General features: G+C 23.0%; 111 protein-coding genes, 5 tRNA genes and 1 other RNA gene (1 of these 117 running past the window's edge). 69 read left to right on the forward strand and 48 right to left on the reverse strand.

What is annotated here, in order from left to right; translation table 11 throughout:
- Genes DM780_RS00005 through rodA form a run of 5 tightly spaced genes read left to right on the forward strand, consistent with a single transcriptional unit; the run spans window position 1 to window position 5,523 of the window.
- The gene (locus DM780_RS00005) at window positions 1-1,038 is read left to right on the forward strand and encodes a rod shape-determining protein (RefSeq protein WP_110477312.1); all 1,038 of its coding nucleotides are present in this window, start codon (window positions 1-3) and stop codon (window positions 1,036-1,038) included.
- Between the two features lie 19 nt (window positions 1,039-1,057).
- A complete protein-coding gene (gene mreC / locus DM780_RS00010) occupies window positions 1,058-1,885 on the forward strand; it encodes a rod shape-determining protein MreC (RefSeq protein ID WP_110548477.1) in 828 nt (275 codons plus the stop codon).
- Window positions 1,882-2,397 carry a hypothetical protein gene (locus tag DM780_RS00015; protein WP_110548478.1) on the forward strand — a complete coding sequence of 172 codons (516 nt, stop codon included), beginning with the start codon at window positions 1,882-1,884 and terminating at the stop codon, window positions 2,395-2,397. The genes mreC and DM780_RS00015 overlap by 4 nt, the downstream gene beginning before the upstream one ends.
- The gene (mrdA, locus tag DM780_RS00020) at window positions 2,394-4,298 is read left to right on the forward strand and encodes a penicillin-binding protein 2 (RefSeq protein WP_110548479.1); all 1,905 of its coding nucleotides are present in this window, start codon (window positions 2,394-2,396) and stop codon (window positions 4,296-4,298) included. Before DM780_RS00015 ends, mrdA begins: the two co-directional genes overlap by 4 nt.
- Complete coding sequence (rodA, locus tag DM780_RS00025; protein WP_110548480.1) at window positions 4,282-5,523, forward strand: rod shape-determining protein RodA; 1,242 nt, start codon at window positions 4,282-4,284, stop codon at window positions 5,521-5,523. The genes mrdA and rodA overlap by 17 nt, the downstream gene beginning before the upstream one ends.
- Before the next feature lie 20 nt (window positions 5,524-5,543).
- Here the strand turns inward: rodA and DM780_RS00030 are convergent, their stop codons facing one another.
- Complete coding sequence (locus DM780_RS00030) at window positions 5,544-6,395, reverse strand: YitT family protein (protein WP_110548481.1); 852 nt, start codon at window positions 6,393-6,395, stop codon at window positions 5,544-5,546.
- 31 nt (window positions 6,396-6,426) lie between these two features.
- Here DM780_RS00030 and ssrA point away from each other — a divergent pair.
- Window positions 6,427-6,824: a transfer-messenger RNA gene (gene ssrA, locus DM780_RS00035) on the forward strand.
- Window positions 6,825-6,839: 15 nt separating this feature from the next.
- On the forward strand, window positions 6,840-8,528 hold the full coding sequence (gene lnt, locus DM780_RS00040) for an apolipoprotein N-acyltransferase (protein WP_172540207.1): 1,689 nt from the start codon (window positions 6,840-6,842) through the stop codon (window positions 8,526-8,528).
- Window positions 8,529-8,532: 4 nt separating this feature from the next.
- Here the strand turns inward: lnt and DM780_RS00045 are convergent, their stop codons facing one another.
- Entirely contained in the window at window positions 8,533-10,089 is a 1,557-nt protein-coding gene (locus tag DM780_RS00045; protein ID WP_110548482.1) for an NAD(P)H-hydrate dehydratase, read from the reverse strand.
- Window positions 10,090-10,159: 70 nt separating this feature from the next.
- Between DM780_RS00045 and DM780_RS00050 the strand changes: the two genes are divergently transcribed.
- Window positions 10,160-11,368: a dihydrolipoamide acetyltransferase family protein gene (locus DM780_RS00050; RefSeq protein ID WP_110548483.1), complete on the forward strand. Its 1,209-nt coding sequence runs from the start codon at window positions 10,160-10,162 to the stop codon at window positions 11,366-11,368.
- Window positions 11,365-11,856: an inorganic diphosphatase gene (locus DM780_RS00055; RefSeq protein WP_110548484.1), complete on the forward strand. Its 492-nt coding sequence runs from the start codon at window positions 11,365-11,367 to the stop codon at window positions 11,854-11,856. Before DM780_RS00050 ends, DM780_RS00055 begins: the two co-directional genes overlap by 4 nt.
- An 11-nt stretch (window positions 11,857-11,867) precedes the next feature.
- Here DM780_RS00055 and aspS read toward each other — a convergent pair whose 3' ends face one another.
- Genes aspS through nusA form a run of 3 tightly spaced genes read right to left on the reverse strand, consistent with a single transcriptional unit; the run spans window position 11,868 to window position 17,539 of the window.
- Window positions 11,868-13,595, reverse strand: a complete 1,728-nt coding sequence (gene aspS / locus DM780_RS00060; RefSeq protein WP_110548932.1) for an aspartate--tRNA ligase — start codon at window positions 13,593-13,595, stop codon at window positions 11,868-11,870.
- A 1-nt stretch (window position 13,596) separates the two neighbouring features.
- Complete coding sequence (gene infB, locus DM780_RS00065) at window positions 13,597-16,242, reverse strand: translation initiation factor IF-2 (protein ID WP_110548485.1); 2,646 nt, start codon at window positions 16,240-16,242, stop codon at window positions 13,597-13,599.
- A 40-nt stretch (window positions 16,243-16,282) separates the two neighbouring features.
- Complete coding sequence (gene nusA / locus DM780_RS00070) at window positions 16,283-17,539, reverse strand: transcription termination factor NusA (protein WP_110548486.1); 1,257 nt, start codon at window positions 17,537-17,539, stop codon at window positions 16,283-16,285.
- 199 nt (window positions 17,540-17,738) lie between these two features.
- Between nusA and DM780_RS00075 the strand changes: the two genes are divergently transcribed.
- From DM780_RS00075 to DM780_RS00145, 15 genes are all read left to right on the forward strand, one after another.
- The gene (locus tag DM780_RS00075) at window positions 17,739-18,998 is read left to right on the forward strand and encodes a mechanosensitive ion channel family protein (RefSeq protein ID WP_110548933.1); all 1,260 of its coding nucleotides are present in this window, start codon (window positions 17,739-17,741) and stop codon (window positions 18,996-18,998) included.
- A gap of 16 nt (window positions 18,999-19,014) precedes the next feature.
- The gene (locus DM780_RS00080; RefSeq protein ID WP_110548487.1) at window positions 19,015-19,761 is read left to right on the forward strand and encodes a pyridoxine 5'-phosphate synthase; all 747 of its coding nucleotides are present in this window, start codon (window positions 19,015-19,017) and stop codon (window positions 19,759-19,761) included.
- A gap of 6 nt (window positions 19,762-19,767) precedes the next feature.
- On the forward strand, window positions 19,768-20,541 hold the full coding sequence (locus DM780_RS00085) for an alpha/beta fold hydrolase (RefSeq protein ID WP_110548488.1): 774 nt from the start codon (window positions 19,768-19,770) through the stop codon (window positions 20,539-20,541).
- 65 nt (window positions 20,542-20,606) lie between these two features.
- Window positions 20,607-22,865 (forward strand): aconitate hydratase, encoded by a 2,259-nt coding sequence (locus DM780_RS00090; protein ID WP_110548489.1) that lies wholly within the window; start codon window positions 20,607-20,609, stop codon window positions 22,863-22,865.
- A gap of 12 nt (window positions 22,866-22,877) precedes the next feature.
- Complete coding sequence (gene yidD / locus DM780_RS00095; RefSeq protein WP_110548490.1) at window positions 22,878-23,096, forward strand: membrane protein insertion efficiency factor YidD; 219 nt, start codon at window positions 22,878-22,880, stop codon at window positions 23,094-23,096.
- A gap of 5 nt (window positions 23,097-23,101) precedes the next feature.
- On the forward strand, window positions 23,102-23,971 hold the full coding sequence (gene lgt / locus DM780_RS00100; RefSeq protein ID WP_110548491.1) for a prolipoprotein diacylglyceryl transferase: 870 nt from the start codon (window positions 23,102-23,104) through the stop codon (window positions 23,969-23,971).
- Complete coding sequence (locus DM780_RS00105; RefSeq protein WP_110548492.1) at window positions 23,968-24,468, forward strand: DUF192 domain-containing protein; 501 nt, start codon at window positions 23,968-23,970, stop codon at window positions 24,466-24,468. The genes lgt and DM780_RS00105 overlap by 4 nt, the downstream gene beginning before the upstream one ends.
- A gap of 56 nt (window positions 24,469-24,524) precedes the next feature.
- On the forward strand, window positions 24,525-24,854 hold the full coding sequence (locus tag DM780_RS00110; protein WP_110548493.1) for a HesB/IscA family protein: 330 nt from the start codon (window positions 24,525-24,527) through the stop codon (window positions 24,852-24,854).
- A gap of 21 nt (window positions 24,855-24,875) precedes the next feature.
- The gene (gene sufB, locus DM780_RS00115) at window positions 24,876-26,318 is read left to right on the forward strand and encodes a Fe-S cluster assembly protein SufB (protein WP_110548494.1); all 1,443 of its coding nucleotides are present in this window, start codon (window positions 24,876-24,878) and stop codon (window positions 26,316-26,318) included.
- A gap of 26 nt (window positions 26,319-26,344) precedes the next feature.
- Entirely contained in the window at window positions 26,345-27,115 is a 771-nt protein-coding gene (gene sufC / locus DM780_RS00120) for a Fe-S cluster assembly ATPase SufC (protein WP_110548495.1), read from the forward strand.
- A gap of 6 nt (window positions 27,116-27,121) precedes the next feature.
- On the forward strand, window positions 27,122-28,420 hold the full coding sequence (gene sufD, locus DM780_RS00125; RefSeq protein ID WP_110548496.1) for a Fe-S cluster assembly protein SufD: 1,299 nt from the start codon (window positions 27,122-27,124) through the stop codon (window positions 28,418-28,420).
- A 3-nt stretch (window positions 28,421-28,423) separates the two neighbouring features.
- Entirely contained in the window at window positions 28,424-29,659 is a 1,236-nt protein-coding gene (locus DM780_RS00130) for an aminotransferase class V-fold PLP-dependent enzyme (RefSeq protein ID WP_110548497.1), read from the forward strand.
- A gap of 6 nt (window positions 29,660-29,665) precedes the next feature.
- Window positions 29,666-29,992, forward strand: a complete 327-nt coding sequence (gene rplU, locus DM780_RS00135; protein ID WP_014245985.1) for a 50S ribosomal protein L21 — start codon at window positions 29,666-29,668, stop codon at window positions 29,990-29,992.
- Between the two features lie 24 nt (window positions 29,993-30,016).
- Complete coding sequence (rpmA, locus tag DM780_RS00140) at window positions 30,017-30,271, forward strand: 50S ribosomal protein L27 (RefSeq protein WP_110548498.1); 255 nt, start codon at window positions 30,017-30,019, stop codon at window positions 30,269-30,271.
- A gap of 14 nt (window positions 30,272-30,285) precedes the next feature.
- Window positions 30,286-30,359, forward strand: a tRNA-Arg gene (locus DM780_RS00145).
- A 29-nt stretch (window positions 30,360-30,388) separates the two neighbouring features.
- Here the strand turns inward: DM780_RS00145 and DM780_RS00150 are convergent.
- Window positions 30,389-30,462: transfer RNA gene (locus tag DM780_RS00150), tRNA-Ile, on the reverse strand.
- A gap of 95 nt (window positions 30,463-30,557) precedes the next feature.
- Between DM780_RS00150 and DM780_RS00155 the strand changes: the two genes are divergently transcribed.
- Together DM780_RS00155 and DM780_RS00160 are read left to right on the forward strand one after the other, a co-directional pair.
- Entirely contained in the window at window positions 30,558-30,881 is a 324-nt protein-coding gene (locus tag DM780_RS00155; protein ID WP_110548499.1) for a ribosome-binding factor A, read from the forward strand.
- A 6-nt stretch (window positions 30,882-30,887) separates the two neighbouring features.
- A complete protein-coding gene (locus tag DM780_RS00160) occupies window positions 30,888-32,093 on the forward strand; it encodes an ABC transporter permease (RefSeq protein ID WP_110548500.1) in 1,206 nt (401 codons plus the stop codon).
- Here DM780_RS00160 and DM780_RS00165 read toward each other — a convergent pair.
- Both DM780_RS00165 and DM780_RS00170 read right to left on the reverse strand, forming a co-directional pair.
- On the reverse strand, window positions 32,082-33,005 hold the full coding sequence (locus DM780_RS00165; RefSeq protein ID WP_110548501.1) for a ribonuclease Z: 924 nt from the start codon (window positions 33,003-33,005) through the stop codon (window positions 32,082-32,084). The two genes, DM780_RS00160 and DM780_RS00165, sit on opposite strands and share 12 nt — an antisense overlap.
- 76 nt (window positions 33,006-33,081) lie before the next feature.
- Window positions 33,082-33,873 (reverse strand): CPBP family intramembrane glutamic endopeptidase, encoded by a 792-nt coding sequence (locus DM780_RS00170; protein WP_110548502.1) that lies wholly within the window; start codon window positions 33,871-33,873, stop codon window positions 33,082-33,084.
- Window positions 33,874-34,130: 257 nt separating this feature from the next.
- On the opposite strand from DM780_RS00170, the gene DM780_RS00175 reads away from it, so the two are divergent.
- Complete coding sequence (locus DM780_RS00175; RefSeq protein WP_110548503.1) at window positions 34,131-35,306, forward strand: M14 family zinc carboxypeptidase; 1,176 nt, start codon at window positions 34,131-34,133, stop codon at window positions 35,304-35,306.
- 2 nt (window positions 35,307-35,308) lie between these two features.
- Here the strand turns inward: DM780_RS00175 and rpmH are convergent, their stop codons facing one another.
- Both rpmH and DM780_RS00185 read right to left on the reverse strand, forming a co-directional pair.
- Complete coding sequence (gene rpmH, locus DM780_RS00180) at window positions 35,309-35,458, reverse strand: 50S ribosomal protein L34 (protein WP_110477338.1); 150 nt, start codon at window positions 35,456-35,458, stop codon at window positions 35,309-35,311.
- A gap of 16 nt (window positions 35,459-35,474) precedes the next feature.
- Window positions 35,475-35,837: a hypothetical protein gene (locus DM780_RS00185; RefSeq protein WP_235611985.1), complete on the reverse strand. Its 363-nt coding sequence runs from the start codon at window positions 35,835-35,837 to the stop codon at window positions 35,475-35,477.
- Between the two features lie 267 nt (window positions 35,838-36,104).
- Between DM780_RS00185 and fabZ the strand changes: the two genes are divergently transcribed.
- From fabZ to gap, 6 genes are all read left to right on the forward strand, one after another.
- Window positions 36,105-37,379 (forward strand): 3-hydroxyacyl-ACP dehydratase FabZ, encoded by a 1,275-nt coding sequence (gene fabZ, locus DM780_RS00190; protein WP_110548505.1) that lies wholly within the window; start codon window positions 36,105-36,107, stop codon window positions 37,377-37,379.
- A gap of 139 nt (window positions 37,380-37,518) precedes the next feature.
- Complete coding sequence (locus DM780_RS03075) at window positions 37,519-37,578, forward strand: hypothetical protein (RefSeq protein ID WP_394336189.1); 60 nt, start codon at window positions 37,519-37,521, stop codon at window positions 37,576-37,578.
- Window positions 37,579-37,919: 341 nt separating this feature from the next.
- Window positions 37,920-38,807: a succinate--CoA ligase subunit alpha gene (sucD, locus tag DM780_RS00200; RefSeq protein WP_110548506.1), complete on the forward strand. Its 888-nt coding sequence runs from the start codon at window positions 37,920-37,922 to the stop codon at window positions 38,805-38,807.
- Complete coding sequence (pth, locus tag DM780_RS00205) at window positions 38,797-39,381, forward strand: aminoacyl-tRNA hydrolase (RefSeq protein ID WP_110548935.1); 585 nt, start codon at window positions 38,797-38,799, stop codon at window positions 39,379-39,381. Before sucD ends, pth begins: the two co-directional genes overlap by 11 nt.
- A gap of 114 nt (window positions 39,382-39,495) precedes the next feature.
- Window positions 39,496-41,289, forward strand: coding sequence for a translation elongation factor 4 (gene lepA, locus DM780_RS00210; RefSeq protein WP_110548507.1), 1,794 nt, complete (start codon window positions 39,496-39,498; stop codon window positions 41,287-41,289).
- A 12-nt stretch (window positions 41,290-41,301) separates the two neighbouring features.
- Window positions 41,302-42,324, forward strand: coding sequence for a type I glyceraldehyde-3-phosphate dehydrogenase (gene gap / locus DM780_RS00215; RefSeq protein WP_110548508.1), 1,023 nt, complete (start codon window positions 41,302-41,304; stop codon window positions 42,322-42,324).
- Here gap and DM780_RS00220 read toward each other — a convergent pair.
- Window positions 42,312-42,743: a type I restriction enzyme HsdR N-terminal domain-containing protein gene (locus DM780_RS00220; protein ID WP_110548509.1), complete on the reverse strand. Its 432-nt coding sequence runs from the start codon at window positions 42,741-42,743 to the stop codon at window positions 42,312-42,314. The genes gap and DM780_RS00220 overlap by 13 nt on opposite strands.
- 30 nt (window positions 42,744-42,773) lie before the next feature.
- Between DM780_RS00220 and trxB the strand changes: the two genes are divergently transcribed.
- On the forward strand, window positions 42,774-43,712 hold the full coding sequence (gene trxB / locus DM780_RS00225) for a thioredoxin-disulfide reductase (RefSeq protein WP_110548936.1): 939 nt from the start codon (window positions 42,774-42,776) through the stop codon (window positions 43,710-43,712).
- 30 nt (window positions 43,713-43,742) lie between these two features.
- Window positions 43,743-45,206 carry a glycine--tRNA ligase gene (locus DM780_RS00230; protein WP_110548510.1) on the forward strand — a complete coding sequence of 488 codons (1,464 nt, stop codon included), beginning with the start codon at window positions 43,743-43,745 and terminating at the stop codon, window positions 45,204-45,206.
- A gap of 12 nt (window positions 45,207-45,218) precedes the next feature.
- Here DM780_RS00230 and pheT read toward each other — a convergent pair whose 3' ends face one another.
- The 3 genes from pheT to DM780_RS00245 form a co-directional block, all read right to left on the reverse strand.
- Window positions 45,219-47,297 (reverse strand): phenylalanine--tRNA ligase subunit beta, encoded by a 2,079-nt coding sequence (pheT, locus tag DM780_RS00235; RefSeq protein ID WP_110548511.1) that lies wholly within the window; start codon window positions 47,295-47,297, stop codon window positions 45,219-45,221.
- Entirely contained in the window at window positions 47,294-48,436 is a 1,143-nt protein-coding gene (gene dnaN, locus DM780_RS00240; RefSeq protein ID WP_110548512.1) for a DNA polymerase III subunit beta, read from the reverse strand. The genes pheT and dnaN overlap by 4 nt, the downstream gene beginning before the upstream one ends.
- Before the next feature lie 26 nt (window positions 48,437-48,462).
- Window positions 48,463-48,536 (reverse strand) — tRNA-Met (locus tag DM780_RS00245).
- A gap of 104 nt (window positions 48,537-48,640) precedes the next feature.
- On the opposite strand from DM780_RS00245, the gene pdxH reads away from it, so the two are divergent.
- Window positions 48,641-49,303, forward strand: coding sequence for a pyridoxamine 5'-phosphate oxidase (pdxH, locus tag DM780_RS00250; protein WP_110548513.1), 663 nt, complete (start codon window positions 48,641-48,643; stop codon window positions 49,301-49,303).
- A 47-nt stretch (window positions 49,304-49,350) separates the two neighbouring features.
- Here the strand turns inward: pdxH and DM780_RS00255 are convergent, their stop codons facing one another.
- Both DM780_RS00255 and fmt read right to left on the reverse strand, forming a co-directional pair.
- Window positions 49,351-49,617: an HU family DNA-binding protein gene (locus tag DM780_RS00255; protein ID WP_014246006.1), complete on the reverse strand. Its 267-nt coding sequence runs from the start codon at window positions 49,615-49,617 to the stop codon at window positions 49,351-49,353.
- A gap of 105 nt (window positions 49,618-49,722) precedes the next feature.
- A complete protein-coding gene (gene fmt / locus DM780_RS00260; protein WP_110548514.1) occupies window positions 49,723-50,685 on the reverse strand; it encodes a methionyl-tRNA formyltransferase in 963 nt (320 codons plus the stop codon).
- A 158-nt stretch (window positions 50,686-50,843) separates the two neighbouring features.
- On the opposite strand from fmt, the gene DM780_RS00265 reads away from it, so the two are divergent.
- The 3 genes from DM780_RS00265 to DM780_RS00275 all read left to right on the forward strand — a co-directional run bounded on the left by DM780_RS00265 (window position 50,844) and on the right by DM780_RS00275 (window position 55,000).
- On the forward strand, window positions 50,844-51,077 hold the full coding sequence (locus tag DM780_RS00265) for a DUF2795 domain-containing protein (protein ID WP_110548515.1): 234 nt from the start codon (window positions 50,844-50,846) through the stop codon (window positions 51,075-51,077).
- Window positions 51,078-51,110: 33 nt separating this feature from the next.
- Window positions 51,111-54,395, forward strand: coding sequence for a preprotein translocase subunit SecA (gene secA / locus DM780_RS00270; RefSeq protein ID WP_110548516.1), 3,285 nt, complete (start codon window positions 51,111-51,113; stop codon window positions 54,393-54,395).
- 83 nt (window positions 54,396-54,478) lie between these two features.
- Window positions 54,479-55,000 carry a SanA/YdcF family protein gene (locus DM780_RS00275; RefSeq protein ID WP_110548517.1) on the forward strand — a complete coding sequence of 174 codons (522 nt, stop codon included), beginning with the start codon at window positions 54,479-54,481 and terminating at the stop codon, window positions 54,998-55,000.
- A 5-nt stretch (window positions 55,001-55,005) separates the two neighbouring features.
- Here the strand turns inward: DM780_RS00275 and menD are convergent, their stop codons facing one another.
- The 6 genes from menD to prfB are packed head-to-tail and all read right to left on the reverse strand — an operon-like array spanning window position 55,006 to window position 61,546.
- Window positions 55,006-56,688, reverse strand: a complete 1,683-nt coding sequence (gene menD / locus DM780_RS00280) for a 2-succinyl-5-enolpyruvyl-6-hydroxy-3-cyclohexene-1-carboxylic-acid synthase (RefSeq protein WP_110548518.1) — start codon at window positions 56,686-56,688, stop codon at window positions 55,006-55,008.
- A gap of 10 nt (window positions 56,689-56,698) precedes the next feature.
- The gene (locus DM780_RS00285; protein WP_110548519.1) at window positions 56,699-57,433 is read right to left on the reverse strand and encodes a beta-ketoacyl-ACP reductase; all 735 of its coding nucleotides are present in this window, start codon (window positions 57,431-57,433) and stop codon (window positions 56,699-56,701) included.
- Window positions 57,430-58,143 carry a (d)CMP kinase gene (gene cmk / locus DM780_RS00290; RefSeq protein ID WP_110548520.1) on the reverse strand — a complete coding sequence of 238 codons (714 nt, stop codon included), beginning with the start codon at window positions 58,141-58,143 and terminating at the stop codon, window positions 57,430-57,432. Before cmk ends, DM780_RS00285 begins: the two co-directional genes overlap by 4 nt.
- Entirely contained in the window at window positions 58,140-59,009 is an 870-nt protein-coding gene (gene speB / locus DM780_RS00295) for an agmatinase (protein ID WP_110548521.1), read from the reverse strand. The genes cmk and speB overlap by 4 nt, the downstream gene beginning before the upstream one ends.
- A gap of 14 nt (window positions 59,010-59,023) precedes the next feature.
- Complete coding sequence (locus DM780_RS00300; protein WP_110548522.1) at window positions 59,024-60,415, reverse strand: type III PLP-dependent enzyme domain-containing protein; 1,392 nt, start codon at window positions 60,413-60,415, stop codon at window positions 59,024-59,026.
- 27 nt (window positions 60,416-60,442) lie between these two features.
- Complete coding sequence (prfB, locus tag DM780_RS00305) at window positions 60,443-61,546, reverse strand: peptide chain release factor 2 (RefSeq protein WP_110548937.1); 1,104 nt, start codon at window positions 61,544-61,546, stop codon at window positions 60,443-60,445.
- 242 nt (window positions 61,547-61,788) lie between these two features.
- Between prfB and era the strand changes: the two genes are divergently transcribed.
- Window positions 61,789-62,694, forward strand: a complete 906-nt coding sequence (gene era, locus DM780_RS00310) for a GTPase Era (RefSeq protein WP_110548523.1) — start codon at window positions 61,789-61,791, stop codon at window positions 62,692-62,694.
- Window positions 62,695-62,696: 2 nt separating this feature from the next.
- Here era and tyrS read toward each other — a convergent pair whose 3' ends face one another.
- The 4 genes from tyrS to DM780_RS00330 all read right to left on the reverse strand — a co-directional run bounded on the left by tyrS (window position 62,697) and on the right by DM780_RS00330 (window position 68,273).
- Window positions 62,697-63,986: a tyrosine--tRNA ligase gene (gene tyrS / locus DM780_RS00315; protein WP_110548524.1), complete on the reverse strand. Its 1,290-nt coding sequence runs from the start codon at window positions 63,984-63,986 to the stop codon at window positions 62,697-62,699.
- A gap of 599 nt (window positions 63,987-64,585) precedes the next feature.
- On the reverse strand, window positions 64,586-66,811 hold the full coding sequence (locus tag DM780_RS00325; protein ID WP_235611987.1) for a PD-(D/E)XK nuclease family protein: 2,226 nt from the start codon (window positions 66,809-66,811) through the stop codon (window positions 64,586-64,588).
- A gap of 38 nt (window positions 66,812-66,849) precedes the next feature.
- Entirely contained in the window at window positions 66,850-67,320 is a 471-nt protein-coding gene (locus DM780_RS02995; protein WP_235611989.1) for a hypothetical protein, read from the reverse strand.
- Window positions 67,321-67,340: 20 nt separating this feature from the next.
- A complete protein-coding gene (locus DM780_RS00330) occupies window positions 67,341-68,273 on the reverse strand; it encodes a bifunctional riboflavin kinase/FAD synthetase (RefSeq protein WP_110548526.1) in 933 nt (310 codons plus the stop codon).
- Between the two features lie 99 nt (window positions 68,274-68,372).
- Between DM780_RS00330 and atpD the strand changes: the two genes are divergently transcribed.
- A complete protein-coding gene (gene atpD, locus DM780_RS00335; protein WP_110548527.1) occupies window positions 68,373-69,881 on the forward strand; it encodes a F0F1 ATP synthase subunit beta in 1,509 nt (502 codons plus the stop codon).
- 15 nt (window positions 69,882-69,896) lie between these two features.
- Window positions 69,897-70,145, forward strand: coding sequence for a F0F1 ATP synthase subunit epsilon (locus tag DM780_RS00340; RefSeq protein ID WP_317045842.1), 249 nt, complete (start codon window positions 69,897-69,899; stop codon window positions 70,143-70,145).
- On the opposite strand, the gene pdxA is transcribed toward DM780_RS00340, so the two are convergent.
- Window positions 70,140-71,183, reverse strand: a complete 1,044-nt coding sequence (pdxA, locus tag DM780_RS00345; protein ID WP_110548528.1) for a 4-hydroxythreonine-4-phosphate dehydrogenase PdxA — start codon at window positions 71,181-71,183, stop codon at window positions 70,140-70,142. The genes DM780_RS00340 and pdxA overlap by 6 nt on opposite strands.
- A 59-nt stretch (window positions 71,184-71,242) precedes the next feature.
- Between pdxA and DM780_RS00350 the strand changes: the two genes are divergently transcribed.
- Window positions 71,243-71,827 carry a riboflavin synthase gene (locus DM780_RS00350; protein ID WP_110548529.1) on the forward strand — a complete coding sequence of 195 codons (585 nt, stop codon included), beginning with the start codon at window positions 71,243-71,245 and terminating at the stop codon, window positions 71,825-71,827.
- A 9-nt stretch (window positions 71,828-71,836) separates the two neighbouring features.
- Here the strand turns inward: DM780_RS00350 and DM780_RS00355 are convergent, their stop codons facing one another.
- Window positions 71,837-73,420: a phosphoenolpyruvate carboxykinase (ATP) gene (locus DM780_RS00355; protein WP_110548530.1), complete on the reverse strand. Its 1,584-nt coding sequence runs from the start codon at window positions 73,418-73,420 to the stop codon at window positions 71,837-71,839.
- Window positions 73,421-73,510: 90 nt separating this feature from the next.
- Between DM780_RS00355 and DM780_RS00360 the strand changes: the two genes are divergently transcribed.
- From DM780_RS00360 to yihA, 5 genes are read left to right on the forward strand one after another with little or no spacing between them, the layout of a single operon-like run.
- Window positions 73,511-73,777: an acyl carrier protein gene (locus tag DM780_RS00360; protein ID WP_110548531.1), complete on the forward strand. Its 267-nt coding sequence runs from the start codon at window positions 73,511-73,513 to the stop codon at window positions 73,775-73,777.
- A gap of 40 nt (window positions 73,778-73,817) precedes the next feature.
- Window positions 73,818-75,080, forward strand: a complete 1,263-nt coding sequence (fabF, locus tag DM780_RS00365; protein WP_110548939.1) for a beta-ketoacyl-ACP synthase II — start codon at window positions 73,818-73,820, stop codon at window positions 75,078-75,080.
- A complete protein-coding gene (locus DM780_RS00370; protein ID WP_110548532.1) occupies window positions 75,067-75,780 on the forward strand; it encodes a ribonuclease III family protein in 714 nt (237 codons plus the stop codon). Before fabF ends, DM780_RS00370 begins: the two co-directional genes overlap by 14 nt.
- Before the next feature lie 52 nt (window positions 75,781-75,832).
- The gene (locus tag DM780_RS00375; protein WP_110548533.1) at window positions 75,833-76,615 is read left to right on the forward strand and encodes an alpha/beta fold hydrolase; all 783 of its coding nucleotides are present in this window, start codon (window positions 75,833-75,835) and stop codon (window positions 76,613-76,615) included.
- A complete protein-coding gene (gene yihA / locus DM780_RS00380) occupies window positions 76,590-77,231 on the forward strand; it encodes a ribosome biogenesis GTP-binding protein YihA/YsxC (protein ID WP_110548534.1) in 642 nt (213 codons plus the stop codon). Before DM780_RS00375 ends, yihA begins: the two co-directional genes overlap by 26 nt.
- Here the strand turns inward: yihA and DM780_RS00385 are convergent.
- From DM780_RS00385 to DM780_RS00395, 3 genes are read right to left on the reverse strand one after another with little or no spacing between them, the layout of a single operon-like run.
- Complete coding sequence (locus tag DM780_RS00385; protein WP_014246031.1) at window positions 77,198-77,623, reverse strand: type II 3-dehydroquinate dehydratase; 426 nt, start codon at window positions 77,621-77,623, stop codon at window positions 77,198-77,200. The genes yihA and DM780_RS00385 overlap by 34 nt on opposite strands.
- On the reverse strand, window positions 77,610-78,356 hold the full coding sequence (locus tag DM780_RS00390; protein ID WP_110548940.1) for a pseudouridine synthase: 747 nt from the start codon (window positions 78,354-78,356) through the stop codon (window positions 77,610-77,612). Before DM780_RS00390 ends, DM780_RS00385 begins: the two co-directional genes overlap by 14 nt.
- Window positions 78,357-78,388: 32 nt before the next feature.
- Complete coding sequence (locus DM780_RS00395) at window positions 78,389-79,330, reverse strand: GHMP family kinase ATP-binding protein (RefSeq protein ID WP_110548535.1); 942 nt, start codon at window positions 79,328-79,330, stop codon at window positions 78,389-78,391.
- Window positions 79,331-79,484: 154 nt separating this feature from the next.
- Here DM780_RS00395 and DM780_RS00400 point away from each other — a divergent pair, with 154 nt between their 5' ends.
- The 4 genes from DM780_RS00400 to DM780_RS00415 all read left to right on the forward strand — a co-directional run bounded on the left by DM780_RS00400 (window position 79,485) and on the right by DM780_RS00415 (window position 84,252).
- A complete protein-coding gene (locus DM780_RS00400) occupies window positions 79,485-80,369 on the forward strand; it encodes an NAD kinase (protein WP_110548536.1) in 885 nt (294 codons plus the stop codon).
- 84 nt (window positions 80,370-80,453) lie between these two features.
- On the forward strand, window positions 80,454-81,185 hold the full coding sequence (locus DM780_RS00405) for an isoprenyl transferase (RefSeq protein ID WP_110548537.1): 732 nt from the start codon (window positions 80,454-80,456) through the stop codon (window positions 81,183-81,185).
- Window positions 81,186-81,342: 157 nt separating this feature from the next.
- Window positions 81,343-83,712, forward strand: coding sequence for a BamA/OMP85 family outer membrane protein (locus DM780_RS00410; protein WP_110548941.1), 2,370 nt, complete (start codon window positions 81,343-81,345; stop codon window positions 83,710-83,712).
- 33 nt (window positions 83,713-83,745) lie between these two features.
- Window positions 83,746-84,252 (forward strand): OmpH family outer membrane protein, encoded by a 507-nt coding sequence (locus DM780_RS00415; RefSeq protein ID WP_110495579.1) that lies wholly within the window; start codon window positions 83,746-83,748, stop codon window positions 84,250-84,252.
- An 11-nt stretch (window positions 84,253-84,263) separates the two neighbouring features.
- On the opposite strand, the gene DM780_RS00420 is transcribed toward DM780_RS00415, so the two are convergent.
- Together DM780_RS00420 and DM780_RS03000 are read right to left on the reverse strand one after the other, a co-directional pair.
- Window positions 84,264-84,336 (reverse strand) — tRNA-Phe (locus DM780_RS00420).
- Complete coding sequence (locus DM780_RS03000) at window positions 84,327-84,572, reverse strand: hypothetical protein (RefSeq protein WP_235611991.1); 246 nt, start codon at window positions 84,570-84,572, stop codon at window positions 84,327-84,329. Before DM780_RS03000 ends, DM780_RS00420 begins: the two co-directional genes overlap by 10 nt.
- Before the next feature lie 133 nt (window positions 84,573-84,705).
- Here DM780_RS03000 and DM780_RS03005 point away from each other — a divergent pair, with 133 nt between their 5' ends.
- Genes DM780_RS03005 through DM780_RS00435 form a run of 3 tightly spaced genes read left to right on the forward strand, consistent with a single transcriptional unit; the run spans window position 84,706 to window position 88,320 of the window.
- Entirely contained in the window at window positions 84,706-84,903 is a 198-nt protein-coding gene (locus DM780_RS03005) for a hypothetical protein (RefSeq protein WP_014246038.1), read from the forward strand.
- 9 nt (window positions 84,904-84,912) lie between these two features.
- Window positions 84,913-86,190: a hemolysin family protein gene (locus DM780_RS00430; protein ID WP_110548539.1), complete on the forward strand. Its 1,278-nt coding sequence runs from the start codon at window positions 84,913-84,915 to the stop codon at window positions 86,188-86,190.
- A gap of 3 nt (window positions 86,191-86,193) precedes the next feature.
- Window positions 86,194-88,320 carry a peptidylprolyl isomerase gene (locus DM780_RS00435; RefSeq protein ID WP_110548540.1) on the forward strand — a complete coding sequence of 709 codons (2,127 nt, stop codon included), beginning with the start codon at window positions 86,194-86,196 and terminating at the stop codon, window positions 88,318-88,320.
- Here the strand turns inward: DM780_RS00435 and DM780_RS00440 are convergent.
- On the reverse strand, window positions 88,317-88,562 hold the full coding sequence (locus DM780_RS00440; RefSeq protein WP_110548541.1) for a twin-arginine translocase TatA/TatE family subunit: 246 nt from the start codon (window positions 88,560-88,562) through the stop codon (window positions 88,317-88,319). The two genes, DM780_RS00435 and DM780_RS00440, sit on opposite strands and share 4 nt — an antisense overlap.
- A gap of 8 nt (window positions 88,563-88,570) precedes the next feature.
- The gene (gene secD / locus DM780_RS00445; RefSeq protein WP_110548542.1) at window positions 88,571-91,390 is read right to left on the reverse strand and encodes a protein translocase subunit SecD; all 2,820 of its coding nucleotides are present in this window, start codon (window positions 91,388-91,390) and stop codon (window positions 88,571-88,573) included.
- Window positions 91,391-91,479: 89 nt separating this feature from the next.
- Here secD and DM780_RS00450 point away from each other — a divergent pair, with 89 nt between their 5' ends.
- Together DM780_RS00450 and DM780_RS00455 are read left to right on the forward strand one after the other, a co-directional pair.
- The gene (locus tag DM780_RS00450) at window positions 91,480-93,303 is read left to right on the forward strand and encodes an ABC transporter ATP-binding protein (protein WP_110548543.1); all 1,824 of its coding nucleotides are present in this window, start codon (window positions 91,480-91,482) and stop codon (window positions 93,301-93,303) included.
- An 8-nt stretch (window positions 93,304-93,311) separates the two neighbouring features.
- On the forward strand, window positions 93,312-94,043 hold the full coding sequence (locus DM780_RS00455; protein ID WP_110548544.1) for a TerC family protein: 732 nt from the start codon (window positions 93,312-93,314) through the stop codon (window positions 94,041-94,043).
- On the opposite strand, the gene DM780_RS00460 is transcribed toward DM780_RS00455, so the two are convergent.
- From DM780_RS00460 to folP, 5 genes are all read right to left on the reverse strand, one after another.
- Window positions 94,035-95,195, reverse strand: a complete 1,161-nt coding sequence (locus DM780_RS00460; RefSeq protein ID WP_110548545.1) for a dihydrolipoamide acetyltransferase family protein — start codon at window positions 95,193-95,195, stop codon at window positions 94,035-94,037. The two genes, DM780_RS00455 and DM780_RS00460, sit on opposite strands and share 9 nt — an antisense overlap.
- A gap of 36 nt (window positions 95,196-95,231) precedes the next feature.
- A complete protein-coding gene (gene pdhA / locus DM780_RS00465) occupies window positions 95,232-96,236 on the reverse strand; it encodes a pyruvate dehydrogenase (acetyl-transferring) E1 component subunit alpha (protein WP_110548546.1) in 1,005 nt (334 codons plus the stop codon).
- A gap of 69 nt (window positions 96,237-96,305) precedes the next feature.
- Window positions 96,306-97,610 (reverse strand): UDP-N-acetylmuramoyl-tripeptide--D-alanyl-D-alanine ligase, encoded by a 1,305-nt coding sequence (locus tag DM780_RS00470; RefSeq protein ID WP_110548547.1) that lies wholly within the window; start codon window positions 97,608-97,610, stop codon window positions 96,306-96,308.
- 29 nt (window positions 97,611-97,639) lie between these two features.
- On the reverse strand, window positions 97,640-98,440 hold the full coding sequence (locus tag DM780_RS00475; protein WP_110548548.1) for a diadenylate cyclase: 801 nt from the start codon (window positions 98,438-98,440) through the stop codon (window positions 97,640-97,642).
- A gap of 26 nt (window positions 98,441-98,466) precedes the next feature.
- Complete coding sequence (gene folP / locus DM780_RS00480) at window positions 98,467-99,297, reverse strand: dihydropteroate synthase (RefSeq protein WP_110548549.1); 831 nt, start codon at window positions 99,295-99,297, stop codon at window positions 98,467-98,469.
- Between the two features lie 39 nt (window positions 99,298-99,336).
- Here folP and DM780_RS00485 point away from each other — a divergent pair, with 39 nt between their 5' ends.
- From DM780_RS00485 to DM780_RS00495, 3 genes are all read left to right on the forward strand, one after another.
- Window positions 99,337-99,852, forward strand: a complete 516-nt coding sequence (locus DM780_RS00485; RefSeq protein WP_110548550.1) for a nucleotide modification associated domain-containing protein — start codon at window positions 99,337-99,339, stop codon at window positions 99,850-99,852.
- A gap of 57 nt (window positions 99,853-99,909) precedes the next feature.
- On the forward strand, window positions 99,910-100,665 hold the full coding sequence (tpiA, locus tag DM780_RS00490) for a triose-phosphate isomerase (protein ID WP_110548551.1): 756 nt from the start codon (window positions 99,910-99,912) through the stop codon (window positions 100,663-100,665).
- A 38-nt stretch (window positions 100,666-100,703) separates the two neighbouring features.
- A tRNA-Arg gene (locus DM780_RS00495) sits at window positions 100,704-100,777 on the forward strand.
- A gap of 10 nt (window positions 100,778-100,787) precedes the next feature.
- Here the strand turns inward: DM780_RS00495 and DM780_RS00500 are convergent.
- The 6 genes from DM780_RS00500 to DM780_RS03035 all read right to left on the reverse strand — a co-directional run bounded on the left by DM780_RS00500 (window position 100,788) and on the right by DM780_RS03035 (window position 106,547).
- Window positions 100,788-101,651 carry a sigma-70 family RNA polymerase sigma factor gene (locus DM780_RS00500; RefSeq protein ID WP_110548552.1) on the reverse strand — a complete coding sequence of 288 codons (864 nt, stop codon included), beginning with the start codon at window positions 101,649-101,651 and terminating at the stop codon, window positions 100,788-100,790.
- 18 nt (window positions 101,652-101,669) lie between these two features.
- The gene (locus DM780_RS00505) at window positions 101,670-103,820 is read right to left on the reverse strand and encodes a polyribonucleotide nucleotidyltransferase (RefSeq protein WP_110548553.1); all 2,151 of its coding nucleotides are present in this window, start codon (window positions 103,818-103,820) and stop codon (window positions 101,670-101,672) included.
- A 128-nt stretch (window positions 103,821-103,948) separates the two neighbouring features.
- Window positions 103,949-104,218 (reverse strand): 30S ribosomal protein S15, encoded by a 270-nt coding sequence (gene rpsO, locus DM780_RS00510; protein ID WP_014246054.1) that lies wholly within the window; start codon window positions 104,216-104,218, stop codon window positions 103,949-103,951.
- Between the two features lie 57 nt (window positions 104,219-104,275).
- Complete coding sequence (locus tag DM780_RS00515) at window positions 104,276-105,781, reverse strand: GH3 auxin-responsive promoter family protein (protein ID WP_110548554.1); 1,506 nt, start codon at window positions 105,779-105,781, stop codon at window positions 104,276-104,278.
- Window positions 105,782-105,822: 41 nt separating this feature from the next.
- Window positions 105,823-106,371, reverse strand: coding sequence for a ubiquinone/menaquinone biosynthesis methyltransferase (locus DM780_RS00520; RefSeq protein WP_262494722.1), 549 nt, complete (start codon window positions 106,369-106,371; stop codon window positions 105,823-105,825).
- Window positions 106,372-106,373: 2 nt separating this feature from the next.
- Window positions 106,374-106,547 carry a class I SAM-dependent methyltransferase gene (locus tag DM780_RS03035; RefSeq protein ID WP_262494723.1) on the reverse strand — a complete coding sequence of 58 codons (174 nt, stop codon included), beginning with the start codon at window positions 106,545-106,547 and terminating at the stop codon, window positions 106,374-106,376.
- A 113-nt stretch (window positions 106,548-106,660) separates the two neighbouring features.
- Here DM780_RS03035 and DM780_RS00525 point away from each other — a divergent pair, with 113 nt between their 5' ends.
- The 9 genes from DM780_RS00525 (at window position 106,661) to DM780_RS00550 (ending at window position 112,546) form a co-directional block, all read left to right on the forward strand.
- Window positions 106,661-107,800, forward strand: coding sequence for a 3-oxoacyl-ACP synthase III family protein (locus DM780_RS00525; RefSeq protein ID WP_110548555.1), 1,140 nt, complete (start codon window positions 106,661-106,663; stop codon window positions 107,798-107,800).
- A complete protein-coding gene (locus DM780_RS00530) occupies window positions 107,769-108,023 on the forward strand; it encodes a type B 50S ribosomal protein L31 (RefSeq protein WP_110548556.1) in 255 nt (84 codons plus the stop codon). Before DM780_RS00525 ends, DM780_RS00530 begins: the two co-directional genes overlap by 32 nt.
- Before the next feature lie 18 nt (window positions 108,024-108,041).
- Window positions 108,042-109,244 (forward strand): putative sugar nucleotidyl transferase, encoded by a 1,203-nt coding sequence (locus DM780_RS00535; RefSeq protein WP_110548557.1) that lies wholly within the window; start codon window positions 108,042-108,044, stop codon window positions 109,242-109,244.
- A 160-nt stretch (window positions 109,245-109,404) separates the two neighbouring features.
- Window positions 109,405-109,704: a uroporphyrinogen decarboxylase/cobalamine-independent methonine synthase family protein gene (locus tag DM780_RS03010; protein WP_262494724.1), complete on the forward strand. Its 300-nt coding sequence runs from the start codon at window positions 109,405-109,407 to the stop codon at window positions 109,702-109,704.
- Window positions 109,697-109,750 carry a hypothetical protein gene (locus DM780_RS03040; RefSeq protein WP_262494727.1) on the forward strand — a complete coding sequence of 18 codons (54 nt, stop codon included), beginning with the start codon at window positions 109,697-109,699 and terminating at the stop codon, window positions 109,748-109,750. Before DM780_RS03010 ends, DM780_RS03040 begins: the two co-directional genes overlap by 8 nt.
- A gap of 132 nt (window positions 109,751-109,882) precedes the next feature.
- Window positions 109,883-110,230, forward strand: a complete 348-nt coding sequence (locus DM780_RS03015) for a hypothetical protein (RefSeq protein ID WP_235611999.1) — start codon at window positions 109,883-109,885, stop codon at window positions 110,228-110,230.
- On the forward strand, window positions 110,227-110,583 hold the full coding sequence (locus DM780_RS03020; protein ID WP_235611993.1) for a hypothetical protein: 357 nt from the start codon (window positions 110,227-110,229) through the stop codon (window positions 110,581-110,583). Before DM780_RS03015 ends, DM780_RS03020 begins: the two co-directional genes overlap by 4 nt.
- A gap of 119 nt (window positions 110,584-110,702) precedes the next feature.
- The gene (locus tag DM780_RS00545) at window positions 110,703-111,149 is read left to right on the forward strand and encodes a SufE family protein (protein ID WP_110548558.1); all 447 of its coding nucleotides are present in this window, start codon (window positions 110,703-110,705) and stop codon (window positions 111,147-111,149) included.
- 38 nt (window positions 111,150-111,187) lie between these two features.
- On the forward strand, window positions 111,188-112,546 hold the full coding sequence (locus tag DM780_RS00550) for an aldehyde dehydrogenase family protein (RefSeq protein ID WP_110548559.1): 1,359 nt from the start codon (window positions 111,188-111,190) through the stop codon (window positions 112,544-112,546).
- A 2-nt stretch (window positions 112,547-112,548) separates the two neighbouring features.
- Here DM780_RS00550 and rpoN read toward each other — a convergent pair whose 3' ends face one another.
- Together rpoN and asnS are read right to left on the reverse strand one after the other, a co-directional pair.
- Window positions 112,549-114,039 carry an RNA polymerase factor sigma-54 gene (rpoN, locus tag DM780_RS00555; protein ID WP_110548560.1) on the reverse strand — a complete coding sequence of 497 codons (1,491 nt, stop codon included), beginning with the start codon at window positions 114,037-114,039 and terminating at the stop codon, window positions 112,549-112,551.
- A 3-nt stretch (window positions 114,040-114,042) separates the two neighbouring features.
- Window positions 114,043-115,343, reverse strand: the 3' portion of a protein-coding gene (asnS, locus tag DM780_RS00560) for an asparagine--tRNA ligase (protein WP_110548561.1). 115 nt of this gene lie beyond the right edge of the window; the window shows 1,301 of its 1,416 coding nt (coding positions 116-1,416); the start codon falls outside the window, past its right edge; the stop codon is at window positions 114,043-114,045.

The following is a 115,343-nucleotide window of genomic DNA, read 5'->3' on the forward strand; positions in this document are numbered from 1 at the left end:
ATGGGTTTAGTTGATTTGATAAATAATTTATTTAATCAAGAAATAGCTATAGATCTAGGTACTGCAAATACTCTTATCATGCATAATAATAAGGTTATTGTAGATTTACCTTCAATAATTGCTATAGATGTTAGAACTAAAAAAGTATTAGCTGTAGGAGAAGAAGCAAAAAAAATGCAAGGAAAAACACATGATAATATTAAAATATATAAACCATTAAAAGATGGAGTTATTGCAGATTATCAAGTTGCCGAACTTATGATAAGAGAATTCATAAAAAAAGTTCCTGGTATCAATAAAAAATTTTTTACTCCATCATTAACTATGGTTATCTGTATACCATCCGGAATAACAGAAGTAGAAAAAAGAGCCGTAAAAGATTCGGCCCAACATCTTAATGCAAAAGAAGTATATTTAATTGAAGAACCCATGGCAGCCGCAATTGGTTCTGGAATATCGGTAACTAAAGCTGAAGGGAATATGATTATTGATATTGGTGGTGGGACTACAGAATGTGGAGTAATAGCTTTAGGTGGAATTGTTTGCCAAAAATCTATTAAAATTGCTGGAGATGTTTTCACTAATGATATAGCTTATTTTCTTAGAACTAAATATAATTTATATATTGGAGAAAGAACGGCAGAAAAAATTAAAATAGACATTGGAGCAGCTGCAGAATCTATTGATAATCCCCCAGAAAATATTCGTATACAAGGAAGAGATTTACCTACAGGAAAACCTAAAGAAATGAATCTTTCTTATAAAGAAACTATTCCTGCTCTTGATAAATCTATTTTACGTATTGAAGATGCAGTTATGGAGACTCTTTCTAGTACTCCACCAGAACTTGCTGCAGATATTTATAAAACGGGTATATATATGGCTGGTGGTGGGTCTCTTTTAAGAGGTTTAGATAAAAGAATATCTAAAAAAACTGGACTTTCTGTTTCATTAGTAGAAGATCCTTTGAGAGCGGTAGTAAAAGGAACAGGTGTAGCTTTGAAAAATATTGATAAATTTACATTTTTAATGAAATAATGAAATATAGAATATTATTATGCGTGATTTTTTTTTAAAATGGCGTTTTTGTATTTTATTTATTTTATTAGAATCTACAGCACTTTTTCTCTCTTTTTCAAAAAAAAATTTTCATCAAAATATTGATACTGGTTCTTCTAATTTTATTATTGGAAATATTTATGAATCTATTTATAGATTACGTCGTTATTTTTTTCTAGATATTGAAAATGAAAAACTTATAAATGAAAATGCAAAATTACGTCATTTTCTTATATCCTCGAAAATAAAAAAAATTACTAAAGATTTTAAAAAAAAAAATATCGATTATTTACAACAATATATTTATACCCCTGTAAAAATTATAAATAATAGTATATATGAACAGGATAATTATATAACTATTAATAAAGGAAGTTTAGATGGAATTAAAACAGATATGGGGATAATATTATCTTATGGAATAGCTGGAATAATTATAAAAACTTCACCACATTTCAGTATAGCTATTTCTCTTTTGAATCCAAAAATTAAAGTTAATGCTAGATTAAGAAAAAATAAATATTTTGGAACGGTAAGTTGGGATGGGATTGACCATGAATATATTGTTTTATACGATATTCCTAGGCATTCTATTTTTTATAAAGGAGAAATAGTAGAAACAGATGGAAAATCTTCAACTTTTCCTGAAGGAATACCGATTGGGAGAGTTACTTGTTATAAATTCGATGAAAAATATGCAAATTATGTAATAAAAGTAAAACTTTTTGAAAATTTTTCTACTATAGAAAATGCTTATGTTGTTAAAAATTTATTCAAAAAAGAATGGAATAATATTCAACTTTATAAAGTTGAACATCAACAATGAATTTTATTTTTATTAGAATATTTTTCATATATGTTTTTTATATTTTTTCTCTTTGTTTAATTCAAATATCGATATTGAATCCTATATTTTTTGGGTGGTATACTTATATTTATATACTTTTTGTATTAACATATCCATATCGTGGAAATAAATCTATATTTTTGTGTTTGTCTTTTATAATTGGATGGATTATAGATAATTGTATGAACACTGGAGGGGATCATGCTTTTTCTACTACTTTTTCTGCTTTTTTTAGATTAAAATTACTTCAATTTTTTGACGGAAAAAATTTTCTAACAAGAAGTGATTTTTCTATTTATGAATTACCATTTATTCGAAAAATACTTTATATATTTTCATTAGTTTTTGCTCATCATTTTTCATTATTTATATTAGAAGTATTTAAAGTTTCTTTTTTTAGTAAAATTATTTTATTGAAAACTATATTTAGCAGTATTTTTACTACAATTTTATGTATGGTATATTTTTTTTTTAGAAAAATTAAAAATTGAAAAAATTACATATATTTTATATTTTATTAAGTTCTATAGGTTTAATTTTTATAATTAGATTATTTTATCTACAAATATATACTGAAAAGTATATTTTAAATGCATTTAATACATCTATAAAACAAGAAATTATTATTCCTGAAAGGGGATCTATTTTTGATAGAAATAATAATTTATTAGTATTTAATAAATCTATTTATGAATTAATAGTAGTCCCCATGTTAATAGATGAAAATTTTAATATCATAGAATTCTGTAATCTTCTAGGAATCAAAAAAGATACTTTTCATAAAAATTTAAATAAAGCAAAAGCTTATTCTAAATATTTACCTTCTGTTTTTCTTCCTTTTATTTCAAAGGAAAAATTTGCTACTATACAAGAGAAACTTTATAAATATAAAGGATTTGATTGGACTAAACGTTCTCTTAGAGATTATAAAGTAGAAAGTTCCGCCAATATTTTAGGATATATAGGGGAGGTCAATCAAAAAAATATTAATAAAGAATCGAATTATTATCAAATGGGAGATTTTATAGGATGGGCTGGAGTAGAAAAATCTTATGAAAAAATATTAAGAGGAAAAAAAGGAATAAAATATTGGATTAAAGATAGAAATGGATGTATTATAGAAAGTTATAATAATAAAAAAAATAATATAAAATCTATTAGTGGAAATGATATTTCTTTAACTATCGATTGGAATCTACAAAAATATGCAGAACAATTAATGTATCAAAAAAAGGGTGGAATAGTAGCTATTAATCCTAAAAATGGAGAAATATTATCTTTAGTATCCAGTCCAATTAATAATCCTAATTTATTCGTAGGTATACATCGTTCTAAAGAATTTAAAAGATTAATTAAAAATACAATAGATTATCCATTATTTGATAGAACGACACAAGCACGTTATCCTCCCGCGTCACCATTTAAATTGTTAACAGAATTAGCAGGTCTTCAAATGGGTGTAGTAAATACAAAAACCCATTTTATATGCTATAATGGATTTAAGTTTGGAAAAAAAAGAATTCATTGTCATTCTGGGTATCATAGATTTCCAATAGGGATAGAAACTGCTGTTGCTGTATCTTGTAACAATTACTTTGCACAAGTTTATAAACGTGTAATTGAAAAATATCCAAAAAATATAACGAAAAGTGTCAATGAATGGTGTGAAATTATTAAAAGTTTTGGATTTGGAAATTATTTGTATAATGATTTAGCTACTGGAGAAAAAGGAATGATCCCATCTGGAGATTATTACAATAAAAAATATGGATATTCCAAATGGAATGCTCTTACTATTATTTCAAATAGTATTGGACAAGGAGAAATTAATGTAACTCCTATTCAATTAGCTAATATGGTTTGTGCTATAGCAAATAAAGGTTTTTTTTATACTCCACATATTGTAAAATATATTAATAATCAACCTATTTCTAATTTAAACTATACTTTTGCTAAATATACTAAAGTAAAAAGTAAGTATTTTGATTACATTATTCATGGTATGGAAAAAGTTTTTGCAATTGGAACTGGAAAAAGTTTTAAATCTTCAGATATTAGAATGGCTGGAAAAACAGGAACTGCACAAAATTTTATTAAAATTAATCATAATACTATTACTCTTCCTGATCACTCTATTTTTATTTTATTTGCTCCAGTAGAAGATCCTAAAATAGCTATTTCAGTTATAATAGAAAATGGTGGATTTGGATCTCGTTGGGCTGGACCTATCGCTAGTCTTATTGCAGAAAAATATATTAATAATAATGTATATAGAAAAAATCTTGAGAAAAAAATAATGACTTCAGGGTTAAAAATAGTATACGATTCTATAGCAAAGATAAAAGGTTATAATAAAAAAAATACAAAATATTCTATTGATAAAAAGAAATAAAACATTATTAGTAAATATTGATTGGTGGATTGTAATAATTTATATTTTCATGATTTTTTTTGGATATATGAACCTATGTTCTGTTTCTTATGAAAAAGCGGAAAAACAGTTTATATGGATTATATTGAGTTTTATTTTCATATTTATAGTTTTTTTATTTAAACCAATACATTATAAATATTTTTCTCCATTTTTTTTTTTATTTACGTTATTTCTTTTGATCGGCGTATTTTTTTTTGGTAAAAATATAAATGGATCAAAATCTTGGTATGTTTTTGGTCCTATTAGTTTTCAACCTTCTGAATTATCTAAAATATCGACTTCTTTGATGATAGCTCGTATTATGAGTCAAGAAAATATTCAAAAAAATAAAAATACATTATTATATATATCTATAATAGTAATATTACCCACATTATTAATATTTTTGCAACCTGATCCAGGGACTTCTATAATTTTTTCTTCATTTATTTTAACTTTATATAGAGAAGGATTATCTGTAATTTTTATATTTTATCTATTATTTTTAGTTTTTTTATTCGTTCTTTCGTTAAACATTTCACCTTGTATCATTGTATTTTTTCTTTTTTTTATTTTTATACTGATTCTTTTTTTTAAAAAAAAAAGAACCATAAATGATTTATTATTTTCTATTTTTTTCTTTATAATTTTTTCTACTTTTGTTTTTGTATCTCCATTTTTTTATAAAAAATTATTGAAAAAACATCATAGAGATAGGATAAATATCCTATTTAAAAACGAATTTGATAAAAAATACAGAGAAAATATAGGATATAATCTTTTATATTCAAAAACTGCTATTGGATCTGGAAAATTTTTTGGGAAAGGATATCAAAAAGGGACTATTACAAAAGGAAAATTTGTTCCTGAACAACATACAGATTATATTTTTTGTACTGTAGGAGAAGAATGGGGATTCATAGGAAGTTTTATTTTAATTATATTTTATTTATGGTTTATTAGTCGGATTTATTTTTTATCTGAAAGGCAAAAAGATATTTTTGGAAGAATTTTTGGATATTCTGTAGGAAATATTTTTTTTATCCATATTATCCTAAATTTAGGAATGGTTATGGGTTTATTTCCAACAATAGGAATTGTTTTTCCATTTTTTAGTTATGGAGGATCTTCTATTTGGTCTTTTACTGTTTTACTATTTATTTTTATTCGATTAGATTCTTCAGATCAAACTAGTTTAATCTAAAATAGAATATGAAATACATATTAATGAAAAGGTCTTTTTTTTACCATACCACCTTGCGTATTTTTAATATTTTGTGTAATAATAAAAGCTTTAGAATCTATTTTTTCTATTTCTATTTTAAGTTTATTTATTTCTAAACGAGTGACTATTGTATATATAATATTCAATTTTTTCATATTATATCCACTTTTTCCATTATAAATGGTTACTCCAAATCCCAGTTTTTTAATCATCTGATGTATTTTTTTTGATTTATCAGTTATAATAGTAACACTGGTATATTCTTCTATTCCATCTATAACAAAATCAATAGTTTTAGCTGCTACTAAATAACTTAATATTGAATAAAAAGCGGATTCTATTGATAAATAAAAAGAAGATATTAAAAAAATGGAAATATTAATTAATATGATAATATCACTTACAGAAAAATAACTTATTTTTCTACTAACATAAATAGCGAATACTTCAGTTCCATCTAAAACTCCACCCCCCCTAATAGTTAATCCTATTCCTGAACCTATAAAAAATCCTCCAAAAATAGAAGCTAACATCTTATCTTTTGTTAAAATTGGAAAATTAATAGTTATTAAAATTAATGATAATAAAAACATAGAAATAAGAGTTTTGATAGCAAAATCATGTCCTATATGTTTATATCCTAAAATAATAAAAGGAAAATTCAAAAAAATTAATAAAAATTGTAATTTTAATGGAGTTAGCATATTTAACAATAAAGAAATACCCATTATTCCTCCATCTATAAAAGAATTTGGAATTAGAAAACTTTCTAATCCAAAAGCAACACTATTTATTCCTAAAAAAATTTGTAGTATATATTTAAGATTTTTCAAAAAATTTGTATATTTCATTATATTTTTGATTAAAATTATTAAATAAATAGGGGCTGATTTTGGAATAGACAGCAAGATTATTTATGAAGGATAGCATACCGTGTCACGTAAGGTATTACACGTAAATAAAGCGTTACAAATATATAAATGGCGAAAAACAATACGCTTTTGCTGCTTAATGAAATATCATTATAGCTTAATCTGTAAGATACAGAAGTAAAATATCTCTCAGTAATTTTTCTTATAGTTTCTGATATAGAGGTACTCAAAATATAAGGATTAGAAAATGGATGATTCTCAAGTTTTCTAATTATAATTTTGTAATCTAGGATTTTATTTTGGATCCAAAGTCCGATTTTAATCTGAAAAAATAAGCTTTGGATAAGTATGTAGAATTCCTTTATAATACTTGTTTGGACACGGGTTCGAATCCCGTCAGCTCCACTTTTTATATAAAAAAAATTGATTTTTAAATGGCATTATAAATTATTTTTTTTCTATAGTATACTTTCTGGAATTTTATTGGGATTAGGATGGCCTACTAATGGGAATCCCTTATTTTTATTCATAGCTTTTATTCCTTTATTATACATAGAAGAAAGTTTGAGTAATTCTTTTTTCTATTCCAAAAAAATTATTTTTTTCATTTTTATATTTTCTTTTCTTAGTTTTTTAATATGGAATGCTATTTCTACATGGTGGTTATCTTATGCAAAGAGACCTAATGGGGATTTTGCTATAGAAGCTTATTTAATTCCTGTATTTTTTAATGCTTTTTTGATGTCAATGGTATTCATTTTTTATTCATGGATAAAAAAAAGTGTAGACAATAAAAAGATAGGATATCTATTCTTAATTTGTATATGGATATCATTTGAAAAAATGCATTTAGAATGGGAATTATCTTGGCCTTGGTTAAATTTAGGAAATGGATTTTCTAATCATATAGATTGGATTCAATGGTATGAATATACGGGGTCTTTAGGGGGTAGTATATGGATATGGAGTGTTAATATAGGATTAATGAATTCTATTATAGAATATCAAAAAAATAATAATCAACTAAATTTATACAAAAAAATTTTTATAAATGTAGGAAAAATATTTTTACTAATTTTTATTTCAAACTATATATACTTGAAATATGAAGAAAAAAATGATGGATCTGTAGAAGTCATCATTTTACAACCTAATATTGATCCATATTATCAAAAGTATAAAATTTCTACGGATAAATTAATTTTTCGATTGAAAAAATTAATGGATAAAAAAATATTTTTTAAAAAAAAAACATTTATTATAGCTCCAGAAACAGTTTTACCTGGAAAAGGTAAAAAAATTTCTATGGAAAATATAGAAAAAGATAGAACTATTTCAATATTTAGAAATTATCTCAGTAGGTTTTATCCAAAAACCGTATTTATTACAGGAGTAGAATTATATGCTTTATATCATAAATGGAATAGAAGTAAAACTTCTACTCCCATTTTTTTGGAATATGAAAATAATATCCGATGGTTGGATCTATTTAATTCTATAATTCAAATTGGGGGATCTGAAAATACAAAAATTCATCATAAATCAAAACTAGTACCAGCTGTAGAAACTTTTCCTTATAAAAAAATTCTTTTCCCTATATTAGGGGATATTTTACTTAATTTTGGAGGAAGTGTAATGGAACATGGAAAATCAAAAGATCCTTTTTCCGATATATTTATACATCCTAATTTTGGAATTAAAGTAGTTCCTATCATTTGCTATGAATCTATTTTTGGAGAATACGTATCTAAATTTATTAAAAAAAATAATGCGGATTTTATAGTAATAATAACTAATGATGGATGGTGGGGGAGATCACAAGGATACAAACAACACCTTTATTATGCTCGTCTTAGAGCAATTGAAAATAGAAAGTATATAGCTAGATCTTCCAACACAGGAGTATCTTGTTTTATTAATGAAAAAGGAGAAATAATTTCTTCTATTCCTTATGGAAAAAAAGGAATATTATCCGATAAAGTTATCATTAATAGAAAGAAGACCTTTTATACAAAAAATGGAGATTATCTTGCTAAGATAAGTTTATTAACAGTAATAATAATTTTCATTTATACAACAATATTTCGTTTTTATATAAAAAATAAGATTTGAATATTTATTCTTTTTTATACATTTTGATTTTTTGATAAGATTCTCCTATATAATTTATAATATCTTCCGCCATTATAGATTCTTCATTTTTTTCTATTGAAGCTATATCTCCTGCTAAACCATGTAAGTATACCCCCATAATACAAGATTGTTTGGGGGTATATCCTTGAGCTAATAACCCCGTAATTATTCCACTTAATACATCTCCACTTCCTGCGGTAGCCATTCCTGGATTTCCAGTGCTATTAAAATAAAGATTTCCATTAGGAGTTGAAATAACTGTATGTGCACCTTTTAATACAATGTAAATTTTATATTTTTTAGAAAATTTTTTTAATAAGTTTAATTTTTGATAATCATTTTTCCATGGACCACATAATCTTCTAAATTCTTTTGTATGTGGAGTAAAAATAGTTTTTTCTGGTATAAAATTTATTATTTTGAATCGATTAGATAATATATTGATTGCATCAGCATCTATGACCATAGGTATTTTATTCTTTTTATTTTTTAAAAAAAAAGATTCTAATGCATATGCAGTTATAGTTTTTTTTCCCATTCCCATTCCTATACCTATCGCATTTACATGAATATTAATAGGAGGGATATTACTTATAAATTTATCTTCGGAATCTGTATTTATAATAGCTTCTGGTATGAGAATTTGTAAAATTTGATATCCACAACGTGGTACATATACACTCAATTTTCCAATACCAATTCTAAAACTTGCTTTTGAAGAAAGTACCATAGATCCAATCATTCCATGATATCCTCCAATAAGTAGTCCATGACCATAGTTCCCTTTATGAGAAAATTTTTTTCTTTTTTTATATATGGATTTAATAAAAATATCATCGATATAAAAATTATTTACATACATTTCATTTGTATAGGATTTTTTATATCCAATATTTAATAAATGCCATTTTCCAATATAGTTAGCATAATCTGATAAAAAAAAAGGTAATTTAGGACTTTGAAAAGTTAATGTATGAGTAGCTTTTATAATTCCTTCAAAATTATTTTGATTTTTTTCCATAAAAAGGCCTGATGGAATATCTATAGAAATAACGGATATAAATTTATTTTCATTAATATAATTAAAAAAAGATTTCCAATATTTTTTTATAGGTCTATTCAATCCAATTCCAAAAATTGCATCAATAAGTAGACTATCTTTATTATCATTATCTAAAAAAATAGGAAAATCTTCTCCCTCATGAATAGTTTTCAATTCTATTCCTCCATATTTTAGGATTTTATTTTTATTAATGATAAATTCTGGAGAAAAATGATTAGAAATATTAAGAATATATATAGTTATTACCGTATTACTACCATATTGTTGATATAACATTCTTGCTAAGGAAAGTCCATCTCCACCATTTTTTCCATTTCCTGCTAATAATATAACTTTTTGAAGATTATGATAATTATGAATAATCCAGGTTAAACAACTTTTTGCAGATCTTTCTATTAATTCTATAGAAGAAATAGATTCTTTATCAATACAATATTGATCTATTTTTTTAATTTGATTTAACGAAAGAATTTTCATTTTTTGAAATGAATTTATTATTTTTGATTAAGCAAAAATAAAAATAATATATATAAAACGATAAATTTAGATGTCCGAGTATAATTTAATTCTTCCATCCATGGGTGAAAGTATAGCTGAGGCTACTATCATTCGTTGGTTAAAAAAAGAAGGAGATTATATAAAAAAAGAAGATTTATTAGTGGAAATTTCTACGGATAAAGTAGATTCTGAAATTACTTCTCCAGTAAATGGAATATTGAAAAAAAAATTATTTTCTACAAATGAAGTAGCTAAAGTAGGAAGTTCTATAGCTATTTTAGAAATAGAAGATAAAGAAATTTATCTAGAAAATAAAACACGATTTTATTCCCCTTTTGTACGTACCATTGCTAAAAAAGAAGGGATTAGTTTTGAAGAATTAGAATCTATAGAAGGTACTGGAAAAAATGGAAGAATTAATAAAAATGATATTATAAAATATATTAAAAATAAAAAAGAAAAAAAAATAGTTAGTAAAAATGATACTATTTTATCTTCTACTTATTGTATCATCAATAATAATCAGCAGCATAATAACGAAGATGAAAACGAAACCATAATAGAAATGGATAGAATTCGTAAAATAACTTCATCTCATATGGTGACTAGTAAAAAAATATCTGCTCATGTAACATCTTTTGTCGAAGCTGATGTTACAAACATAGTCAAATGGAGAGATAAAATAAAGGATATTTTTAAGAAAACTACAGGAGAAAAATTGACTTTGATGTCTATATTTGTAGAATGTGTAGTAAAAGCTATAAAAGATTTTCCTATGATCAATATATCTGTCAATGGAACTAATATTATAAAAAAAAGAAATATTCATATAGGATTAGCTATAGCATTACCTAATGGTAATATCATTGTTCCTGTGATTAAAAATGCAGATTCTTATAGTTTGGGGGGATTAATAAAAATTATCAATAATTTAATAAAAAGAGCTAAATCTAATCAATTAAAACCTGAAGAAACTAAAGGAGGGACCTATACCATTAGTAATATAGGCAGTTTTGGAAATCTATTTGGAACTCCTATTATACATCAACCTCAAGTTGCTATTATGGGAATAGGATTAATACAAAAAAAATTATCTGTTATAGAAAAACCAGAAGGAGATTTTATTGGAATAAGACATAAGATTTATTTATCTCATTCTTATGATCATCGTGTAATAGATGGGGTTCTCGGAGGTGGATTTGTTAAAAAAGTGGCCTTATATTTAGAAGAATATCAATGTTATACAACAATAATATGAAAATTAATTTTGATGTATTTATCGAGATACCTAAAGGAAGTAGAAATAAATATGAATTTGATAAAAAAAATAATTTAATTCGATTAGATAGGGTATTGTACTCACCTATGAGTTATCCGACAGATTATGGTTTTATTCCAAAAACTCTTTCAAAAGATGGAGATCCATTAGACGTTTTAGTTTTTTTAACTGAACCAACTATTCCAGGATGTTTGATCAGAGTAAAACCAATTGGTATTTTTTTTATGACTGATGAAAATGGAGAAGATGAAAAAATTATTTCTGTTCCTATTTCAGATCCAAATTATAATATAATTAACGATATTGATGAAATTTCTTTTCATGCTAAAAAAGAAATTGAACATTTTTTTCTAGTATATAAAGATTTAGAAAATAAGAAAGTGATCATAGGTGATTGGAAAAATAAAGATATAGCAATTTCTATTTATAAAGAATCTTATTTAAGATATAAAAATCATAAAAATTAATGTATATTTTTTTATATATTCAATTCTTTTAACTTTTTTTCTTTTAAAAAAGATGGAGAATTAACCATAATATCTTTTCCAGAATTATTTTTTGGAAAAGCAATAAAATCTTTTATATTCCCTTTTCCTTCCAAAACAGATAATAATCTATCTAATCCAAATGCAATCCCTCCATGAGGAGGGGCCCCATATTCAAGAGCTTTAATTAAAAAACCAAATTCAGATTTTATTTCTTTTATGGATAATCCTAAATGTTTGAAAATTAAATTTTGTATTTTTTTATCATGAATACGTATAGATCCACCACCTATTTCCACACCATTAATAATTAAATCATAGGATTTGGACCGAATATTACCTGGAAATTTTTCCAATAAATGTATATCTTCTTTTTTTGGACTAGTAAAAGGATGATGAAAAGACCTATATCTTTGTAATTTTTCATTCCATTCTAAAAGTGGTAAATCTATAATCCATAAAGGTTTAAATATTTGATAATTTTTTAGAATATTTAAGCAATTGGATATATCTATACGTAATTTATTAAGTTTTATTTTTGTTTGTATTTTTTTTTCAAAAAAAATAAATAATAAATCACCAGGATTAGAATCTATATTTTTTATAATTTTCACTAAATTTTCTCTAGTAAATAATTTTTTTTTTGAATAAATAAATGTTTTATCAGGAAAAAATTTTACCCAAAAAATTTCTTTATCTTCTATTTTGGATTTTTTAATCGATTTTATTATTGAATAAATTTGATCATATGTATAATGACTACATTTTAGTACGTTAATCACTATTATAAATTTTTTTTTTTGAAAATATTCAAATTCATTTTTTTGAATAAAATTATTTATATCCAAAATTTTTATTACAAAACGGAGGTCAGGGGTTTCAGTTCCATATTTTGTCATCGCGTCAGAATAAGTAATACAAGTAAAAGGTTCTAATTGGATATTTTTTATTTTTTTGAATATATATTTAATAAAATATTCAAAAAAAAGAAGGATTTCATTAACCTCTACAAAGGACATTTCACAATCTATTTGTGTAAATTCAATTTGACGATCAGAACGAGAATCTTCATCTCGGAAACATTTTACAATTTGAAAATATTTATCTATTCCTCCTATCATCAATAATTGTTTAAATAGTTGAGGAGATTGAGGTAAAGAATAAAATTTACCGGAATGAATTCTAGAAGGGACTACAAAACTTCTAGCTCCTTCTGGAGTATGGTTTATCAATAAAGGAGTTTCTATCTCTATAAATCCATTTTTAGAAAGAAAATTTCGTATTTCTATAGATATATTATGACGAAGTATCAAATTATTTTTTATAGGATTTCTTCGGATATCAAGATATCTATATTTCATACGACATTCTTCATCTCCATCTGTTTTATCTTCTATAATAAAAGGTGGGATAATAGATGGATTCAATATTTCTAATTTAAAAACTAAAATTTCTATTTCTCCTGTAGATATATTGTAATTTTTAGATTTTTTTTTTACTACTTTTCCATTAACTTTAATAAGAAATTCTTTTCCTAAATCAAAGTTATTTTGTATTAAATTTTTTGAAAAAACAAGTTGTATTATTCCAAAATAATCTCTAATGTCTATAAAAATTAAGGATCCTAAATTTCTTATTTTTTGAATCCACCCAGATAAAACCACTTTTTTACCAATATCTTTTTTACATAATTCTCCGCAATTATGTGTTCGGTAAAGCATATTAACTTTTTTTATTATTATTAGTAGATAATTCTTCATAAACCTCAACGATATCTCCATGTCTAATATTATGATAATCTTTGATTCCTAAACCACATTCATATCCTTTAGATACTTCTTTAACATCTTCTTTAAAACGTTTTAAGGAAGTCAATTCACCATTTTGGAATATAACTATTCCATCTCTAATTAATCTTACTTTTCCTTGACGTAATAATTTTCCTTCTATTACCATGCATCCAGCTATATTACCATTTTTTGAAATTTTAAAAATTTCTCTTATTTCTGCATTTCCTAATATTTTTTCTCTTATTTCAGGAGATAACATTCCATCCATAGCTTCTTGAATATCATTAATAATATTGTATATAATTGAATAAATACGTATTTCTATATCTTCTTTTTTTGCTATATTTTTAGATCCATTATTTGGACGAACATTAAATCCTATTATAACGGCATCTGAAGCACTCGCCAATAATACATCGGATTCTGTAATTTGTCCTACTCCTTTATAGATAATATTAACCATAATTGTATTTGTAGATAATTTTTGTAATGCATCCGAAATAGCTTCTACAGAGCCATCTACATCACCTTTAAGAATTATTTTTAATTCTTTAAAATCCCCTAAGGCAATCCTTCTTCCTATTTCATCTAATGTTAAATGTTTTTGAGATCGTATATTTTGTTCTCTTTGTAATTGCACTTTTCTTGAAGCTAATTGTTTTGCTAATTTTTCATCTTTAAAAACTTTAAATTTATCCCCAGCAGTAGGTGCACCATTTAATCCTAATATAGTAATGGGTTTGGAAGGGCCTGCTGAATGAATAGATTTTCCACGTTCATCTAAAATATTTTTTACTTTTCCATGATTAATTCCTGCTAATACATAATCTCCTACTTTTAATGTTCCACCTTGCAAAAGCATGGTAGTTATATAGCCTCTACCTTTATCTAAAGAAGCTTCTATAACTGTACCTACAGCAGGTTTATTTGGATTTGATTTTAAATCTAATAATTCTGATAATAAAAGTACTTTTTCCAATAATTTATCCACTCCAGTTCCTAATTTTGCGGATATTTCTTGAGACGGATATTTTCCTCCCCATTCTTCTACTAATAAATTTAAATTAGCTAATTGTTCTCTAATTTTATCAGATTTTGCATTTGGTTTATCCATTTTATTGAATACAAATATCATAGGAACATTAGCTGCTTGGGCATGACTAATAGCTTCTTTTGTTTGAGGCATGACTTGATCATCTACTGCAATAATTATAATCGCAATATCTGTAACTTGTGCTCCTCTTGCACGCATAGCTGTAAATGCTTCATGACCTGGAGTATCTAAAAAAGTAATACTTTGATTATTAGCACATTCTACACTATAAGCTGCTATATGTTGAGTAATTCCACCAGCTTCACCTGCAATTACATTAGTATTTCTAATATGATCCAATAAAGAGGTTTTTCCATGATCTACATGCCCCATTATAGTAATAATAGGAGGTCTAGTTTTTAGATTTTCTTCTAAATCTTTATCATCTTGAATCATTTCTTCTAAATCTAATCCTACAAATTCTACATTATATCCAAATTCATCTGTCACTAGTGTTATTATTTCTGCATCTAATCGTTGATTCATAGTAACCATAATTCCTAAAGACATACAAGAAATAATTACATCTGTTGCATTTACATTCATCATAGATGATAATTCATTTACAGTTGTAAATTCAGCTATTTTTAGCGTTTTTTCTTGTTTTTCATTTTCTATTTCATTTTGAAGAATTCTTTTTTCTTTTTTGTATTGACGTTTTTCTTTTCTAATTTTTGAAGCTTTTGATTTTATCCCTTTCGAAGAAATTTTTTCTAAAGTTTCTTTAATTTGTTTTTCAATTTGATCTTTTGTAATTCCAGATTTTTGTGAATTTTTTTTATTTTTTGATTTTTCAATTTTTTTATAAGAAGAGGAATGAGTAAAATAAATTTTTCTTTCTTTTTCCTGTTTTTTCTTTACAGGAATATTTTTCATATCTTCAACAAAAATTTCTTTTTTAATTCTTTTTCGTTTTTTTTTAATTTTATCTTCTAGTCTTATTCTTTTTTTTTCAAATTGAGATAAATCAATCCTATCTCCTGTTAACATAACTCCATCTAATTTTTGATAGATTGTATCTATATGTTCCGGTTTTTTATCTTTATTATGAATGGATTTTAAAAAATCAGGTTTTTTATTTATTTCTCTAATTCTATTATTAGAATCCTTTTTTTTTTCTGTAAAAAATTCTTTTTTTCCATGTTTTTTTTCTAGTGTATCTATATTTATTTTTCCTATTTTTTTAAAAACAATTAAATTTTCTGATTTTGCACGAATGATTTGAGGAGAATATTTTGATTTTAATAATTCTTTTTTTATTTTATCTTTTTCTATTTTTTTTTGCAAAAAAACTTTTTCAGAAGCATCTCGGATTTCTTTATAAGTTTTAAATTCTCGTACAATCAATTTGTATATTTTTTCTTCTATTTTTGCATTAGGATTATTTTCTATTTCAATTCCTTTTTTTTTCAAAAAATTAACAACTCTTTTTAAGGAAATATTAAATTTAGTCAATACGTTTTTTAATCTGATTTTATCAGTCATAATATAAAAATAAAGATAAAAATTATTTAGCTATAAAAAATTAGGTATTTATATTATTTAATTCCTCTTCAAATTCTTTTTTTAAAATAAAAATTACTTTTTTGATAATTTTTTCTTCAAGATTAGTTTTTTTACTTAGATCGTTATTTCTATAATTTAAAATAGATTTTGCGGTATTTAAACCAACTTGATGAAATTTTTCAATAATTTTTGGTTCTATTTCATCAGAAAATTCCGTTAATTCTACATCATCTTCATAAGGAAAATCTCTAAATATATGAATTTTATATCCAGTTAATTGACTGGCTAATCGGATATTTTGACCACCTCTACCAATAGCTTTGGATATTTCTTCTAATTTTACATATACATTTACATATTGTTGTTCTTCATTTACTTCCATCATGGAAATTTTAGCTGGACTTAAAGCTCTTGTTATATACAATTGTATATTGGTAGTATAATTAATAACATCTATATTTTCGTTTTTTAATTCTCTAACAATAGGATGTATTCTAGATCCTTTCATTCCTACACAAGCTCCAACCGGATCTATACGATCATCATAAGATTCTACGGAAACTTTCGCTTTTTCTCCTGGAATACGTGCTACTTTTTTAACTGTAATTAATCCTTCAGATACTTCTGGAATTTCTAATTTAAAAAGTTCTTCTAAAAAAGCCTCATCTTTTCTGGTCAAAACTGCAAAAGGTTTACTATCTTTCCAATCTACTTTTTTTACCAATACTTTAACAGGATCCCCTTTACGAAAAAAATCATTGGGAATTTGTTCTTGTTTAGGTAGAACCATTTCATTTTGTTCATCATCTTTCATTATAATTTGTTTAGGTAAAATATGATATACTTCTACATTAATAATTTCTCCTATTTTATTTTTAATTTTTTTATAGGTATTAGTATTATCATATTCATTGACTTTTGAAAGTAAATTTTGTCTTAGAGATAAAATGGCTCTCCTCCCTATAGATTTCAATTCTACTTTTTCGGTGACTTCTTCTCCGATTTCAAAATCCATTTCTATTTTACGTGCTGTAGATAATTCTATTTCTTTATTGGGATCTTTTACAGTTCCATTTTTAACTACTATACGATTTCTCCAAATTTCTAAATCTCCTTGATCTGGATTAACAATAATATCATAATTTTTAGAAGAATCATATTTTTTTTTTAATACACATCTTATAGATTCTTCTAGTATAGCCATTAAACTTACTCTATCTATGTTTTTTTCATATTTAAAATCTGAAAAAGAATCTATTAAAGCTTCATTATCCATAATTTTTAAATTTAAAACTTAAATCAAAATTTTTTATCTTTTATCTTTATATAACGTAATTCAATATCTATTATATTATTCAATATCTATTATATTATTCAATATACCAAGAAAGGATAAAATTTATTGAAAATAACTTATAATACTAAAAGTTAATTTGAATAATAGAGAGATTGATCTATATTTTTTAAAAATTATTATGGAAATATTAGAAATATTTAATATTCAATATAAATGGATTTTTTATGAATTTACTAACAATTTTTTTTTAAAGAAATGGGGTAGTATAGCTTTTATAATAATTGGTAAAATATTTTTATTTACTGGTTTATTAATTATTTTGGAATTTATTTTTAATAAGGTAGTTCGTTTTATAGGTAGAAGAATTATAAGTTCTACTCACTTTGTTTGGGATAATATATTATATGAAAATAAAGTTTTTGATAGTTTAGCACATTTTTTTCCATTATCAATTGGATTTATTTTAATCAACCCAGTTTTTAAAAACTATCCTAAAATTATTCTATATCTAGAAAAAATATTTGATATATTATTTGTATTGATAATTTTACAATTTTTGATTAGAGTAGTTAATTCAATTATGAGAATTTCTACTAGTGAAAATAGTCATCAAACCATTGCAGTCCGTTCTTTTTCACAATTATTAAAAATAATATCGGTTATGTTTTGTGTTTTGATAATCATTTCTATTTTAACAAAAAATGATCTTATTACTGTTCTTACTAGTTTAGGAGCAATAACTGCTATTGTTATACTAGTTTTTAGGGATACAATTTTAGGATTTGTATCTGGAGTCCAGATGGCATCTACTAAAATGATCAAAGTAGGAGATTGGATAGGAATACATAAATATAGTATAGAAGGTACTGTAATAGAAATAAATTTAACTTCTGCAAAAATAGAAAATTTTGATAAAACTATTACAAGTGTGCCTACTTATGATCTTATATCTACTGCAGTAACTAATTTTGAGGTAATGCGTAAAAAAAATATACGTAGAATAAAAAGATCTATTTTATTTAGTATACAATCATTTCAGTTTTGTAATTCAGAAAGTTTAGAAAAATTCCAACATTTTTATTTGATAAAAAATTATATTCATAGAAAACAAAAAGAAATAGAAATTTTTAATAAAGATAAAAATATTGATCTTAATATAGATATTAATGGAAGAAAATTAACTAACATTGGTCTATTTCGTCAATATGCATTATCTTATTTACATCAACACCCTAAAATATCTCAATCAGAAACTTTGATGGTTAGACACTTGAATCCTACACCTTATGGTCTTCCGGTAGAATTATATTGTTTTACGAATACTTCTGAATCTGTAAAATATGAACAAATACAAGCTAGTGTTTTTGATCATTTATTAACAGCTGCTAAAGAATTTAGCTTAAAAATTACACAAGTAACTACAAATATTTCTCCTTAATTAAAACGATAAAAATATGGTAAAATTAAGTGTTAATTTAAATAAAATAGCAACATTAAGAAATTCAAGAGGGGGGGACATCCCCAATGTTTTACAAGTTGCGATAGATATTCAGAAATTTGGTGCTAATGGGATTACTATTCATCCACGTCCTGATGAAAGGCATATATCCTATAAGGATGTTTATGATATAAAATCTATTATTACAACTGAATTAAACATTGAAGGAAATCCTATCAATAAAAAATTCATGAAATTAGTATTGGATATTTTGCCAAATCAAGTGACATTAGTACCTGATTTAGAAAATGTAATAACATCAAATTCTGGCTGGAATACAATTTTTTATCAAGATTTATTAACTGAAAAAATTAATAAGTTGAAAGATCATGGAATTCGTACTTCTATATTTTTAGATCCAAATCCAAAATTAGTTCCATATGCGGCTAATACAGGTACTGATAGAATAGAGTTATATACTGAAAATTTTTCGATAGGATACGCCAATAAAAAATGGAATTGTATTCATCCTTATATTATTACAGCAAAAAAAGCTATGAATTATCATTTATCAGTGAATGCTGGACATGATTTAAATTTAGAAAATATTTCTTTTCTAATTGAAAAAATTCCAAATATAGAAGAAGTATCTATAGGTCATTCTTTGATTAGTGATTCTCTTTACATGGGATTAGAAAATACAATTCAAACTTATTTAAAAAAAATTTATAAATCTTGTAAAAAAAAGTCAATAATAGAGTAAAATATTATGATTTTACATTCTAAAATTTTTGGAATTGGATTTCCAATATTAGTTTTGCATGGATTATTTGGTAATGGAGAAAATTGGATATCTTTTGCAAAAAAAATTTCTAAAAAATATCAAGTTCATTTACTTGATATTAGAAATCATGGAAAAAGTTTTTTTTCAAAAAAAATGGATTATGATCTTATATCAAAAGATATTTTAGAATATATTCGTCATTATAATTTATTTCAAACAATATTTATAGGTCATTCTATTGGAGGTAGGGCTGTTATGAAATTTTCCCTTAATTATCCATGGATTCCTAAAAAAATTATAATTGTGGATATTAGTCCTAAGGCCTATTCTTCTAAATATTATAAAAATATTATTCAAATATTAAAAAGTGTAAATTTTAATATTATTCAAACGAGAAAAGATCTTGATTTATTTTTAAAACCATTTATTCAAAATGTAGAAGTTCGATCATTTTTTTCCAAATGCACTTATAGAAAAAAAAATGGTAAATTATCTTTTTGCTTTTTTTTATTTGGAATTGAAAAAAATTATGATTCCTTAATTCATAAGGAAATTAAAGATGGTTATTATAAAAATCCTGTACTTTTTTTACGTGGGGAATATTCTAATTACATTATTCCTGAAGATTTTTTTTTTATAAAAAAATTATTTCCAAAAGCAAAAATTATTACAGTTAGTAAATCTAACCATTGGGTACATATAGATAATCCGATAGATTTTTACAAAAAAGTATCTGATTTTTTAAACGAAAAAATATAAATCTTATTTAAGTATTTTTTCAAAAAAATTACATAATTTCTAAATTTGTAAAAAAAAATAATATTATGATTTTGGATATTAAAATGATTCGAAGTTTTTATTCAAATTTAAAATTTAGAATTAGTAAAATTCGAAATAAAATAGGTAGGCCTATGAACTATTCTGAAAAAATTCTATATTCTCATACTTCAAATAAAATAAATTCAGATAATCAAGATTATAAGGATTCTTATTTCAATTTTTTTCCGGATCGTCTAGCTATGCAAGATGCTACAGCACAAATGACCATACTTCAATTTATGAAAACTGGAAAAAATAAAACAAAAATACCTACAACGGTACATTGCGATCATCTTATAAAATCAGTCAATGGAGCAGAAGAAGATTTAAAGGAATCTATAATTGAAAACCAAGAAATTTATGATTTTTTGAAATCGGCATCCAATAAATATGGTATAGGATTTTGGAGACCTGGATCAGGAATTATTCATCAAATTGTTTTAGAAAATTATGCTTTTCCTGGAGGAATGATGATTGGAACAGATTCTCATACTCCTAATGCTGGTGGGTTAGGTATGTTAGCTATAGGAATAGGAGGGGCAGATGCCGTAGAGGTTATGTCTGGATACTTTTTAGAATTAAAAATGCCTAAAATTATTGGAGTTCATTTAAAAGGGAATCTAAATGGATGGTCCTCACCTAAAGATGTAATATTAAAATTATCTGGAATTTTAGGTGTTTCAGGAGCTAAAGGTTTTATTATTGAATATTTTGGAGATGGGATAGAAAGTATTTCATGTACAGGTAAGGCAACTATATGTAACATGGGTGCTGAAGTTGGAGCTACTTCTTCTTTATTTCCATATGATCCTAAAATGAGTTTTTTTTTAGATAAAAGTGGAAGAAAAGAAATATCTGAAATGGCAGATAAATTAAGCAAATTTTTAAAATCAGATAGAGAAGTATATAATAATCCATGTCAATATTATGATAAAATAATAGAAATAGATCTAAATATATTAGAACCACATATTAATGGACCATTTACTCCTGATCGTGCTATTCCAATTTCTAAAATGAAAGAAGAAGTGATTAAAAATAATTGGCCTATTAAAATAGATGTAGGATTAATCGGGTCTTGTACAAATTCTTCTTATGAAGATCTATCAAAATCTATTTCTATTATTAAACAAGCAAAAAAAAAAAGATTAACAATTTCTTCTGAATTTTTAATCACGCCAGGATCTGAAAAAGTATATCGTTTAATAAAAAAACAAGGATTTATTTCTATTTTTAATAAAATAGGTGCAAAAATTTTTTCTAATGCTTGTGGTCCTTGTATTGGACAATGGAATAGAAAAGAAAATAATAAAAGAAAAAATACAATTATTCATTCTTTTAATAGAAATTTTTCATCCCGTAATGATGGAAATCCAAAAACACATGCTTTTATAGCATCTCCTGAAGTTGTTACTGCTTTAATTTTTTCCGGATATTTAACCTTTGATCCTAGAATAGATAAATTAAAAAATGAAATAGGAGAATATATAAAATTTGAAGAGCCAAAATCTATAGATATGCCTATTTGTAAAAATTTTAATTTAAAAACGTTAGGATACGAAAATCCAGAAAAAAATGGAAAAAATCTATCTATATATATCAATCCAAAATCAAAAAGAATACAAGAATTATCTGAATTTCCTTATTGGAATAGAAAAAATTTATTAAATATTAGACTTTTAATAAAAGTAAAAGGAAAATGTACTACAGACCATATTTCCATGGCAGGTCCATGGCTTAAATATAGAGGTCATCTTGAAAAGATTTCTGAAAATTTATTAATTGGAGCTGTTAACGCTTTTAATAATAAAATTAATAAAATAAAAAATATTTTTACAGGAAATTATGGAACAGTTCCCGATACTGCTAAATTTTATAAATTAAAAAAAATTACAACTTTAATTGTTGGAGATGAAAATTATGGAGAAGGTTCTTCAAGAGAACATGCTGCTATGGAACCTCGTTTTTTAGGAGTTCGTATAGTTCTTGTAAAATCTTTTTCTAGAATACATGAAACTAATTTAAAAAAACAAGGAATTTTAGCTTTAACTTTTTTGCATTCTTCCGATTATTATAAAATTAAAGAAGAGGATATTTTTCATTTTTATATAAAAGATTTTCGTCCTAAAAAAAATATTGATGTAGAATTAATTCATAATAATGGAAAAATAGAAAAAATAAAAGTCCAACATTCTTATAATAAAAGACAAATTCAATGGTTTATATTTGGCTCTTTTTTAAATTTTATTCGAGAAAAAAAATAAAAATAATTTTATATGAATATTATCCATATTTTTTTATTAAAAAGTATTCGAATTTATCAAATAGGAATATCTCCATGGATAGGAAAACATTGTAGATATATACCAACTTGTTCCGATTATATGATTCAATCTTTAATAAAATATAGCTTTTATAAAGCTATTTTAATAAGTTTGAAAAGAATTTTTAGATGTTATCCATGGGGTAATTCAGGATATGATCCTATAAAATAAAAATTATGTTAAAATATATTAATTGGGATCCTATCCATAAATTTATTTTATGGAAAGGGGTTTCTATACATATTTATAGTTTAATGTTTTTTCTATCTTTTTTAATAGGATGGTATATTATGAAATATATTTATAAAATAGAAAAAATTCATCAAAAATATTTAGATACTTTATTGGTATATACAGTTTTAGGAACTGTTATAGGAGCAAGATTAGGACAGATATTTTTTTATGATTTTTCATATTTTTCAGATCATTGGATAGAAGCTTTTTTTCCTGTAAAAGAAAATTATTCTAAATTAGGAATAATAAAAGGTTATGAATTTATTGGTTATAGAGGATTATCTAGTCATGGAGCTACTATAGGAATTATTTTATCTATTTTTTTTTATAGTAAAAAAATACTTAAAAAATCCTTTTTTTGGATATGTGATAGATTATGTATTGTAGCTACATTATCTGCCGTTTTTATAAGAATTGGAAATTTTTTCAATTCTGAAATTGTAGGAATTCCATGCAATTCTTCTTTACCTTGGTCTGTTAAATTTTTACAAATGGATACAGGATATGGAGAGATAGTTCCTAGACATCCAACTCAAATATATGAATCGATTATTTATTTTTTCATTTTTTTATTTTTATGTTTTTTATATAGAAAAAAAAATATTAGAAATATTACTGGATATATATCGGGTATTTTTTTTATTTTACTTTGGTCTTCTAGGTTTTTATTAGAATTTATGAAAGAACCACAAGGAGATGAGATCATAAATATGTACTCTCTAAATACTGGACAATGGCTTAGTATACCATGTATTATTTTTGGAATATTTATTTTTTATTTTTCTAGGAAAAATAAACATTTTTTTTCATGAAAAAAATAAAAATTTTATTTTTATTTTTTTTATTTTTTCTTTTTTCTGCTTCTGAAAAAAGTGAAAATGAAGAATCCTTATTTTTTGATGTAGGAGATCAATTAGAAATTGAATTTTTAAAACACGGAGAATTGTATATGAAAAATAAAAACTTTTTGATAAAAAAAATTGATGTAGAATTAGCAAATACACCTATAAAAATAAAAAATGGATTAATGTATAGATCTTCTCTAAAAGAAAATAGAGGGATGTTATTTTTATTAACTAATAAAGAAGATATTTATCAAATAAATATGAAAAATATGCGAATTCCTTTAGATATTATTTATATTGATTATTTTAATACCGTTTTTTTTATAAATAAATATGTTTATCCTATGAATAGGATAGAAAAAATTAATATTTCTAATATAAAATATATTTTGGAAATAAATGCTGGTATGTCAGATAAGTGGGGGATAAAACAAGGAAAAACAAAAATTTTTTTTAATAAATAAAAATAATAAATATTGAATATTATTTAACTTTAAAAATTTAAAATTTTATAATTATTATGGTTTTTATATCTGATCAAGCTAAAAATAAATTGATTTCTATTATGAAAGAAGAAGGACTCTCTAATGATCTTTCTTTTGTTAGATTTGGTGTTAAAAATGGAGGATGTTCTGGTTTATCTTATGAACTTACTTTTGATGAAAAAAAGAAAAAAGAAGATAAACTTTTTAAGTATGATGGAATGAAAATATTAGTAGATGAAAATAGTTTTCCTTATTTAGTTGGAATTACATTAGAATATTCAGGTGGTTTGAATGGAAAAGGATTTTACTTTAAAAATCCTAATGCTAAACATACTTGTGGATGCGGAAAAAGTTTTTCATCTTAATCTTAGTTATATTTCTATTATATGAAAAAAAAAAATAAAGTATTGGATAATTTTACTAGTTCTGATTATGAGTATAAATATGGATTTTATACTCCAATAAAATCGGATAAAATTCCAGCAGGATTAAATGAAAATGTTATTCGAAAAATATCAGAAAAAAAGAAAGAACCAATATGGATGTTAAATTGGAGATTAGAATCTTATTCTGTATGGAAAAAAATGAAAGAGCCAAATTGGGCAAATATAAAATATAAAAAACCAAATTTTCAAGAAATAAGTTATTATTCATCTCCAAAAAAAAAAATAGATCTAGATAATTTAGATAAAACGGATCCAGAATTATTAGATACATTTAATAAATTAGGAGTTCCTATAAAAAAAAATATTTCTAAAATTGCTACAGATATAGTATTAGATTCCGTTTCTTTGGTTACTACATTTCAAAAAAAATTGGAAGATTATGGGATTATATTTTGTTCTATTAATGATGCTTTAAAAAAATTTCCAGATCTTGTAAAAAAATATTTAGGTACTGTAGTTTCTAAAAAAGATAATTTTTATGCAGCTCTTAATTCAGCTGTATTTTCAGATGGATCTTTTTGTTATGTTCCAAAAGGAATTCGATGTCCTATGGAATTATCTACATACTTTCGTATTAACGAAAATGGAACTGGTCAATTTGAAAGAACTTTAATTATTGCAGATAAAGAATCTTATGTTAGTTATTTAGAAGGATGTACTGCACCAAAAAGAAAAGAAAATCAATTACATGCTGCTGTAGTAGAAATTATTGCTTTAGAAAATTCTGAAATTAAATACTCGACTGTTCAAAATTGGTTTCCTGGTAATAAAGAAGGTATAGGTGGTATTTATAATTTTGTAACAAAACGTGGATTATGTGAAAAAAAAGCTAAAATATCTTGGATACAAGTAGAAATGGGGTCTTCTATTACTTGGAAATATCCATCTTGTATTTTAAAAGGAGACTATTCTATTGGGGAATTTTATTCTTTAGCCTTAACCAAAGATTTTCAACAAGCGGATACAGGTACTAAGATGATTCATCTTGGAAAAAAAACGAAAAGTGTAATTATATCAAAGGGGATATCTTCTGGAAAATCTAAAAATAATTATAGGGGATTAGTTAAAATTTATTCTAAAGCTATAAAATCACGTAATTATTCTCAATGTGATTCCTTATTAATAGGAAATCAATGTCAAGCAAATACTTTTCCATACATAAAGGTATCTAATTCTAATTCTCAAGTAGAACATGAAGCTACTACTTCAAAAATTGGAGAAGATCAGATTTTTTATTGTAATCAACGAGGAATTGATACAGAAAAAGCTATTTTTCTTATTATAAATGGTTTTAGTAATGAAGTTTTAAAAAAATTACCAATGGAATTTGCAGTAGAAGCTCAAAATCTTTTAGAAATTTCTTTAGAGGGATCTGTTGGATAATAGAAAAAATATTTTAAATAATTTATATGTTAATTATAAATAATTTACATGTTTCTATAGAAAATAAAAAAATTCTTAAAGGAATTGATTTGAAAATTAATTCAGGAGAAATTCATGTAATTATGGGGCCTAATGGTTCTGGAAAAAGTACATTAGCTTCTGTTATTGCAGGTAAAAAAGAATATAATATAATTAAAGGAAATATTTATTTTCAGAATAAAAATTTACTAAATTTTTCTCCAGAAGAACGTGCACATTTGGGGATTTTTTTATCTTTTCAACATCCAGTAGAAATACCTGGAATTTCTGTAATTAATTTTATTAAAACAGCTATTAATGAATCTCGTAAAGCAAGAGGATTAGATAAAATGCCCGCTAAAGAAATACTTTTTAAAATGAAAAAAAAATCCGTACTTTTAAATATTGAAAAAAATTTTTTTTATCGATCATTGAATGAAGGATTTTCAGGAGGAGAAAAAAAACGAAATGAAATATTTCAAATGTCTATGTTGGATCCATTATTATCTGTTTTAGATGAAGTAGATTCAGGATTAGATATAGATGCATTACGTATTGTTTCAAATGGAATTAATACTTTAAAAAATAATAAAAATTCTATTTTAATTATTACTCATTATAAGAGATTATTAGATTATTTATTTTCAGATTATATAATGCATATTTTATATGATGGAAAAATAGTTAAATCCGGAAATAAACAATTAGCTGATAAATTAGAAAAAAAAGGATATAATTGGATTATAAATGAAAAAAAAAATATTTATCTAAATAATTAGATTATAATGTTATTAAAAGATAGAATTATCTCATCATTTTCAGAATTAAATTCTAGTGAAGAGGATTCTTATTTATCCAAATTACGATATCAATCGATCCATTTTTTTAAAAAAAATGGATTTCCATCTTCTAAAAATGAAGAATGGAGAGAGACGAATCTAAATTCAATTCTTAATCAAGACTATAAAATATTTTCAAAAAGAAAAAAAAAATTAGAATATCAGACAATCGAAAAAATGGTTTTTCTAAAAGAAAAAAATTCTTTTATTCTTGTTTTTATTGATGGAGAATATAATTTTTATCTATCCCATAAATATAATAATAAAAAAAAAAATATTATATTATCCAATATATCTTCACAAAAAGAAGAAAAAATTAAAAAATTTTATGGTAAGTTATTACGTAAATATGATGCATTTAATAGTTTAAATACTATTTTTTCAAATGATGGAGGATATATTTATATTCCTAATAATGTTTATTTAAAAACTCCTATAGAAATATTACATATTTATACAGGAGTAGAATCAAAAATTCTATTAAATCCAAGAAATTTAATTATAGTAGGTAAATCATCCAAAGTTAAAATTATTGAACATCATAAATCTTTAAAAAAACATTTATTATTTAGCAATTCTGTTAGTGAAATTTATGCATTTGATAATAGTGAAATAGAATATTATAAAATTCAAGATGATATTAAAGGGGATAATTTGATAGATAATACTTTTATTCAACAAAACTTATATAGTAAATGTTCAGTTCATACTTTTTCTTTTCAAGGAAATTTTATTAGAAATAATCTAAATTTTTATTCTAACGGAGAAAATACTTCTTCTTCATTATATGGAATTTCTCTTTTATCAGGAAAACAATTGATAGATCATCATACCTTAATAGATCATTTATATTCAAATTCATATAGTTTTCAATTATATAAAAGTATTTTATTAGAAAAATCTAAAAATATTTTTAATGGAAAAATACTTGTTGAAAAAGGAATAAAAGGAATTAATGCTTTTCAGAAAAGCAATAATATTCTTCTTTCGGATGAAGCTTATATATATGCAAAACCTCAATTAGAAATATTTTCTGATGAAGTAAAATGTTCACATAGTTGTACTATTGGAAGTTTTCAGGAATCTGATTTATTTTATTTTCAATCAAGAGGAATTCCAGAAAAAGAAGGAAAGGTTTTATTATTACTTTCTATTTTAGAGGAAGTATTAAAACCTATTAATATTTTAAAATTAAAAAATATAGTTTATAATAAAATAAAAAAAAAATTAGGCATATATTTATAGTATATGTTTTCAAAAGAAAAAATTCAAAAAATTCGAGATCAATTTCCAATTTTAAAAAAAAAAATTTATTCAAATTCTTTAGTTTATATAGATAACGCTGCTACTACTCAAAAACCTTTTCAAGTAATTAAAGCTTCTGAAATTTATTATTCCACTATAAATTCTAATGTTCATAGAGGATTACATTTTTTAAGTCAAGAATCTACTTTTTATGTAGAAAATGTAAGAAAAAAAATTCAAAAATTTATTCATGCAAAACATTCTTCAGAAATAATTTTTACAAAAGGAACTACAGAATCTATTAATTTAGTAGCTTCTAGTATTAGTTTTTTGATAAAAAAAGGAGATGAAATTATTATTTCCTATCTTGAACATCATTCTAATATTGTACCATGGCAAATTCTTTGTTCAAAAAAAAAAGCTTTATTAAAAATAATTCCCATTAATCAAGATGGATTATTACAATTAGAGTATTTTAATTTTTTAATTTCAGAAAAGACGAAAATTGTAGCAATTAATCATGTATCTAATGTTTTAGGAATAATAAATCCTGTAAAAAATATTATTGATAAATCTCATGAATATGGAGCCTTAGTTTTGATTGATGGTGCACAAGTTCCATCTAGTTTAGATTTAGATGTTCAAGATTTAAATGCTGATTTTTATGTATTTTCTGCACATAAAATGTATGGACCTACTGGTATTGGAATTTTATATGGAAAGGAGAAAATATTAAATTATCTTGATCCTTATCAAACTGGAGGTGAAATGATTAATAAAGTAAGTTTTGATCAAACTACTTATTCTGATTTGCCATTTAAGTTTGAAGCTGGAACTCCAAATATAGAAGGAATTATTGTATGGGGAGAAGCTATAGATTTTGTAGAAAAAATAGGAGTAGAAAATATCCAAAATTATAAAAAAGAACTTTTAAGTTATGCTATAAAACTTTTAAGTAGAATAGATGGAATCCAATTATATGGAGGAAGTGATTTAAAAAAAAGATCTAGTATTATATCCTTTAATTTAAGTAAATTACATTGTTTTGATGTTGGAAGTATTTTAGATCGTTTTGGAATAGCTGTACGAACTGGTCATCTTTGTGCTCAACCTTTAATGAATTTTTTTAATGTAAAAGGAATGATTCGTGCTAGTTTTTCTATATATAATACTTTTGAAGAAATAGATTATTTATTTGATAGTATTTTAAAAGTAAAAAAATTTTTATTAAAGCATTAAAAATATATGATATACGCAATTGTAAATATTTTAGGAAATCAATTTAAACTTATTGAAAATAAATTTGTTTATGTTCCTCGTCTTTCTTCTATGAATTTAGGAGAAAAAATATGGATTAATCAAATTTTTCTATTTTTTAAAAATGGATTTACAAAAATAGGAAATCCATTTTTAGAAAATATAAATATTCAAATAGAAATTTTACAACATTTAAAAGGAAATAAGATAATTGTATTTAAAAAAAAAAAGAGAAAAGGATATAAAGTAAAAAATGGATTTAGACCATTTTTTACAAAAATTAAAGTGATTTCTTTTTCAGAAATTGAAAAATAAAAATATAAAAAATTTTAATTTAAAATGGCTCATAAAAAAGGTTCCGGAAGTTCTAGAAATGGTCGTGATTCAGAAGGTCGAAGATTAGGAATAAAAATATATGGAAATCAATTTGCTAAATCAGGTAATATTATTGTTCGTCAACGTGGGACAAAACATTATCCTGGAATAAATGTAGGAATGGGGAAAGATCATACTTTATATGCTATAAAAACAGGATTTGTCCTTTTTAAAAAAATAAAAAAAAATAAGTCTATTGTATCTATTATATCCAAATAATGAAAATAAAATGAGGCTGGGTAGTTCAATAGGATAGAACAATAGTTTCCTAAACTGTAAGTTGTGGGTTCGAATCCCTCCCCGGTCATATAAAATATAAAAAATAAAAAAAAATAATGGTCCCAGCTGGATTTGAACCAGCGACCTCCTGATTATGAGTCAGATGCTCTAACCAACTGAGCTATGGGACCTATAAATACAATTTTAAAAAAAATTCTTTATTGATTCCAAAAAAAAAAAGTATACTTTTTTTTTAGTAAATTTAAGTTATAAAAATTTTATAATAATGGATTCCATTAAAAATAAAAAAATATCTTCAATATTTTATACGGAAATTGCCGAAATACTTCATCAAGAATTTAATAATGAAAATAGAGAAGGTTTTTTAATTACTTTGACCAAAGTTTGTATTAATCCCGATATGACTTTTATAAAAGGATATATATCTATATATCCTTTTATAAAAGAAAATATTTTTAAAAAAATTCGATCAAAATCTGGATTTTATAGAAAATTATTATCTAAAAAACTTAGATATCGTGTAAAAAAAATTCCAAAATTAGATTTTCGTTTAGAAAATTCTTTTTCAAGAAAACATTTGATTGAATAATTTTTATTGAATCCTTCTTTTTATATAGCTATACGCTATTTTTTTTCTAAAAAAAAAAATAATATTGTTAATATTATTATTTTTTTATCTATTTTATCTCTTAGTATATCTACATTTTCTCTATCTTCTATTTTATCTATTTTTTCAGGTGTAAAAAATTTAAATATTAAATTTTATCAAAATAATTATCCTGATATAATTCTTTCTGATTATAATAAAAAAAACATTTTAATAAATGATCAAATATTAAAAGAAAAAATGAAATCTATAAAAGGAATTTTTTCTTTTTCTAAAACTATAGAAAAAAAAGTGTATTTATATTATAAAAATAATAAATATTTTTTTTATTTGAAAGGTGTAGATTCCGAATATGGAAAAGTAATGAAAAATTTTAAAAAAATTGTTTTTATAAAAAAAAATAAATTATTTGATAAAAAATTGAATATATATATAGGATTATCTTATTTTTTACCTTTTTTTTCATTATTATTTTTTGATAAAATAGAAAAAAATCCTATAAAAATTATTTATTTTTTTTTTGATAAAAAAAAAATAAATAATCCCCCAATTATTATACAAAAAGAAGTAAAAATAAAAGGATTATTTCATTTTAATCAAGAAATAGATAATCAATATTTATTTTGTGATATTTCCGAAATTCAAAAATTAATTAAAAAAAAAACTTTTCATTTCCTAGAAATAAAAATTCATAAAAATGAAAATATAAATAATATCAAAAATCTTTTGAAAAAAAAATTAGGATCTAAATACATGATACAAACACGTATAGAAAAAGAAAAAGCTTTTTTAAAAATTATTAATACGGAAAAAATATTTATATATTTTTTATTATTTTTAATAAGTTTAATTGCTGGATTTAATTTAATTAGTGCTATTTTTATATTACAATTAGATAAAAAAGAAAATATTTTTATTTTATGTAGTTTTGGTTATTCTTTATATAGGATTAAAAAAATTTTTTTCTATATAGGTTTCATTATTACTTTTTCCGGATGTTTTTTAGGTATATGTATATCATATGTTACATCTTTTTTACAAGAAAAATATCATATTTTTAAAATTGGAGGAAAATTTCCTTTTCCAGTAAAATTTACAATAGAAGATTTTTATATGACGACATGTATAATTTTAACAATAGGTATAATCATATCTTTTTTTTCATCTAAAAGAATGAATTATTTATTGATCTAAATAATATTTTTTTAAAGGTTCTGATGCTTCTACATTAGAAAAAATTTTTTTTGCTTCTTTCTCGAAATCTTTAATATTTGGAAATCTATTAGAATAGTGCCCTAATATTAATTTTTTTACTTTAGCTTTTTTAGCTATAGATGCTGCTTGGTAAGCTGTTGAATGACCTGTATTAATAGCTCTTATTTCTTCTATTTTTAAAAAGGTTGATTCATGATATAGTAAATCTATATACTTTATATGATCAATAATAGGATAATAGTAGGAAGTATCTGAACAAAAAGCATAAGATAATATTTTAGGAGGATCAAATGTTAGTTGACAATTTGGTATAATTCTTCCTTCATTAGTTTTAAAATTTTTTCCAATTTTTAAGTCCTTATAATGTACAATATTGATATCAGGAATTTTTTTTATTTCTTCCATATTTAATTTTCTATTACTAAGTTTTTCTTTAAAAAGAAATCCATTAGTATAAATTCTATGTTTTAATGGAATAGTATAAACTTCTATTTTTTCATTTTCCATTATTTTTTCTAATTTATTAGAAGATAATTCTATATAATTTATGCAATATTTTATTCGTGTATAAGACCATTTAAAATGAGTATTGATAATATCTTTTAATCCTTTTGGAGCGTAAATATTTACCGCTTGTTCTCTTCCTAATAAATGAAAAGTAGAAAGTAATCCAATTAATCCGAAAAAATGATCTCCATGTAAATGAGATATGAATATATGTATTATTTTATTAAATTTTATTTTTGCTTTTCTTAATTGAACTTGTGTGCCTTCTCCACAATCAATAAGAAAAATAGATCCTTTCATTTCTAATATTTGAGATGTTGGATAAAATTTTTTAGTTGGAATTGAAGAGTGACACCCTAAAATAGTTAATGAAGATTTTTTCATTAATAATATAATATTGGTGATAATTAATTCATGAATTTTATCAAATTTTTAAAATATATAATTCTATAATTTTTTTTCATGTTTTTTTTCTTTTTTTAAAAAGAAAAATACAACCAATAATTATTATTAAACTAATAATCAAAATTAATAAAAAATTAAAACTTTTTTGTTTTGAAAAAAGTTCTTCATTTTTAATGAAAAAAAACATGGTAAATAATGCGAAAGCATTATTAAATATATGTAATAAAATACAATCTATTATGGAAGTTGTTGTAAAATAAATAAATCCTATAAAACTTCCAATAAAAAGTCCCCCTACAAATTGCCATGGATTCATATGAGTTAATCCAAATAAAAAAGAAGAAAATAAAATAGCTTTAATTGGATGGATTTTATTTTTTAACATTCCATTTAAAATAATTCCTCTAAAAAGTACTTCTTCACATATAGGAGCTAATAATACAGTTGTAGAGAAAAAAGGAATTGGATTTTTTACTTCTTCCTTAAAAAAATCTTCAATTTCTTTATACATATTTCCTAATAATGGTCCATCTTTTGGAACAAATGAAGATATGTAATCATTCAATATAATCATACAAAACATTACACAAAAAAGAACTAAATAAATATACCATGGAGATATTTTAAATGATAATTCTATAATAAGATTTTTCTTTTGTGCTTGATAAGAAACAAAAATAAATAAAAAAATAAATGGAATTGTATACGATATAGAAAATATCATACTTTCAGGTAAATTTATAGTAATCAATAATTTTCTAAAAATTATATTGAAAAAATTTAAAAAAGTAAATGATAAAATTAATAGAAAAGCTTCAGTATAACTTATTTTAAAATAATTCTTCATAAAGAATAAAATTTCGTTAAATTCCTCAAATTTTTTTTATAGGAATTATGTAATATTATATACATTTTTTTTTACGAAAATCTAGTATTTTTACTAGTTTATAAAGTTTTATAATTTATTATATTTAATAAAATTTTTTTGAATTTAATCATTTTTCAATTGTATTTTTGTAATAAACAAAAAAATGAAAGGTAAAAAAAATTTTTTAAAGAAAAAGAGGGGATAATTTATTAAAAATAAAAATAATAAAATCTATTATGTTATATTTTGATATAGATACTTTATTTAGATATTATAATTCTCTTATTAAGGATAAGACTATAACATCTTCTAGAATTTTTAAATATTCTAAGTTATTGAAAATGGTTAAAAAATACGAGAATATATGTTCTATTAAACCTATAGGATTTTCCATAGAGAAAAGAATAATTTTTAAATTTAAATGGGGTGAAGGGGATTTTAAAATTTTTATTTGGTCTCAAATGCATGGTGATGAAACTACAGGTACAAAATCTATGTTTGATATTTTTCATTTTTTTTCAAAAGAAAAAAATCATGATTTAGTTAGATTTTTAAGGAATAAATTAACTATTTTATTTATACCTATGTTAAATCCTGATGGTTCAGAAAAATTTCAAAGGAGAAATTTTGTAAATATTGATTTAAATAGAGATGCTATTCGTTTACAATCTCCAGAAATTAAGATATTATTTTATGAAATAAAAAAGACTAATCCTCATATTTTATTTAATTTACATGATCAAAAAAGTATTTATAATATTGGAGATAAATATTTTAATCCATCTATTTTATCATTTTTATCTCCTTCTGTAGAAGGAGATAAAAAAATAACTTATAAGAGAAAAAAATCTATGGGATTGATCTCTTCTATTGAAAAAAAAATGAGAGGTATATTACCCAGTATCGGATCGATAGGACGATACTCAGATAAAATATATCCTACAGCTACTGGAGATAATTTTCAAAAATTAGGTTATCCTTCTATTCTTTTTGAAGCGGGTTGGTTACCTAAAGATAATCAAAAAGAGATAATTAGAAAATATAATACTTTTTCTATTCTTTTAGGTTTTTATTTACTTTCTACTAATAAAATAAATATTGAAAAAGAATATAAATCTTATTTTTCTATTCCTGAAAATAAAAACAAATTATTCGATAAAATTTATAGAAAATTTCAAATAAAAAAAGATAAATATCAATTTTTAGTTGATATAGGAATGAGGACTATAGAAAAATTTGATCCTATTCGAAAAAATATCAATTTAATTTCAAAGATTGTTGATATAGGAGATTTATCTAATTTTTTTGCATATGAAGATACTATTTTTAATGAAAAAAATTTTTATATAAAAAGAAAAAAAGGTAAAAATTTTCCAGAAATTGGAGATCAATACATATTTGATATTTTTTAAATTCATTTTTTAAAATTAGAAACTGTTAATTTTTTTCTATTTTTTTTTCTTCTTCTAGATAGAATATTACGACCATTTTTTGTATTCATTCGTTTTAGAAATCCATGAATATTAACTTTTTTTCTATTAGAAGGTTGGTAAGTTCTTTTCATAAAAAATTAAAATATTTTATATAATTTTTTTTATAATAATTGTTTTTAATTTTTCTTCTATTATAAATATTTTTTTTTTATTTTTTTCTATAATTTCAATATGATAAATCAAAGGAAAAGGTTTTTCTTTAAAAATTTTTTTTTGAAAAAAAATTTTTCCTTTTTTCAAAATTTTGGATTTTATAAAAACAGGATTGCATAATATAGAGTTTTTTTTACATTTTTGTATATTATTTTTATTTACTTCAATTATTATTTTTTTATTTTTTATATTATTATTCAATATTTTTTGATGATAAGAAGTAGAATAATTATAGGAATAATATAAAATTATAATACCAATAATAAAACCTGTTAAAAAAAAATAAAAACGCCTCATGAAATTCATAATCAATTACAAAAATAAATTTGGCAATTCCTAAATTACATAAAGTTTTTGAAAATTAAATTTATTTATTATAAAATTTATTTTTTATATTAAATATAGTATATATATTATTGATATATAATAATTTAAAAAAAATAAATTAGAATTAAATTCATAAATAATTTACTAAAATTATTTCAATAAATGTGATAAAAATTAATAATAAAAAATAAAAAATGTTAGTGAGTCATCTTTCCTCTTAATAATATTAATTAATTTATGTTGGATAAACAAAAAACCATTGCAAAAAAAATTTCTTTTCAAGGAATAGGGTTATATACTGAAAAAAAAGTTACTATTACTTTTAAACCAGCTCCAGAAAATACAGGATTTATTTTTGTTAGAACAGATATCAAAGGAAACCCTTATATGAAGGCAAATCTATCCTTTCTATTAAATAAAACTGAAAAAGGTCTTATTCTAGAAAATAATGAATTTAAAATCCGTACTAGTGAACATGTACTTGCTGCTTTAACTGGTATGGATTTAGATAATGTTATTATAGAATTAGATAATACTGAATTTCCTATAATGGATGGATCTTCCAAATATTTCGTAGAAGCTATTGAAAAAGTTGGAATTATAGAACAAAATGCAGAAAGAAAATATTATTCAATAAAAGAAATTATATCTTATGAAGATTCAAAAACAGGAGGAGAAATTATTGCATTACCTTCTAAAAAATTTGAAATAATAATTTTGATGGATTTTGATTCAAAATTTATTGATACACAAAATGCTGTATTAAAAAATTTAAGTCAATTTAAGAAAAAAATAGCAAATTCAAAAACTTTTTGTTTTCTTTATGAAAAAAAAGAAAAAATTGTGAATAGAAAAAATTTACATTTTTTACATTATAATACTTCTAATGAAATGGCTAAACATTATCTTTTAGATATTATTGGTGATTTAACTTTAATAGGAGTGAAATTAAAAGGTAAAATAATAGCTTATAAACCATGTCATTATATAAATACACAATTTGCAAAAAGATTGATAAAAAAAATTAAAGTATTCAAAAAAAAAGATATCCCTCAATTTGATTTAACAAAAAATCCTCTGTTTGATATAAAAAGGATTATGAGAATTTTACCTCATAAACCTCCATTTCTTTTAGTAGATAAAATTATAGAATTAACAGAAAATTATATAATAGGAGTAAAAAATGTAACTATGAATGAACCTTTTTTTATGGGGCATTTTCCTAAAGAACCAATAATGCCTGGAGTTTTACAGATAGAAGCTATAGCACAAGTAGGTGGAATTTTAGTTTTAAATAAATTAAAAAATCCAGAATTTTATTCTACCTATTTTTTAAAAATAGATAAAGTTAAATTTAAACAAAAAGTAGTTCCTGGAGATTTATTAGTTTTTCAAGTAGATTTATTAAAGCCTATAAGAAGAGGAATTGTTCATATGAAAGGAAAAGGATATGTAAATAAAAAACTGGTAGTTGAAGCAGAAGTATTGGCAAAAATAATGAAAATTGATTGATTTTTTTAAAAAAATTTTTACATATTTAATTTTAATACAATGTATATACGAATATATCAGAAAAGGATTATATATATTACATAAAAATAATAAATAAAAAGGATATTATGCTTTTATAAGAACTAAATTAAAAAATATTATGACAGATCATATTTTAGAAATTAATTTTTCAGCTAAATATAAAATAAAAAAAAAATAGAAATTGAATCATATCGTTATTAGATGTCAAAGTCTATATTTATTTATATAAATATAAAAAAAAAGTTATGATCAAATAAAAATTGAAAAAAAATTAATAAAAAATAATCCTAACTGTTATTTTAAAAATTAAATATACAAAATCTGTAAAAAAAAGGAGATACTATTATAATAAAGCTAATAAAATTGCTATTTTAGAAATAAAAACTAAACTTTTAGCTCCTTTATTTTTATAAATTCCGGGAATATATTAAAATTAATACGGATAATAATAAATCCTATTATCATAGAAATAGTTAGAAAATAATAAAAAAAATATATTAAAATATCAGATAAATAATTATGAGTATTTTGATAGATAAGAACATTCGAGTTATTGTACAAGGATTAACTGGAAAAGAAGGTTTATTTCATACTGAAAGGATGATTAATTATGGAACAACTGTAGTTGGTGGGGTAACTCCTGGAAAAGGAGGTAAAATTTATTTAGGAGTCCCTATTTTTAATACTATGTATGAAGCAGTTAATAATACTGGAGGAAATGTAAGTGTTATTTTTGTTCCTTCTTTATTTGCTTCAGATGCTATGATGGAAGCAATTAGTATGAATATTAAAGTAATTGTATGCATAACTGAAGGAATTCCAGTTTTAGATATGATACGAGTAAAATATTTTTTAAAAGGAAAAATATCACGATTAATTGGTCCCAATTGTCCTGGAATTATTTCTCCGAAAAAATCAAAAGTTGGAATTATGCCTAATCTAGTTTTTAATAAAAAAGGAGGTGTAGGAATTATATCTAGATCTGGTACACTTACTTATGAAGCTGCCGATCAAATAATAACATATGGATATGGGATTTCTACTGCGATTGGTATAGGAGGAGATCCTATTATTGGAATGAATATCCAAGAAATTGTAGAATTATTTTTGAAAGATAATGAGACGAAATGCATTGTTATTATTGGAGAAATAGGTGGAAAATTAGAAATTGATGCTGCAGAATGGATAAAAAAATCAAAAAATAAAAAACCAATTATAGGATTTATAGCAGGAAAAACGGCTCCTAAAGGACGTACCATGGGTCATGCTGGTGCTATTATAGGAAGTACATCAGAAACTGCAAAAGTAAAAATGAATATCATGAAAAAATGTGGAATACATATTGTTTTATCTCTTGCATATATAGGAATGAAAGTGAATGAAGTTCTTCATGATAATGAAAAATAATGTATTAATGGATAAATTTTTAATAATTGGATTAGGGAATCCAGGTAGTTTATATCAAAAAACAAGACATAATTTAGGTTATTTTATTTTAGATAAAATATCAGAAAAATATTTATTTTCTTTTGATAAAAAAAAATTAGGTTTTCTTTCAGAATTCATTTTTTATAAAAAACAAATATTTTTTCTAAAACCTTCTACTTATGTTAATAAAAGTGGTTTATCTGTTAAATATTGGATGAATAAAAAAAAAATACTATTAAAAAATATTCTTATAATATCTGATGATATTTATCTTAATTTTGGATCTCTTCGTTTAAGAGGAAAAGGAGGTAATGGAGGACATAATGGATTAAAAAGTATTGAAAAAGAATTAAAAAGTTCTCATTATGCTCGTCTTCGTTTTGGAATTAAAAATAATTTTTCTAAAAAAACAGATTATGTATTAGGAATTTGGAAGGAAAATGAATTAAAGGATATACTTAATAAATTGGAAATAAGTATTAATATAATATTTTCATTTATTTTAAATGGATTACAAAAAACAATGAATTTATTCAATAAAAAAAAATTATAATAGTATAAAGATTATTATAGAAACTTATAATAAATAAAAATATCGATTTTTATTAAATTAGTTCGAATTTATTTAATATTATCATTATATATAAAGTAAAATAATAAATTATGTATGCATAACATTCGGAATTTTTGTATCATTGCACATATAGATCATGGAAAAAGTACTTTAGCTGATCGTTTATTAGAATTTACAAAAACAGTTCCAAAAGGATATAGACATCAATTACTTGATGATATGGATTTAGAACGAGAACGTGGTATTACTATTAAAAGTCATGCTATTCAAATGGAATATAAATATAAAAATAAAGAGTATAAATTAAATTTAATAGATACTCCAGGACATGTAGATTTTTCCTATGAAGTATCACGTTCAATTGCAGCTTGTGAAGGTGCTTTATTAGTTGTTGATTGTACTAAAAGTGTACAAGCACAAACTATATCTAATCTCTATTTAGCATTAAAAAAAAATCTTTTCATTATTCCAATATTAAATAAAATTGACTTATCTAATTCAAGATCTGAAGATGTTATAGAAGAAATTATAGAACTAGTAAAATGCAAATCGGAAGATATTATTTCTGTTAGTGCTAAAAATGGATTTGGAATTAAGGAAGTTTTAGATAAAATTGTTACACATATTCCCCCTCCAAATGGGGATAATAAAGCTCCTTTACAAGCAATGATTTTTGATTCTTTTTATAATTCATTTACTGGAGTAATCGCTTATTTTAAAGTAAAAAATGGATTTATACAAAAAGGGCAAAAATTACGTTTTATGTCTACAGAAAAAATTTATTATGCTTATGAAATAGGGATTCTTAAATTGAAACGTATTTCTAAAAATAAGATTGAATCAGGAGATGTAGGATATATCGTTTCTGGAATTAAGAATACTTATGAAGTAAAAGTAGGAGATACGATCACTGATGCTAAAAATCCAGCTTTAAAAGCTATCAGTGGATTTGAAGAAGTTAAACCTATGGTTTTTGCTAGTGTTTATCCTGTAACTTCTGATAAGTATGAGGAATTACGTTCTGCTATGGAAAGATTGCAATTGAATGATGCTGCTCTTACTTTTAGTTCTGAATCTTCATCTGCTTTAGGATTTGGATTTCATTGTGGTTTTTTAGGTATACTTCATATGGAAGTTGTGAAAGAACGTCTTGAACGTGAATATGGAATTACCGTAATCATTACTATTCCTAATGTTTCTTATAAAGTTTTTATGAAAAAAAAATCGAATAAGGTTATTATTGTTAATAATCCTTCAGATTTTCCAGAAATGGAAAAAATACAAAAAATAGAGGAACCTTATGTTTTAGTTTCCGTTCTTACTAAAGAAAATTTTATAGGTAATGTTATATCTTTATGTATAGGAAAAAGAGGAAATATAATTGGAGATCAACATCATTTAACCTCTAGTAGAATAAAAGTTACATTTGAAATTCCATTATCTGAAATAATATTTGATTTTTATGATAAATTAAAAACAATATCTAAAGGATATGCTACTTTTGATTACTATTTTTTAGATTATAGAAATTCTGATTTAAAAAAAATTACTGTATTAATTAATCATCAGAAAGTAGATGCTTTATCTCTTTTAGTTCATAAAGAAAAAGCTTTTTTTATAGCAAGAAAAATATGTAAAGAGTTAGCAATTTTGATTCCAAAGCATCAATTTAGTATACCTATTCAGGTTTCTATTTCTGGAAAAATTATTGCTAGAGAAACTATTAAATCTCTAAGAAAAAATGTAACTGCTAAATGTTATGGAGGGGATATTTCTAGAAAACGAAAACTTTTGGAAAAACAGAAAAAAGGAAAGAAAAAAATGCGTCAGATAGGAAAAGTGGAAATTCCTTCATCTACTTTTGTCAATTTTTTAAAAATTAATTAAAAATTTTTCAATATGTCCAAAATTAAAATAGGAATAAATGGTTTAGGAAGGATAGGAAAATTGGTTTTAATATCTGCTTTAAATAAAAATGATATTGAAGTAATATCCGTAAATGATTTAGCTTCCATAGAATATTTAGCTTATATATTAAAATACGATTCTGTTCATGGTCCTTTTAAAGGAAATATTCGGATAGAAAATAACAATTATTTAATTTTAAATGAAAAAAGGATAAAAATAACTAATGAAAAAAATCCTGAAAATTTAGAATGGGGGAATTTAGGGGTAGATTATGTTGTTGAATCTACTGGTCTTTTTTTAACGAAAAAATTAGCTGAAATACATTTGAAATCAGGAGCTAAAAAAGTAATATTATCCGCACCTCCAAAAGGAGATGATATACCGATGTATGTTATGGGAGTTAATCATGATACTATTAATTCAAATCAAGATATTATATCTAATGCTTCTTGTACTACTAATTGTTTAGCTCCAATTGTTAAGGTATTAAATGATAATTTTGAGATATTGGAAGGATTGATGACTACAATACATGCTTCTACTGCAACTCAAAAAATTGTAGATTCTGTTTCATCTAAAGATTGGAGAGGTGGAAGATCATCCTTAATTAATATGATTCCATCATCTACTGGAGCTGCAAATGCGGTTGGAAAAATTATACCTAGTTTAAACGGAAAATTAACAGGAATGGCTTTTAGAGTCCCTATATCAGATGTATCAGTATTAGATTTAACTGTTCGTTTAAGGAAGAGGACTACTTATGATTGTATTAAATATTGCATAAAAAAAGAATCTGAAACTAGATTAAAGGGAATTTTAGGATATACTGAAGAAGCAGTAGTATCTACAGATTTTATAGGAGATAAAAGAATTTCTATTTTCGATGCTAGTTCAAGTATTATGTTAAATCCTACTTTTATAAAAATAGTTTCATGGTATGATAATGAAGTAGGTTATTCTACTAAATTAATAGATCTTATTCATTATATGGTTTATCGTGATTATGGAATATAATTCAAAAATAAAAACTTTTTATTATATTGATCCGTTTTAAAAACTAAATTTTTTATTCCATTACTAATCATTAGATATGGTGCTTTTATATTTTTATTATATTTAGATATTTGATCGAAAATTTTTTGTGTTAATAAAATATTAGGTGCTTTACATTCAATAATTATATGTGGTTTTTTATTTAAATGAACTAAAATATCTAATCTTTTATTTAATTTATTGATATGAAAAGGGTGTTCGACCCATATATCAGAATTTTTATAATTTTTTACTTTTTTTAGTAAAAAAATTATGTATTGACGAATTACTTCTTCCTTAGTAAAGGAATAAAATTTTTTTCGAATTACACAGAATATATAAGTTTTATTCTTTATTTTTTTTAAATGTAAATGATTAGAAAAAAAATCAAAAAAATACATATATACTCAATATTAAAAAAAATATTTTTTATGTCAAAAAAAATAATGAATTGTGTAATTATTGGATCTGGTCCTGCTGGATATTCAGCAGCTATATATGCCGCTCGTGCAGATCTAAATCCTACCCTTTTTTTAGGATTTCAACCTGGTGGTCAATTAACAGTTACTACGGATGTGGATAATTATCCTGGATTTCCAATAGGAATTAGTGGAAATGAACTTATGGAAAATTGTAAAAAACAAGCATTACGTTTCAATACTCTTATTATTCATAAAACTATTACTGAAGTATATTTATCTAATCAGAAAGGTGGGGTACATTTTATTAATGTAGAAAACAAAGAAAATATAGAAAGTAAAGGTATTATCATAGCTACAGGTTCTCGTTCTAAATTTTTGGGATTAGATAAAGAAAAAAAATTTATAGGACTTGGAGTTTCTTTTTGTGCTACTTGTGATGGGTATTTCCATAAAGGAAAAGATGTAGCAGTTGTAGGAGGAGGTGATACTGCTTTAGAAGAAGCTAGTTATTTATCCAAAATTTGTAAAAATGTATATTTATTTGTTAGAAAAAATTATTTTAGAGCATCTAAAGCTTTACAAAATCGTATTCTTAAAAAGAAAAATATAAAAATTTTTTTTTGTTATCAAGTGATAGAAATTATTGGAGATCGTTTTTTAGAGGGAATTAAAATAATGAATAATAAAGATAAAAATACTAAAATCCTTTTTATTAGTGGTCTATTTATATCCATAGGTCATACTCCTAATACAGAATTATTTAAAAATCAACTTAATCTAGATAAAAATGGTTATATTATTGTAGAAAGAGGTGGGACTTCTACGAATAAACCAGGTGTATTTGCTGCAGGCGATGTTCAAGATCCTATATATCGTCAAGCTATTACTTCAGCTGGTACTGGATGTATGGCCGCTTTAGATTTGGAAAGGTATTTATATTTATATTAATTATTTAATATTTTTCATTTTTTTTTATGCATGAAAGAAAACTATCATTTTTTCCATTTTTTAATTTCCCATGCCAAAAATTATGGTTTTGTTTTTCCATCTAGTGAAATTTATGGAGGTTTACATGCTATATATGATTATGGACAATATGGAATAGAATTAAAAAATAATATTAAAGAATATTGGTGGAAGTCAATGACTCAACTTCATGAAAATATAGTTGGGATAGATACTTCTATACTTATGCATTCTGATATTTGGAAAGCTTCTGGACATATTGAAAAATTTAATGATTTTTTAATTGACAATAAGGATTCTAAAAAAAGATATTGCCCTGAGATCTTAATTAGAGAATATGTTAATTTAATGGATAACAAAAATAAAGGTCATTTAGTAAAAATTCCTAAAGAAAAAATATTATTTCGAATGTATCAATCCTTAAAAAAAAAGGATTTATTAGATATTAGGGTTTTAATTGATGAATTAAATATACCTGATCCAATATGTGGATCTCATAATTGGACAAATATTCGTTTATTTAATATGATGTTTAAAATTGAAGAAGAAAAAGGAAATTTATTATATCTTCGTCCGGAGACTGCACAGGGTATATTTTCTAATTTTTTAAATATAAAAAATTCTAGTAGAATGAAAATTCCTTTTGGAATTGCTCAAATAGGAAAATCATTTCGTAATGAAATTATTGCTAGAAAATTTATTTTTCGTATGCGTGAATTTGAACAAATGGAAATGCAATTTTTTATTCTTCCTGAAGAAGAAATGAAATGGTATGAATATTGGAAAAAAAATAGGTTAAAATGGCATTTAGAATTAAATTTAGGAAATAAAAAATATCAAATACGTGATCATGAACAACTTGCACATTATGCTAGTATCGGATCAGATATAGAATTTAATTTTCCTTTTGGATTTCAAGAAATAGAAGGTATACATTCCCGAAGAGATTTTGATTTAAAACAACATGAGGAATTTTCAAAAAAAAAATTAAGAGTTTTTGGAAAAACAAAGATGATTGGAAATTATATTCCTTATGTAATAGAAACATCCCTAGGTTTAGATCGTCTTTTTTTAGCTATATTTTATTCTTCTCTTAAAAAAGAAAAATTAGAAAATGGAAATGAACGGATTGTACTAAAATTTCCACCTTATTTATCTCCTATAAAAGCAGCTATATTTCCATTAGTTTTAAAAGATGGATTACCAGAAATTGCAAAACGAATATTTAATAATCTTAAGATAGACTATCAACTAGTTTATGATCAAAAAAAATCTATTGGAAAACTTTATCGAAGACAAGATGCTATTGGAACTCCTCTTTGTTTTACTATAGATTATGATACTATCAAAACAAATACAGTAACTATGAGAGATCGAGATTCTATGAAACAAAAAAGAATTCATATAAAAGATATTTCTAAAATTATAGAATATAAAACTGGAATACGAAAAATTTTAAAAAAATTATCAATATAATATTTTAATAAATTAAGATATTCCTCTAATTTTTGCTTCTAATTTATTTTTTAAAAATTTTTCTATTTTTTTCATTAAATTATTAATAATAATATCGGTTAATGTTTCATTTTTACTTTCAAAAAAAAAACTTATAGTATAAGATTTTTTTGATTTTGGTAAATTTTTTCCTTCATATAAATCACATATTTCTATTTTTTTAATTAAATTTTTTTCCATTTTTTTTATTAATTGATAAACTTTTTCAAATGGAATTTTTTTTTCAATTAATAATGATAAGTCTCTTTTTGAAGTAGGATATTTAGAATATGGAATAAAAATTATTTTTTTTTCTTGAACAATAGAAATTAAATATTCCAAATCAATTTCTGCATAGAATATTTCTATATTTTTAGATATATTTTTTTGAATTTTTCCTAATTCTACAAAATTTTTATTTTTATATTTAATAGATATATTTTCTTTAAAAAGAGGATGAATAGAGGTTACTTGAGTATAATAATTTATTCCTATTCTTTGAAAAATTTGTTCTATAATTCCTTTTAAATAAAAAAATCCATAATTTTTATTTTCTGTTATTTTTCTATTATTTTTTTCTATTTTTGATATAGCAATACTAAGACAGGTTTTTTCTAAAAACTGATGATTTTTTCTATAATAAATTTTTCCAATTTCAAAAAACTTTATATTGTTACTTCCTCTATTATAATTATATTTTATACTATCTATTATTCCAAATAATAGAGTTGAACGCATTGAATTATAATATTTATTTATAGGGTTAATAATATTAATTGATTCTCTATCAAAAAAAGAATTTAATAAAGAAGAATCTGAATTTTTATTTCTCATAGGAGAATTTATAATTTCTTGAAATCCATAATTTACTAACTGATTAAAAATAATTTTTTGTATTTTTTCTTTTGTTTTATAACAAAAATTAGGAATTGAATATATTTTTATTTTACTGGATTTTTTTATTTGGTTTATTCCATAAATACGTAATATTTCTTCTATTAAATCTATTTCTCTTTGTACATCTATTCGATAAGGAGGAACAAGAACTAATAATGATTTTTCATTCTCTAAAAGAATTACAATTTCAAGTAATGATAAAATTTTTTTTATTTTTTTTTTACAGATATTTTTTCCAATGATATCCCTAATTTTTTTATAACGAAGTTTTATTTTTAATGGAAAAATTGGATTTGGATAAAGATCCACTATATCAGAACTTATTTGACATTTTATAATTTCTTTAAGAAGAGATACCATTCTTTGTAATGCATATACGGTTTGATTAGGATCGATCCCTTTCTCAAATAGAAATCTATCGTCTGTTTTTATTATATGTTTTATTCCAATAGAACGAATGTCAATAGGGTTAAAATATGCACTTCCTAAAAAAATATTTTTTGTTTTTATACTAATATTTGAATTATAACTATTTATAATTCCAGCTATAGATAAAGGATTTTTTGTATCAGATATAATTAAATCTTTTTCATCTAATTCTTTTGTAAAATTATCTTCAGATTTAAAATAAGTTTTATTTTTTGCATTTTTTATAATTATTTTTTCTCCTTTTATTTGATCCATATCAAAAATATGTATCGGTTGACCTAATTCATGCATCACAAAATTTTTTATATCTATTACATTATTAATAGATTTTATTCCTATTGATTTTAATTGATCATTTAACCAATCTGGAGATGAATCTATTTTTATTTTAGAAAGAGCTATTCCAGAATATCTTCTGCATTTTTTTTCTTCTTCAATCAATATTTTAAAACAATATTTATTGAGATCTTTTTTGTAATTATTTATTATAGGTTTTGATAAAATAGGTTTATATCCACGATAAGTTAAAATTGCATATAAATCACGAGCAATTCCATAATGACTCATAGCATCGGAACGATTAGGTGTAAGATCTATATCTAGAATAGTATCTTCACTATTATTTTTTGTAGTAATTTTACTTATATTTTTTACCGATAATCCAATATCGGTTAATATATTCGATATTTTTTTCGAATTAAGATTAACGGAAATATATTTTTTAAGCCAATTATATGATATTCTCATATTATTATAGACATAATTAATATTAGAATTGATTCTTTTTTTTTTATATTAGAATAGGGTCTAATAATACCAGTTTTATTTGAATTACACAATTCAAAACTGATAAAATCTTCATTAAATGAAGATAATGCCTCTATTAAAAACTTAGAATTAAACCCCATTTTAATATATCCACCTTGATACTTTTCATAAATAGATTTACATTGTATTTTTGAATAACTGGAAATAATAGGATCTTCTTCATAAATTTTTAATTTATTATTTTTTAAATAAAATCGAATAAGACTGATTTTTTTTTTAGAAAAAATAGAAATTCTTTTAATAGAATTTAGAAATAATATACGATTAATAATTAATGATATATCTTTATTTTTAGGAATTACAGAGTTAAAATCTGGATATTTTTCATCAATTAATCTACATAAAAAAGTTTTATTTTTAAAATAAAATTTAATTATATCAATTTTTTTATATTCAATATAAACAATACTTTTTTCGTTCTCTTCATTTAAAATATTTTGAAGTATATGAAGAGATTTTTGATGTATAGTAAATTTAATGGAATAATTTAATCTAATATTATATATGGTATATTTTACCAATTTATAAGTATCCGTAGCTACAAAAGTAGCTCCATATGGAGAAAAATGAAAAAAAACTCCATTTATAATGGGATTGAAATCTTTATTTGCAACAGCAAATAAAGTTTTTTTTAAAATTTTCAAAAGTATCTTTGAATATAAAAAAATTTTTTTCTTTTTTTTTATTACTAAAAAAGTATTTAAATAGTTATTTATAGATTTAATTTCATGATAGATACTAGGAATCGGGTAACTACCTTGTTTAGAATAAATATTAAGTATATTTTTTTCTTTTTTTATTAGAAGAAAAGGCTCTTCAAGAAGGGTATTTAAAATATCTATCATTAATTTTGGATAAATAGCTATTTTTTCTTTTGATTTTTTTTTTACACATACTTTTATTTCTGTAGTAATTATGTTATTTTCTGAATCTGAAATTATAATGATCAATTTTTCTCCGAAAAGTTCAAAAAGAAAATATTCTGAATTATTTTTTATAATTTTATGTAAAACACATAATTTTTGTAAAAGAGAAAAACTAGAAACAAAAAAATGCATGTTATATTTTTTTTAAAACAGAATAATAGCGTGAGGGGGAATTGAACCCCCGACCTCTGGGATATGAATCCAACGCTCTAACCATCTGAGCTATCACGCTTTATGTTTTTAATCTAGAAAAAATCATAAATTTTATAAAAGGGGACCTACAAAATATTAAAGTTAATCTATTTTTAGATTATAAAATAATACATTTTTAATATTATGACTTTTGATTTAAGTGATTATAGAAAAATTTATAAAAAAAATAATTTAATAGAATCTGATGTTCCATCGGATCCTTTAAAATTATTTCATAATTGGTTTCAAGAAGAAAAAAATATTCATAAAATACATAAAAAAATAAATGAAGAAACTAATGCTATGTCGATTTCAACTATAGGAAAAGATGGAGTTCCTGAAACTAGAATTGTTTTATTAAAGATGTATTCTCAAAAAGGTTTTATTTTTTATACAAATTATTATAGCTTGAAAGGAAGATCTATTCAAAAAAATCCTAAAGCATGTATTTCTTTTTATTGGCCAAATACAGAAAGACAAATTATTATTCAAGGAGATATTCTAAAATTATCAAAAAATGAATCGGATGAATATTTTTATAAAAGACCAAAAAAAAATCAAATAGGATGTTGGGCTTCTAAACAAAGTGTAATTATTCCATCTAAAGAATATTTATTTATTCAATATCAAAAATGGACTCACTTTTTTAAAATACACATGATAAAACGTCCTTTTTATTGGGGTGGATATATCGTAAAACCTTATAAAATGGAATTTTGGCAAGGACAACCTAATAGACTTCATGATAGGTTAATTTATAATTTAGAAAAAAAAAATCAATGGAAATTATATCGGTTATCTCCATAATAAAGAAGATAAGGTGATTTTATCACTTTATCTTCATGAAAAAAAAACTACAAATTTGTTAGTTCTGCACCTATTTTGAATTTAGCAACCTTTTTTCCTGGAATAAAAATTTTTTTTCCTGTTCTAGGATTAATTCCATTTCTTGGATTCCTTTCTATAACAGAAAAGGTTCCAAATCCAACTAAAGTAACTTTATCTCCTTTTTTTAGGGATTCAATTACGGTTTCAATAAATGCATCTGTAATATTTTTCGCTTTTATTTTTGTAATCCCGGTTTTTTCAGCTATTGAATTCACCAATTCTGTTTTGTTCATTATACAATTAATTTAATAATTTTAATTAATTATAAAACAACATTTTTATAATTAATGATAGCAAATATAATGGATAAATATGTATGACTGAGTAAAATTTTTTTTTTATCGAACAAAAATATTTTTTCTTATTTTTATTCCATTAATTAAATTTTTTATATTCATTTTTTTTTTTCCTTCTATTTGTCCTTCAATAATAGAGATAAATCCTTCTTTTACCGAAATTTTCATTTCAGATTCCGAAAAAAATACAAATCCAATTGGAAAAAAATGTATTTTTTTTATTTTTTTAACAATGAAAATTTTAAATCTAAAAATTTTTTTTTCCTCAAAAAATAAAAATGTCCATGCTGTAGGATAAGGACTTAGTCCTCGTATTTTATTATAAATAACTTCGATAGAAGTTTCTTTCCAAAAGATTCTACAATTTATAGGATATATTTTTGGAGCATATTTTAATGGTAAAGAAGGAATATATTTTTGAATTTTAGGTTTTATTTTTTTTTGAATAATACCTTCTAGAGTTTTTATGATTATAGATCCACTAATTTTTTTTAATTTATTTTCAAGTGTTCCAGCAGTTTCTTCCTTTTTTATTTTTATTTCTTTTTGTAAAAGAATTTTTCCAGAATCAACTTGATTATTTACAATAAAAGTAGTTAATCCAGTTTTATTTTCTCCATTAATAATGGCCCAATTAATAGGAGCTGCTCCTTTATATTGCGGGAGTAAAGAAGCATGTAGATTAAAGGTCCCCATTTTTGGATTTCCCCAAACTTCTTTAGGTAAAATTCTAAATGAAACTATAATTTGTATATCTGCTTTCCATATTTTTAAATTTTTTAAAAAAGAAGAATCTAGAAGATTTTTTGGTTGTAAAATAGGAATATGATTTTCTAATGCATATTTTTTGACAGATTTATTATTTATTTTATTTTTTTTATTGAAAATAGAATCAGGATTTGTAATTATTCCTACAATATTATATTGTCTAATATAAAGTTCTTTTAAAGAAAAAAGAGAAAAAGGAGTAGAACCTATAAATACAATTCTAGGAAACTTTTTCATATATGAATAATATTAAACTATTTTATTTGTAATTTAAATTCACTAATTTTATTATCTTGTAATACAAAATAGTTCATTGATTTTTGAAAATCAAATCTAAACAATAATTTATCAGATTTTCAAATATAATTCAAATAAATATCAATAGGTAATAAAATATGTATTGGACTTTAGAATTAGCTTCTCATTTAGAAGATGCTCCTTGGCCAGCATCAAAGGATGAATTAATCGATTTTGCTATTCGAACAGGTGCTCCATTAGAAGTTGTAGAAAATCTTCAGCAGTTAGAAAATGGAGAAGGAGAAATTTTTGAATCTATAGAAGATATATGGGCAGATTATCCAAAAGACGACGAAGATTTTTATTGGAATAGAGACGAATATGAACTTTAACTGAAAGAAAAATACGTTTAATTATTATAATTGATGAGTTTTTTTAGAAATATATTAAAAAAATTATTAGGAAATAAAAATGAAAAAGATCTTCAAAAAGTTAGAACTCTTTTGATTCATATTAAGGAAGAAGAAAAAAAAATATTATCGTTATCTGATGATGAATTAAGAAATAAAACTCAAGAATTTAAAAATATTATAAAATTATCTACGAAAAAATTTTATGAAAAAAAAGAATCTCTTATAAAAAAAGTAAAAAATAAGTATTGTAATATACTTAATTTAGAAAAAATAAAATTAAATAAAGAAAAAATTAAGGAAGAGTGTTATAATGTAGAACAAAAAGTATTAATGAATCTTTTATCAAAAGCTTTTGCTGTTATTAAAGAAACTGCTAAACGTTTTAAAGAAAAAAAACAACTTATAGTAAAATTAACGGATTTTGATGAAAAATTATCAAAAATTAAACCTTATGTTGTATTAAAAAATAATATGGCTATTTGGAAAAATAAATGGGATGCCTGTGGAAAATCTGTAATCTGGGATATGGTCCATTATGATGTTCAATTAATGGGTGGAATTGTCCTTCATCAAGGAAAAATTGCCGAGATGGCTACTGGAGAAGGAAAAACTTTTGTAGCTACTTTATCCGCTTATTTAAATGCTCTTTCTGGAAGAGGTGTGCATATTGTAACAGTTAATAATTATTTATCGAAAAGGGATACAAATTGGATGGCACCTTTAATGGAATTTCACGGATTAAAAGTAGAGTGTATTGATGATTATCCATCTTCTAATATTTATATGCGTAAGAAAGCTTATAAAGCGGATATTACTTATGGTACCAATAATGAATTTGGATTTGATTATTTACGTGATAATATGGTTTCTTCTAAAGAGGATTTAGTTCAAAGAGAATTAAATTACGCTATCATAGACGAAATTGATTCCGTTTTAATAGATGAGGCACGGACTCCTTTAGTTATTTCAGGTCCAGTTGATTCTCATAATGATAATAAAGAGGAATTTAAATTATTAAAAAATAAAGTAGAAAATCTTGTAAAAAAACAAAATTTAGAAATTAAAAATTTTTTTTATGAATCTAAAAATTTAATTAAATCTGGAAATAAAAAATTAGGAGGATTTAAACTTTTTCAAGTATATCGAGGATTACCCAAGAAAAAATCCTTAATTAAATTTTTAAGTGAAGATAAGAATCGCTTACTTTTACAAAAAGTAGAAAATTATTATTTACAAGATAACGGAAGAGAGATGTATAAAGTAGATAAAGATCTTTATTTTGTTATAGATGAAAAAAATAATACTGTGGAATTAACGGATAAGGGAATTGAATTCTTATCTAAAAATGTAAAAGATATAAGATTTTTTGTATTACCTGATATTAATTTAGAAATTACAGAATTAGAAAAAAAATTTTTTTCTAAAGAAAAAGAAATAAAAGAAAAAGAAAAACTTTTAAATAATTTTACAGTTAAATTACAACGTATACATACAATAAATCAACTTCTTAAAGCTTATACTTTATTTGAAAGAGATATAGATTATGTAATTTTAGAAGGAAAAATAAAAATAGTGGATGAACAAACTGGTCGGATAATGGAAGGAAGACGTTATTCGGATGGCATTCATCAAGCAATTGAAGCAAAAGAAAATGTAAAAATCGAATCTTCTAGTCAAACTTTTGCAACTATTACTTTACAAAATTATTTTAGAATGTATAAAAAAATATCGGGAATGACTGGAACAGCAGAAACAGAATCCGGAGAATTTTTTCACATTTATAAATTAGATGTTATAGTTATTCCTACACATAGAAAAGTCCAAAGAATGGATTTACAAGATTTTGTTTTTAAAACAAAACGTGAAAAATATAATGCTATTATAGAAAAAATTATTTATTTATCTAAATATGAAAAACGTCCTGTTCTTGTTGGAACAACTTCCGTTGAAGTATCTGAATTTATTAGTAGAGCTTTAAAATTTAGAAAAATTAAACATAATGTTTTAAATGCAAAATTACATGATAAAGAAGCCGAAATTATAGAAAAAGCTGGCCTACCTGGATCTGTAACTATAGCGACTAATATGGCTGGTAGAGGAACAGATATTAAACTTTCAAAAGAAGTTGTAAAATATGGGGGACTTTATGTTTTAGGAACTGAAAGACATGATTCTAGAAGAGTAGATAATCAATTAAGGGGGCGTTCTGGACGTCAAGGAGATCCAGGAAGTTCTCAATTTTATGTATCTCTAGAGGATAATTTAATTCGTTTATTTATAGATTCAGAAAGATTATCTAAATTAATGGATCGTTTTGGCCATAAAGAAGGAGATATTATCCAACATTCTTTGTTGACGAAATCTATAGAAAGAGCACAAAAAAAAATAGAAGATAATAATTTTAGTATTCGAAAACGTTTGTTAGATTATGATGATGTTATTAATAAACAGCGAGAATTTATTTATAAAAAGCGTAAGAATGCTTTATGTGGAAAAGATCTTAGTTTAGATATTTCTAATATGATATATGTTTTATTGGATATTATGATATTAGTTAATAAATCTTTAAATGATTTTAAAAATTTGGAATACGAATTTTTTCAAATTTTTGGAATTAATTTCCCTATACCAGAAAGTGAATTTTTTTTATATAAAGAACGAGATTGTATCAATAAAATACATAATTTAATTATAAATTTTTATGAAAAAAAAAAAGAAAAAAGAATTTATCAAGAAATTTATCCTATTATATCCAATATTTTTGAAAAAAATCATATAGATTGTCAAATTCATATAACGTTTACAGATGGTATTACTAACATTAGCTCTGAATATAGTTTAAAAGAAAGTTATAAAGATCAAGGTTTATCATTACTATCTATATTTGAAAAAAAAACTATATTGTGTTTTTTAGATGAAAAATGGAAAGAACATTTACGGGAAATGGATAATTTACGATATTCGGTACAAAATGCTGTTTTTGAACAAAAAGATCCTCTGATAGTTTATAAACAAAATGCTTTTAATTTATTTCAAGAAAGGGTTTATGAAATTAATAGAAAAATTATTTCTTTTTTTCTTAAGTCTACTATCATAAAAGATAATATTTTATGTATTCCGAAAAATAATAGGATAATAGATTTTTTTTTAAAAGGAAAAAATGGTCAAAAATTAGGAAGAAATAATCGAATTATTATCCGTCATTTAGTTACAGGAAAAACCAAAAATATAAAATTTAAACAGGTAGATTTTTTTTTGAAAAAAGGAGATTGGATCATAGAAGAGGATTTTTTTTAGTTAGAAACCTACGATTGTGTTAATTAGAAATAAAACGTATATTTTTTATTATAATTTTATTTATAATTTTTTTTTATTTTGGGATGAGTTTATGTTCCATAAAAAAAAAATATGATAATATTGATGAAATTCCATATAATACATTTGGTGTTGTTTTAGGAACTTCTAAATATTTACAGGGAGGGGGGATCAATGCTTATTTTAAATATAGAATAGATGCAGCTTATTTTCTTTTTTATCATAAAAAAATTCGTTACATTATCGTTAGTGGAGATAATAGAGAAAACAATTATAATGAACCAAAAATGATGAAAAAAGAATTAATCAAAAAAGGAATTCCTGATTATTTTATATATGAAGATTTTTTTGGAATTAGTACTATACATTCTGTATTAAGAGTTTATAAAATTTTTAATCAAAAAAAATTTACCATTATTTCTCAAAAATTTCATAATGAAAGAGCCATATTTATTGGAAATTGTTTAGGATTAGATATCATAGGTTTTAATGCAAAAAATATTTCTTTTGATTGGAAAATACAAATTAGGGAAATTTTTGCTAGAATTAAAGCTATATGGGATATATTTTTATTTTTTTTAAAATAAAAAAATTAAGATAAATAGGATAAATATTTTTTTAATATTTCTGCGTTATTAGATTTTTGAGTATTAATTTCTAAAAGAAATGGTTTATCCGATTTATTCCAAAAAACATACAAATTATTTTTTAAAGAAAGTTTATCGGATACTATTTCATATTTCCAATTATGCATTTCACAAATTTTTTTTGCAGTTAAAAAATGTTTTGTTTCAAAAAAATTAAAAATTTTTTTAGAAATTTTTTTTTCGGATAAAAATCTGAAAATATTACCTCCTCCATTATTTATAAGGATAATACGAAAATTATTTGGAGTATAATTGTTCCATAAAGCATTACTATCATAAAAAAAACTGATATCACCAATAATTAAAGTTACTATTTTTTTACTTTTTACAGCATAACCTATAGCTGTCGAAACACAACCATCTATTCCTGACGTACCTCTATTACAATAAGATTTTACAGAATATTTTTTTTTATCAAAAAGTTGATAATAGCGTATTATAGTACTGTTTCCTAATTGTAAAATAGAATATTTAGGAATGGATTTAAATATAAAAAATAAAACTTTAAGATCTGAAAAACTTTTTTCTTTTTTTAAAAAAAAATTATTTTTTTTTATTCTTTTTTTTCTCAATATTTCCCATCTATATCTATAATCAGAGGATTGTAAATTATTTCCATGAAATATTTTGAAAAAAAATTCAGGTTTTATTGACCAAAAATTCGTTAGCCTATAATAAGTATCTGGGTAATTTTTTATATTTTCTCCTATATGCCAATGATATAGAGGTGGGAATTTTCGTAAAAAAAATTTTATTTTTTTAGATATAATATTTCCACCAATAGTTAATAAAATATTAGGTTTTAAATTAATCCATTCTTTAGTTTTTATACTAAAAATAAGTTGATCTATACATGAAAAAAATAATTTTCCGTATACATGAGATGTAGTTTCGGTAAAAATAACTATAGAAGGATCTATACTTAATTTTTTTAAAATTTTTTCCAATTTTTTTTCTGAATGATATAATCCTAATAAAATCATTTTTTTTTTGGATTTTTTCCATATAAATTCTTCTTTTTTATAATATTTAGATTTTTCAATATAATTTATTACAGGTAAAGTTTTTATAATTTTAGGTTTTACTTTCAAAAAATTTGTAGTCTCATAAAGAGGTTCTGAAAAAGGGATATTAATATGTATAGGTTTTTTTTTAAAAATACATTTATTAATAGATTCATTGATTAATCTATCATTATACCATAATCCTAATTTAGATTCTTCTTCTGTTAATTGAATAGAAGATTCAACATGATTTTTAAAAATATTTTCTTGATCAATAGATTGGCCTTCAAGAACATCTATAATTTTTTTTGGTCTATCTGCAGTAATAAAAATAAGTGGAATATTTTGATAAAATGCTTCCGTAACTGCAGGATAATAGTTTACTACGGAAGAACCAGAAGTACAACTAAGAACTACAGGTTTTTTTATTTTTTGCGCTATCCCCAAAGCAAAAAATCCAGCACAACGCTCGTCAACAATACTATAAGTTTTAAAGGAATCATGCTGGGTAAAATGGATAATTATTGGAGCATTTCTAGAACCTGGAGAGATTATTATATGAAATATTGATTTTGATATCAATATTTCACCTAAACTTTGTACTATTTTTTTATTCGAATACATTTAAAAAAAATTAAATCATTCCTCCATTAACATTAAATACAGATCCAGTAATATAATTAGATAAATCAGAAGCTAAAAATAAGCTACAGTTAGCTACATCTTGAGGTATTCCAGCTCTTTTTAATGAAATTTTATTTATCCAATTTTCTTTTATTTTTGATTGAATATGCAAATTCATTTTTGTAGAAATATAGCCAGGAGCTATAACATTACAACGAATATTTTTTTTTCCTAATTCTTTAGCAATTGATTTAGTAAATCCTATAATTCCTGCTTTAGATGCTGAATAATTAGATTGTCCTGAATTTCCTGTTATTCCTATAATAGAACTCATATTAATGATACTTCCATTTTTTTGTTTTATCATAGGAAATATTACATATTTGGTTAGATTAAAAATAGAATAAATATTAGTTCGAATGACTTGATCCCAATCTGTTTCCGACATTCTAAATAAAAAATTATCTTTTATAATTCCTGCATTATTCACTAATATATCTATAACTCCAAATTTTTCTATAACTTTTTTTACTAATTCTTTTGAAGAATTTAAATTTTTAAGATCAATTTCGTATGAAACTACCGAATTCCCCAATTCATCAGCTAATTTTTTAGCATTTTTTTTTGAAGAAAAAAAGGTAAAAATTACCTGTGCTCCATGTTTTACAAATGTTTTAACAATAGATTTTCCTATATCTCCTGAGCCACCTGTAACTATTGCTATTTTTCCATTTAAAAGTTTCATATATAGTTTTTATTTTTTTGAGACAATCTAATATTTTCTATTAATTGAAGTACCATATTTAATTGTTTTTCAGTACTAATTAATGTACTATCTATTTCTATAGAATTTTTTGGTTTTTTAAGTGGAGAAATTCTTCGATATAGATCCATCATATCTCTATAAAAAAGATTTTTTTTTACTTCTTCATAAGAAATTTTTTTTCCTTTTTTCTTAAAATATTGAAATCTTCTATAAGAACGAACTTCTATAGACCCTTTCATAAAAATTTTCAATTCCGATTGAGGAAAGATATTAGATCCTATATCTCTTCCATCCATAACAATTCCTTTTTTATTTCCAAAATTTTTTTGTATAATTGTTAATTTTTTTCGAATTTCTGGAATTCTAGCTATTAAACTCACTTTATTATTTACTTCTATTGATCGAATTTCAGATTGAACATTTTCTTTATTTATAAGGATATCGGTTCTATTTAATTTATTATTCCATTTAAATTGGAAATTGATATTTATCAAAAAAGGAATAAAATTTGTTATATTCCACAAATCACTATGAAATATTTTTTTTCTAATAGCTAATAATGTTATGCTTCTATACATTGCTCCGGTATCTATATAAGTATATTTTAATTTTTTAGAAAGATTTTTAGCTAAAGTACTTTTTCCCGAAGCTGAATATCCATCTATAGCTATAATCATTTTTCGATTCATGATGGAGAATAAATTAATTCGTATTTATATGATAATAATTTATAGTAAAGTTTAACAGATAAAAAATCTGTAGAAAAATCTCTTTCATTTGGTAAAAGTTCAACAATATCAAACCCTATAATTTGTTTTTTTTCAAAAACCATTTTTAAAAATTTTAAAATTTCGTACCAAAAAAAACCTCCTGGTTCTGGAGTTCCTGTAGAAGGGGCTATACTTGGATCAAAAACATCTATATCTATACTTATAAATACATTTTTAGATAATCTTTGAATCGCTTTTTTCATCCATAAATCATTTTGATATATTTCATGAAAATAAAAAATATTCTCATTTTGTATATACTTTTTCTCTAGTATATTCATACTTCGAATCCCTATTTGTATAATTGGATATTTTTTTGAAGCTTCATACATAGAACAAGCGTGATTATAAGGATCTCCATTGTATTTAGGACGTAAATCGGTATGTGCATCCATGTGTAGAATACTCATATCAGGGTATTTTTCTCCAAATGCTCGAATACTACCTATAGATATGGAATGGACTCCCCCAATTAGAGTTACAAATTTTTTTTTAAAAAGATATTTTTTAGTAATATCGTATACTTTTTCTATCATTTTTTTGGAAGAAAATGAATAATTCCTTATAGGATAAGAAATATATATCCCTCTTTTATAAACTTCAGAATTAGTTTCTATATCATATAATTCCATATGTTCTGATGCAGATAAAAATGCTTTAGGCCCTTTTTTCGAACCTTTTCTCCACGTTCCTGTATAATCATATGGTACCGGAATAAGGACTATTTTAGATGTTTCAAGAGTAGCATATTTTTTAGGAATTCCAGCGAAAGTTTTTTTTTTCATAAAAAATATTATTTTCAGTAACCTAATATTTTTAATATTTCTTCATATTTTTGTGAATAACGAAATATTTTATATACTAAGTTTTTTTTTTCGTCATAATTGATTAAAATATGGATTGGTTGTGGAATGAGACAATGATGTACTCCTCCATATCCACTTATTGTATCTTGATACGCTCCAGTATTAAAAAATCCAATATAAAGTGGTATTTTTTCACGAAAACATGGAAGATATATGGCATTTAAATGTTGTTCTGAATTATAATAATCATCACTATCACAGGTTAATCCCCCTAAAAATACTCTTTCATAAGAATCATTCCAACGATTAATTGCCATCATAATAAAACGGCTATTTATAGCCCAAGTATCTGGTAGAGTAGTCATAAAAGAACTATCAATCATATTCCATTTTTCTCTATCATTTTGCTTTTTTTGATTAAGTATTTTATAGATAATTCCACCACTTTCTCCTACTGTATAGGAACCAAATTCTGTATATATATGTGGTTCTAAAATATTCTCATTTTTACAAAATTTTTTTATTTGATAAATAATTTCATTGGTAATGTATTCATAGTCGTATTTAAATGACATAGATGTTTTAATAGGGAACCCACCTCCTATATTTAGGATATCTAATTCAGGTGCAATTTTTTTTAATCTAGCGTAAATATGTAAACATTTAAAAAGTTCATTCCAGTAATAAGAGGTATCTTTTATTCCTGTATTGATGAAAAAATGCAACATTTTTAGTTCAACTTTTGAATTATTTTTTATTTTATTCAAGTAAAAAATAAGGATATCTTTATATCCTATTCCTAATCGAGAAGTATAAAATTCAAATTTTGGTTCTTCTTCAGATGCAATACGTATGCCTAACTTAAATGGATAATGGATAAAAAAACTTAATTTTTCCAATTCATCATAATTATCTAATATTGGAATAGTATTATAAAAACCGTTGTTAATTAATTCTGATATATTTTTTATATAATTATGAGTTTTAAATCCATTACAAATAATTTCAATATTTTTATTCATTTTACCTTTTTGATAAAGATTTTTAATGATTTCTATATCATAAGCATATGAAGTTTCAATGCTAATATTATTTTTTAATACTTCTTCCAATACAAAATAAAAATGTGAACTTTTTGTACAATAACAATAGGTATATTTATTTTTATATTGATTAGAATGAATTGCTTTTTCAAACCATTTTTTTGCTTTTTGTATATTTTGAGAAATTTTTGGTAAATAGTTAAATTTTAATGGAGTTCCATATTTTTTAATGAGATCTATTAATGGAATTCCATGAAATTCTAAAAAATTATTTTTAATAGTAAATTCCTCTGTAGGAAAATTAAAAGTTTGATCTATAAGATCAGAATATCGAATTTTCATTGAATAAAATTAAGGGGTAGAAAAATTTTAAATTTTTTTTTGTTTTTCTATTTTTTTGCTATATACCATAAATTTTTTCAGAAAAATATCTATTTCTCCATCCATTACGGAATTAATATTTGTAGTTTCATAACCAGTCCGTAAGTCTTTGACTAATTTGTAAGGATGCATAATATAATTTCGAATTTGATTTCCCCATTCTATTTTTTTTTTTTCAGATTCTATTTTATTTTTTTTCTCATTTTTTTTTTTTATTTCTATTTCAAATAATCTAGATTTTAGAAGATGCAAAGCTCTTTGTCTATTTTGTATTTGTGAACGAGATTCTGTATTTTCAATAGTAATTCCAGTAGGAATATGACGTAATCTAACTCCTGTCTCTACTTTATTTACATTTTGTCCACCTGATCCAGAAGATCGAAAAGTTTCCCAATGAATATCAGATATTTTTATATCAATTTTTATATTTTTATCTATTGAAGGATATACATAAACAGAAGAAAAAGAAGTATGACGTTTTGAATTATTATCAAATGGAGATATACGGATTAACCGATGTACTCCATTTTCTCCTTTTAAATATCCAAAAGCATATATTCCTTTAAATTCTAAGATAATGGATTTTATTCCCGTTATATCTCCAGAAATGAGATGAATATTTTTAACAGAATATTTTTTTTTTTCTGCCCACATGATATACATTCTCAGGAGCATAGAACTCCAATCACAGCTTTCAGTCCCCCCTGCTCCAGAAGAAATTTGAAGTATAGCATTTAAACTGTCTTCCTCTTCTGAAAGAAAGTTTTTTAATTCTAAATTTGATAATAATTTTTTTGTTTTATATAATTGAATTTTAAGATCTTTTTCAAGATTTTCTTCTTTATAGAGAGAAAATATTAATTCTAATTCTTCTAGAGAATTTTTTAATTCAAAAAAATCTTTTATACATGTTTTCATAACATGAAAATGTTTTATCAAATTTTTGGATTCTTTATAATTATTCCAATAATTAGGATTTAAAAATTTTTTTTGTTCTTTATCAAGATATTTATTAATCTTATCAATATTAAGAACTTTATGAATTTTATTAATTCTTTCTGAAATAGATTGTATTTCATCTTTTATGATCATAAAACGAAAATAGATTAATTTAAAATATAGAATCCAAAAATTATGTAAAAAATAAATACAAAAATTTTTATCTGTAATTATGAACTTCAATAAATTTACTATAAAATATCAAAAAATAATACAAAAAATTTAACATATTACTTTTAAAAAAAATCAATTTTCTATTAAAAATGTACATATTATAAAATTTTTTTTTAAAAAAAAAGGAATTGTATTTAGACAATTAAAATCTAAAAAATAAAATGATTAATCATAAACATAAATCTGGATTTGTTAATATTATAGGATTTCCAAATGTAGGAAAATCAACATTAATGAATTCTCTTGTAGGAGAAAATATATCTATAATAACTAATAAACCACAAACAACTCGTCATAGAATATTGGGTATAATAGATCAATATAATTACCAAATTATTTTTTCGGATACTCCTGGTATTATGATAAAACCGATTTATTCTATGCAAAAAATTATGATGCAATATGTAAAAAAATCTTTTGAAGACGCTGATATTGTATTATTTACTACAGAAATAGGAAAATTTGATTTATTAAATAAATATTTATCCTTTTTAAATTTTCTTAAAGAACAAAAAATTCCTATTCTTATATTAATCAATAAAATTGATAAAATTGGAGTGGTATATAGTGAAAATATGTTGTATGATACGATAAATTATTGGAATAATTTTTTTCCTAATTCAGAAATATTACCAATATCTGCATTAAAAAATATAAATCAAGATTTATTACTAAATAAAATTTTAGATTTATTATCTCAAGGTCCTCCTTATTATCCTAAAGGAATTTTAAGTGATAGATCTGAACGTTTTTTTGTAAATGAAATAATTAGAGAAAAAATATTTTTAATGTATAAAAAGGAAATTCCTTATTCTGTGGAAATTTCTACGGAAAAATTTAAGAATGGAAAGAATAGTATACATATAGATTCTTCTATATATGTAGAGCGTGATTCACAAAAAGGGATTTTAATTGGAAAAAAAGGAAATTCTATAAATAAATTAGGATATTTTTCTATACAAGGAATAGAGAATTTTTTTAGTAAAAAAGTATGGTTAAGATTAAATGTAAAAATATGCAAAAATTGGCGTTCAAATTATAAAAAACTCCAAAATTTTGGATATTAAAATTATTCAATTTTTATAATGAAAAAATTTTTTTTTCCAAATTGAAGTAAAATATATTTTTTTTTTATTATATTTTCTTTTTTAAGAAGTATATTTTTTTTAATAATTTTTTTATTTATAGAAATAGAATTTAAATTTAAAGCACGATTAGCTTCACTTTTAGATTTAAAGATATTACTTTTTTTTAATAAATCTAATAAAAAAATTCCTTTTCTAAAATCTTTATAAGGTAAAAGCATATGCGGAATATTCTCGTAAAGAGAACTAAGTATATCTTCATCTAAAGATGAAAATAGATTATTAGTATATTTTTTTCCAAATAAAATATGTGAAATTTTTACTACTTTTTCATAAGATTTTTTTCCATGAACCCATTTAGTTATTTCCGATGCTAATTTTCTTTGTAATAGTCTTTTTTCTGGATTTTTTCTATGTTTGAAAATTAATGTTTCAATTTTTTTTTTAGAAAAAAAAGTATAGATTTTAATAAAATTTTCAATTTCAATATCTGAAATATTTATCCAAAATTGATAAAATTTATATGGAGAAGTTCGATTATGATCTAACCATATATTTCCTTCTTGCATACTTTTTCCAAATTTTAATCCATCAGTTCTTGTAACCAAAGGAAAAGTAATTCCATATGCTTTTTTTCCTGTTTTTTTTTTAATAAGTTCTATTCCGGTAGTTATATTCCCCCATTGATCTGATCCACCAACTTGTAGTAAACAATTTTTTTTTTTATTTAAATAAAAAAAATCATATCCTTGTATAAGAGTATAAGTAAATTCCATAAAAGATATTCCTTTATATTTTTTATTATTATTTTGTATACGTTTTTTAATAGAATCTTTAGATATCATGTAATTTATAGTAAAATGTTTTCCTATATTTCTGATAAATTCTAAAAAAGAAATATTTTTTATCCAATCAAAATTATTTATAAATTCTATTTTTTCTGAATAACTATTTAATAATTTAGATAGTTGTTTTTTAATAGATTCTATATTTTCTTGTAATGTTTTTTTTTTTAAAAAAATTCTTGGATCATATTTTCCTGATGGATCTCCTATAAAACCTGTTGCCCCTCCAATTAATATTAAGGATTTATGACCCATTTTTTGAAAGTGAATTAATATAATAATTGGAAGTAAGCTACCTATATGTAAAGAATCATATGTTGGATCGAACCCGATATATATAGTAGTAGTTTTTTTTAATTGTTTTTCTACACCAGGAACACTATTTTTTATTAATCCTCTCCAAGTAAGTTCATCAATAATATTTTTCATATTAAAAAATTAAGGTAACTTAATAAATTGATATTCGCTTATTTTTATGAAATTTTTTTTAAAAAAAACTATAACATATAATTTTTTAACTTTTTTTTTTAGTTTTATTCATATAATATGGAATTTTTTTTTTATGAAAAAAATTTTTTTTTATTAAAAATATATATTTTTTTATTTCCTATTAGTAGTTTTTTTTTCTTTTTTTATTTATTAACCATAAATAAAAGAACTGATTTATATATTATATTTTCAATTTTACAGTTATTTTGTAGTATTTATATATTTTTTTATTTAATTATTGAATATAATCTTTTGAATTCAATTCCAACAATTATTAATTTTATTTTTTTGTATTTTATGATACTTTTTTTAAAAACTATAATTTTAATAAATTGTCGGAATAATAAAAGTTATTTTTAGTACTTTAGTAATTTATGTATATATATACTATTAATCTAGTATATTCTATTTTTTTTATGAATTTTTTTTTTCGATATGTAGATAGTTTCATTCCTATATTATTATATAATTATATAGGAATAATATTATATTTTTTGTATTTATGGATGTTGGAGTAATGCATAATGAAAAAAATACTTTTAGAAAAATTTATCAAAAATTCCTATTTTTTTTTCTATGATTGGAATTTTTGGATTTAAAATTTCTGAAATTCTATTAATTAGACATGGTAGAAAAATTTTTACATAACATTCATATGTAATGAACTTTTTTTTTTGATGAAAAAAAATTACAGGAATTGTTAATATTGAATTATTTTTATCTTTTTCTGGTGAAACAATAGAAATAATTGGTGGAGAATTTTTTAATCCTAAAAATATAGGTGATTTAAACCATAAATACATATAAATCAATAATTGCATAGTATTTCTATTATCGGGATCTTGAAATATATTTTCAATTTTATTCAAAGGAATATGTATTTTTTTTATTTTTGATATTCCAATTTTATAATCAATAATACGTGTAATTCCATCATATTCGTCAATTCGATCTATGATTCCATATAAATTAACTTGATGCTCTCCAATGTCCAATATTGTGGAAGAAGTACATTCTAATTCTTTAATTAAAATTTGATGACCTTTATGAACAAATCCTTCCTCCCAAGAAATAAAATTTTTTATATAATTTTTTACTATAGAATATAATAATATATTTTTACCTTTTATAAAAGAATTTTTGATATATTTTAATATTACTTTTTCTGTAATATATTCGTAATTTTTTTTCATTTCATTAATCCAATCTATAGTAATTAAATATCCTTTAATAGGATGATATAAAATTTCTAATGTTTTATGTATTATTTTTCCTACTTTTTGTTTCATAGAAATTTTTTCTAGATCATTTAATCCAAGAATTTTTTTGTAGTAAAAAAGAAGAGGATTATAATTATACAGATAAATAGAAGAAGGAGATATACCATGAGTAGATATTTTATATAGACGTTTAATCATTGATTCTGTTTTTTTTATCACAATAGGATATATTTTCGACTTTGAAAATAAAAATGAAAAATTTTTTTTCTTTTCTATGGTAAGTTTTGAACTTATTTCTATTTGATGAATAAAACGACTTTTTTCTCCTGAATTAAGTTCATCTGGTTTATTTTTATAAATTAAATAAATATATTTTGAATTTTTTAAAATTTTTCTAAAATAATGATGATAAATTTCTTCATTGTCTTGAAAAATGGAAAGATTGAATTTATTCCTAATATCAAATGGAATAAAAGTATTATATTTTTTTATTCTATCTGGAGGGATTACACCTTCATTAACGGAAGTTATAATGGTATTTTCAAAATTTTCGAAATAGGAATCCATAAATCCTATTATATTCAATCCTTTTGGATTTTTTCGTATATATGGTATTTTTTCTGTATTTATAAATTGTTGATAAATATTGAATATATCTTTAATCCCCAAAAAATTTTTTTCTGTTTTTCGGACTAATATTCTTAATTTTTGCATATAAATTTCCAATTTTGAAAGAAATTTTAATTCTAATAGATTATTTTTTGAATTTGAAATAAATATAATTTTCAATTTTCTAATAAAGCTTATAATACCAGTAATACATTTTTTAGTATCATGAGTTTGTATTTGAAAAATGATATTTATATCATTTTTGGATAAATATTTATTTATTATAGATTTTGGAATAAAATTTGAATTTTCTGAATTCCATTTATCTACTATAAACGATAAATTTTTTTTAATAAAAAATTTTTTTATATATCCATCTGATAATAATCTTAGTATATCTTTTCCATAAAATTTTTTCAATTTTTCCTTTTTTAATAATAATTCAAAAATTGAAAAAAATGTATAATGAATAGGGATATTTTTTATTGGATAGTCTATGGAGATAGATATATTTTTTCCTAATTTTTTTTTTAGTGAATTAAATAAAGGGATAGTTAAATATTTATCTCCTAAAATAAGACCAATTTTATATGGATTTATCCCATTTTTGATCATTTTATAGACTAATTTTTCTACTATTTTAACTTGTTCTATTTCTTTAGAAACACTAATAATTTTTATATGATTAAGATATATATCGTTGATTAAAGTTGGTTTTATCTTTTTTTTGATGAAAAAATTAAAAGGATTTTTTATTAATATATTTTTTTTATCTAAATCATATATAGATCCTTTTTCTAATTGGATTATTTTTTTTATAAATTCTATTTCACATTTATTTAATAATTGGGATTTTGAAAAAAATAGAATGATTCGTATATCTGAGTTTTTTAATAAAAAATTATTTAAACGAGAAATAGCTATTCTAAAAATCATTCCAGTATAACCGATGCCTTTTTTTAAAAGGATACTTTTTAGAATTTTATAAAATTTATAAATTTCTTTCCAAAAAAGAAATTTTTTTTTTCTATCAAATTATTTTCTAAATTAAGATTCCATTTTTTAATTTTTTCTGTAGAAATAATATAAGAAAAAAAATGTTCAATATTAATCAAATTAAAATCTAAATCCTGAAAATCATTTAAAATATGAGGAGCCCATTTTAAAAAATCATTAAATTTTTTTGATAAATCACTATTTTCTTCTTTAAAAAGATAAAAAAAATGAAAAAGTATATAAGAATCATGCAAAATATACAAACCGGATATTTTTTCAATAAATTTTTCTATTGTATAAATTTCTGTAAATAGATGATTTTTAAATTGGTATTTTTTTTTTATATATTCTATAATAGAATCGTTAAATGATATCAATATTAATTTTTTTTTCAAATATTTTTTTTGAATTAATAAATATTGAATTACTTGATCAATTTTTTTTATCACAATAAAAAATTTTTTTTAAACTATTTTTTTGAAAAAAAATATTCTATTTTTATTTGATCTTTTTTAATTTGTCTTTTAAGATCATAAAGTGTACTAAATTTTTTTTCTTCACGAATTCTTTTAATAATAAAAATATCAATTTTTTTTCCATATATTTCTTGATAAAAATCGAAAATATGAACTTCAATTTTTATTTTTTTATTTTTTTTATTAACTGTAGGGCAGATCCCTATATTCATCATCCCTTTATTATAAAAAAAATTAAAAATATTAACTTTTACCGCATAAACTCCTTTTTTTGGAATTAATTTATTTTCATTTAGTTGAATATTAGCTGTTGGAAAATCTAATGTTTTACCTATTCCTTCCCCTTTTATTACATAACCAGATAAGTTATATAAATAACCTAAAGCATTATTAGCCCATTCTATATTCCCTATTAAAAGAGATTTTCGTATATTAGTAGAACTAATAATTTTTTTTTTATATTTATAAGGATTTACTTTATAAATTTTGATTCCATATGATTTAGAAATTTTTTTTAGTTGATGGAATGTCCCATCTCTATTTTTTCCTAAATGAGAATCATATCCAGTTATAATTTTTTTAATTTTCATGTTAGAAAATAAAATCTTTTGAAAAAAATCTTGAATACTTAATTTTGAAAATTTTTTGGTAAAAGGATGAATAATCAAATGTTCTATTCCTGTTTTTTTTAGATGATGAATTCTTTCAGGAAGAGTATTTAAATATAAAATATTTTTTTTAGGAATTAGTACTTCTTTAGGATGTGGGTTAAAAGTTAATAAAACAGTACAATACTCCCCTTTTGCTCTAAAAATTAAGTTTTGAATAATTTTTTTATGTCCTATATGAACTCCATCAAAAAAACCAAGTGTAAATACACATGGTAAAAAGGAAGAAAATTCATCAATAAATGAATAAATTTTCAAAATTTATTATCTTTTTTTTCTCTTACATATATATTTGCAAATATATATGATTAACGTATACTAATACTATATATACTAATTAATAGTTTTTTTGAGAGAATGAATAAAAAAAAATTAAAAGGAAAAATAATTAAAATTATAGGACCAGTTATTGATGTATCTTTTAAAGATATAGCTTCTCTACCTAAAATTTACGATGCATTAGAAGTCAAATTATCCAAAACAAATAAAATTATATTAGAGGTTCAACAGCATATTGGAGAATATAGTGTACGTTGTATTTCTATGGAAGTTACCGATGGATTAAAAAGAGGACAAGAGGTGGAAATTTTAGGTGGACCAATTAGTATCCCAATAGGGGAATCTATTAATGGTAGAGTATTTAATGTTTTAGGCGAACCTATTGATGGATTATTTCCTTTAGATAAGTCTAATTCTAGATCTATTCATAACCCACCACCTAAATTTAAAGATTTATCTACAGATACTGAAATATTATATACAGGAATTAAAGTAATTGATTTGATTGAACCTTATTCAAAAGGAGGAAAAATTGGATTATTTGGTGGTGCTGGAGTAGGAAAAACTGTTTTAATACAAGAATTAATCAATAATGTAGCAAAAAAACATGGAGGTCATTCGGTTTTTGCTGGTGTAGGAGAAAGGACTAGAGAAGGAAATGATTTATTACGAGAAATGTTAGAATCAGGAATTATAAAATATGGTAATTCATTTATGGAATCTATGAAAAAAGGATATTGGGACCTTTCTAAGGTAGATAAGGAATCCTTAAAGGAGTCTAAAGCAGTTTTTATTTTTGGACAAATGAATGAATCTCCTGGAGCAAGATCTAGAGTAGCATTATCTGGATTAACATTAGCGGAATATTATAGAGATCAAGTTTTGAAAAAAAAAGGACAAGATGTTTTATTTTTTATAGATAATATATTTAGATTTACTCAAGCAGGATCAGAAGTTTCTGCATTATTAGGTAGAATTCCATCTTCTGTAGGTTATCAGCCAACTTTATCATCTGAAATGGGATCTATGCAAGAAAGAATTACATCTACAAAGAAAGGGTCTATTACTTCAGTACAAGCTATTTATGTTCCTGCTGATGATTTAACTGATCCAGCTCCTTCCATTACATTTTCCCACTTAGATGCAACAACCGTACTTTCCAGAAAAATAGCTTCTTTAGGAATTTATCCAGCAATAGATCCATTAGATTCTTCTTCTCGTATATTATCTCCGGATCTAATAAATAAAGATCATTATTATTGTGCAGAACGTGTTAAAGAAATTCTTCAAAAATACAATTCTTTACAAGATATTATTGCTATTCTAGGAATAGAAGAACTTAGTGAAAAAGATAAATTAATAGTTTATCGAGCTAGACGTGTTCAACGTTTTTTATCTCAACCATTTCATGTAGCAAAACAATTTACGGGTATAGAAGGAGAATTTGTAAAAATTGAAGATACGATTAAAGGATTTAATATGATAATGGATGGAGAATTAGATCATCTTCCGGAAATGGCTTTTAATTTAAAAGGAACTATTGAACAAGTTATAGAAACAGGAAAAGAAATATTATCTTCTACATAATAAATAGAAGATAAAATGAAATATATTATGCAAGTAACGATTATTGATTTTGAAAAAATATTATATCAAGATATAGCCATCTCTATTATAGCTCCAGGATTGAATGGTTATTTTCAAATATTAGAAAATCATGCTTCATTTATTTCTATATTGAGTAATGGATGGATAAAATTAAATAAATCATTTAATGATAAAATTTTAAAAATACCAATAAATGGAGGATTTTTACTAGTTAAAAATAATTTGGTTATAGTTATTTTATAGTAATCTAGATTTAGAAGAAATTATTTTCATATATTCTTTTCTGTTTTTAAAAATTTTTATAGCATTAAAAATAGCTTCTTTAAAAGAATTTTCATTAGCAATACCTTTTTTAGCAATATCATATGCTACTCCATGATCTGGAGAAGTACGTATATGAGAAAGACCAGCAGTAAAATTAACTCCTTCATTAAAAGTTAATGTTTTAAAGGGTATTAATCCTTGATCATGATACATAGCTAAAACTGCATCAAAATTTCTATAACTATTATTTCCAAAAAAACTATCTGGAGAATAAGGACCGAAAACTAATATTCCTTGATCTTGAAATAAAATATGAATAGCTGGTTTAATTTTAGTCTTTTCTTCTTCACCTAATAAACCATTTTCTCCTGAATGAGGATTACATCCTAAAATTGCAATCTTAGGTTTTTCTATAGAAAAATCAATTTTTAAAGATTGATGTAAAATTTTTATGGATTTTACAATTTTTTTTATAGTTAATTCAGAACTAACATTTTTTAATGGTATATGATGGGTAACTAATGCTATTTTTAATGTTTCATGAATCATTAACATTAAGGATTCTCCATCCAAAATATTTTGTAAATATTCAGTATGGCCTAAAAAATAAAATTCTTTAAAATTCATCCATTTTTTGTTTACAGGTGCTGTAACTAGAACATCAATTTTTCCATCTTTTAAAGCTTTTGTGGCTTTTTTTAAAGATGAAATAGGATATTTTCCTGATTCATGGTTTATTTTGATTAAGTCAAATCTAATATCTTCTTTCCATATATTTAAAACATTGATTTTATAATCTATAATTTCTTTTAAATTTTTTATTCCTCGTATATTATTTACTTCGATATTTAAAATTTTTTTATAATATGAACATAATTTTGTAGATCCGAATAAAACCGGTGTAAAAAAATCTAAAAGTTTTTTTTTTCGACATACTTTTAAAAAAATTTCTATTCCTATTCCATTAATATCTCCTGTAGAAATACCAACTTTTATTTTTTTTGTTCTATAATTCATACCATATTTTATGAAATAAATATTTTAATTTATAAAAAAAATATGAATAAATTTCAATTATGTTTACTGGAATTATAGAATGTACTACACAAGTATATAGATTAAATCGTCAAAAAAATAATCTTTGTATTACTTTTAAAAATCCATTTTTAGATCATATTAAAATTAATCAAAGTATTGCTCACAATGGAATATGTTTAAGTATCATAGAGATAATAAATGGAACTTATTCAGTAATTGCATCGGAAGAAACTTTACGTTGTACTAATTTAGATTTTTTAAAAATTAAAGATGAAGTAAATTTAGAACGTGGAATGAAAGTTAATGAAAGATTCGATGGACACATAGTACAAGGTCATATAGATACAATAGCTAAAATTGTTGAAATAAATAGAAAAAATGGAAGTTGGTTATTTTCTTTCAAATCTAGAACAAAGTTAGATAACTTAGTAATAGAAAAAGGCTCCATTTCTGTAAATGGAATTAGTCTTACTATAACAAAATATATTAATAAAATATTTAGTGTATCTATTATTCCTTATACTTATGAAAAAACCAATCTTCATTTTATGAAGGTAGGAGATTTTGTTAACGTAGAATATGATATACTTGGAAAGTATATTATAAAAAATTTATGTTTTTGAAATGAAAATTTATTCTATTTTAGGTTCTCCAGACAAAATTTCTTTATCCGTATATTTTCTGTATATATCAAAATTTTTTATGAATTTTTTGACAAGATTTTTTACTTGATTTTGATACATTTTTTTATTTTTCCATGTTTTTTTTGGATTTAAAATATTGGAAGATATACCTGGACAGTATTTTGGAATATAAAAATTAAAGATAGGGTACTTTTCGTAATCTACTCTGGATAAACATCCATCTAAAACACATTGAACAAGTTTTCGTGTATATTTTAATTTTATCCTAAATCCAATGGATTCTCCAATAAAAAGTAGTCCTGTATTTACCATCCATACATTTATTTCCGAATTATTTAATTTTTTTATTAACATTTTTGTATATTGAACTGGATTTAATAGCATAAATGGAGCTCCAAAACAGGAAGAAAAAGTAGCTTGTGGTTTTTTTATATTTAATTCTGTTCCAGCTACTTTAGAAGTATAACCTAATAAAAAATAATAAGCAGATTGTGCTTTATTTAGTTTTGATATAGGAGGTAATATCCCAAAAGCATCATAGGTTAGAAAAAAAATATTTCTAATATTGGAAGATATTAATTTTTTTTCGATATTTTTTATAAAATTAATAGGATAACTTACTCGTATATTTGGTGTAATAGAATCATTTAAAAAATCTACTTCATTAGTCCCTTTTTTTAAAATTACATTTTCCAACATTGCCCCTTTTTTAATAGCATGATAAATCATAGGTTCTTTTTTTTTAGAAATACCTAATATTTTTGCATAACAGCCCCCTTCAAAATTAAAAATAATGTTGTCATCCGTCCACCCATGTTCATCATCACCTATTAATTTTCTATTAAGATCATTAGAAATAGTAGTTTTTCCAGTACCAGATAATCCAAAAAAAAGTGCTGTATCTTTTTTATAAATACCAATATTTGCAGAACAATGCATAGGGAAAACATTTTTATATATAGGAAGTATAAAATTTAGAACAGAAAAAATAGATTTTTTTATTTCTCCTGTATATCCTGATCCACCAATTAGTATAACTTTTTTTTTAAAATTTAATATGGTAAAATTTTTTTTATGTGTACCATCTATAATTGGATTAGCCTGAAATCCAGGTGAACATATTAATAACCAATCTGGGAAAATTTTTTCAATTTTAGAAATTCTAAAAAAAAGATTATGGATAAATAGATCAGACCATGGATATTCACTAATAGACCGAATATTAAGTTGATAACGTTTATAAGAACAAAGATATCCATCTCTTACGTATAAGGTTTTTTCGGATAAGTATCTGACTAATTTTTGATATATATGATCAAATTTTTTAGAATTAAAAGATTGATTAAATTTTTCATCCCACCAAATTTTTTTATTTGTAATGTTATCTTTAACAATAAATCTATCTTCAGGAGAACGACCAGTGAATATCCCTGTATTTACTGCTAAAACTCCTGATTTAGTTTCTACACCCATTTTATTTTTAATAATTATATTTTGTAATTCTTCAGAAGATAATTGCCAATTATTTGAAGAATTTAAGATTCCATATTTTTCTAGATTAAGAGAACTCATTTTTTATTGTATTTCTTAATAAAACAAATTTATATACGATTTATAAAAGTTTACTAATTTTGTATTAGAAAAAATAAAAATTACGATCCTATGTCTGATATTGCATCAAGAGTAAAGTCTCTTATTGTAGAAAAATTGAGTGTAGAAGAAAATGAGATTTTTCCTAAGGCTAGTTTTACCAATGATTTAGGTGCAGATTCCTTAGATATAGTAGAGCTTATTATGGAATTTGAAAAAGAATTTAATATTAGTATTTCTGATGAAAAAGCAGAAAAAATAACAACTGTAGGCGAGGCTATACAAGCTATCAAAAATATTTTAGATGATAAAAAAAAAGAGGATAATAGTTCTGTCTGATTATTATATAAAAAACATTGATTTTTTTTTTTTTATGTTTATGAAGAAATTAAAAAGAGTAGTAGTTACAGGACTTGGATGTATTACTCCAATAGGAAATAATTTAGAAGAATATTGGATTTCCCTTATTAATGGAAAAAGTGGGGCAGAGCCTATTACCTATTTTGATACTAAAAAATATAAAACTAAATTTGCTTGTGAATTAAAAAATTATGATCCCAATATTTTTTTTAGTAAAAAAGAACAAAAAAAATTGGATCCTTGTGCACAATATGGAATTTTAGCATCCTCTGAAGCCGTAAAAAATAGTGGAATTAATTTTTCAAAAGAAAAAAGGGAACGTATTGGAGTTATTTGGTCGTCTGGAATTGGTGGTCTTCTCAATTTAGAAGAATCAATTTCTGATTATGTAAATAGAGGAAGATTTCCTAAATTTAGTCCTTTTTTTATTCCTAAAATGTTAATAGATATTACTGCTGGATTAATTTCTATGAAATATGGACTTCATGGACCTAATTATGCTACTGTATCCGCTTGTGCTTCTTCTTCTAATGCAATTGTAGATGCTTATCATTTAATATGTTTAGGAAAAGCAGATATTATGGTAACTGGTGGTTCTGAGGCAGCAATTACACAAAGTGGAGTCGGTGGATTTAATGCTTTACATGCATTATCTACTAGAAATGAGGATTACAAAACTGCATCACGTCCTTTTGATAAAGATAGGGATGGTTTTGTTTTGGGTGAAGGAGCAGGATGTCTAATATTGGAAGAATATAAACATGCTAAAAATAGAAATGCTAATATATATGCTGAAATAGGTGGAGTGGGGATGTCTGGAGATGCATATCATATTACAGCTCCTCATCCAGAAGGAAAAGGTATTATTATTGCTATGAAAGTAGCTATAAAAGATGCTGGAATTGAATATCAAGAAGTTAATCATATTAATTCTCATGGAACTTCTACTATTTTAGGAGATCTTGCAGAAGTAAAAGCTATTCAAAAAGTTTTTCATGAAAATATATATAACATTAATATTAATTCTACTAAATCTATGACAGGTCATTTATTAGGTGCTGCAGGTTCTATAGAAGCTATTGCTTCTATACTTCCTTTACGGGAAAAAATTATACCTCCAACTATAAATTTATTTCAAATAGATAAAAAAATAGATTCTAAAATTAATTTTACTCCAAATAATGCAATAAAAAAAGAAATTAAAATCAGTATATGCAATACTTTTGGTTTTGGAGGACATAACGTTTGTATTTTATTTAAAAAAATAGATGTTAAAAGATGAAGATTCTATTTTAGTTAGTAAACTAAAGAAAATATTAGGATTTTGTCCCAAAAGAATAAGTTATTTAAAAGAAGTATTTATATATAGTTTTTATAAAAAAAAAAGAAATAAAAATTATTATATAGATTTTCAAAGATTAGAATTTTTAGGAGATGCCGTATTGAATTCTATTATTTCCCATTTTTTATATGAAAAATTTCCTGAAAAAAAAGAAGGAGAGTTAACTCAAGTACGATCTAAAATTGTATGTAGAAAAAATTTAAATGAAATTTTTAAAAAACTAACGTTAACAGAAATTTTCTTTAAAAAAAATAAATCAATGATATCTGATAATATGTTTGGAAATGCCCTTGAATCTTTAATAGGTTTTATTTATTTAGAAATTGGATATCAGGGTTGTCAAAATTTTGTGTATAAAAAAATATTACATTTTCATGTAAATATTATGAAATTACAGAAGGAAATTTTTAGTTATAAAGTATGGATTATAGAATGGTCCCAAAAAAATAAATTTTTGATAAATTTTAATACTTTTAAAGAAGAAAAAAATAAAAATATAATTACTTATTTATCGGAATTTTCCATATCTGAATATGAAATTCAAACAATTGGAAGAGGACCATCCAAAAAAAAATCAGAAGAACTTGCAGCAAAAAAAGCTTATTTTCTTATTCAAAAAAAGTATAAAAAAAATATTTGATATTTGAAAATTACAATACATAAAAAAATTGATCAAGAAAATATATGATATTATGTATAATAAAGAAAAAAAGTTTTCTTATATAAAAAAAGGCTCAGGGCATCCACTAATATTACTTCATGGGTTAATGGGTGGATTAAGTAATTTTAATGCACTTTTAGATTTTTTTCCAGAAAAAGGATATCAAGTAATAATACCTGTTTTACCTCTTTATAAGATGCCACTATTTCTTACAAATATTTACAATTTATCTAAATATATTATTCAGTTTTTAATAGAAATAGGAATTGAAAATTCTACATTGATAGGAAATTCATTAGGTGGCCATATTGCTTTAATTATAGCAAAAAAAAGAATAGATTTAGTACATTCTTTAGTTCTTACAGGAAGTTCTGGATTATTTGAAAAAGCTTTTGGAGATGCATTTCCTAAAAGAGAGAACTATGAATATATTAGAAAAAAATCACAAGAGGTATTTTATGATCCTAAAATTGCTACTAAAGAATTAGTAGATGAAGTATTTCATATTGTGAATGATAAAAAAAAGGGAATTAAAACTTTATATATTGCGAAAAGTTCTATGAAGTATAATATGTCAAAAGATTTATCAGTTATTGAAAAACCTATTTGTTTAATTTGGGGGAAACAAGATCCTGTAACTCCACCAGAAGTGGCAAAAGAATTTCATAGATTATTACCTCATTCCGAATTATATTGGATAGATAAATGTGGCCATGTCCCTATGATGGAACATCCCAAAAAATTTATAAAAATTTTAGAAAAATGGTTATCTAAATTTAATTTAAATCATGAAAATTTTTTCTGTAAAGTTTAAAAAAAGTATAGAAAATTCTAATCAATTTTTTTATTCTACTTTTCCTGAATATGCTTTTTCTGGACGTTCTAATGTAGGTAAATCTAGTTTGATAAATTTTATTGTTAATTCCAAAAAAGAAGCTAAAGTATCCTCTTATCCTGGAAGAACAAAATTTATTAATTTTTTTTTAATCAACCATAAATGGTATTTAATAGATTTACCTGGATATGGTTATTCTTTTCAAAAAAATAGAATAATAGAAAAAAAAAAATTAATTAAAGATTATATTTTTTATAGAACTAATTTAGTTTATTTATTTTTACTTATAGATTGTAGAATAATTATACAAAAATTAGATCTAGATTTTATAAAAAAGTTAAAAACTTATAAAATCCATTTTTGTATTGTTTTTACGAAAACAGATAAAATAAATTCAAAAATTTTAGATAGAAATATAAATTATTGTAAAGAAAGAATTGAAAAAAATTTTTTTTCAATGCCTAAATATTTTAAAGTTTCTGTAAAAAAAAAATATGGAAGAGAAAAACTTATTCAAGTTATTCAAAATTTGAATGAATATTTTGAATTAAAAAAAAAACCTTACAAAGAAAAACTTATTATTCCTAATTCATAGGATTTCAATCCAAATCCAAAAATAGTCCCTTTACAAACAGAAGACAAAAATGATTTTTGTCTAAAAAGTTCTCTTGAATAGATATTAGAAATATGAACTTCTATAACTGGAGTAGAAATTGATTTAATAGCATCAGCAATTCCTAAAGAAGTATGAGTATATGCTCCAGCATTGAGAACAATTCCATTTGATAGGTATCCTATATCATGTAATATATCTATAATTTTACCTTCATGATTACTTTGATAATAGGTCATTTCTATAGAAGAAAAAATTTTTTTTCTTTTTAATCTATTAAAATAATTTATGAAATTTTCAGTACCGTATAATTCTGGTTCTCTTTTCCCCAAAAGATTTAAATTAGGACCATTAATAATGCTAATTTTTTTCATGAAAAAAATTTTTTACAATGTTATCTATTTCATTTTTATTTAAAAAATTCCAGCATCCTATTTTAATATTTTTTTTAGTAAGACCTCCGAAATTAATTCTATCTAATTGAACTACTTTATAAGTTAGTTTTTTAAAAATACGTTTAATTACTCTATTCCATCCTATGTGTAATCCAATTTTTATTCTATTTTTTTGTTCTCTGTATATAAAATCTATTTTTACTCTTCCTTCTCTGAGAAATATTTTTCCTTTTTGAATTTTATAGATATCTTCATCGTTAATTTTTTTATTTAGTAAAACATGATATATTTTTTTTACATTATATTTTGGATGAGTTAATTTTTCAGTTATGAATCCATCATTGGTAAGTAGTAAAACTCCTGTAGTTGAACGATCTAATCTTCCAACAGGAAAAATTCTATAATTAGAAAAATTAGGAATTAAACTCATAACTGTTTTTCTATTAAATGGATCATGTGTAGAAGTAATAAATCCCTTAGGTTTATTAAGAAGTATATATATATTATTTTTTTTTTTAATTTTATTTCCATTGAGTTTTATAACATCATTTACATGTATAACTGTCCCCAATTTTGTAACGGGTATTCCATTAACTTTTACGATTCCTGATTGAATTAATTTATCTGCATCTCTTCTAGAAGAGATTCCAGAATTGGATAAATAATGATTTAATCGTATAAATTTATTTTTTTTACTTTGTATATTATTCATTATAATTTTTAATTTTTTTTTAATCATAGTACTTAAAAACGAAATAAAATTTCTGTGGTATACTTTTTTAATATTTTTTTAGAAATATCATAATTTGGAGTAAATCCTAAAATAAATCCTCCCCCTCCAGAACCACATAGTTTTAAATAATGAAGGTCAGTAAAAAGGCTTTTTTCCCATATTTTCCAAAATATTTTGGGGATCATAGGACGAAAGTGAATAAAAACCCAAGTAGAAAGTAATTTTACGTTTTTTAGCATAATTTTAAAATTTCCTTTTAAAAAGGATTCAATACATTTTTCATTATATTTCATAAATTCTTCTTTTAATATTTTTTTGAATTCATCATTTTTTAATTTTACGAAAAAAAAATTTTTTATCATAAAAGAAGTTTTTCTAGAAAAACCAGTATCCAGTAAAAAAATTGCTCCTTCCCCTTTAAATTCATTTTTTTTAGGAATTTTTATGGTCGAAATATTTGTTTCTGAACGAATGAGTAATGGTTTATTAAAATAACAAATTAAAGGATCTATTCCTGAACTTTTTCCGTGGAAAAAAGATTCCATTTGGCTAAATATTTTTTTTAAAATTATTATATTTTTATTATTTAAACATTTTTTTAGTTTTTTTTTAGCATATTTATCATAAATAGAGGAAACTAAAGCACCAGAACTCCCTATTCCATATCCTTTAGGGATATTTGATTGGAAATAAATTCCTTTTTGAATATCTTTTTGTAATTTTTTAAGATCAATTTTTACTAAATTTTTTTTACTTTTTTTTAAAAAAAATAAAAATTTATAATATTTTTTTAATTCTAAATTGGAATAAAAAAATTCTTTATTTTTGGTAGAATTCATAAATTTTAAAGATCCTTTATAAAAATTATAAGGAATGGAAAGTCCAATAGAATTTTCTATAATTCCGTATTCTCCAAATAAAAGAACTTTAGAATAAAAAATCGATTGTTTCATATTTTTTTTTATTTTTATTGTAAATAATAAATAATAAAAAAGAAAATAAATTTAATTAAAATCATTAAAATTATTTTTTGCATAGGATGAAATTTTTAAAAATAATATTTTATATTTTTTTTACCATATTTTGTAGATTCAATAATAAATAACGATGAAAGTAGCTTTATATGGACAAAAAATTGGAAAAAAAAATATTCCATATCTGAATCAGTTCATTGGCTATATATCTAATAATTCAATAGATATTTCTATTGAAAAATCATTTTTTAATATTTTGTCTTCTTTTGAAGAATTTAAAAATCTTAATGTTCCTGTTTTTTCTCATTATAAAGAATTAACAAAAGATTTTAGTTTAATGTTTACTTTTGGAGGAGATGGAACTATTTTATCTGCTCTAACTTTTATTAGAGATACTGGAATTCCTATTGTAGGTATAAATACAGGAAATTTAGGATTTTTAGCTACCTTTAATAAAGATGTTTTTATTAAAAAAATAGATCAAATTTTCGATCAAAAATTTCATTTAATTCCTAGAAGTCTATTGTGGTTAGAAACTTCTATTACGGATCATAATCCATTTTTTAATTTTGCATTAAATGAGATTGTGATTTTCCGAAAAGAAACTGTTTCTATGATTACTATAGATGCTTATATAGATAAGCAGTTTTTGACTTCTTATTGGGCAGATGGGTTAATTATTTCTACTCCGACTGGATCTACTGGATATTCTTTAAGTTGTGGAGGACCTATTATTACTCCTGAAAATAAAAATTTTGTTATTACACCTATCTCTCCACATAATTTATTTTCACGTCCATTGATTATTTCCGATTGTCAAAAAGTACATTTAAAAATACATAGTAGAGTAAAATATTATTCATTATCTATGGATACTAGATTGACATCTTTAAAAAAAGATAATGAATTATATATTAGAAAAGCCCCTTTTTATATATATATTATTCAAGAAGAAAAATATACTTATTATAAAACTTTACGAGAAAAATTATTATGGGGGATGGATCAAAGAAATTAATTGATAATAAGTTATAAAAAATCTATTTTCCTTTACTTTATTATTTATATATTTGTTTCTATTAATAGTTAGAATGATTGATATTTGAAATTGTTAGAACAAATAGATTTAAATAGTCTACCTAATCACGTAGCAATTATTATGGATGGTAATGGTCGTTGGGCAGAGAAAAGAGGAAAATTGAGAACATTTGGACATGAAAATTCGATGAATTCTGTTATAGATTCTATAAATAGCTGTAAAGAATTAGGAATTTCTTACATAACTTTATATGTTTTTTCTTCAGAAAACTGGAATAGACCAAAAAAAGAAATAGATGATTTAATACATTTATTTCATGAAAAATTAAAACATTCTTTAGAAGAAATTCATAATAAAAATGTAAAAATTATTGTTATAGGAGAAATAAAAAAATTTCCTATTATGATACAAGATAAATTACTTTTTTTTATTAAAAAGACAAAAAATAATACATCTATAACATTAGTTTTAGCCATAAGTTACGGATCTAGAGAGGAAATTTTAAGAGCAACAAAAATTATAGCCAAAAAAGTTTATTTTGGGGAATTATCACTAAAAGATATTAATTTTTCTTCTTTTCAAAATTATTTATATACTACTAATAAAATACCAGATGTGGATCTTATTATTAGAACTAGTGGAGAACAACGTATTAGCAATTTTTTACTTTGGCAATCGGCTTATGCAGAATTATATTTTACGAATATTTTATGGCCCGATTTTCGTAAAAAAGATTTTTTTGAAGCCATAATCAATTATCAAAAAAGAAAACGTCGTTTTGGAAAAGTTTTATAAATCAAAAAATTTTTTTTTATTTCCGTTATTTTTTTTTATTTTTTTAGATATATCATTTTCTAAAACGGAAAATAATAATAAAAATAACCTTGAAATAATTCAGAAAGAAAAAAGGAAAGAGTTATTTTCATCTTTTTTAATTAAGAATATTTTTATTATGGGGAAAACAAAATATAATCGTGATTTTATTTCAAATTTATCTCATATTTATCCAGGAGATGAAATTTTTATACCTAGTAAAAAAATAGATCAGGCTATTAAAAAATTATGGAAAAGTCATCTTTTTGGAAAAATATCTATTTATAAAAAAAATAGTTCTTCTTTAAATTCAAATGAAATAGACTTATTTTTTGATTTAGAAGATTTAATAGAAGTTGATAAGATTAATGTAAAAGGTACCGGTATAATTCAATTTTTTTCCATTGAAAAAATTAAGTCAGGAGATAAAATTTCTGAAAATTCAATTCAAATTATTAAAAACGATATTAAAAATTATTATATAAAAAAAGGATATAATGAAACTTCTATAAAAAGTAAATGGACTATTCAGAATGGTAAAAATATTTTAAATATATATGTAGATAAAGGAAAAAAAATCGAAATAGAAAATATTTTGTTTGATGGAAATAATTATTTTTCCAAAGAAGAATTACTTAATTTTATGGTTAAGATAAGAAAAAAATTTTTTGTCCCAATGGTAGGAAATTCCTTTTATTTTTCTCATGAAAATATTAAAGAGGATTTGAAAAATATTTTACGTAAATATCAATCAATGGGATTTTTAGATGCTCAAGTATTTTTAGATTATATATGGAAAAAAAATTCTGGTAATTATGGAATAAAAATAAAGATAATTGAAGGATATCAATATTTTTTAGGAGATGTTAATTTTTTAGGTAATACTTTTATTAAAACAAATTTATTAAGAAAAATTTTTTCTTATAAAAAAGGTGATATCTATAATAAAATTGGAATTCATAATAATATTTTTAGTTCAGAATCCGAATCTAGTATTCTTTCAAAATATCTAAATATTGGACATTTATTTGTGAAAATAGTTCCAATAGAAAAAAGAATGGAAAATAATAAAATTTTTTTAGAAATAAAAATAGAAGAAAATAAACCAGTATATATAAATAAAGTAAATATATCCGGAAATACAACAACTAAAGATCATGTTATTAGACGAGAATTAACTACTTATCCAGGAGATTTATTTTCTCCTCAAAAAATTAAGTATAGTATGCTACGTTTAGTTGATTTAAATCTATTTGATAATAGTAAAATTCATCCTTTAATTCATCAAAATAAAGAAAATAATACTATAGATATAGAATGGCGTATAATTGAAAAAAATTCTAATCAAATTCAAATATACGGAGGATATGGTGGGGATGAACTTATTGGAAATTTTAAATTAAATTTTGGAAATTTTTCTCTAAGTAACTTTTTAAAAGTTAAATCATGGAATCCTCTACCTCAAGGAGATGGACAAAAATTATTTTTGTTTAGTAAATTTAGTAAGGATACAAAATCTTATGGATTTTCTTTTATAGAACCTTGGATAGAGAAAACTAGTCCTACATCACTTAATTTTCATTTAAATTATTCAAAAAAGAAAATAAAAAAATCCGAAAACGTTTTTTTATTACCTAGATTTTTTCATTCTGATACAACAATTCATGAAGGATTTATAGATAAAATAGAAATGTCTTTGAGTTTAAATAAGCCTTTAGTTATTTTAGATCCATATTCTAAAATTAGATTATCTATGGATTATGAGGCATTGAATTACAATACAAAACTATTTTCAAGTCATAATAGAAAATTAAAATATACTAATATAAAATCTTTAATTTCTTTACAAAGAATTTCAAATGATCCAGATTTTATTTTTCCTTTTAAAGGATCAGAATTAAAATTAATTGGAATATTTACTCCTCCTTATTCCATTTTATTCAGAAATACTAAAAGATTTAAAATCTATTGGATGGAATTCTTCAAAATTAAAATAAATACTTTTTGGTATAAAAAAATTATAGATAATCTAGTGATTAAAGTAGGTAATGAATTTGGATTTTTAGGAAGATACGATAAAACAAAAATATTATTTCCAATACAAAGATTTCATATGGGTGGAGATAAAAATTCATTTAGTTCCAAAATAGAAAATATAGATCATATTCCATTAAGAGGGTATTCTTCTAATAGAAAGAATACAGAAAATATTTCTCCAAATAATGGGGGGCTTATTTATAATAAATCTATTTTAGAAATTCGTTATTTGATTAAGGAATTTTCTAATACATCCAAATTTTGGAGCAACATTTTTATAGAAGGAGGAAATATTAGTGATTCTTATAAAAAATTTAATCCGTTAAAAATGAAAAAATCATTGGGGATTGGATTTCGGATTTTTTTATTTCCTATAGGATTTTTTGGAATAGATATATGTAATCCCGTAGATAGAAAAGATTTTTCTATTAAATCAGGATGGAAAACTAATTTTGTTATAGGTAAAGATTAATTAATAATTTAAGATATAAATACATAGAAATATATGAAAAAAAATACAATTTTTTATTGTTTATTGTTTTTTTTCCTATTTGGAATAGGAAAATCCTTATTTTCTAAAGAGGAATGTCATCAGAAAATTGTTTGTCTTAATAGTTTGATTCTTTTAGAAAGAATGCCAGAATTTTCTAAAGTTCAGAAAGAATTGGAAAAATTAAGTAAAAATCATGAAAATATATTAGCAAAATTGGCAAAAGAATTTCATAAAAAAGCAGAAAAATTTCAAAAAAATAGAAATCCAATTCTTAAAAAAGAATTAGAAATATTACAATATAGGGCTCAGGCATATCAAAAAAATGCTGCAGATGATTTATCTAAAAAACAAAATAAATTATTAGATCCTATCTATAAAAAAATAGAAAAAGCTATTAATATAGTAATGGAAAAAGACAAAACTATTGTTAGAGTTGATGATTGTAGTCCAGGTAAAGGGGTTTTAGTTAATAAAGGAATAGATATTACGGAAGATGTAAAAAAAGAATTGGGATTTTAATAAAAAGGGAATGGTATCTCCCGGAATCGAACCGGGGACACAAGGATTTTCAGTCCTTTGCTCTACCTACTGAGCTAAGATACCAAACCAAATAAAGAACAAAAATACAATAATAAAATAATAAGTAAAAAACTAAAGAGTCTATTTTTTTTATTAGTATTTTTTTTTCTTTCTTGTACAAGAAAAGAAATTTTTGTTAAATTTAAAAAAAATAAAAAAGAAATACCTAATAGGATTTTTATTCGTACAAGTATTTTATATAAAGAAAATGGAATTATTCGATCATTTATATATTCCCCAATTATAAAGGAATATTCCATTTATACATTATTTCCAAATGGATTAAAATTATTTATTTATAGAAAAAAAAAAAATAAGTATACTTATATTAGTGCAAATTGGGTTAAATCAATTGAAAAAATATTTTATCATATTAAAGGAAATATTATTATTATGAATTCTGATGGAGATTTTTTAAAAACGGAGGAAATATTTTGGAATAAAAAATATAAAAAAATATTTAATAATAAGTATACAATTATATATTGTACCGATGGTACTGTATTAAAAGCTATGAATGGATTAGAAGCTACTGATGACCTAAAAAAAATTAGGCTAAAAAATATTAGTGGTATTTTTCCTATACAATAAAATATTCCTATGGCTTTTCATATTAGTATAGTTTTCATTACTATACTTCTATCTGCTTTTTTTTCTGGAATGGAAATGGCTTTAATTTCTTCCAGTTTATTTCAAATAGAATTAGAAAAAAAGAAAGATTCTTTTCGTTCTAAATTACTTTCCAAGAGTATTAAAACACCAAAAAAATTTATAACTACAATGTTAATTGGAAATACTATATCCTTGGTTGTATATGGAATTCATATGGAAAAATTATTTTTATATTTTTTTCCAAAATGGTTTTTAATTCACGATAATTTTTTTTTCATTCTTTTTTTAGAAACAATAGTTTCCGCTACTATTATTCTTATTGTTGGAGAATTTATTCCTAAAATTGTTTTTAGCGCATATTCTAATGAATTGTTAAGTTTATTTATTGTTCCTGTATATATTCTAGACAAAATTTTATCTCCTATTACAAATTCTATTATTTGGATTTCCAATATTTTTTTGAAATTTTTTGGAGAAAAAGAAGAGAATAGAACTCAAATTTTTGATAAAGAAGATTTAATTTATTTTGTATCAGAAAATATAGAGAATAATATTCATGGTATAGTAGAATCGGAAGTAGAAATATTTCATAAAGCTTTAGATTTTTCTGAAAAAAAAGCGAGAGAATGTATGGTACCAAGAAAAGAAATAGTATCTTCTAATATATATACTTCTTCTATTGATAACATTCGTCATAAATTTACAGAAAAAGGATTATCAAAAATTATCATTCATAAAAATAATATAGATAATGTTATAGGATATATTCATTATTTAGAAATTTTGAAAAAACCTAAAAATATAGAATCTATAATTAGACCTGTAGAATTAGTTCATATGACTACTCCAATACGAGAAATAATGGATATTCTTATTAAGAAAAAAAAAAGTATAGCTATAGTATTAGATGAATATGGAGGAACAGCAGGAATGATAACAATAGAGGATATATTAGAAGAATTTCTTGGAGATATAAGAGATGAACATGATGAAATTAAATTTGTTGAAAAAAAATTGAATGATAATGAATTTTTATTTTCTGCTCGTTTAAAAATTGATTTTATTAACGCTAAATATAAATTAGGTATTCCAAAATCTGAGGAATATGAAACTTTAGGAGGTTTAATTGTTTTTCATACAGGATCTATTCCTAATAGTAAAGAAAAAATAATTATTGGCGATATTTTGTATATTGAGGTTAAAAAGGTCTCTAAAAATAAAATAGAAGAAGTTTTTCTTAGATTTATTAGAAAAAAGAATTTATAATAGATGAGTTTTTTAGAAAAAATTAGAAAAAATACATGGATTTTATTTATGTTTATAGGAATAGCTTTATTATCTTTTATATTAGATCCCAATATTTTATTTAAATTTTTTACCAGAAATTCTAATATTATTGGTAAAGTAAATGGAGAAAATATTTCTATAAAAGAATATGTTGATTGTTTTCAATTTTTAAAACGATTGCGTCAGGAAGAACCAGATTTTTACTTAAAAAATGAAGCTTGGAATTTATTAATTCATGAAAAATTATTAAATCAACAAGCATTAAAATTAGGATTACAAATTACAGACAAAGATTTTTGGAATGCTATATCTAAACAATCTATATATAGTTATATTTCTGAATTTCAAGATTCTAATGGAAATTTAGATATGAATAAATTTAAATTATATTTAAAAAAATTGGAAAAAAAAACCATTGTAACTAATTCTCAAATTGAAGAAGAAAAAAATATTTGGTCCTATGAAAAAAATAATATTCCAAAAAGAATTCTTGCAAAAAAATATATAGAAATGTTAATGTATGGATTAAATACTTCCTCGGTAGAAGCGGAATTGAATTATAAAGAAAAAAATTCTTTTTCTATTGTTGATTATATTTTTATTCCTTATTCAGAAATAGAACATAAATATAATATTTATTTAGAAGATTCTGAAATTAAGAACTATATAAAAAAACATAAATTCCTTTATAAAAAAGAAAATTTAAGAAGTCTTAGTTTTGCAATTATCCGATCAAAACCTTCTTTAGAAGATGAGAGGGATATGGAAAATAAAATGAAAGAATTATTTCAAAAATTTAAATATACCAATCAAAATTCTATTTTTGTTTCCAAAAAATCTGAAAAATCTTTTGACCCCAATTTTTATTTAAAAAAAAATCTTCCTATTTTTTTGCAAAATTTTATTATTCAAAAAAATAAAAATGGAAGTATGTTTGGTCCTTTAAAAGTAGGAAATACATATATAATAGCAAAAATTATTGGAAAAAAAATGATATCTGATTCTGTTTTATCAAGCCATATATTGATTTCTCATAAAAATGCTATACGTTCTTCTAATAAAAGAACTGAAAAAAAAGCTGAAGAAATTGCTAAAAAAATATATAATATCCTTAAAAAGGATCCTTCTAAATTTGATTCCTTAGTTCAAGAAAAATCTGATGATACAGTTAATGATAAAAAGAATAAAGGAAGTTTAGGATGGTTAAAATATGAAGAACAAAATTCTTTTGGGACATTTAATATTTTTAATGAAGAAAATAAAAATGGAACAATTGGATTAACAAAAACTGAATATGGATATCATATTTTAAGAATCGATAAAAAAAGTCCTATTGAATCTGCTTATCAATTTGCTGTAATTATAAAAACACTTATTCCATCTAAAAAAACGGAAAATTTTATTTCTAATAATGTTAGAAAATTTATTATAAAAAATAAAAATTCTAATTTGAATACATTTATTAAAAATGCAAGAAGCAAAGAATATGAAACTATTTTTTTGAAAAATGTTAGATATAATCAATGGACAATAAGTGATTTAAATACAGAATTAGATAGAGAAATTATTAATTGGTCTTTCGAAAAAAAAAGAAAAGAAAGAGATATAAAAATAATATATAATTCAAATAGAGATTGTATTATTGTTTATCTTTCAAATATTCAAAAAAGAGTATTTCCTATTGAAAAAATAAAAAATAACTTAATCATATTTCTTAGAAAAAAGAAAATAGAAAAATTATTATATAATATAATAGAAAGAAAATCTATTTCTAGAAATTTAGAAAAAATAGCATTTTATTTTTCTAAAAAAATAAAAAAAAATTATAAAATAAATTTTTTTGATTCTATGATTAATAATTATAAAGAGCCTAAAGTAGTTGGGTCTTCTTTTTCTTTAAAATTAAAAAATACTTCTAAACCTATCTTTGGTAAAAATGGAATATTTTTTATAAAACCATTAAAGAATATTTATAATTATAAAAAACCTTCTTATTTTTCTTATGAAATAGAAGTTTTAAATTCTTTTTTGAGAAAAAAAATTTTAGAATCTTTAGCAAAAAAATTGATAAATAATTCGAAAATAAAAGATTATAGAACTAATTTTTAGTTACGTTTTATAGAGGAATAGATTTTTGATTTTTTAATAGATTTTTGTTTCTTTTCATAAAAAGAATCAATATTATTTTTATTTATTTCATTTTGAATTTTATTTTTTGCATTTCTTAAATATCTTATTCCTTCTCCCATACTACGAGCTATATCCGGTATTTTTTTTGGTCCAAATATAATTATAGCTATAAAAATAATAAAAAAACTTTCTTCAATACTAATAAATAAAAAATTTATCATTTTTTTTTCTAATTTTTATTAGATAAATCATATACTATAGACGATGCTATAAATATAGAAGAATAAGTTCCAATTCCTATTCCAAGAAACAAAGCTAACATAAAACCACGAATAGTAGTTCCTCCAAAGAAAAAAATAGTACAGATAACTAACATAGTTATGAATGATGTATTCATAGTTCTGGTTAAAGTTTGATTAATTCCATTATTTATAATTTTATAAAAAGAAATTGAAGAAGGTGTAATTTTTAATATTTTTCGAATTTTATCATAAACAATTACTGTATCATTGATAGAATAACCAATTATAGTCAATATAGCTGCAATAAAAGTTTGATCTATTTCTAGAATAGGAATCCATTTATGAAAAAAAGAAAATATTCCAAGAACAATAATTATGTCATGTAGTAAAGAAATTAAAGCACCTAAACCAAATTGCCATTTTTTAAATCTAATAAAAATATAAAAAAATATTACTAATAAGGATAAAAGTATTGAAATAAATGCATTATTAGTAATGTCTTTAGCTATAATGGGTCCAACTTTTTCAATAGATAAAATACCTAAAGATTTTTCTTTTCCTAATATTTTAAAACTATTAAAATCAATAGTATTAAAATAAGGTTTTAATGTAACAAACATTTTTTCCAAAATTTCTCTGTCTATTTTATTACTTTCATTCCGTATTTTATATTTAGTTATTACCTTCAATTGATTTTCATTACCAAATGTTTTGACTTCTGGAAATGATGGTATTCCATTTTCTATAAAAGATTGAGACAAAAGATAAGATATTTTTTCTGGAATAACTTTATGATCAAAACGAATAAGATAAGAACGTCCTCCAACAAAATCTATTCCCAAGTTTAATCCTTTATAAAAAAGTGATAAAAAACTAATAATAACACAGATAAAGGATATAGTATAAGTTAATTTTCTTTTAGATAAAAAATCCCATTGAATATTTTTAATCTTATTAATTAATATTTTATGGTAGTTAAAGGAAATATTTTTATACTTATTTAAATGAAATTCTAAGAATAATCTTACTAAAAAAATAGAAGTAAACATCGAAGTAAAAATTCCAATAATCAATGTCGTAGAAAATCCTTTAATAGGACCTATTCCAAAGTAAAATAAAATAAAACCACATAATAGAGTAGTTATTTGACCATCAATAACAGAAGATAATGCTCCATTTATAGTATAGCTATTTACAATAGCTATACGTATAGAATTTCCTTTTTTTATCTCTTCTTTAATTTTTTCATAAAAAAGAATATTAGCATCCATAGACATTGCTAATGTTAATATTATTCCCGAAATTCCAGGAAAAGTTAATACAGCATTTATAGATATTAAAATTCCAAATATAAATATTAAATTAAAAATTAATGCTATATTAGCATATAAACCAGGAATATAATAATAAAAAAATATCCAAATAAATACGAAAAATATAGATATAAAAAATGACAATATTCCTTTTTGAATAGATTCTTTTCCTAAAGATGGTCCTATTATTTCAGATTGAATTATTTTTACTGAAGTAGGTAATCTTCCAGCATTTAATATGTTTACTAAATCTTCAGATTCTTGTAAAGATAAACGTCCTGATATTTGGGACATCCCATTAGGGATTATTGATTTTACAATAGGAGCTGTATAAACTAAATTATCTAGAACTATAGCTATATTTTTTCCAATATTTTTTTCAGTAAGCATTTTCCAATTTCTAGATCCAATCTGATTCATTTTTATATTCACAATTATTTCATTAAATGGACCAAAAGATTTATATGCTTTAACAATCATATCTCCATTTAATGGATAAATTTCTTTTTCATAATTTGTTTTTTTTATAGAAAATAATTGAAAAAATTTTTTATTTTTATATTGATGTTTTTTATATCCCCAAAAGAATTTTATATCTCGTAAATTATATGGTAAAAATTCTTTAGATTCATTTGAATTCAAAAATTCATTAACTATTTTCAAATATTTTTGATCTACCAAACCTACAATTGGATTATTAGTATATTTAATAATATGAGGAATGTTTAATATATCTATTAAAGATTTATTTTCATTGATTTTATTTTTGAAAAATTTTTTATTTATATCTTCAAAATATGGAATAATTTCCTGTAAACTATATATTTCAAAAAAATTTAATTCAGCTTTTTTTTGCAAAATATTTTTTATTCTATCGACATTTTTTATTCCAGATAATTCTATTAAAATTCTATTTGAATTATTAATTCTTTGTATATTTGGCTGAATAACTCCAAATTTATCTATTCTAGATCTAAGAATATTATAAGTGGAAATAATAGATTGATCTATCTTTTTTTTAATAATATTTTCTATTTCTTTATTAGAACTATTATAGTTTATTTCTTCTATATGAGATTTTATTCCAAATAAATCCGAAAGAGAAAAATCTATGTTCATTTTTTCTCTTTCTTGATAAAAATATTTTAAAAAAGAAGAAAAATAATCAATATTTGGATTTTTTTCTTTTTTTTTATCTGTTTTTTCCAATGATTTTAAAAAAATAGGATTTTTAGAATTATCAGAAAATTTTTTTAATAAGTCTTTTTCAGATATTTCTAATATCATACTGATTCCACCTTTTAAGTCTAATCCTAAATTGATGGTTTTATTTTTTAATAATCCTATTTTTTTTTCATTTTCTAAATTTCCATTAGAATCAACGTAAGACTCTTTTCCTAACTTATAAGGATAAAAACTAAAACATATATAATACAAACAAATTATAGTTAACGAAATAACTGTAAAAATTGTAAAAAAGTTTTTTATACGCATTCTAATGATTTTTATGGTAAAAATATAAAAATTAGAATAGAATAAAATTTTCTAATTATCTTTAGCATTTAGTGGATTAAGAAAATTAAATGAATGCACTTGAAAAAATCTTATCTTATTCAAAACCTTACAAATATCACTATATTCTAAATATATCGTGTAATTTTTTACATTCTTTATTTTCAGTTTTATCTATAATATCTATTTCTCCGGTATTAAGTATTTTTCTAAAAATTACTGATGTAAAAAAAGAAAATAAAACAACATTTTTAAATCTTTTGGATGGATCCTTAAATTTTATTCAAAAATATTTTCATTATTACATTAATATTTTATCAGACAAATATGGAAAAATAAATACACTTGGAATTTTTTGTATTTTTATTATTTTACTTTGTTTTTTACGAAATACCTTTAGATATTTAGCTGAATATTTCATGATAGGAATAAGAACATCTATTGTCAAAAATATTCGAAATGATTTTCATCGAAAAATATTATCTATTCCAACAATATTTTTTTATGATAAAAAAAATGGAGATTTGATGTCTAGATTATCTAATGATGTAAATGAAATAGAAGTATCTATTGTAAATTCTTTAGCAAATATAATTAGTTCTCCCATTATGGTTTTTTTTCATTTGCTTACTTTATCTTTTATGAGTTATCAATTAACTTTATTTACTTTTATTTTACTTCCATTAATGGGAACATTAATTTCTATTATAGGAAAAAGTTTGAAAAAAGATGCAAGAGGAGCTCAAAATCAATTAGGAGAATTATTTTCAGTTGTAGAAGAAACCTTAAATTTTACAAAAATTATAAATATTTTTAATGCAGAAAATCAGATGCAAAAACGTTTTGAAAAAGTATCTGAATGTCAAAAAAAACTTTCTGCACGTGTAAATCGTAAAAAAGAATTAGCTTCTCCTATTAGTGAATTTTTAGGAACTATTACTATGATATTGATTGTTTGGTATGGAGGAAAACTTTTTTTAGAAAAAAAAGGAATGGCCCCAGAAATACTTTTTTCTTTTGTAGGTCTTTTTTTTCAAATTATTAATCCAGCAAAAAATTTAGTTAATTCTATATCAAATATTCAAAAAGGTAAGGCTTCTGCAGAACGAATTGTAGAAATATTAAATACTAAATGTTTTCAACATGATCAAAAAAAACAATTAAAATCTATTTTTCATTTTAAAAATGAAATTTTATTTCGTAATGTTTCATTAACATATAATAAATTAGTATTAATTCAGAATTTAAATTTTTCTTTAAAAAAAGGGAAAAACATAGCTCTCATTGGAAGATCTGGAAGTGGTAAATCTACTATTGCAAATTTACTTGCTAATTTTTATGAAGTTTCTTCTGGAGAAATTACTATTGATGGAATTAATATTAGTTATTTAAAAAATAAAGATTATAGAAAGTTATTAGGAATGGTAACGCAAGAACCAGTTCTTTTTAATGATTCTGTTTTAAATAATATTGCATTAGGATTAGAAGAAAAAATATCTATAAGTTCTGTAATAAAAGCAGCTAAAATTGCAAATGCTCATTATTTTATTAAAAAACTTCCAAATGGATATGATACTATTATTGGGTATAATGGGAATCAATTATCTATGGGTCAAAAACAAAGGATTAGTATAGCTCGAGCTGTATTAAAAAATCCTCCAATTATGATTTTAGATGAAGCGACTTCCTCTTTAGATATAGAATCAGAAACAATGATTCAAAATTCTTTAAATAAGATGATGAAAAATTCTACTTCATTAATAATAGCGCATAGATTATCTTCTAATATTATAAAAAATGTGGATTATATCATGATTTTAGAAAAAGGAAAAATAATTGAACAAGGTCCTACACATGTTTTAATATCCAAAAAAGGTACTTACAGTAATTTTTAATAAAGAAAATGAAAAATTTTATTTTAAATTATATTACAGATATTACTGAAAATCCTATAAGGTCTTTTTCGATTATAGGAAATTTATTTTTAATAGAAAGTATTTTATCAATAGATAATGCAGCTATGTTAGCCTCTATGATTATGAAATTAAAAAAAGAAGATAGAAAAAAAGCTTTAAAATATGGAATTTTGGGGGCATATTTTTTTAGAGGGATTAGCTTAATATTTGCCTCTATTTTGATTAAAATTTGGTGGTTAAAACTATTAGGAGGCCTATATTTAGTTTATATTGGAATAAGTCATTTTTTTTTAAAAAAATTGGTTAAAAAAAATTCGAAAAAGAATATAATATTACGAAATTCTTTTTGGAAAATTATTATTTCTATAGAAATAATGGATCTAGCTTTTTCCATTGATAATATATTTGCTACTATTGCTTTTTCAGAAAATTTTATATTAATTTTTATAGGAATTTTTATAGGAATTTTAACAATGAGATTTACCGCTCAAAAATTTGTAAAATTAATGGAAATTTATCCTTTTTTAAAAAATTCTGCCTTTTCCGTTATTTTATTACTTGGAATAAAACTTATATTTTCTTTTTTTGAGAAAAAATATTATACAAATCATCATATTTATTTAGAAAGCATTTTTTCATTTTTTACCATAATTTTATTTTTATCCCCAATTTTTTATACTTGTATATCCAATTGGATACACAAAAAAAAGTTAAATTAATATGATTATTGGATCTTCTAATATTTCTTTTAAAAAAGAAAGAAAATTACTACCTGTAGTACCATCTATAATTCTATGATCACAAGATAAAGTAACTTTCATAATGTTACCTATTACAATTTTGGAATCTTTAATGATAGGTTTTTCTATAATAGATCCTACAGATAGAATAGAAGAATTAGGAAGATTAATAATAGAAGTAAAAAATTCAATTCCATACATTCCTAAATTTGAAACTGTGAATGTGCTATTTTCTAATTCTTCTGGTTGGATTTTTCTTGATTTTGAACATAAAACTTTATATTTTATTTCTTGAGAAATTTGTAATAATGATTTTTGATCAGCATTTTTAATTACTGGAACAATTAATCCATCTTTTATAGCTACTGCAATGCCAATATTAATATAGGAATGATATATAATTTCTTTTTCTTTCCAAGAAACATTTAAATTTGTATATCTTTTTAAAGATATAGTTACTGCTTTAATAATGATATCATTAAAAGATATTTTTTCTTCTTTAGAAAGTTTATCATTTAAATTTTTTCTCAAATTAATCATTTTTTCTGCATTAATTTCTATAAAAAGATAATAGTGTGGAGCTGTAAATTTGGAATATATTAAATGTTCTGCTATTCTTTTCCTCATAGAAGAAATATTTATTCGTTTATCTTCTTTTGGATCCTTTGATTTTCTTATTAATTTTTCTTTGTAAGCTTCAATATCTCTTTTAATAATACGATTATTTTTTCCACTTCCTTTGATTTTATTTATAGAAATCCCTATTTTTTTTGCTATTTTTTTTGCTAAAGGAGAAATAAAAATTCTACATTTTTTTTCTTTTTTAAGATTATTTTCTTCTTTTTGTTTAAAAAAAAAGTTAGAATTTTCTATCAATGAATTTATATCTTCTCCTTTTTCCCCAATAATAGCTAACATATCATTAACACGGGTTGTTTCTCCTTCTTTTATACCAATAAAAAGTAAATAGCCACTTACATCAATTTCGAAATCTTGAATTGCTTTATCGGTTTCAATTTCCGCTAAAATATCTCCTTCTGATACTTGATCTCCTACTTTTTTATTCCACTTGATTACAGTCCCTTCCTGCATGGTATCGCTTAATTGAGGCATAAATATTATTTCAGCCATTATTTTAAGATATTTTTTTTACATAATAAAAAATTATTATGAATATGGAACTTCATCTAAAAAAGGATAATTAGATTCATAATAAACAGCATTATACATTTGTTGAATAGAAGGAATATCTGATTTTTCTGCAAAATTAGCACAGGATTCTACTTCTTTTTTTATTTTACTTTCAATAAAGTTTAACTTTTCTACAGTTTCCCATTTATTTTTTATGATAATATTTTTTATTTTTAAAATAGGATCTTTTTTTTTATATAAAAGAATTTCTTCTTTGTTACGATATAATTCTGAATCCGACATAGAATGTCCTCTATACCTATAAGTTTTAATATCTAAAAAAGTAGAACCATTTCCACTTCTAGCAATTTCAATAGCTTTATAAGTTGCTTTTGCAATTTTTTTAGGGTCCATTCCATCTACAGGATAAGAAGGCATTCCATAGGATAGACCAATTTTATAAATTTCTTTTATATTTGTACTTTTTTCTACGGAAGTTCCCATAGCATATTGATTATTTTCGCAAATAAATACAACTGGTAATTTCCATAACATAGCCATGTTAAAAGTTTCGTGTAAGGATCCTTGTCTAACAGCACCATCTCCCATAATTGTTAATGTAACTGCATCATTATTAAAATATTTATCAGCAAAAGCTATACCAGCTCCTAATGGAATTTGTCCACCTACAATACCATGTCCACCGTAAAAACGATGTTTTTTACTAAAAATATGCATAGAACCTCCAATTCCATGAGAAGTTCCGGTCTCTTTACCTAGAAGTTCTGCCATAACTTTTTTCGGATTTACTCCCATAGAAATAGGTAATATATGACATCTATAAGCCGTAATAATTTTATCTTTAGAAAGATCCATCGCATGGGTAATTCCAGCAGGAATAGCTTCTTGTCCATTATATAAATGTAGAAATCCTCTAATTTTTTGTTTTAAATATAAGGATCTACATTTATTCTCAAAAATTCTCCAAAAAAACATGTCTTTAAACCATTTTAGGTAAGTTTCTGTGGTAATTTTTTTCATAAAAGAAAAAACTTTACGAGGTTATTATTTACAAATTTAATCATATAAATCTACAAAGAATTTAGATAATTAGATAAAAGGAATCAAACTTTCTAATGTATTTTTTCTAGAACCTTTGATCAGTATATAATCTGTTTTAAAAGATATATTTTTTATCCGTTGTATGAATATATTTTTATTAAAAAATTTTATAATTTTATCGGATGTTTGAATATTCGTATTAAAAAATATTTTTCCTATCAAAAATATTGAATTTATATTGCTTTTTTCTAAGTAAAAAATAATTTTTTTATGTTCATCTTCAGAATAATTTCCTAATTCTAACATATCACCTAATATAGCTATTTTATTTCCTATAATTTTATTATTAAAAAAAGTAAGAGCTTTTATCATGCTACTAGGGTTAGCATTATAGCAATCTATAATGATTTTTATATTGTTTTTTTTTAAAATTTGAGAACGATTATTATTAGGAATAAATTCTTCTATGGTTTTTTTAATTTTTTTTAAAGAAATTTGAAAATAAATTCCAATAGTGATAGAAGAAGCTATATTATATAAGTTATAATCTCCTACTAATGGAGAAACTATTTTTATATTTTTAATACATAAAATAGATTTTAATCCAATTTTATTCCATAAATATTGAATGATGATATCTGTATTTGAATTTACTTTTTCTGAAAAAATATATCTATTCATTCCTATACTGTTAATTAATTGTATAGGATCATCTCCATTGACAAAAACTTTTTTTTTATTTTTTTTTAAAAAATTGTATAATTCCAATTTTCCACGAATAATTCCTTTTATATTTTTGAATCCTTCTAAATGAGCTTTTCCAAAATTAGTTATATATCCATAATCTGGATTAATTATAGAACACATTTTTTTTATTTCTTTTTCATGATTTGCTCCAATTTCTATCACTGCTATTTGTGTATTTTTATGCATAGATAATATAGTTAATGGAATTCCTATATGATTATTAAAATTACCTTTAGTATGATGAACATTTTCATATTTTTTAGAGAGAATAGATGTTATTAATTCTTTAGTAGTTGTTTTTCCATTACTTCCTGTAATAGCAATAATAGGTATATTTATTAGTTTAAATCTATGATAAATAGCTAATTGATGTAAAAAATATAAGGAATTTTTTACATAGAAAATATTCTTATGAAGAAAAGAATATTTTTTATTATCTACTATAGCAATCATTGCTCCATTTAAAATTGCTTCATAAGCAAATTGATTTCCATCAAATTTTTTTCCTTTTAAAGAAAAAAAAATAGAGTTTTTTTTTATTTTTTTACTATTTATTTCTATTCCAGAGGAAATAGAATAAAAATTATATAAATTTTGTATGGTCATCCCTATTTTAGTAAATAGATAAAAAATTTTTAAAGAAGATCTTTTTCAAGTTTTATTTTTAAATTATTAATATTAGTAATAACTGTTCTTTTTTGATCTTTAATATAAGATATATAACCTGTTTCTTCGGAAATAACAAGACAAATGGAATCCGTTTTTTCAGATAATCCAATAGCTGCTCTATGACGAAGACCTAAACGAGATGGAATTTCTTTATTATAAGAAACAGGAAGAATTGCTCTTGTTCTTACTATTTTGTTTCCTATAATAATTACTGCACCATCATGTAATGGACTATTTTTATAAAAAATACTTTCTAAAATAGGACTATTTACTTTAGCATCCATTTCATCCCCATTTTGTATAAATTCTTTTATATCTTGATATAATTGAATTACAATTAAAACACCCGTTTTATCTCCTGATAAAATTGCACAAGATCTTACAACACTATCTATAGTTTCTGTTTTTACGGAAAATCTTGATTTTTCGAATTTTCCAAAGATAGAAAGAATAAATTTTTTAAAAAAAATTCTACTTCCAACTATAAGAAGAAATTTTCTTATTTCTGGTTGAAATAAAATAATTAAAGCTAAAAATCCTCCTTTAAAAAAAATGCTTATAACGATACTAAGGAGTTTCATTTTATACGCTTCTACTATTTTCCAGAATACAAAAGTTGCAATAATTCCGTAAAAAATATTTAAAGCCGCTGTATTATAAACAAGTCTATATACTTGAAATAAAATAATAGCTACTAGAAAAATATCTAAAATATCAATGAAAGAAATTTTCCAAAAATATAAAAATGAAAAAAAAAAAGGAATTATGATAACATAAATTTATTAATAAAAATTTATAAAATTTTTCTATAATATTGTACTAATTTTATACATTCTATAGCTTCTTTTACATCATGAACACGTAATAATTTTATTTTTTTTAAAAGAGCTAATGTATGAATGATAGAAGTTGCATTCAGAGATTCTTTAGAAGAAATATTAAGAATATTATGAATCATAGATTTTCTAGAAATTCCTATTAAAATTAAATGATCCTCAAATCCCAATAAAGATAAATTTTTTAATAATTGGAAATTTTGTTTTTCAGTTTTTCCAAAACCAAATCCTGGATCTAAAATGATATCATTAATTCCATATTTTTTTAATAAAAAAATTTTTTTAGCAAAAAAGTTATTTATTTCTATAATGATGTTATAATAATATGGATTTTTTTGCATATTTTCTGGAGTTCCCTTCATGTGATTTAATATATATGGTATCTTAAGTTTCGATAATAAAGAAAACATTTTTGGATCTAACATTCCTCCAGATATGTCATTGATCATTATAGCTCCTTCTTCTACAGCAATTCTTGCTATTTCACTTCGAAAAGTATCTATAGATATTCGAACATTTGGAAATTTTTTTATTATAGAACGAATAGGTTTTATAACACGTTTTATTTCTTCTTCTACTGTTGGATATTTGGATCCTGGACGAGTAGAACATCCCCCAATATCTATGAAGTCTGATCCTTCATTTAATAGATTTTCTACATGTTTTAATACACTTAATTCAGAATTAAACTTACCTCCATCATAAAAAGAATCAGGAGTTAAATTAACTATTCCCATAACTTTTGGTTCTTTAAAAGAAAATAAAGTTCCTGCACAATTAATTGTCATTAAAAAACTATTTTTAATTCATTTTTAAAATTAAATGAGATGAATCATATTTCCATTGATTTTATCATAAAAAAATGTAAAAAATTATTTAAAAAAAAATTAAAAGATTATGATCTATCGTGGAAAATCATAAAAATATATTCTATGATAGATCAAATTTTTATTAAAGTATTTCGTATACAAAATATTCAAAAAAGAGGATATCAAAAAGTAAAAGAGGAAAAAATTATAGATACATATATAGATGTGATAAATTATATTATTATTACGATAATAAAATTAAATACTTCTAATAATCTTGAAAAAAATATTTCTCATTCTAAGATTATTTGTCTTTATATTCAACAATTTAATAAAATTAAAAATTGGAAAAAAAATATAGAATTATATAATAAAAAAATAGGGGATCCTTCAATAGAAAAAATTTTAGAATATATTTTCTATTTGAAAAAAAAAAAAGAAAAAATATTATCTAATAATTTAGAAATAATTTTTTTTAAAATTTTAAAAATAACAATTCTTTTATTGATAAAGGATATAAAAAAAAATAAATGAAATTTTATTTATATTTTATCAAAAATTCATCTTAGGATTATTAGAATAAATTTAAAAATGAAAAAAAAAGTTATAATTGCAAATTGGAAAATGAATCACGATTTCTATGAAACGACTTCTTATCTTAGAAACTTATTAAAAATCATTTTTGAAAATAAAATTAATCAAAAAAAAATAATTATTGCTCCATCTTTTCCATTTTTACATATTTCAAATCAAATTTTACAGGGGACTACTTTAAGTATTGCTGCACAAAATATCCATCAAATGGACAATGGATCTTATACTGGAGAAGTATCGGCACCTATGTTGAGATCTATAGGAATTAAAAAGGTAATATTAGGACATAGTGAACGTAGAAAATATTTTACAGAAACGAATGAAATTCTTATCAAAAAAATTAAAATTGCATTAAAATATGGATTTAATATTATTTTTTGTGTAGGAGAAACGGAAGTAGATAGAGAAAAAAAAGAACATTTTCTTACCGTAAAAAATCAATTAGAAAAAACAATTTTTTATTTTTCTTTAGAAGAAATAAATTCCTTTATTATAGCGTATGAACCTATATGGGCTATTGGGACTGGAAAAACAGCTACTCCTGAAATAGCTCAACATATGCATCAATATATACGTACCTTATTTTTGAATAAATATGGAAAACGTGGGGCCAATGATTTATCTATTTTGTATGGAGGAAGTATAAATGATATGAATGCAAAAAATCTTTTTTTACAGAAAGATATCGATGGAGGTCTGGTTGGTAATTATTCCCTTAATATAAAAAAATTTTTAAAAATTATTCAATCCTAATTTTTATTTATTATCTTTATAATTTGAAAAATTATTATGGCCTCGTAGCTTAATTGGATAGAGCATCTGACTACGGATCAGAAGGTTATGGGTTCGACTCCCCTCGAGGTCTTATTTTATTTTTATCCTAAATAAGGTTTTAGTATTTTACTTCTAGAAGAATGTTTTAATCTTTTTAAGGCTATACTTTCTATTTGTCTTACACGTTCTCTTGTTAAATCACAAGATTGTCCCACTTCTTCTAATGTCATTGGTGGAGATCCATTTAATCCAAAATGTAAAATGATCACTCGACGTTCTCTCTCACTTAAAGTTTCCAAAATTCTTTTTATATCTTTACGAAGAGATTCCTTTTCTAAATGTTCATCTGGACGAGGAGATTCATCAGATTTTACTAAATCGTATAGATTAGAATCCTCTCCATCTATTAATGGAGCATCCATCGAAATATGTCTTCCGGAATTTTTTAAAGATTCCTCTACCTCTTTTTCATTCATCTCTAAATTTTCTGCTATTTCTCTTGCAGAAGGGGTTCTTTGAAGTTCTTGCTCTAATTGAGCAAGAGTTTTAAGTATTTTGTTTAATAATGCCAATTTATTTGTAGGTTGCCGAATAGAACGGGATTGTTCAGCTATAGCTTGTAATATAGCTTGTCTTATCCACCATACAACGTAAGAGATACATTTAAATCCTCTTGTTTCATCAAATCTCAATATACCCTTTATCAATCCTAGATTTCCTTCATTAATTAAATCACATAAACTTAATCCTTGATTTTGATATTGTTTTGCAACAGAAACTACAAAACGTAAATTTGCATTGACTAGTTTATCTATAGCAGATGAATCTCCTTCTCTTGCTCTACGTGCGAATTCAACTTCTTCTTCTGGAGTTAATAATGGAATTTTTCCTATTTCATGAAGATATTTATCTAAAGATTCAGATTCACGATTTGTGACTTGTTTGGTGATTTTAAGTTGTCTCATATTTTTTTATTATTTTACTCATTTTTTAGGACGAGGTAAAAGTATTTTCCTAGAAAGTTTCATTTTTTTATTTTTATCATCAATTCCCATAAATTTTACATCGATGATATCTCCAATTTGAAGTTCATCTTCTATATTATTTAGTCTTTTCCATCCTATTTCAGAAATATGCAACAATCCTTCCACACCTTTAGATATTTCAACAAAAGCTCCAAAATCTTTTATAGATTTTACTTTCGCTTTATAAATTTTTCCTATTTCAGGGACAAAAGTAATTTCTTTAATTCTATGAATTGCTTCCTCTATTTTTTGATAATCTTTTCCTATAATTTCAATATTACCCATATTCTCTTTTTCTTCAATTAAAATACTTGTTTCTGTACAAGATTGTATTTCTTGAATAACTTTACCACCAGGCCCGATTACAGAACCTATAAATTTTTTTGGGATATTGAAAGTATGTATTTTAGGAGCATTAGGTTTTAACTTTTTTCTATATATAGGAAAAGTTTCTAGCATTTTTTTTAGAATAAATCTACGACCTTCTAAAGCTTGTATTAAAATTTTATTTAAAATATCATAAGTTAATCCTTGTATTTTTTTTACATCCATTTGACATGCTGTAATTCCATATTTTGTACCTGTTATTTTAAAATCAAGGTCTCCAAAACTATCTTCTTCTCCCATAATATCAGATAAAATAACTTTTTTTTCTTTATCTATAAATAATCCCATAGAAATACCGGAAACAGGTTTTTCAAGAGAAATTCCGGCATCCATTAATGCTAAACTTGCTGCGCAAACTGTAGCCATAGAAGAAGACCCATTAGATTCTAAAATATCCGAGACTACACGAATCGTATAAGGATTCTCAGGTATAACATTTTTTAAGGCACGTTGTGCTAAATTTCCATGTCCTACTTCACGTCTAGATACACCTCTAATTGTACGTATATCTCCTGTTGAAAAAGGAGGAAAATTATAATGTAGATAAAATTTTTCATGATTTTCCATGATTACATTATCAATTTTATTAGCATCTAAAGAGGATCCTAATGTTACTGTAGTTAATGATTGAGTGTCCCCTCTTGAGAATAAAGCGGATCCATGAACTCCAGGAAGATAATCCACAATACTCCATATTTTTCGGATTTTCTTATTAGTTCTTCCATCTAACCTAATTCCTTCTTTTAAAATCATGTTTCTGATAATTTCTTTTTTTATTTCTTCATAACATTGATCGATAAAAATTTCATTTTTTTCTTGATCATCTATAGGGAATTTTTTTTTAAAATTATTTAAAATTTTATTTTCTTGAATAGATCGGGTTTTTTTATCCAAAAATTGTTTATATAGTTTATAAATTTTTTCATATGAAAAAGAAAAAAGTTTTTTTTTCATAGTTTTCTTTTCCAATAAATATGTATTATCTTCTATATAATTAGGTGCATAAAGTGAAAAGTAAGGATTATTGGATTTTATTTTTAGTAATTTTTCTACTAATCTATTTTGAGCATTTATTTGAATTTTTATTTCTTGATGAGCTATAGTAATCGCATGAATAAATTCATCTTCTGTAATTTCTTTCATTTCTCCTTCTATCATAATAATAGAATTAGTAGAAGCTCCTACTATTAAATCTATATCAGATTTTTTCAATTGATCTAAACTTGGATTTATCAAAAATTTTCCATTTATACGTATGATACGAACTTCTGATATAGGTCCATTAAATGGAATTCCAGAAATAGATAATGCTGTAGAAGCTGCAAGTCCAGCTAATCCATCTGGTAAAACTTTATTATCATATGATAATAAAGAGATCATAATTTGTATTTCTTTTCGAAAAGATTCAGGAAAAGTAGGTCTTAAAACACGATCTACTAATCTCATTGTCAAAATTTCTTCATCAGAAGGTCTTCCTTCCCTTTTTATAAATCCACCAGGAATTTTACCACCTGCAGAATATTTTTCTCTATAATCTACTGTTAATGGTAAAAAATTGGATTCATTTTTTATTTTTTTGGAAATTACTACAGTAGCTAATAGTATTGTATTCCCTATACGTATAATAGCTGAACCGTCTGCCTGTTTAGCTAATTGTCCTGTTTCTATAATAATAGTGCGTCCATCTCCTAGAGAGATAATTTCCTTTACTGTATCTAGCATGTTTAATTTTTTACTTTTGGATTAAAAAAAATAACAAAAATTATGTTTTTTTTATTATTATGTGTGTGTAGTATGAATGATATGAAAAGAAATTATCTGTATGTAATAATGAAGGATTAAAGATTAGATTATTTTCTTAATCCTAGGATTTTGATAATTTTTTTATAACTATTTACATCTTTTTTTTCTATATATTTTAATAATTTTTTTCTTTTTCCTACTAATCTTATCAGTGATCTTTCTGTATTAAAATCTTTTCTATTATTTTTTAAATATTTACTTAAATGATTAATTCGATAAGTGAATAAAGCTATTTGAGATTGAGAAGATCCTGTATCTAAAACGGAAATTCCATATGTTTTAAATATTTCCTTTTTTTTATTTTCAGTTAAATACATAATACAATATCTTTATTTTATAAAGTTAAAAATATTTTATAAATATGTATTTATACTTTATTTTAATTTAAGTATAGAATCTAGATATTTTCTATCATTAGATAAACGAGGAACTTTATTTTGACCTCCTAGTTTTTTATGCATTTTTAACCAATCGTAGAATAATCCAGTTCTAGCTATATATATAACAGGGGGACGTAAAACCATATTTTTATATCGTTTAATTTCATAATCAGAATTCAATGATTTTAATTCATTATCTAAAATATCTCTAAAATAGGATAAATCTTTTGGAGTTTTTTTAAATTCTATAATCCATTCATGAGCTCCAGAATTTTTTTGGTTCATGTAAATTGGTCCTGCCGTATATTCATGAATAATAGAATTTGTTTTTAAACAAGTTTTTTTTAAAGCTATTTCTGCATTTTCTATAATTAATTCTTCTCCAAAAGAATTGATATAATGATTTGTTCTCCCTGAAATAGATATACGATATGGATATATACTAGTAAATTTAATAGTATCTCCAACTATGTATCTCCATAGTCCAGCATTGGTAGAAATAACTAAAGCATAATTTTTATTTAATTCTACCTTATCAATAGGAAAAATTTTTGGATAAGGTTTATGGAATTCTTCCATAGGAATAAATTCATAAAAAATTCCATGATCTAATAAAAGTAAAAGACCATCAACATTTTTTTGATCTTGTACGGCAAAAAATCCTTCGGATGAACTGTACACATCATAATAATTAATAGGTGTATTAAATAAATCATTATATTGTTTAATATAGGGATTAAAATTAACCCCTCCATGGAATATAACTTCTAAATTAGGCCATATTTCATTTATTTTTTGTTTATTCAATTTGCTTAATAATCGATTTAAAAAAATTAATAGCCAAGAACAAACTCCTAATAAAATACGAACATCTTTGGATGCAGTTACTTTTACTAAAGTTTCTAATTTTTTTTCCCATTCACTCATTAAGGCAATTTTTTTTCTAGGAATACTAATATATTCTGCCCAAAATGGAAGATTTTTTATTAAAATGGAAGATAAATCTCCATAAAAAGTATTGTATTTTTTACATAATTCATGACTACCTCCTAAACGTAGAGCTTTTCCAAAGAATACTTTTGTTTCTGGGTGATTATGAATATATATAGATAGCATATCTTTTCCAGCTTTATAATGACAATCATGCATAGAAAAAGTAGTAACAGGAATGTATTTACTTTTTGTATTAGTAGTACCAGAAGATCTAGCAAACCATTTTACTTTTCCAGGCCATAATATATCCTTTTCACCTTTACGAATTCTTTTAATTATAGGAATTAAATCTATATAATTGCATATAGGAATTCTTTCAGAAAATTGTTGATATTCTTTAATATCTTGAAATCCGTATTTTTTTCCAAATTCTGTTTTTTTTGCATAAAATATCATTTTATGGATTAACTTATGTTGTATTTTTATTGGTGATCGTATGATCGATTCTATTTTTTTTATTCTTTTTTTTATAAAAGAAGATGTTAAATATCCAGATAAATATTTCATTATAATGAAATTTTTTAATTAATCAAAAATAAATTTTTGAATTATTTTTTTTGGGATAAATAAATAGAAACAATTCCAAAAGTCAATTCTTTTGTAGAATAATTTTTAAATCCGTGGTATTTTAATAGTTTTTTCATTTTTTTTCCATAATAAGAAAAATATTTAATAGATTCTTGTAAATAGTTATAAGCAAAATGGTTTTTTGAAAAAAAAGTTCCTATTCTAGTTAAAATAGAATTAGAATAAAGATGATAAAATATTTTTATATAAGGATTCGAAGGATTGGAAAATTCTAAAATTTCTAAAATTCCTAAAGGTTTTAGTATTCTATATATTTCTTGTAAAGAAAGGTGAAGATATTTAAAATTTCTTATTCCAAACGAAATAGTTACTAAATCAAAAGTATTTTTTTCAAAAGGGATATTTTGTGAATATCCTTGAATTAAAGTTATTCTTTTTTCTAAAAAATTTTTTTTTATTTTATTCTTTGCTATTTTTAGCATTTTTTCAGAAGGATCTAAACCAATAATAGAAGCATTCTTAAATTTTTTTGCTAGTAATATAGCTAAATCTCCAGTTCCAGTAGCCAAATCTAATATTTTTTTGTATTTTTTTTTTTAATAGTGATTAGTAAATTTATTACTTTTTTTCTCCATAATATATCTATTCCAAAAGACAATATATGATTCAGAAAATCATATTTTGAAGAGATACTATCAAACATTTTTGTTAATTTATCTTCTGATGAAATAGAATTTTTGTTCATAAATGATATGAATTAATATTTACTTATTAAGTTATTAAGAAAAACGATTTTTTATTTAAAAATTTTATTTTTTTTTGCTTTTTATTTTTAATGATTATTTTTATTAAAAAAAAATGATTCGATCAATAATTACAGGAACTGGACATTACTTACCAAATAAAATTATAAGTAATAATCATTTTTTAAAACATACCTTTTACGATAAAAAAGGATTAAAAAGTGAAAAACCTAATGAAGAAATTATCAAAAAGTTTCAAAAAATTACAGAAATAGAAGAAAGAAGATATATAAATAATTCATTATTGAATTCTGATATTGCTTTTATAGCAGCAAAAAGAGCTTTAATAAATTCTAAAATTAATAAAGAAAAAATAGATTATATTATTTCTGCCCATAATTATGGAGATATTCATCCTATTTCTTTTCAATCTGATTTAATGCCATCTATAGCTTCTAGAGTGAAAAATAAACTCCAAATAAAAAATAAAAAATGTCGTCCATATGATATGATTTTTGGTTGCCCAGGATGGATAGAAGGAATGATATTAGCAGATCAACTTTTAAGATCTAAAAACGCTACAAATATTTTGATTACCAGTTCTGAAACTTTATCTAAAGTAATAGATCCACATGATAAAAATTCTATGATTTTTTCAGATGGAGCGGGAGCTGCAGTTTTATCCGCTATCGAAATAGTAGAAGATAATCAAGGAATTATTTATTATGATACTCAATGCAATAATAATGAGGAACTACATTATTTAACTAATGGTCCCTCTTTAAATCCTAATTATAAAAAATCTTTAGTGAATATTAAAATGAATGGAAGACGTATTTATGAATATGCATTAAAAGAAGTTCCAAATATGCTAAAAAAAATATTAGATCATTCGAATTTGCATATTAAAGATCTTAAAAAAATTCTTATTCATCAAGCTAATGCAAAAATGGATTATGCTATTTTAAAAAGATTATTGAACTTGTATGAGTATTCATTTTCAAATAAAGATTTTTGTAAAAATTTAATGCCAATGACTATTCAAGAATTTGGAAATTCTTCTGTATCCACTGTTCCAACTCTATTGGATTTAATTCTTCAAAAAAAAATGCCTCCTCATGAAATTAATCCTGGAGATACTATATTAATGGCTTCATTAGGAGCAGGTATGAATATTAATGGAATGGTTTATCGTTTTCCTAAAAAAAAAATTAAAAAATATTATGAAAAAAAAAATACATCCAGAAAATTATAGACCTGTTGTATTTAAAGATATTAACAACGAAATACTATTTATTTGTAGATCTACCGTCAATACAAAAGAATCCATTAAAATAGATGAATCTACTTATCCACTATATAAAATGGAAATATCTAGTTATTCTCATCCATTTTTTACTGGAGAAAAAAAATTTTTAGGTAAAACAGGACCAGCAGAAAAATTTAAAAAAAAATACGAAAAATATAAAAAATTTTAATATAAATTATCTTAATATATGGATTATTTCATATTATACGATGGTAATACTGAATGGAAAAATTTACTTCCTATCACATTTACTAGACCAGTATCAGAAATTCGAGTAGGAATATTTACAATAAGAGAAAGATGGGAAAGATATATTGGAGGAAAAGCTTTTGTTCTTACAAAACCTTTTCTTTCAAAGAAATATTCTTTTGGAATAGAAAAAAAAATGGGGATGCACAAAAATATATTACTAATCAATTCTTCATTTATTCCAAATGAAAAATTGATTCAAATAATTTTTGAATTAAAAGAAAATGAGGCAATTTTTTTTAAAGAAAAAATGGTAGCTGTCCGAAAATCTATTTTTTATTATAGAAAAGATACTCCATTTTTAAAAAAATATAAAAAAATATATCATATTAACCAGGTAATTTATATTCAATATCCATGGGATATATTTATAAATAATGAAATTATCTTAAAACAAGATTTTCATTTTTTAACAAAAGGAAAAAATTCGTTTTCTCTATTTGGAAAAAATAACCTTCTTTGTAAAGAAAAAATTTTTTTAGAAGAAGATATGACAGCCGAAAATATTGTATTAAATGCAAAATTTGGTCCAATTTATCTTGAAAAAGAAGTTCAAATAATGGAAGGATCTATGATTAGAGGGCCTGTAGCTATTTGTAATAAATCCATCTTAAATATGGGATCTAAAATATATGGGGGGACAACGATTGGTCCTAATTGTAAAGTAGGAGGAGAAATTAAAAATTCTATTATTTTTTCTTATTCTAATAAAGCTCATGATGGGTTTTTGGGAAATACGGTTTTGGGGGAATGGTGTAATTTAGGAGCTGGTACCAATATTTCTAATTTAAGAAATGATTATTCTAAAGTTAAAGTTTGGAGTTACGAAAAAAAAAATTTTTTTCCTATTGATGTTCAATTTTTTGGAATGATCATGGGCGATTATTCCAAATCTTCAATCAATACTCAATTTAATACAGCTACAATAGTAGGTGTAAATACAAATATCTTTGGATATGGATTCCCTCCTAGATATATTCCTTCTTTTTCTTTAGGTGGAATACAAAATAGAAAAGTAATTCCTTTTGGAAAGGTTTGTGAAACTGCTGAAATAATGATGAATAGAAGAAATATTTCTTTTTCTTTTTTAGATAAAGAAATATTAGAATATTTATATCATTCGATGGGTAATAAAATATAACTTATTTATTACTTTATTATTTTAAGAACAAATAGAATTATAATATAAATTTTTTATCAAAACTATAAAAAATATTGGTTATTTGGTTTTTAATATAAATAAAAATGATTTTATGCTGAAATAGAATTTAGGTTATCCTAGAATAGATATCCAAATAGAATTGAAAAAATATTGTGAATTTTATTGGTCCAATAAGATCGGATTGAAGTATTTATTGAACATTGGTTATAAAATACGAAAAGAAAATTGGAAAATACAAGAACATGCTGGTTTAGATTTGATTCCATGTAATGATTTTAGTTTTTATGATCATGTTCTAGACATGTCTTTTTTATTAGGATCTATTCCAAAATATTATTCTTTAATCCCTATGAAACATGATATAGATCTTTATTTTTACCTGACTAGAGGAGTTCAAAAAGATGGATGTAATATATATAAAGGTAATGGAAATGACTAAATGGTTTAATACTAATAATTATCATTATATAGTTCCAAAATTTTAAAAAAATCAAAAATTCTATATTTTATCCCAAAAAATATTTAATGAATTTGAATAAGTAAGTAAAGTTATAAAAAAAATTAAAAAATTAAAAGATCAAGGAGCTACTTGTATTCATATTCAAATAGATGAACCAATTTTAGTTTTAGATTTATCTCAAAAAGAAATAGAAGCATTTAAATATGATTATCAAGAAATATCTAAAATTTGTTCGGAAATAAATATTTTACTCACATCCTATTTTTATGGAATTTCAAAAAATATTTTTCTTCTTAAAAATCTTTCTATCCAAGCTTTACATATTGATTTAATAGAAAATCCAGAAAAATTAGAAATAATCTTAGATTTTTTAATAGATAAAAAAACAATTTTATCTTTAGGATTAATCGATTTAGAAAATATTATAAAAGTAAATAATTCTATTTTAATAAAAAATTTGGAATTTAGATTGATTAACCTTCTATTAGAGAAGAATTACCTTTGAAAAAAAAAGATTGGGATTTTTATTTTAAATGGTCTATTAAAGTCTTTCGTCTTTCTTCAAGTGGTGTGGAAGATGAAACAAAAATTTATACACATATGTATTACAGTGAGTTTAATGATATATTAAAACATATAGCAGATCTATATGCCGATGTAATTACTTTAGAAACTTCTAGATCAAGAATGAAATTATTAAAGGCATTTTCAAAATTTTATTATCCAAATGAAATTGGAGCAGGGGTATATGATATTCATTCTCCAAGAATTCCTACTGTAGAAAAAATATTCGATTTAATTCAAAAATCTTCTAATAGAAGACTAATTAGAAATATTGATATTAATCCAGATTGTTGATTTTAAAAACTATAAAATGGGATGAAGTATAATAAAATTACTGAAAAATATGATAGAATAGGCAAAAATAACTATAAAAAAATTGATTAATTAGATTTTTATTTTATAAAATATTTGAAATGACATTACAGAATAAAGAAGAAAAAATTAAAAAGGAATTTCTTCTTCTCAAGAATTGGGAAGAAAAATATGAATACATTATAGATTTAGGAAAAAATTTACCAAAAAAGTCCAATATTTTTAGATCTGAAGATAAATTAATTCATGGATGTCAATCTAATGTTTGGTTGGAAGCTAAATTAAAAGGAGTACGTATTTTTTTTGATGCAGATAGTGATGCTCTTTTACCTAGAGGAATGGCTGCTATTATGATTCGTATATATTCAGGTCATTTTCCATTTGAAATTATTTCATATAAGGCCAATTTTATTTCTGAAATTGGGTTTCGAACATTTTTATCCCCGATTCGTGCTAATGGTATACTTTTATTTTTAAAAAAAATTAAGTTTTATGCAATAGCTTTTAATGAAAAAATTTCTGTTAGCTTGAATGGTAAGAATACATAGGAATTTTACCATTCTTTTATTTTTTATAAAAAAAAATTATGAAATTCCAAACTATTAATCCTGTTGATAATAATATATTAAATACTTATTCTTTTATAGAGGATCAAAAAATTAATGATAAACTTAATTTAGCTAATAAAGCATATGAAGAATGGAAATATCTTTCTTTTTCTTCTAGGATGGAATATATTAATAAACTAATATCTTCCATGAAAGGTGTTTTAGATATTTTATCATATTTAATAACCCAAGAAATGGGAAAACCTATAACGCAATCACGTAAAGAAGTAAATAAAAGTATCAATTTATGCAAATATTATATTGATTTAGAAGAATCTATTTTTTTTCAAAATATCTATACTGAATATAAAAAATCTTACATTCGATTTGAACCTATAGGTCCTATATTAGGAATTATGCCTTGGAACTATCCTATTTGGCAAACTATAAGATATACAATTCCTAATATTTTACTAGGAAATGTAATTATTTTGAAACCTGCTATTAATACGGTAGGTTGTTCTATTCTTTTAGAAAAAATATTTATTGAATCTGGATTTCCAAAAGGAATTTTTCAAGTTTTTTTAATAGATATACCTAAAATAGAATTAGTAATAGAAAATCCTATCATACAAGGAGTCACTTTTACAGGAAGTTATTTAACTGGGAGTCATATAGGAAATATAGCAGGTAAACATATTAAAAAATCTATTTTAGAATTAGGAGGAAATGATGCTTTTATTGTCATGAAAGATGTAAACAATATCCAAGAAACGGCAAAATTGGCTACAGAGTCGAGATTAAATAATACAGGACAATCGTGTATTTCTGCTAAACGGTTTATTATAGATCATTCTATTGTAGATGATTTTATAGATCTTGTTATTCAAGAAATGAAAAAATATCATCAAGGAGATTTATATGAGGAATCTACTAATATAGGTTATATTGCTCGTTCAGACTTATCGGAAAAATTGTATAAACAATATAAGAATATTATTTCATCTAATAGATGTAAAATATGCTTAGAAACTAAAAAAAATGGAAATTTTTTTTCTCCTTCTTTATTAAGAATAGAAGATAATAATTTATTTTTTTCAGAGGAAATATTTGGTCCAATAGGATTAGTTTATACTTTTTATAATGAAAAAGAAATTCCTTCTATTGTTAATGCTACTTGTTATGGATTAGGAGCATCTATATGGACTAAAAATTTAAAAAAAGCAGAAATATTATCCCAAAAAATAAATACTGGAATGGTATTTGTTAATGAAATTGTAAAATCAGATCCTCGTTTCCCTTTTGGAGGAGTAAAAAAATCTGGATATGGAAGAGAACTTTCGGCTCTATCTATAAAAGAATTTTCTAATTGGAAAACTATTATTATAAAAAAATAAGATCATAAAATTTTTCGCATTCTTGATACAGATATTTTCATTTGATTTCTATATTTAGCTACAGTTCTTCGAGCTACTATATATCCTTTTTTTTTTAAAATTTTTGATAATTTTTCATCAGTAAATGGTTTTTTTTTATTTTCTTTTTCAATAAATTCTCCTAATAATTTTTTGATTTCAATGGAAGAAATTTCTTTTCCTTCTTTATTAATCATTTTTTCAGAAAAAAAACTTTTTATCAAGAATGTTCCATATGGAGTATTCACATATTTACTATTAGCAACACGAGAAACAGTGGATATTCCTACTCCAATTTTTTGGGATATATTTTTTAAAATCATAGGTTTTATTTTATATGGATCTCCAGTAAAAAAATATTCTTTTTGATAATCCATAATAGCGTTCATTGTTAACATTAATGTATTTTTACGTTGTTTTATTGATTCGACAAACCATTTAGCAGAATCTATTTTTTGTTTTATAAAAAAAATAGTATTATTATCATTTTTTTTCATATTTTTTTTTGAATACTTATAAGATTTCAACATATCTAAATATATAGAAGATATTTTTAATTCTGGCGTATTTTTATGATTTAGAGATAGTTCTAAATTACCTTCTACAATACAAATTGTAAAATCGGGAATTAAATGATTTAAATTTCTAGTATTTTCAGAATATATTTTACCTGGTTTTGGATTCAATTTTTCTATTTGAAAAATAGCTTTTCGTAAATTTTTTTTTGTTATTCCTAATTTATTTTGCAGCTTTTGATAATGTTTTTTTGTAAAAAATTCAAAATTATTTTGTATAATATTTTTGGCAAGAAAAACCTCTGTGGATTTTTTTTTATTTTCTAATTGTATAAGAATACATTCTTGTAAATTTCTAGCTCCTATTCCTATAGGATCTAGTTTTTGGATATAATTTGAAAGTAATTTTTCAATTTTTTCTTCAGTAACAGATATTCCAAGTATCAAAAATATATCATCTACTATAGAAGGAATTGGTCTTCTTATATATCCATCTTCATCTATATTTCCTATTATAAAATCTGATATCAATAAATCTTCCTTATTTAAAAAACGAAAAGTATGCAATTGATTTTTTAAATATTCTTGAAAAGAAATTCCAGAAATTATTGGGATATATTTTTTTTCACTATGATTTTGATTAGGGATATTATTTTTGAAATCCAAAATTTCATCATCACTTAAATATTCATCAATATTTATTTCATCACTATCTATAGATGGATTTTGATCTTCTGAAAGATCCATCATGTTTTCTGATATATCTAAATTTTCCTCTTCTTCACTAATACTGATAGAATTTAATAGATCTTCTTCCATTTCTAATGCTGGATTTTCTTCCAATTCCTGTTTAACTCTTTGTTCAAAATCCAAAGTAGATAATTGCACCAATTTCATTAGTTTTATTTGCTGGGGAGAAAGTTTTTGTTTTCCTTTCTGTAATAATTTTTGTTTTAACATGTTTTAGAATTCTGCATTATTTGGTGTTCTTGGAAAAGGAATCACATCACGAATATTTTTCATTCCTGTAATAAATTGAACTAAACGATCAAATCCTAATCCAAATCCACTATGAGGAACAGTACCAAAACGACGGGTATCTAAATACCACCAAAGTTTTTTATCATCTATTTTTGTATCTTTCATTCGTTTCAATAAAAGATCATAACGTTCTTCTCTTTGAGATCCTCCGATAATTTCTCCTATTTTTGGAAACAAAATATCCATAGCCCTCACTGTTTTTCCATCATTATTTATCCGCATGTAAAAAGCTTTAATACCGGCAGGATAATCAAAAACAATGACAGGATGTTGAAAATGGTCATTCACTAAATATTGTTCATGTTCGGATTGTAAATCCATCCCCCAAATTACTGGATTAAAAAATTTTTTATTTTTTTCAAGAATCTTTATAGCTTCAGTATAACTAATCCTTTTAAATGGAAATTTTAATATAAGTTCTAGTTTATCTAAAATGGAAAAATTATCCTCTTGATTCCATTTTTTTATATTTTCTTTTAAAAAAGATAAATCTTCCACACAATTTTCAATAATATATCGTATGATAAATTTTAAAAAATCTTCTGCTAAATTCATATTTTCTTCTAAATGATAAAAGGCAATTTCTGGTTCTATCATCCAAAATTCGGATAAATGTCGTGAAGTATTGGAATTTTCTGCACGAAAAGCAGGTCCAAAAGTATATACTTTTCCTAAAGATAAAGAAGCAGTTTCAGCTTCTAATTGTCCAGAGACACTAAGATAGGTTTTACATTTAAAAAAATCTTTTTTATAATCTATTATATCTCCTTTTTTTATACATGGAATATTTTTTAAATCCATAGTCGTAACCTGAAACATATTTCCAGCTCCTTCAGCATTTAAAGTAGTAATAATTGGAGTATTAATATAAAAAAATCCATGTTCATGAAAATATTTATGTATAGAAAAAGCTATATGATGACGTATACGTATAATACTACTAAAAATACTTGTACGGAAACGTAAATGTGCTTGTTGACGGAGTTTTTCTAAACTATGTTTTTTCGGTTGTAAAATAGATTTTTGAAAATTTTTTTGGTCTACTTTTCCATATATACTTATATATAAAGATTTAATTTCTATAGATTGTTTTTTCCCTATACTTTTTTTTAGGATTCCTATAACTTTAATAGATGTTCCAATTGTTATTTTTTTTATCAATTTTTTATCTATATTTTTAGATAAAACGATTTGAATATTTTTAATGGTAGATCCATCGTTTA

The organism is Blattabacterium punctulatus (assembly GCF_003226695.1).
GTDB lineage: Bacteria > Bacteroidota > Bacteroidia > Flavobacteriales > Blattabacteriaceae > Blattabacterium > Blattabacterium punctulatus.

Bases quoted from the DNA above. Each gene is read 5' to 3' on its own strand.
- DM780_RS00005 (WP_110477312.1), top strand. From the start codon at position 1: ATGGGTTTAGTTGATTTGATAAATAATTTATTTAATCAAGAAATAGCT.
- mreC (WP_110548477.1), top strand. From the start codon at position 1,058: ATGCGTGATTTTTTTTTAAAATGGCGTTTTTGTATTTTATTTATTTTA.
- DM780_RS00015 (WP_110548478.1), top strand. From the start codon at position 1,882: ATGAATTTTATTTTTATTAGAATATTTTTCATATATGTTTTTTATATT.
- DM780_RS00030 (WP_110548481.1), bottom strand. From the start codon at position 6,395: ATGAAATATACAAATTTTTTGAAAAATCTTAAATATATACTACAAATT.
- DM780_RS00045 (WP_110548482.1), bottom strand. From the start codon at position 10,089: ATGAAAATTCTTTCGTTAAATCAAATTAAAAAAATAGATCAATATTGT.
- DM780_RS00050 (WP_110548483.1), top strand. From the start codon at position 10,160: ATGTCCGAGTATAATTTAATTCTTCCATCCATGGGTGAAAGTATAGCT.
- DM780_RS00055 (WP_110548484.1), top strand. From the start codon at position 11,365: ATGAAAATTAATTTTGATGTATTTATCGAGATACCTAAAGGAAGTAGA.
- aspS (WP_110548932.1), bottom strand. From the start codon at position 13,595: ATGCTTTACCGAACACATAATTGCGGAGAATTATGTAAAAAAGATATT.
- infB (WP_110548485.1), bottom strand. From the start codon at position 16,242: ATGACTGATAAAATCAGATTAAAAAACGTATTGACTAAATTTAATATT.
- nusA (WP_110548486.1), bottom strand. From the start codon at position 17,539: ATGGATAATGAAGCTTTAATAGATTCTTTTTCAGATTTTAAATATGAA.
- DM780_RS00075 (WP_110548933.1), top strand. From the start codon at position 17,739: ATGGAAATATTAGAAATATTTAATATTCAATATAAATGGATTTTTTAT.
- DM780_RS00080 (WP_110548487.1), top strand. From the start codon at position 19,015: ATGGTAAAATTAAGTGTTAATTTAAATAAAATAGCAACATTAAGAAAT.
- DM780_RS00085 (WP_110548488.1), top strand. From the start codon at position 19,768: ATGATTTTACATTCTAAAATTTTTGGAATTGGATTTCCAATATTAGTT.
- DM780_RS00090 (WP_110548489.1), top strand. From the start codon at position 20,607: ATGATTTTGGATATTAAAATGATTCGAAGTTTTTATTCAAATTTAAAA.
- yidD (WP_110548490.1), top strand. From the start codon at position 22,878: ATGAATATTATCCATATTTTTTTATTAAAAAGTATTCGAATTTATCAA.
- lgt (WP_110548491.1), top strand. From the start codon at position 23,102: ATGTTAAAATATATTAATTGGGATCCTATCCATAAATTTATTTTATGG.
- DM780_RS00105 (WP_110548492.1), top strand. From the start codon at position 23,968: ATGAAAAAAATAAAAATTTTATTTTTATTTTTTTTATTTTTTCTTTTT.
- DM780_RS00110 (WP_110548493.1), top strand. From the start codon at position 24,525: ATGGTTTTTATATCTGATCAAGCTAAAAATAAATTGATTTCTATTATG.
- sufB (WP_110548494.1), top strand. From the start codon at position 24,876: ATGAAAAAAAAAAATAAAGTATTGGATAATTTTACTAGTTCTGATTAT.
- sufC (WP_110548495.1), top strand. From the start codon at position 26,345: ATGTTAATTATAAATAATTTACATGTTTCTATAGAAAATAAAAAAATT.
- sufD (WP_110548496.1), top strand. From the start codon at position 27,122: ATGTTATTAAAAGATAGAATTATCTCATCATTTTCAGAATTAAATTCT.
- DM780_RS00130 (WP_110548497.1), top strand. From the start codon at position 28,424: ATGTTTTCAAAAGAAAAAATTCAAAAAATTCGAGATCAATTTCCAATT.
- rplU (WP_014245985.1), top strand. From the start codon at position 29,666: ATGATATACGCAATTGTAAATATTTTAGGAAATCAATTTAAACTTATT.
- rpmA (WP_110548498.1), top strand. From the start codon at position 30,017: ATGGCTCATAAAAAAGGTTCCGGAAGTTCTAGAAATGGTCGTGATTCA.
- DM780_RS00155 (WP_110548499.1), top strand. From the start codon at position 30,558: ATGGATTCCATTAAAAATAAAAAAATATCTTCAATATTTTATACGGAA.
- DM780_RS00165 (WP_110548501.1), bottom strand. From the start codon at position 33,005: ATGAAAAAATCTTCATTAACTATTTTAGGGTGTCACTCTTCAATTCCA.
- DM780_RS00170 (WP_110548502.1), bottom strand. From the start codon at position 33,873: ATGAAGAATTATTTTAAAATAAGTTATACTGAAGCTTTTCTATTAATT.
- DM780_RS00175 (WP_110548503.1), top strand. From the start codon at position 34,131: ATGTTATATTTTGATATAGATACTTTATTTAGATATTATAATTCTCTT.
- rpmH (WP_110477338.1), bottom strand. From the start codon at position 35,458: ATGAAAAGAACTTACCAACCTTCTAATAGAAAAAAAGTTAATATTCAT.
- DM780_RS00185 (WP_235611985.1), bottom strand. From the start codon at position 35,837: ATGAGGCGTTTTTATTTTTTTTTAACAGGTTTTATTATTGGTATTATA.
- fabZ (WP_110548505.1), top strand. From the start codon at position 36,105: ATGTTGGATAAACAAAAAACCATTGCAAAAAAAATTTCTTTTCAAGGA.
- sucD (WP_110548506.1), top strand. From the start codon at position 37,920: ATGAGTATTTTGATAGATAAGAACATTCGAGTTATTGTACAAGGATTA.
- pth (WP_110548935.1), top strand. From the start codon at position 38,797: ATGAAAAATAATGTATTAATGGATAAATTTTTAATAATTGGATTAGGG.
- lepA (WP_110548507.1), top strand. From the start codon at position 39,496: ATGCATAACATTCGGAATTTTTGTATCATTGCACATATAGATCATGGA.
- gap (WP_110548508.1), top strand. From the start codon at position 41,302: ATGTCCAAAATTAAAATAGGAATAAATGGTTTAGGAAGGATAGGAAAA.
- DM780_RS00220 (WP_110548509.1), bottom strand. From the start codon at position 42,743: ATGTATTTTTTTGATTTTTTTTCTAATCATTTACATTTAAAAAAAATA.
- trxB (WP_110548936.1), top strand. From the start codon at position 42,774: ATGTCAAAAAAAATAATGAATTGTGTAATTATTGGATCTGGTCCTGCT.
- DM780_RS00230 (WP_110548510.1), top strand. From the start codon at position 43,743: ATGAAAGAAAACTATCATTTTTTCCATTTTTTAATTTCCCATGCCAAA.
- pheT (WP_110548511.1), bottom strand. From the start codon at position 47,297: ATGAGAATATCATATAATTGGCTTAAAAAATATATTTCCGTTAATCTT.
- dnaN (WP_110548512.1), bottom strand. From the start codon at position 48,436: ATGCATTTTTTTGTTTCTAGTTTTTCTCTTTTACAAAAATTATGTGTT.
- pdxH (WP_110548513.1), top strand. From the start codon at position 48,641: ATGACTTTTGATTTAAGTGATTATAGAAAAATTTATAAAAAAAATAAT.
- DM780_RS00255 (WP_014246006.1), bottom strand. From the start codon at position 49,617: ATGAACAAAACAGAATTGGTGAATTCAATAGCTGAAAAAACCGGGATT.
- fmt (WP_110548514.1), bottom strand. From the start codon at position 50,685: ATGAAAAAGTTTCCTAGAATTGTATTTATAGGTTCTACTCCTTTTTCT.
- DM780_RS00265 (WP_110548515.1), top strand. From the start codon at position 50,844: ATGTATTGGACTTTAGAATTAGCTTCTCATTTAGAAGATGCTCCTTGG.
- secA (WP_110548516.1), top strand. From the start codon at position 51,111: ATGAGTTTTTTTAGAAATATATTAAAAAAATTATTAGGAAATAAAAAT.
- DM780_RS00275 (WP_110548517.1), top strand. From the start codon at position 54,479: ATGAGTTTATGTTCCATAAAAAAAAAATATGATAATATTGATGAAATT.
- menD (WP_110548518.1), bottom strand. From the start codon at position 56,688: ATGTATTCGAATAAAAAAATAGTACAAAGTTTAGGTGAAATATTGATA.
- DM780_RS00285 (WP_110548519.1), bottom strand. From the start codon at position 57,433: ATGAAACTTTTAAATGGAAAAATAGCAATAGTTACAGGTGGCTCAGGA.
- cmk (WP_110548520.1), bottom strand. From the start codon at position 58,143: ATGAATCGAAAAATGATTATAGCTATAGATGGATATTCAGCTTCGGGA.
- speB (WP_110548521.1), bottom strand. From the start codon at position 59,009: ATGAAAAAAAAAACTTTCGCTGGAATTCCTAAAAAATATGCTACTCTT.
- DM780_RS00300 (WP_110548522.1), bottom strand. From the start codon at position 60,415: ATGAAAATTCGATATTCTGATCTTATAGATCAAACTTTTAATTTTCCT.
- prfB (WP_110548937.1), bottom strand. From the start codon at position 61,546: ATGATCATAAAAGATGAAATACAATCTATTTCAGAAAGAATTAATAAA.
- era (WP_110548523.1), top strand. From the start codon at position 61,789: ATGATTAATCATAAACATAAATCTGGATTTGTTAATATTATAGGATTT.
- tyrS (WP_110548524.1), bottom strand. From the start codon at position 63,986: ATGAAAAATATTATTGATGAACTTACTTGGAGAGGATTAATAAAAAAT.
- DM780_RS00325 (WP_235611987.1), bottom strand. From the start codon at position 66,811: ATGATTTTTAGAATAGCTATTTCTCGTTTAAATAATTTTTTATTAAAA.
- atpD (WP_110548527.1), top strand. From the start codon at position 68,373: ATGAATAAAAAAAAATTAAAAGGAAAAATAATTAAAATTATAGGACCA.
- DM780_RS00340 (WP_317045842.1), top strand. From the start codon at position 69,897: ATGAAATATATTATGCAAGTAACGATTATTGATTTTGAAAAAATATTA.
- pdxA (WP_110548528.1), bottom strand. From the start codon at position 71,183: ATGAATTATAGAACAAAAAAAATAAAAGTTGGTATTTCTACAGGAGAT.
- DM780_RS00350 (WP_110548529.1), top strand. From the start codon at position 71,243: ATGTTTACTGGAATTATAGAATGTACTACACAAGTATATAGATTAAAT.
- DM780_RS00355 (WP_110548530.1), bottom strand. From the start codon at position 73,420: ATGAGTTCTCTTAATCTAGAAAAATATGGAATCTTAAATTCTTCAAAT.
- DM780_RS00360 (WP_110548531.1), top strand. From the start codon at position 73,511: ATGTCTGATATTGCATCAAGAGTAAAGTCTCTTATTGTAGAAAAATTG.
- fabF (WP_110548939.1), top strand. From the start codon at position 73,818: ATGAAGAAATTAAAAAGAGTAGTAGTTACAGGACTTGGATGTATTACT.
- DM780_RS00370 (WP_110548532.1), top strand. From the start codon at position 75,067: ATGTTAAAAGATGAAGATTCTATTTTAGTTAGTAAACTAAAGAAAATA.
- DM780_RS00375 (WP_110548533.1), top strand. From the start codon at position 75,833: ATGTATAATAAAGAAAAAAAGTTTTCTTATATAAAAAAAGGCTCAGGG.
- yihA (WP_110548534.1), top strand. From the start codon at position 76,590: ATGAAAATTTTTTCTGTAAAGTTTAAAAAAAGTATAGAAAATTCTAAT.
- DM780_RS00385 (WP_014246031.1), bottom strand. From the start codon at position 77,623: ATGAAAAAAATTAGCATTATTAATGGTCCTAATTTAAATCTTTTGGGG.
- DM780_RS00390 (WP_110548940.1), bottom strand. From the start codon at position 78,356: ATGAATAATATACAAAGTAAAAAAAATAAATTTATACGATTAAATCAT.
- DM780_RS00395 (WP_110548535.1), bottom strand. From the start codon at position 79,330: ATGAAACAATCGATTTTTTATTCTAAAGTTCTTTTATTTGGAGAATAC.
- DM780_RS00400 (WP_110548536.1), top strand. From the start codon at position 79,485: ATGAAAGTAGCTTTATATGGACAAAAAATTGGAAAAAAAAATATTCCA.
- DM780_RS00410 (WP_110548941.1), top strand. From the start codon at position 81,343: ATGGGGAAAACAAAATATAATCGTGATTTTATTTCAAATTTATCTCAT.
- DM780_RS00415 (WP_110495579.1), top strand. From the start codon at position 83,746: ATGAAAAAAAATACAATTTTTTATTGTTTATTGTTTTTTTTCCTATTT.
- DM780_RS03000 (WP_235611991.1), bottom strand. From the start codon at position 84,572: ATGGAATATTCCTTTATAATTGGGGAATATATAAATGATCGAATAATT.
- DM780_RS03005 (WP_014246038.1), top strand. From the start codon at position 84,706: ATGAATTCTGATGGAGATTTTTTAAAAACGGAGGAAATATTTTGGAAT.
- DM780_RS00430 (WP_110548539.1), top strand. From the start codon at position 84,913: ATGGCTTTTCATATTAGTATAGTTTTCATTACTATACTTCTATCTGCT.
- DM780_RS00435 (WP_110548540.1), top strand. From the start codon at position 86,194: ATGAGTTTTTTAGAAAAAATTAGAAAAAATACATGGATTTTATTTATG.
- DM780_RS00440 (WP_110548541.1), bottom strand. From the start codon at position 88,562: ATGATAAATTTTTTATTTATTAGTATTGAAGAAAGTTTTTTTATTATT.
- secD (WP_110548542.1), bottom strand. From the start codon at position 91,390: ATGCGTATAAAAAACTTTTTTACAATTTTTACAGTTATTTCGTTAACT.
- DM780_RS00450 (WP_110548543.1), top strand. From the start codon at position 91,480: ATGAATGCACTTGAAAAAATCTTATCTTATTCAAAACCTTACAAATAT.
- DM780_RS00455 (WP_110548544.1), top strand. From the start codon at position 93,312: ATGAAAAATTTTATTTTAAATTATATTACAGATATTACTGAAAATCCT.
- DM780_RS00460 (WP_110548545.1), bottom strand. From the start codon at position 95,195: ATGGCTGAAATAATATTTATGCCTCAATTAAGCGATACCATGCAGGAA.
- pdhA (WP_110548546.1), bottom strand. From the start codon at position 96,236: ATGAAAAAAATTACCACAGAAACTTACCTAAAATGGTTTAAAGACATG.
- DM780_RS00470 (WP_110548547.1), bottom strand. From the start codon at position 97,610: ATGACCATACAAAATTTATATAATTTTTATTCTATTTCCTCTGGAATA.
- folP (WP_110548549.1), bottom strand. From the start codon at position 99,297: ATGACAATTAATTGTGCAGGAACTTTATTTTCTTTTAAAGAACCAAAA.
- DM780_RS00485 (WP_110548550.1), top strand. From the start codon at position 99,337: ATGAATCATATTTCCATTGATTTTATCATAAAAAAATGTAAAAAATTA.
- tpiA (WP_110548551.1), top strand. From the start codon at position 99,910: ATGAAAAAAAAAGTTATAATTGCAAATTGGAAAATGAATCACGATTTC.
- DM780_RS00500 (WP_110548552.1), bottom strand. From the start codon at position 101,651: ATGAGACAACTTAAAATCACCAAACAAGTCACAAATCGTGAATCTGAA.
- DM780_RS00505 (WP_110548553.1), bottom strand. From the start codon at position 103,820: ATGCTAGATACAGTAAAGGAAATTATCTCTCTAGGAGATGGACGCACT.
- rpsO (WP_014246054.1), bottom strand. From the start codon at position 104,218: ATGTATTTAACTGAAAATAAAAAAAAGGAAATATTTAAAACATATGGA.
- DM780_RS00515 (WP_110548554.1), bottom strand. From the start codon at position 105,781: ATGAAATATTTATCTGGATATTTAACATCTTCTTTTATAAAAAAAAGA.
- DM780_RS03035 (WP_262494723.1), bottom strand. From the start codon at position 106,547: ATGAACAAAAATTCTATTTCATCAGAAGATAAATTAACAAAAATGTTT.
- DM780_RS00525 (WP_110548555.1), top strand. From the start codon at position 106,661: ATGATTCGATCAATAATTACAGGAACTGGACATTACTTACCAAATAAA.
- DM780_RS00530 (WP_110548556.1), top strand. From the start codon at position 107,769: ATGAAAAAAAAAATACATCCAGAAAATTATAGACCTGTTGTATTTAAA.
- DM780_RS00535 (WP_110548557.1), top strand. From the start codon at position 108,042: ATGGATTATTTCATATTATACGATGGTAATACTGAATGGAAAAATTTA.
- DM780_RS00545 (WP_110548558.1), top strand. From the start codon at position 110,703: ATGACATTACAGAATAAAGAAGAAAAAATTAAAAAGGAATTTCTTCTT.
- DM780_RS00550 (WP_110548559.1), top strand. From the start codon at position 111,188: ATGAAATTCCAAACTATTAATCCTGTTGATAATAATATATTAAATACT.
- rpoN (WP_110548560.1), bottom strand. From the start codon at position 114,039: ATGTTAAAACAAAAATTATTACAGAAAGGAAAACAAAAACTTTCTCCC.